A 99,785-nucleotide genomic window follows, 5' to 3' on the forward strand; every position below is an offset into this window, starting at 1 on the left:
AAGTCCGCTACACCGCCAGCGGTCAGATGCGCTGGCGCGTGGTGGACTCGCAAGGGCATATTTCCGAGGGCTGCGAGAACCTCAGCTATCTGCAACTGAGCGACCACCTGCATTTTTTGAACTGGATCGAGAAAACCGGCTTCACGGTCAGCCAGGTCATAGACTCGGCCAAGGGCACGGTGCAGGCTTTCTGGTCCTACGCTGACAACCAGTGCGAAAGCGGCCATCGTTCCTCCATGTTTGTGGAAGGCCGTTTCCGTCTGCGTTGAATCTGTCGGCTCTTGTCCGGGGCATGGAGCCGGGGCAGAAGCCAGTTCAATGATTTGTGTGTGTGAGGTCAGTGACTTTCCTCTCTTGCCGACATCCGAAAGGTGTCGGCTTTTTTCTCCGTGAAACATCGCAGGCCCAACCATCCCTGCGTATTTTTTGATCGCAGTGCCCGAAGTCAATGCCTGTGCGGCCTCGTCCTGTTTTTCCGAGGCTTGTCCACAGGCAGCTCCACAGACGCTGGGCATAACCTGCAATCCTGTTTCCCGAACTGCTACGTTCAGAAAAAATTCCCTAAGTAGTTATTGCCAAAAGAAAATCGTCCTCTGACACCGGCTTCGATCGATGGAGTGTGGTGCGTGAAACATCGGCGTTGAATGTACGCATGGAAATAGAAAAGCCGGCACCTGGGCCGGCTTTTTCAATGCCTGAACGTGGCTTACTTGCGCTTGTCGGCGATGGCCGAGGACACCACCATGTCCAGCACATAGACATAGCTTGAAGCATCGGCGGGAACATTCTGGCGCTTGAAGCGGTTGATGCGCAGCACGTTGCTCACACCGGCTTCGTGCTTGTAGCCTTCAATCTCGCTGTAGAAGTTCTCCCACTGGCCGGTATAGGTCTTGACGCCGTTGTCGCCGTAGCGGATCTCGCGCACCTGCAGACACTGATGGCGGCCTGCACCTGCACTGCAGGCCTTGCGCTCGGGACCGACCTCGAGAAATATGCGCTCGGGCGCGCTGCCGTATTGGGTCTGGGCGGTGGGCTTGCCGTTGAGCTGCCAGCGCGTGCCATCAATGAACTGCAGCGTCAGGCGAGGCTGTTCAGTAGTGGCGCCGCCGAGCTGCACGTTCCACTGCTTGGCCGTAGGCAGAATGCGCGCAACCTTCTGCTCCAGCATCATCAGCTGGTTGTCATTGCAGGCACGCAGGGTGCTCATGCCGCGCTGCAGATTGATGCGCAGGCCTTCAACGGTGTAAGCCGACGAGATGACGTTGCACAGATTCTTGACGACGACGCGCTGGTCCACGAAGTCCAGCTCGATAGGTGCCTGGCTGGAGCCCAGGAACCAGCTCTGGTCCTCATTGCCCGCCGGCGTGAAGGCCTCTTGCAATTTCCAGTGGTAGGCAGTCAGCGACGCGGCATCGCCTGCGGGGCCTGTAGGGCCGGGCTTGCTTGCACCGCCGCCGCCTGTCGTACCGCAGGCGGCAAGCGTCATGGAAGCAACAAGGGGAAGGCACCAGGTCCAGCGAAATTTCATAGGGTTTCCTTAAGGTCGAATAGAGGAATACGGCAAACCGTGTCAGCAGAAACAGAGTCTCTGTTGACCATATCAGTTCCCTGCGGGTTTTATCTGACCTTAACCCAACGTTGCTGTTGTTTTGCGCTTCGACAACCTCAGAGTGTCAGCAAATGCTGCACGCTGACGGGCGGAGAAATCAGATGTGCCGCTCGGGCGTGAAGCCCCTGTAAAGATCGAAAAAATCCGTACGTCTAGACAGCGCTTCGTCAAATTAGTCTTTGCCAAGCTGCTACGCTTCAAAGGTTCGGGCTATGAAGAAACTACGGCCCAGGCATCAAGGAGTTTCTGTGCGCTTAGGTGGTGTTGCTTTGTTTGGGCTGAATTGGGGGCGGCTGGGTTCTGTGGGCATATTGGCAGGTTTGCTGGGGGCATGCTCGGCAACCGCACCTCAGCATATGCCGGTACAGGAGACTTTCGACTCCAGTTCCACGTTTTCCCGCGGCTTTGATGCGACACCGGCACAGACTTGCGAGGCCGCGCGTCGCGCCTTGTTGAGCCAGGGTTATATCGCCACGGCCAGGACGCAGGAGCTGATAGAAGGGCGCAAGAACTTCCAGCCCAATACGGAGACCAATCTGGAAATCAATTTCCGTGTGGTCTGCGTGCCGCAGACCAGCGACGGCCTGGTCAGTCTGGGTTTTGCGACAGCGTTGCAGGATCGCTATTCGCTCAAGAAAAGCGCAACCTCGGCCAGCGTGGGCGTGAGCGCTCTGGGTTCGCTGTCTCTGCCGTTTTCTTCCAGCAACGATTCGCTGGTCAAGGTGGGCAGCGAGACCATTTCCAAACGCAGCTTCTACGACAGTTTTTTCGAACTGGTGGAGAACTATCTGAAGCAGGATCAGGATGCGCCATAGTTTCGAGCAAACCGGTCTGCAGCGCTTGGTAGGTCGGGAGCTTGTGATTCTGATCTGGTAGCAAGAACTAAAAAGCGGCTCGCGGAGCCGCTTTTTAGTCTGAGAGATCCGTTCAGATGAACAGCGCCGGGTCCACCATGGCGCGGTTCAGCATCACGCTCCAGTGCAGGTGGGGACCGGTCACGCGGCCTGTGGCTCCGACCTTGCAAAAGGCATCGCCCGTCTGCAACTGGTCGCCCGGCTTGCAGTCCACCTGGCTCAGGTGGCAGTACATGGTGAGCAGGCCGCCGCCATGGTCCAGCCAGACCGTGCCGCCGTTGAAGAAATAGTCGCCCACATCGATCACCTTGCCGGGCAGCGGTGCACGCACCGGCGTTCCGGTGGGGGCGGCAATGTCCATGCCGCTGTGCGGATTGCGCGACTGGCCGTTGAAGACACGGCGCAGGCCGAAGCTGCTGGAGCGACGGCCCGGCACCGGCACGCGCATGTGCAGGCTGCCGGCAGGCTGCGGCTCGGTGAAGGTGGCCATCACGGTCTTCAGGTGGGCGGCCTCGCGTTCGTAGCGGGCATTGTCTTCGGCAGACAGATCCACCGTCTTGGGCGAGACCTTGAGGCGTTGCTCCACATACTGTTTGTCGCGCACCGTATAGCTCATGGTGCGCAGACGGCCGTCGGCCTTCACGCCAATGCTTTGCTCACCCGGTGTGGTGGCCAGCGGTATGCCCACGAGTGCGGTCCATTCGATCATGTCGCCCACCACCAGAACCTCGGCCTCCGCTGCCGTGACCAGGGGGCGTGCGGAGGCAGGGCCCAGCGACAGGCGTGCGACGCCGCCGGGAACCCTGCTGTCCTGCGGCCAGAGCGCGCTGTCCGAGTTGGCGCTGCGTGCCGCCCAGGTCGGTGCTGCGGCAAACAGCGCTGTTTGCGCCATCCATTGCAGCAGGCGACGGCGTGCGGGAGGGAAAGAGGGGCTGGTAAGTTGTTCGGTCGGCATGGTGCTTTTCGGATTGTGCAGGCATTGTGCTGTATTGCTATCGATAGCGGAGCTAAAGGCGATACAGGCATGTGAGCTTTACGCTGGCTATGCCTTGAAGGCCGGCCGCGCGATCAGGGCTGGCGCATGCTCTGGGCCAGATCCAGCTGCCCCAGCTGCTCCAGAGCCTGCACTGCACCGAGCCGGTCGCGCTGCTGCTTGTTCTGGCTCAGCTTGAACTTGGCTTCAAGGCGGTCGACGGTAATTTCCAGGCCCACGATGGCGCCGAGCATGCGTTGCAGGTAGTCGGGCGGAGCGTCGCTCATCTTCCATGGGGCCTCGGCATTGTTGCTGGCCTCGTGGCGGCGGGTGAGCCGGCCCACCACGCCGCGCACGAACTTTTCATCGTCGCGCACACCGATGCGGCCGTGCGCGTGGACCACACGGTAGTTCCAGGTCGGCACCTGCTCGTGGTTCTCGTGCTTGCTGGGATACCAGTTGGGGGAGATATAGGCCTGCTCGGCACGGAAGATCACCAGCACGGAGCTGTCGTCCCGGATCTGCTGCCACACGGGGTTGGCGCGCGCCACGTGGGCGATCAGGCGCAAAACGCCGTCCTCGTCCTGCAATAGCTCGAAAGGCAGGTGATTGGCGTCCAGTCCCGCGTCGGACTGGGTGACCAGACAACCCAGCGGGTGAGCCTGGATCAGGGCATGCAGGGAGGCCGGATCATCGATCTTGAAATGGCTGGGGTTGTACATGAAGGCTGCGGCAATGAGTGGAGCAAAACGAATGAGCTTTTATGAGCTTGTTTATACCGTCATGCAGGTTGCGCGCTGACAAGCCGCCTGCATGGCAGGCGGCTTGGTACGAAGGCGAGTGGCGTTTCAGCGGTGCTCGCGATCCCCGCGCGAGCGGCCCTCTGAGCGCGCAGCTTGCATGCGAGCCTGTTGCTCGGCCTGGTGCTGCTGAGCCTGCTGCTGGCGTTGGGCCTGTTCCTGTGCCCGTTGTTGCTGCATCTGGGCCTGCTGCTGGCGCTGCTGTTGTTCACGAGCCTGTTGCTGCTGCATTTGCTGCTGGCGCTGAGCTTGCTCCTGGGCGTGCTGCTGTTGCATCTGCTGCATCTGGGCCTGCTGCTGGCGCTGCTGTTGTTCACGGGCTTGTTGCTGCTGCATTTGTTGCTGGCGCTGAGCCTGTTCCTGGACGCGCTGCTGTTGCATCTGCTGCATCTGTGCCTGTTGCCGACGCTCTTGCTGTTCAAGGGCTTGTTGCTGCATTTGTTGCTGGCGCTGAGTCTGCTCCTGGGCGCGCTGCTGTTGCTGCTGCATCTGGGCTTGTCGCTGGAGCTCCTGCTGCTCGCGGACTTGCTGCATGGGCTGCTGACGCTGGGCCTGCTCCTGGGTGTGCTGCTGTTGCACCTGCACAGGAGTCTGCTGCTGCATTGCTTGCTGGCGCTGGGTTGGCTCCTGTGGGCGTTGCTGCATGGCTTTCTCCGCCGTGGCAGCCTGCATCTGCGGCGCCTGCGGTGGATGGCGATCATGCGGGTTTTGCGGCGGCATCAAGGTATTGCCATTGGACGCGCGTGGCCCGCCTGGAACCTGGTTGGGTCCCTGGGCAAAGCCCGGCCTGCCCTGTAGCTGTGTAGCCAGAGGACTCTGTGCTGGCTGGCGCTGGCTCAGGGCATGGCCGCCGGCAGCGAGGGCCGCGGCACCGACGGCCGCTGCTGTTGCGCCGCCAGCAATCGCGCCCGGCTGCAGTCCATGCTGTGCAGCGAAGACGCCTGCAGTCTGAGGCTGTCCGGTTTGTACCTGGCGCTCGCCTGCGGCATTTGCATGGATGTTGTTGATGTAGGTGTTGTCCGTGCGATGGATGTTCTGCACCACGGTTCGCGACTGCGATATATAGGTGGTGTTGTTGTAGACCACGGCCGGACGGGCCTGCGGGGGCGGGGGGCGCTCGCCGTGGCGCCAGGGCCTTTCGGGATCGCCCCAGTGCATATTCCAGGCATTCCAGCCCCAGGACGGATGCCTGTCCATGGACCCGGCCAGCACGATGGCGGTGCCAAAGCCCAGCAGGCCGGCCATCACGGGCACGCCGGCCACGGGAGTCGGAGGCGGCACCTCCACATAACGGTAGCCGCCATATACGGGCAGCGGCTGACCGTAGACCGCAGCGGGGTTGTACTGGGGAACGTAGACCGTATCCAGCTGGGAAGGGCTGATTTCAATGAACTGCTCCGGGGGCTCTATGACCGGGTCCGGCAGCGGTGTGACCACGGCTCCAGGCGTATAGGCCACGGCGGCTGGCGTGGAGGCCAGGTTGACCTTGAGCTGACTGGAGGTCTTGAGCGTGCCGGCCTTGTAGGCCCGGTTGCGCATCACCTGTATGGCATTCATCACATCCGAGGGATCGTTGTAATAGGCCTTGCCCAGCGCCGTGGTCCAGGGCAGATTGGAGGCCATCTGTTCCAGCACATTGGGAAACTGGGTCAATGATTTGACGGACGGGTCCCAGCTCTGGGCGTTGACGGCATTGCTCAGCGCCGTCTTCTGCAGGCCGGGGTTCTGCCCCAGCCAGGTTTCGGCGGCGCTGATCTGGTCTGGATAGGTGGCACCGGCCAGGATCTGGGCCACCAGCTTGTCCGGGTACAGCGCAATCGGCGCCACCATCCGGTAGAGCGTGTCCGCATCGGGTGGCACATAGGCTGGGGGTTGAGGCCGGGCGGCATCGAGCGTGGCGACCGGTGCCGAGGCCGGCGGTGCACTGTCCGCCTTGATCGGCGAATCCTTGTCGTTGCAGGCGCTCAGCGCCATGGCTGCGGCCAGGGCTATCACGCCCGGGTGCCAGAGACGGGCGACCGTGTTTGGCTGCAGTTCCGGCTGCTCAGACCGGGTCCGGGAGAAATGCGACATCTGACGCTCCTTGCGCCGCGCCGTGCAAATCACGGTGCTTTGGCGGATGCTGTTTTAACGCCAGTGTTGAGCCGTTGTTGACAGAGTGTTGTAAGCAAATAAAGCCTGTGGCTGCAGGCCATGGTCGGCGAGAGAATATAAATTCTGATAGCTTCTTTCGTAGAGTAGGTAAGGCTTAGAGGCTAAAAACACTCAGAATTTTGGGCGGGGCATGCAGAGAGCGCTTGCTCGCCTGTATATCCACGCCCGGGGCGATTTTTTCCATGAAAAAGGCCTGCGCGAGGCAGGCCCTGGAGCTATCCGCGAAGCAGCACGCCGGTCACATCATTCGGTCATGGTGCCCATGAGTGTGCTCGTGCCCATGGCATCCAGCGGTTTGCCGTTGACCTGGAATTCCCCCTTGGCATAGACGATCTCGGTGCGCATCTTGCCGTCCTTGTCTTCGAAGATGCCTTGCTCCTTGAGCATGTCCAGGCTGGCCTGAGTCTGGGCTTTGGCGGCTTCCTCGATATCTTCGGGCTTGTACTCGCTCTCGCCTTCAAACACGGCCAGCAGGCTGGAGCGCCTGCGCGAGAGCATCATGTTTTCCATGAAGGCCTTGGGCATATCGGCCTTGAGGCTGACCTTCAGGTCCTGCAGCAGAGTGCCCATCTTCTCGCCATCGCCCAGATATTGAATGGCAGCCGCGAACTCGCTTACGCCGTCGGGGGTGCGCATGGACAGACGTTTGAGTTCGATCACGGGCTGGCGTGCCAGCGCCTGTGTCAGCGACTTGAGCATTTTCTCGCGCAGATCGCCGCTTTGCTGTTCTTCGGCGTCTTCATCGTCCCCGGCTTCGCCTGTGGCACCGAGCAGCGGGTTCTTGCGCTTGCTCATTTCCACGACCTGGTTGATCCAGTTGGCATCGACATTGTTGAACGCCATGTCGAGCACCAGATCATCAGCCTGTTTGTCTTCGAGCTTGGCGGTCTTGATGCCGGTCTTGAGCGTCATTTCCACCACCTCGCCCTTGAGGATGGTGTCCGAATCCATGGAGATGCCTTCGAAGTGGCTGGCAGAGTTCTTGCCTTCCTCTTCCTGCTTGGTGGCGGCAATCTTGGCAATCGTCATGGCAAACGGGCCGGTCCAGAACTGCTGGCCCGTGGGCTGCTTCATGTCGAAGCGCATATCGGCCTTGTCCAGCGTCACGCTGCCTTCCTCGTCCTTGAACTGCAGGCCGGCGAAGCTGCCCGTGCCCTTGGCGGCCTTCATGTCGGCGGGCATGTCCCAGACGATCTTCATGCCGCCCCAGTTCATTTCGCTGTCCTTGATCTTGCTGCTCACGGCCGGCGATGTCATGACGTTGGAGCTGCTGCGGCCCCAGCCGACCTTGGTGTCGACTTCCAGCGGCGAGCGGCCGTTGAGCGCGGTCTTCAGCGCCGGGTCCGCGTCTTCGGGCAGATTGAAGCTGGTGTGAATCTCGGCGGCATGGCCCAGGGGGAGCGGTCCGTGGCTGATCTTGTGCTCGGCGGTGAACTGGACGGGCTCGTCGCCGCTGTCCAGCGTCCAGACTGTTTTGGCGGTGGAAGAAAAAGCACCACGGTCATAGCTGGTGACCTGAATCCTCACGCCATGCTCGTTCCACTTGTCCAGGCCTTCGGTAAAGCTCTGCTGCAACTTGCCGCCCATGTAATAGCTGGTGCCCAGTGTTCCCGCCACGATCACGGCGATGGCCGCTGCAATGCCTGCCCCTGCTTTTTTGTTCATTCTTGACCTTTGATGAAAATAAAAAATCCGCGAATGAATTGCGGATTGGTAATGTTGTGGTGAGCAGGATTCTAGAAAGAAAATAATGGAATGCTCTGAATTTCAGAACATTTTATGTAAATGCTTATCAAGTATTAAAAATCAATACCGGCGGTATTTATTTCAATATGTAACCATAATTTAGGGGCGCCATCCATTTCCCGATCGGAGAACCGAATGGCTGTTCTCGGGATAAATGCCGCAGCGGTTTGCGCAATAAAAAAGGCTGCCAGTGAATCCTGGCAGCCTTGCTGAAACTGGCTGGAGCGTTTACTTGCCCCAGCTGTCCTTGAGTCCGGTGATCTTGTTGAACACGGGCTTGTCGCTGCGGTGATCCTTGCGGTCGGCCACAAAGTAGCCAAAGCGCTCGAACTGGAACTTGTCGTCAGCCAGGGCCGCCTTGAGCGAAGGCTCCACATAGGCGGTGACGACCTTCAGGCTGTCGGGGTTCAGCAGGGCCAGGAAGTCCTTGCCGCCTGCATCGGGCTGCGGGTCGGTGAACAGACGGTCATACATGCGCACTTCGGCCTGCAGGCCGTCGGCCACGCCCACCCAGGTGATGGCGGCCTTGACCTTGACGCTGTCGGCGCCCGGTGTGCCGCTCTTGGTGTCGGGCACCACGGTGGCCAGCACCTTGGTCACATTGCCATCGGCGTCCTTTTCGGCGCCCGTGCATTCGATCACATAGCCGCCCTTGAGGCGGACCTTGTTGCCGGGGAACAGGCGCTTGTAGCCCTTGGGCGGCACTTCGGCAAAGTCTTCGCGCTCGATCCAGACTTCGCGGCCAAGGGTGAAACGGCGCTCTGGCACAGCTTCACCCTCTGCCGCGTGGGGCAGGGCGGGCAGGTGGCAGTCCTCCAGATGTTCGGCGCTGCCAAACACTTCGGCCCAGTTGCTGAGTTCGAGCTTGACCGGGTCCAGCACGACCATGGCGCGGTGTGCCTTGTTTTCCAGATCTTCACGCAGACAGCCGTCCAGCGTGCCGTAGTCGATCCAGGCGTAGTCCTTGGTCACGCCGATGCGTTCGCAGAAGTTGCGGATGGACGCTGGCGTGTAGCCGCGGCGGCGCAGGCCGACCACGGTGGGCATGCGCGGGTCGTCCCAGCCGGTGACGAACTGGTTGTCCACCAGATGCTTGAGCTTGCGCTTGCTGGTGATCACATAGGTGAGGTTCAGGCGCGAGAACTCGTACTGGCGGGGCTGGGGGGCGTCGATCAGACCGCCTTCGCGCAGGTGGTTCAGCAGCCAGTCGTAGAAGGGGCGCTGATCCTCGAACTCCAGCGTGCAGATGGAGTGGGTGATGTGCTCGTAGGCATCCTCGATGGGGTGCGCAAAGGTATACATCGGGTAGATGCACCACTGATTGCCAGTGTTGTGATGCTCGGCGTGGCGCACGCGGTAGATGGCCGGGTCGCGCAGATTGATATTGGGCGCGGCCATGTCGATCTTGGCGCGCAGCACTGCGGCGCCATCGGCCAGCTTGCCGTCCTTCATGTCGGCAAAGCGCTGCAGGTTTTCGGCCACGGAGCGGTCGCGGAAGGGGCTGTTCACGCCGGGACGCGTGAAGTCGCCGCGGTTGGCCTTCATCTCGTCGGCCGACTGCTCGTCCACGTAGGCCAGGCCCTGCTCGATCAGGTAGACCGCGCAGCGGTACATGAAGTCGAAGTAATTGCTGGCGAAGTAGAGGTTCTCGTGTCCGTCGGCATCCTTCCAGTCGAAGCCCAGCCAGCGCACGGCATCGATGATGCCGTCCACATATTCCTGGTCTTCCTTTTCGGGATTGGTGTCGTCGAAGCGCAGATGGCAGACGCCGCCGAAGTCGCGGGCCAGACCGAAGTTCAGGCAGATGGACTTGGCATGACCCACGTGCAGATAGCCGTTGGGCTCTGGCGGAAAGCGGGTGCGGATCTTGGCTTCGTCGACCTGGCCGCTTTGGTGATGCTGGGCATCGCCGGGCGCGCCGCCCCAGTGACGGGTGGCATAAGTGCCCTTGTCCAGATCCGATTCGATAATCTGGCGCAGGAAATTGGTTGGCTTGACCGCTTCAGGGGCGGAGTTGTTGGATTTGGAGGCGTCAGCAGAGCTCATTGCACCATTTTAGGCCGGCTGTCATGACCTCATGTCGATCTGCGGACACTGCAGCTTTGCCTCGTGTGCATTTGGACACAATGTTTTGGAGGAACCGTGCCATCCTGACGGGACTCTGAAACGTTATATCCCCAAGGGCCGAAGGCGCTGCACAGATCTGCAGGCTTGCCCTCGGTGACACATAAACAGAGGAGAGATTGTGATGTCCAGAACAACTTCCCCCCGCATGGCCAAGCTGCTTGCCGCTGGCTCTATCGCTATTGCAGGCTTGATGGCTGCCGCAGGCGCCCAGGCACATGGCGGCGTCAGCCTGTCGGTCGGCATCGGCGTGCCCGGCGTGGCCGTGGGCGTCGGCGCTCCCGTTTACGCCACACCCTATATGGCGCCGGCCCCGGTCTATATGCCGCCGCGCCCTGTCTACTATGCGCCTCCGGCACCGGTCTACTACGCGCCGCCGCCGCCCGTGTATCGTCCCGCACCCGTGATGGTCGTGCCCGGCCCGGTCTATTACGGTGGCGGCCCGCGCTGGCGTGGTCATCGCCATCATCATCACTATCGTTGATGGCATCGATGACAGAGCCCTGAAAGACTCTGCACCACAGACGGCTGCCCAGGCAGCCGTTTTTTTATGCCTGCGGGTCGGTTGCAGCGCTCGCATAATCCGGGCAGTCCTCAAAAATCAGGAGAGTGCTTCCGTGAAAACCGTCTATGTCCTCAATGGCCCCAATCTCAATCTGCTGGGCATGCGCGAACCCGGCATCTATGGATCGGCCACGTTGGCCGATGTTCAGAAGCTCTGCGAGGATGCTTGCCTGCGCCATGGCTTGAAGCTGGAATTCCGCCAGAGCAACCATGAGGGCGAGCTGGTGGACTGGATTCACGAGGCAGGCCGGTTGCACGCCAAGGGGGAGTTGCAGGCGCTGATCATGAATGCGGCGGCCTACACCCATACCAGTGTGGCAATTCTCGATGCCGTCAAGGGCACGGCCGTGTCGCTGGTGGAGTTGCACATCAGCAATGTCCATGCGCGTGAGAGCTTTCGCCACCATTCCTATCTGTCGGCCACGGCGCGCGCCGTGATGTGCGGCTTCGGCGTGGCAGGCTACGGTCTGGCCATCGATGCGGTGGCGCAGTGGTGACATCGGCGGTTGAAGCAGCCTGTTCGCTGGAGCAGGTCTCGCAGGAGCTGGGGGTCGACGTGCCACCAGCGATTGCCCGGTTGCAGGCCACGGCGCAGCGCGTGCAGACCCGGCTTGGAGAAGCTGCCGACAGCGGCGCGATGATCTGGCATGGCTGGCAGCCCCCGGCTGGGGTGGCGCAGCGCGGCCTGCCGCTGGTGCTGCTGCATGGCGGCAGCGGTAGCTGGACGCATTGGTTGCGCGTGATTGAGCCGCTGACCGAGGCGGGCTACAGCCTGTGGCTGGCCGATCTGCCGGGTTTTGGCGAATCCGATGGCGTGCCCGGCGGCATGGATGTGGACACCATGCTGGAGCCCCTGGCCTATGGCATCCGGCAACTGCTGGGCAATGCCGACACGGGTCCGGTCTGCGATCTGGTCGGTTTTTCCTTTGGCGGCATGACTGTCGGTCTGCTGGCCGCCGAGCATCCGGAACTGGCCCGGAGGCTGGTGGTGGTCGGCGCTCCCGGCATGGGAATGACCGAAGGACGCAGCGTGCGCCTGCTGGGCTGGCGCCACCTGCAGGGGCTGGAGGCCCAGATGCAGGCCCATCGCCACAATATCGCGGCCCTCATGCTGCATGATGCGGCGCTGATTGATGAGGAGACGCTGGCTCTGTATGCGCTCAATGTGGCGCGTGACCGGCTGCCGCGCAGGCGGCTGTCGCGCACCGATGTGCTGGTCCGGGCCCTGACCCGTATCAAGGTGCCGGTGGCGGCGATCTATGGCGAGCATGACCCTCTGTATGCGGGCTGCCTGGCCGAGCTGCAACTGCTGATGCAGCGTCAGTGCCGGGGGGCGCTGGACTGGCAGGTGATGCGGAACGTCGGCCATTGGGTACAGCACGAGGATCCGGCCACCTTCTGCGCTACGCTGCAGGAGGCTCTGTCGTGAGCAATGCGGCCGCCTTCGAGCTGACCGAAGCCGATGTGCAATGGAGCGCCGTGCGCGCTCAAGGCCCGGGCGGCCAGAATGTGAACAAGGTGGCCAGCGCCGTGCATCTGCGCTTTGACGTTCGAGCCTCGCGTCTGCCGGTCGATGTACAGCAGCGCTTGCTGGCTTTGGGCGACTCGCGCATCACCACCGATGGAGTGGTGGTCATCAAGGCGCAAAAATACCGTACTCAGGAGCACAACCTGTGGGATGGGCTGCAGCGCCTCAATGCGTTGGTGGCCACGGTTGCCAGGCCGCCACGCCCGCGCAAGCCCACCAAGCCGACCTGGGGCTCACAGCAAAGACGCCTGCAGGGCAAAAGCCTGCGCTCCGGCATCAAGGCATTGCGCGGGCGGGTGCATGACTGAGCTTGTGTAGCGGCAACGCCACGCTTAGGCCAGTCAACTGTATCAAAAGGCATGCGCGTACCCTGTCGGGCCGGGTGCGGATCGGTCAGCCGGCTGCGGGTCTGCGCTATATTGTTTTGATAGCTGCAGTCGCAGAATGCAAAAGCGCTACAGCCTGTTCCCCATCAAATTCCGTGCTGCCTTCGGGAGTTGTCCATGAGCACATTGCCTTTGACTTATCTGGAGCGGCCCGCGCAGCTTGCCGCCGGTCGGCCTGCCTGGCTGCTGGTGCTCATGCATGGCGTGGGCAGCAATGAGCAGGACCTGTTCGGCCTAGTGCCCTATGTGCCGCCGCAATTTCATGTGCTCAGTCTGCGCGCGCCCTTTGCCATGGGCATGGGCGCCTACGCCTGGTTTCAGTTCACCGTGGATGCCGATGGCACGCGCCATATCAATGTGCCGCAGGAGCAGCAGGCGCGTATCTTGCTGCAGCAGACGGTGGAGCAGGCCGCGCAGCAGCTGGACATTCCGCCCGAGCGGGTGGTGCTGGGGGGCTTCAGCCAGGGCGGCATCATGAGCCTGAGCCAGTTGCTGACCCAGCCCCAGACCTTGCGTGCCGCACTGGTCTGGCACAGCCGTCTATTGCCCGAGATCGCGTCGCTGCACGCGCCCGCTGCCGCATTCGAGGGCAAGTCGGCCTGGGTCAGCCACGGGACTTATGACAATGTGATTCCGCTGACCAGCGCCCATGCCGTGCGTGACCGTCTGGCCTCCTTGCCCTTGCAACTGAGCTATCACGAGTATCCAGGCGCCCATGAGATACGGCCCGAGGAACTGCGCGCCAGCATGCAGTGGCTACAGGATCTGACGCAGTCAGCAGATGACTTCAGCAGCGATGGCGATCAGTGACCGGCGGTCTTTGAAAACAGATTGATCACCAGCACGCCGCCGACAATCATGGCCATGCCGGCCAGAGCGGGGGCATCGAGCTTCTGGCCCTGCCAGAAATAGGCGACGGCCGAGACCAGCACGATGCCCACGCCGGACCAGATCGCATAGGCCACGCCCGTGGGCACGGTACGCAGCGTCAGCGACAGCAGATAGAAAGAAATCGCATAGCCGACCAGGGAAACCGCGGTAGGGCCGAGCCTGGAGAAGCCTTCCGACCTGGCGAGGAAGGAGGTGGCAATCACCTCGCAGATGATGGCCAGACCCAGATACAGGTAATTTGTCATGCCGGGCACTGTAGTGCGGCTGGGGCCTGGCTGTTTCCAGACTGGTTTCAAGACCCCGGACCGCTTCTGGCCGTTATTGCCAAAATCCAGCGGCTGTGCACACCTCGCCCAGGGCAATACGCGCGGTTCGCCGCGCTTGATCAGATGGCTGGGTAGTCGCCTGTACCTTCGGGCCAGGGGGTCAGAACCTCAAATCCGGTCTCCGTCACCAGCACCATATGCTCCCACTGGGCGGAGAGCGATTTGTCATTGGTGATCACGGTCCAACCGTCCGCCAGTTCGCGCGTGGCGGCCTTGCCGGCGTTGAGCATGGGCTCGATGGTGAAGATCATGCCGGGCTGCAGCGTCAGGCCCTGACCGGGCGTGCCGTAGTGCAGCACCTGGGGCTCGTCGTGATAGACCTTGCCGATGCCATGGCCGCAGTACTCGCGCACGATGGAAAAGCGTTCGCGCTGGGCCACGGTCTGGATGGCATGGCCTACATCGCCCAGCGTGGCCCCGGGCTTGACGGCGCGGATGCCGGCCACCAGCGCTTCATAGGTGGTGTTGACCAGGCGCCTGGCCAGATTGCTGGGCTGGCCCACGTAGTACATGCGGCTGGTGTCGCCGATCCAGCCTTCGGGCGTGGTTACTGCGACGTCGACATTGATGATGTCGCCGTCCTTGAGGACCTGCTTGGTATCGGGGATGCCGTGGCAGACCACATGGTTGACGGAGGTGCACACGGTTTTGGGAAAACCATAGTAGCCCACATTGGTGGGAGTGCATTTCAGCTCGTTGACGATGTAGTCGTGGCAGATCTTGTCCAGTTCCTCTGTGCTTACGCCGGGCTGCACATGAGGGGTGAGCATGGCCAGCACCTTGGCGGCCAGGCCGCCGGCCTTGCGCGAGAGGTAGATGTCGGTGGCGTCATGAATGGGCACGACTTTCTGTTTGCCGCGCTTCATTGCATGCCTCCTACCAGGCGCACAGGACGGGGGCGGCGCACGACTGTGTCGGCTTCATGGGCGCTGGCAGGCTGCAGCTCACGCTCGGCTTGTTGCAGCAGCAGGGCGCAGATGCCTTCGTAATTGAGCTGGGGGTGATGCTCGGCCAGCTGGCCTACACGCAGCCAGTGCTCGGCCTGGGCATTGATGGAGCGGCCGAGGGCCGCGCTGGAGACACGAATCTGGTCGTGCAACTGGTCTGAAATTTTGACGATTCCCATGGCCGAGCATCATAAGGTCTGTATACGTTTCGTATATTGACAAAAGAAAATTGCATGGTTGAAGCCGCGGTTTTGCCGCTGCTTGACAAGCGCTGTTCGTCGAATGGGGTTTTAAGGCCATGTCGTACGACATGGCGCTCAAGAAGTTGATAGCGCGCCACGCTTGATTGGCATTGCTTGCAGCCAGGGTCATTCAGAAAATTGAAAGCTTTCAAGGCAGACCTTGCATTCGTGCAGCTCAAGTCTTATAAAAGATATATATCATCAGTATTTGCCTTGTCCATATTGAGTTTCCTGCTATAAAAATTGAAGAACAATCAATGCGTGCCAGATATCTTGAGATGTTCTGGCGTCCGGTCACAACAGACGCAGAGTCAGGGTCGTTCATGGAAAACGCAGTCAATCAAGCAGAGCAGGGCGAGCAGCCCATCACCGAATCCCAGGAGCCGCAAGCTCGAAAGCCACAGCATCCACGCAATGGGCATGCGGCCCGCATCGTGGTCGTGGGCGGTGGTGTGGCGGGGCTGGAGGTGGCCACGGCCCTCGGCAAGCTCAAGAGTGAAAGCATTGACACGGTGACGCTGGTGGACAGCGACTCCGCCCATGTCTGGAAGCCCATGCTGCACACGATTGCAGCCGGCACTCGCGATCTGGCCCAGCAGCAGACCACTTATCTTGCTCAGGCCACCGATGCCGACTTTGCCTACCAGCCCGGCGAGATGTGCGGTCTGGACCGTGAGGCACGCGAGATTCTGCTGGCCCCCATTTATGCACCCGATGGCCGCGAGCTGGTGGCGGGTCGGCGTCTTGCCTATGACAAGCTGGTGATTGCGGTGGGCAGCGGTGCCAACGACTTCGGCACGCCTGGTGTGCACGAGCATTGCTTCATGATCGATTCGCGCCGCAAGGCCGATGCCTTCAACCAGGAAATTCGTTTGCGCATGGTGCGCTGCATGACCAGCGGCGAACAGTTGCAGGTCGCCATCGTGGGCGGCGGCGCCACGGGGGTAGAGCTTGCGGCGGAGCTGGTTCAGCTTGCAGAGAGTGCCACGGCCTACGGCGCCTTGGGCGAGGCCGCCAAGTTCCGCATCGTGCTGATCGAGGCCGGCTCGCGCCTGCTGCCCAGCTTTCCCGAGGAGATCTCCGAAGCCACACGTGTGCGGCTGCAGGCCCTGGGCGTTTCCGTGATCGTCGGCGGCCGCGTCAGCCGTGCGACCGAGCAAGGTTTCGAGCTGGCCAATGGCGAGCTGATTCCTGCCAGCCTGCGTGTCTGGGCAGCGGGGGTAAAGGCCCCGGAATTCTTGATGCAGCTGGGTTTGCAGACCACGCGCAGCAATCAGCTACTGGTCAATGACGAGATGCAGACCAGCGACCCCGATATCTATGCCCTGGGCGACTGCGCCAGCTATACCCTGCCGGGCAAGCAGGAAGCCTTGCCTCCTACGGCCCAGGTTGCCCACCAGCAAGCCCGCTATCTGATCGAGACTCTGCCTCATGTGCTGGAGCGTCCCGGTGCCAAACCCGTAGGCTTTGCCTATCGTGACTTTGGAGCCCTGGTGTCGCTTGCGCATTACGACGCCTATGGCTCGCTGGGCAAGTTCGGCCTGTTCAACGGCGGCGTGATCCGCGGCCGCATGGCCATGCTCAGCCACATCATGCTGTACCGCTCGCACCAGGCGCGGCTTTACGGCTTCTGGCGCGGCGGCCTGCTGTGGCTGATCGACCTGATGAACGCGCGGCTGCGGCCCTCCATCCGCCTGGACTGAGTTACAAAAATCCTTCGATGGGCAGCCAGCTCAGCACCCGCACCATGAAGCGCTGCCACCAACTGGTACCGGGGTCGGCACTGAAGGTCTGGGCTTCATGGGGCGGCTGCGGACTCTGGCCCGTCCAGCTCAGCCTGCCCTGCGTGTCCAGTTGCACCTTGTAGGCCATGTACGGCAGATGTTGATCCAGCGAGGTGCTGACCTGCTGGCTCAAGGCCGGGTCTTTGATGACCACGCCCATTTCGGTGTTGAGCATGGCCGAGCGCGGATCGAAGTTGAAGGAGCCGACAAAGAGCTGCTTGCCGTCGACCGCGAAGGTCTTGGCATGCAGGCTGGCGCCCGAACTGCCCGTGGTGGCGGAGCTGCCGCTCAGCGCTGCAGGTGAGGGGGCTTCGCGCTTGGGAGTCTTTTCGGCAGGCTCGCTCCTTGGTGTCTTGTCCGGCTCGTTGGCTGCGGGCTGGTTGCGCAGATCGATCTGACGGCGCATCTCGTAGAGTTCCACGCCCATTTTCAGCAGTGGCTTGCGGTATTTCTCGTAGCCGGCATGCACCACGGCCACATCGGTCGCCTCCAGGCTATTGGTCAGAATGCGCACCCGCACACCTTGCTGGCGCAGATGGCCAAAGGCGTCGACTCCGGCCTGGGTGGGCACGAAATAGGGCGACACCACCTCCAGCAACTGCTGTGGCTGGCCAATCACCGGCTGGAGCTGGGACAGCAGCAAGTCCTCGGGTGCGGCTTCGCGCAGGACCTTGGCCGGGTCGTCGCTGACCAGGGTGGTCTCGGCCCATTGCAGCGGCAGTTGACCTGCCAGCAAATCGGTGCTGAAGCGGCTGCGGCTGACGGCCTTCACATAGGCCTGTGATTCGGGGCGATTCACATCGGCGTGCAGGCCAGCATAGACCTTGTCCACGGCTTGCTGTGGCATGGCGGGCAGCAGGCTGGCTGCAGGGTAGGCGGAGGGACTGTTCCAGTAACGGTCGAATTCCGCTGCCACCTCGCCCACCACCGAGCCTGTGGCCACCACATCGAGGTCGGCGAACAGCACGCCGTCGGAGGCGGCAAAGTACTCGTCGCCGATATTGCGCCCGCCCACGATGGTGGCGGAGGAGTCGGCCGTGTAGCTCTTGTTGTGCATGCGCCGCTGGGTGCGTGCGAAGTCCGTCACATAGCCAATCGCCTTGGGCGTGCGCAGGGCAAAGGGGTTGAATAGCCGCACCTCTATTAGAGGGTGCTGGTCCAGGGCGGCCAGGGTGGCGTCCATGCCGCCGGTGCCGCCATCGTCCAAGAGCAGGCGCACGCGCACGCCGCGGTCTGCCGCAAGCAGCAGCTCATCGAGCAGCAAATGGCCGGTGGTGTCGTTGCGCCAGATGTAGTACTGCACATCGAGCGTGCGCTGCGCGGCTCGGGCCAGCAGGGCGCGGGCGGCATAGGCGTCATGGGCATCGGCCAGCATATGGATGCCGCTCTGTCCAGGATGTGCCTGCTGCAGCGGCGCCAGCGCCTGGCCGAGCCGGGTTTGCAGGGCCTGCTCGGCGCTCAGGGCCTCGCTGGCCATGCGATCCGGCAGGGGAGGCAGGCCGCAGCCTGTGAGCAGCCCCGCGATCAGAAGGGCGGCCGCCGTACCGCGCCACAGGGGAAGTTCGGGTCTCGAGGCCTGTGTGTTTTGCATGACCCGAGTATGCCGCAGCGCATCAGGCGATCTTCACAGGACCGGGGCGGCGGTCCTCGACCACAAAGCGTGCCAGCGTATAGAGGCTGCTGTCGGCGTGGAGCGGGTTGCTCACGGCGCGCAGCTCCGTGGTCATGGACTGCGGCGTGATATCCACGAGGCTGTAGCCGCGCTCCTCGCAGCGCGCGAAAAGCACCTGAGGGTTGTGGGCCACGATGGCATCGACCCTGGCTTGTGTGGTGCCGCTGTGCGAGCTGATGGAGGTGCCGCAGAACTCGCTGGCAATTACCGGATTGACCCTGTCCGGGGCCTGATCGGCCTGGGCCGCAATGGCGCAGACATAGTTCTGGTGAATGTCCCCGCCGAGCAGCACGCTGTTGCGCGGCTGGCTTTCTGAAATCTGGCGCACCAGGCGCTGGCGGGCCTGAGGGTAGCCGTCCCAGCTGTCGGTCGACTGCCTGCCATTGGGATGCTTGCGGGCCGAGAACAAGGTGGTCTGCACCACGGTGCTCCAGCGGGTGGCGTCGACCCTTTCGCGTGCATCGTCCTGCAACTGCCGGGCCAGCCAGTGCTCCTGATCCCAGCCCAGAAAGCTGCGCGCCGGATCTTGCAGGGCGGGGCATTCGGCCGGGTCCACGGTGCCGGTGCTGGCCTTGCCCTCGGGGCGGCAGGCCTGCAGATCGCGGTACTGGCGGCCGTCCAGCAGATGCAGTCTGGCGAGCTTGCCCCACTGCAGGCTGCGGTACAGCGCCAGGCCTTGAAAGTTGCGCTGCAATGCGCTGTCACGCAGCGGCATGTTTTCGTAGAAAGCCTGCCAGGCCGCCATGCGTCTTGCCAGAAAGTGAGCACTGTCCCCTCGCCCGTATTGGGCTACATAGTCGTTTTCAACCTCGTGATCGTCCCAGATGACGGACCAGTTGCACGCGGCATGGGCGGCCTGCAGATGAGCATCGCTTTTGTGCAGCGCATAGCGGTCGCGGTAGTCCTGCAAGGTCTGGGCGGTACGCAGCGGTTGCGCACGCGCCAGTCCATCGGGCTTGGCCGGCTGCGCATATTCATAGATGTAGTCACCGAGAAACAGCACCAGATCGGGCGAGGCCTGCGCGGCGTCGGCCCAGGCACTGTAGAAGCCGTGTTCCCAGCGCTGGCAGGAGGCTACGGCCAGGCGCAGCTTGCGCACATCTGCTCCGGGCGCCGGGGCGGTACGGCAGCGTGCGGTGGTGCTGAAGGCGTCGCCACAGCGGAAGCGGTAGAAATACCAGCGGTCCGGACTCAGGCCGTTGACCTGCACATGGACGGCATGGCCCCATTCGGCACTGGCCTGAGTCTGCCCATGGGCCACGGCCTGGCGGAACTGGGCATCGTGTGCCACTTCCCAATGCACGGTCTGTGCTGCCAGGTCTGGCGCGACCGCTGTGCCCAGATAGGCCAGAGGCGCTGTCAGCCGCGTCCAGATCAGGATGTTGTCGGGCTCCGGGTCGCCGCTGGCCACTCCCAGGGTGAACGGGTTGTGGGCCAGTGATTCCGTGGCACGGACCCAGGCGGGCAGGGCGCCCACGGCCGTGGCAAGGCTGGAGGCAATCAGAAAGCGCCGGCGATCCGGCGCAGGCGCGTGAAGAGGAGAAAACATGGCGATGCTGCGGTGTTGGGGTTTTGTAGCCAGTGGCAGGAAGTATCTCCCCGACCCCACAGGCATCGCCGCGGTTTACCGCAGCTTTACGCGTTGACCAGCACCAGCTTGCCCTGTACCTGGCGCGAGCCCATGCGCTCATAGGCCGCGAACAGCTCGCTCATGGGCATGGTGCGGTCGATTACGGGCTTGATCCTGCCTTGGGCCCACCATTGAGACAGCTCCTGCATCATGGCGGCATTGTTTTGAGGCTCGCGCTTGGCGAAATCGCCCCAGAACACGCCGACCAGGGAAGCGCCCTTGAGCAGAGGCAGGTTCAGCGGCAGCGAGGGGATGGGTCCGGAGGCAAATCCGATGATCAGATAGCGGCCGCGCCAGGCAATGGAGCGGAAGGCAGGTTCGGCAAAATCGCCGCCTACGGGATCGTAGATCACGTCGGGTCCCTTGCCGTCTGTCGCTGCCTTGATGGCTTCACGCAGATCGCCCTGGCTGTAGTTGATGGTGAGGTCTGCGCCCTGGGCCTTGCACAGCGCACATTTCTCGTCGGTGGAGGCAGCGGCAATCACCCGGGCGCCGGCCGCCTTGGCAATCTGTATGGCTGCCGTGCCCACGCCGCCCGCCGCGCCCAGCACGAGTACGGTCTCGCCGGCCTTGAGCTGACCTCGGTCCATGAGCGCATGGTGGGAGGTGGCATAGGTCATGATGAAGGCGGCTGCATCCACAAAGGGGAAGTCGGCCGGCAGCGGCATGCACATGGCAGCGGGTGCCAGCGTATGCGTGGCGAACCCGCCCGTGCCCGAAAGACAGGCCACATGCTGGCCTGGCTTGAGATGTTTGACCCCTTCGCCCACGGCCTGCACCACGCCGGCATATTCCGAGCCCGGCACAAAGGGCAGGGGCGGCTTGATCTGGTATTTGTTCTGCACGATCAGCAGATCGGGAAAGTTCAGGCTGGCGGCCTTGACTTCCAGCAGCACCTGGCCGGGGCCGGGCTGTGGCGTGGGCTGCTCGGTCCACTTCAGGGTCTCGACGCCGGTGGGTGTGGTGCAAAGCCATGCGTGCATATCTTGTCTCCTGATCTTCTTGAGGTGAGATTGGGGGAATCGGCTCGCAGATGATAGAAGTGTGGTGCGAATGCCGCGTGTCTCTGTCGTGACCTTGGAGCCGCCTACAATCCGCCTCATCCATGAAGATTCTTATTTGCAATGACGATGGCTTCCAGGCCCCAGGCATCGTGGCCCTGCACGATGCGCTGCGCACCGTGGCAGACGTCGAAGTGGTGGCGCCCGAGCACAACAACAGCGCCAAGTCCAATGCCTTGACGCTGAATGCACCGCTGTATGTGCACCAGGCCTATAACGGCTTTCGCTATGTGAACGGTACGCCTGCAGACTGCGTGCATATCGCGTTGACCGGCCTGCTTGGCTACCGGCCCGATCTGGTGGTCTCGGGCATCAACAACGGCGCCAACATGGGCGACGACACGATTTATTCGGGCACCGTGGGCGCGGCCATGGAAGGCTATCTGTTCGGCATTCCCTCGATTGCCTTCTCGCAGGTGGACAAGGGCTGGGCCGAGCTGGAAGCGGCGGCTGCCACAGCCCGTCAGATGGTTCAGGAGATGCAGGCCCAGCAGCTGATCGGTACAGCTCCCTGGCTGCTGAACGTGAATATTCCCAATATGCCGCTGCATGCTCTCAAAAGCGTCAAGCTGTGTCGCCTGGGGCGCCGTCATGCGGCCGAACAGGCCATTCAGCAGCAGAGTCCGCGTGGCGAGACCATGTACTGGATCGGCAGTGCCGGCGCAGCAAAGGACGATTCCGAAGGCACGGACTTCCATGCCACGGCCCACGGCCATGTCTCCATGACGCCGCTCAAGGTGGATCTGACCGATCATGAAAACCTCGGCTATTGGGCGCAGACGGCCAGCAAGCTGGCGGGTCCATCCAACACATCGGCGGCGGCATCGTGAGCGAGCGTCGTCCGCCTCAGGTCCCGGGCTGGATTGCACGCTCGGTGCAGACGGGCACCGGCGCGGCACGGCCGCCCGTTGCTCCCAAGCCCATCAATCCCTTGCGTGTGGCCGCCTCGCCGGTGGGCGTGGGGCTGGACTCATCCACGGTGCGTGCCCGCATGGCCCAGCGCATCGGTGCGGCCGGCGTCAGCAACCCTGCCGTGCTGCAGGCCATGGCCACGGTGGAGCGTCACCGCTTTGTCGACAGTGCTCTGGTCAATCAGGCCTATGAAGACACCAGTCTGCCTATCGGCCTGGGCCAGACCATCTCCAAGCCCAGCATCGTGGCCCGCATGATCGAGCTGCTGCTCGACTCCGATGCGGCCCGCAACGGGCAAGGGCGCGTGCTGGAGATCGGCACCGGTTGCGGCTACCAGGCGGCCGTGCTGTCCATGCTTACCAAAGAGGTTTATTCGATAGAGCGGCTGCGTGGCCTGCACGAGAAGGCGCGCGGTCATCTGCGCCCCATGCGCCTGTCCAATGTGCATCTGATCCTCGGTGACGGCATGGTGGGTTTTGCCAGTGGCGCGCCCTATGCGGGCATCATCTCCGCTGCCGGAGGTGATGTGGTGCCGCAAGAGTGGTGTGATCAACTGGCGGTGGGCGGGCGACTGGTGGCTCCGGTCGTGGTGGGTGCGGGTAAGCAGGCACTGCTGGTGATTGACAAGAGTTCACACGGTTTTACGCAGACAGTTTTGGAAGCAGTCAACTTTGTCCCTCTAAAATCGGGGATCGCCTAGAAGGGAATAGCTTATGTTGGTATCGCGAAGTCTTGGTGCATGGGGAACGGCCGTGCTGGCAGGTGTCATCCTGGCCGGTTGTGCTGCCCAGGCAAACAGGGCTCCTGTGGAGGATCGCGGACAGTCGGCCTCCTCGTCTTCAACTGTGGACGTCAAGTCGCTGCCCGGCGCTGAAAATGCCGGCAAGCCGGGTTACTACACCATCAAGCCTGGCGACACTCTGATCAGGATTGGTCTGGAGCACGGCCAGAGCTGGAAGGACATTGCTCGCTGGAGCAATCTGGACAATCCCAACGTGATTGAAGTCGGTCAGGTGGTGCGTGTGGTGCCGCCCGGACGCGAGGCGCCTGTCGCCTCGTCCGGTTCGGGTCGCGGTGTCGCGCCCGTGGTTGTGGGCGGTGGCAGCGCCGCAACGACGACCACACCCGTGACTCCCCCGGCTGCAAGCGCAACGCCAGTGCCATCCACGCCTGCAACAAGCCCGGCGCCTGCTGCCAAGGGCGCCGATGATGTGAACTTCATCTGGCCTGCCAGCGGCTCGTTGATTGCCGGCTTCGACGAGCAGCGCAACAAGGGCTACGACATCAGCGGCAAGGCCGGCGATCCCGTGCTGGCTGCGGCCGATGGCCGTGTGGTGTATGCCGGTGCCGGCCTGCGTGGCTACGGCAATCTCATCATCCTCAAGCACAACAACACCTATCTGACCGCCTACGCCCACAACCAGTCTCTGCTGGTCAAGGAAGATCAGGCCGTGAAGAAGGGGCAGAAGATTGCCGAGATGGGCAGCACCGATGCCGATCGCGTCAAGCTGCACTTCGAGGTGCGTCGCCAGGGCAAGCCTGTCGATCCTTCGCGTTATCTGCCTTCGCGTTGAGCATGGCCTCGCAACGCAAGCAAGCCGCACAAGCCCCTGCCCCGCAGGGGCTTGTGCCTTCTGACGCGGTCGAGCAGAGCTGGGACGAAGCAGCCGAAGACGCCATTGCCTCGGCCGAGGTCGAGAACCGCGAACTCATGGTCGGCACCGAGCATCATGGTCAGCGTGTGGACAAGGTGCTGGCGCTGGGGGTGTCCGAGTTCTCGCGCAGCTATCTGCAGCAGTTGCTGGCCGACGGTGCAGTCACGCTCAACGGTAAGGTTCTGCTCAAGCCTTCGGTCAAGGTGGCCGTGGGCGACCGCCTGCGCGTGGAAATGCGCCCCACCCAGCAAAGCATGGCTTTCCAGCCCGAGACCATGGATTTGCAGGTGGTCTATGAGGACGAGGATCTGCTGGTCATCAACAAGCCTGCGGGTCTGGTGGTGCATCCGGCGCCCGGCAACTGGACGGGCACGCTGCTCAACGGCCTGCTGGCGCGTGACGAAAAAGCGCGCCAGGTGCCGCGCGCCGGCATTGTTCACCGGCTGGACAAGGACACCAGCGGTTTGATGGTGGTGGCGCGCAATCGAAGCACCATGGATGCGCTCATCAAGATGATCGCTGCACGTGAGGTGAGTCGCCAGTATCTGGCACTTGCCCACAAGCAATGGGGCAGCCGCAAGCGCCGCGAAGTCGATGCGCCGATCGGCCGTGACCCGCGCAATCGCCTGCGCATGGCGGTGGTGGATCTGAATCTGCACCCCGGCAAGCAGGCGCGTACCGACTTCGATCTGCTCGATGGCGATGCAGCGCATAGCCTGGTGCGCTGCACGCTGCACACCGGCCGCACGCACCAGATCCGGGTGCACATGGCGTCGCTCGGTCATCCGCTGATAGCCGATACGCTGTATGGCGGCCAGCCCGAGGGCGGACTGGAGCGCCAGGCACTGCATGCCTTCAGGCTGGCCTTTGAGCACCCTGTGACGAAAAAGCCGCTGGTCCACTATGCGCCGCTGCCACAAGACATGGCCGGTGCACTGGATTTATGGGGTCTGCGTTACAATCTGCCGGAAAGCCTCTGACCATCACTCGCATGGCATATTTGGGGCGCTTCCCTCTCTTCTTAGAATCAGGCGTCCCACCGCAGTCGGTGCGACAGCCGCTCCCGAAACGCTGCGCCCATGAATACGGTAGATGCCAAGCGGGTTCTTGAAACAGCATTGATTTGTGCCCCGCAGCCTGTAACGCTGCGGGAATTGCGCTCACTTTTTGATGATGTGCTGGGCTCGGACACGGTTAAGGATTTGCTGCTGGACCTGCAAAAGGACTGGGCCCTCAAGGGCGTGGAACTGGTGCAGGTGGCTTCTGGCTGGCGTTTCCAGAGCCGGCCCGAGATGCGCGTCTACCTGGACAAGCTTCACCCCGAGAAGCCGCCCAAGTACACGCGGGCGACGCTGGAGACGCTGGCCATCATCGCCTACCGTCAGCCGGTCACGCGGGGTGATATCGAGGATATTCGCGGCGTGACCGTGAACAGCCTGATCATCAAGCAGCTGGAAGACCGAGGCTGGATCGAGGTCATCGGCCATCGTGAAACCGTGGGGCGGCCCGCGCTGTTTGCCACCACGCGCCAGTTTTTCGATGATCTGGGTCTGCAGTCGCTGGATCAACTGCCCATGCTGGAGGAAACCCAGGCTCAGCAAAGTCTGTTCAAGGCGCTGGATGGGGAGGAGGGCGACCAGACTGCCGTGCCGCAGGCCGATGCGGAGGATGCCCAGCCCCAGGAGGGTGTGGAAGCCTCAGAGCCGGTCGAGGTCGCAGAGGGTGCGGATGTCGCTACAGAGTCCGATGCTGCTGAGAGTGAAATCCTGGGTGCCCCGGACGAGGAAGATGGCGCCGAGGTGCTGCCGGATACCGATGCTGACCCAGTAGCGCAAAAGCCTGCAGAGCTTGTGTCGGAGCTTCAGCCCGAGGTGGATGCGCCAGAGTTGGAGTCATATCCGGATCAGGCGCAGAGTGATATTGAGCAAGATGCTACTGAAGAGATAGTGATTGAGCTACCGGATTCGGAGCCAGGGCCGACCGAGGAGCCGCCGTCCGTGAGCAAGCACAAGGCGGCCAGGCCCGCCAGGACTGCTATGGCGGCAGAGCCGGAGCCCAAACCGGCGGCCAAGAAAGCCGGACGTACCGAGTGGGTGGGCCTGAAAGCGTTTCTCGAGGATGACTACGGCAGCGACGACGACGAGGCCGAGGACACAAAGGCGAAAGCGCGGGCCGACGATGCCGTCGGGTCAGCAGAACAAGGAATTGTGGAGGGTGACGATGGCGTCATCCCCGAAGGAAAACTGGAATGAACAACGAGACATCGAACCCGATGCCCGAGTCCGCAGCCGCTTCGCCCGAAGCCGAACCGGTCAAGAAGACTCGCAAGCCCCGCGCAGCCAAGGCCGATGGGGCCAAGGATGCCGCCGAGGCCAAGAAGCCTGCCGCACCGCGCAAGCGCGCCGGCGTCAAGAAGGACGCTGCTGGCGAGGCCAAGCCTGCGCGCAAGCGCGTGACCAAGCCGCGTACCGAAGAAGCCGTGGCCGTCGAGGAGCCGGTTCAGCCCGTGGCCGAGCAGGAGCTGCAGTCCCAGGACCAAGACCAGGGTCATGATGCAGTGGATGCCGTCGTTGCCGAAGTGCCTGTGCAGAGCGTTGCCGCTCCTCATGGGCCCAAGGGACGCAAGGGTCAGAACATCGACTTTGCCGATGTGATCTCGGGCGACTTCGACGACGAGGAAGAGAACGGCAGCGCCATGCCCGCCAAGCGCGTGCTTGCGCCCCAGGTCGATTCTCCCAAGCTGCACAAGGTGCTGGCCCAGGCCGGCATGGGCTCGCGCCTGGAGATGGAGCAGCTGATACTGGAAGGGCGCATCTCGGTCAACAACGAGCCTGCCCACGTCGGCCAGCGCATTCAGTTCGGCGATATCGTCAAGGTCAACGGCCAGCCCATCCGCTTCCGTATCGACCCCCCTCCTGCACGCGTGATTGCCTATCACAAGCCTGTGGGCGAAGTGGTGACGCATGACGATCCGCAAAACCGCCCCACGGTGTTCCGCAAGCTGCCCAAGCTGCAGCATGGCAAGTGGCAGTCGGTGGGTCGTCTGGACTTGAATACCGAAGGTCTGCTGCTGTTCACCAGTTCGGGCGAGCTGGCGAACTCGCTGATGCACCCCCGCTTCGGCCTGGAGCGTGAATACGCGGCCCGCGTGCTGGGCGCGCTGAGCAAGGAAGAAAAGCAGCGCCTGCTGGACGGCGTGCAGCTCGAAGACGGCGAAGCCAGCTTCGGTGCCGTGGAAGATGGCGGTGGCGAAGGTGCCAACTGCTGGTACCGCGTGACTATCTCCGAAGGCCGCAACCGTGAAGTGCGTCGCATGTTCGAGGCCGTGGGCCATGCCGTCAGCCGTCTGATCCGTATCCGCTACGGCGCCATGATGCTGCCGCGTGGCCTCAAGCGCGGCGCCTGGGTGGAGCTTGATCAGGCCGATATCCAGGCGCTGATGTCGGCAGCGGGTGTCAAGGAGCGCGCTCCCGTCGAGCGCAACAACGGCGGCGCCCGTGGCGCCAACAACCGTGGCGGCCGCAACAGCCGCAGCGGCGGTCGCGGCAATGGCATGAATGCCGATCGCGCGCCTCAGGGGCGACGCGAGGGCGGCGGCCAGCGCCGTGGCGAGTGGGACGGCAATCGTCCGGCACCCAGCGGCATGCTGGGCGACAACCCGCGCAACAAGTCTGGTGGTCGCTCCGGTGGCTCGGGGCGCTCGCAGGGAGGCGGTCAGCCCGATCCCATGCGCACCTCGGTGGGCTATATCGGCGGCGACAGCCTCTCGCGTGCCCGTCAGAACGCCAAGCGTCGCCCTGGTGGCGGCGGTGGTGGTGGCCGCCGCGGCGGCCGCTAAAAAGGCGTCCGTAAGGATTTGAGTGCTGCCCGGACTTCAAGGTCTATGGCGGCACCGCTAAAATCAACTGTTTTGCTTTTTCGGCAAAAACCCATAGTAACCCTGATTAGGAAATAATCATCATGGCTATCGAACGTACCCTCTCCATCATCAAGCCCGACGCAGTTGCCAAGAACGTGATCGGCCAAATCTACGCCCGCTTCGAAGCTGCTGGCCTGAAGATCGTGGCTGCCAAGCTGGTGCACCTGTCGCGCGGCGAAGCCGAGCAGTTCTACGCTGTGCACGCTGCCCGTCCTTTCTTCAAGGATCTGGTGGACTTCATGGTCTCCGGCCCCGTGATGATTCAAGCTCTGGAAGGCGAGAACGCCATCCTGAAGAACCGTGAACTGATGGGCGCCACCGACCCCAAGAAGGCCGAAAAGGGCACCATCCGCGCCGACTTCGCCGACAGCATCGATGCCAACGCCGTGCACGGCTCCGACGCTGCTGAAACTGCTGCTGTGGAAGTTGCCTTCTTCTTCCCCGGCATGAACGTGTACTCGCGTTAATCCACGCTAGCTTTACAGCATGCTCTCGCTGACGCCAGCGCTTTGCATTCGTGCAAGGCGGGTGTCAGCACTTGAAGATGCTGGCCACGGCGTGGCAAACACCGTTCGCAAGACGCCTCGCCACATGCCGATATGACTACTAATTTGCTTGATTTTGACCTCGAAGGACTGACCGCTTATTGCGAGCAGCTCGGGGAGAAGCGTTTCCGTGCGACGCAGCTGTTCCGCTGGATTCACCAGCGTGGCGCATCCGATTTCGACCAGATGACAGATCTGGCCAAGTCTTTGCGCGAAAAGCTCAAAAGCCGGGCCCACATTACCGCTTTGCCTGTGGTGACGGAGCATGTCTCTGCCGATGGCACCGTGAAGTGGCTGTTCGATGTGGGTGACGGCAATGCCGTTGAATCCGTTTTCATTCCTGAGGACGACCGCGGCACGCTGTGTGTATCGTCCCAGGCAGGTTGCGCCGTGGGCTGCCGCTTTTGCTCGACGGGGCATCAGGGCTTCAGCCGCAACCTCAATACCGGCGAAATCCTTGCCCAGCTCTGGTATGCCGAGCATTCGCTGCGCAAGCGCTTCGGCACCGAAGATCGCATCATCTCCAACGTGGTGATGATGGGCATGGGCGAGCCTTTGCAGAACTACAGTGCGCTGGTGCCTGCCTTGCGCGTGATGCTGGACGACCATGGCTATGGCCTGTCGCGTCGTCGCGTGACGGTGTCCACCTCGGGCGTGGTGCCCATGATGGATCGACTGTCGCAGGACTGCGCCGTGGCGCTTGCGGTGTCGCTGCACGCGCCCAATGATCCGCTGCGTGACAACCTGGTGCCGCTGAACAAGAAGTACCCGATTGCCGAGCTGCTGGACGCCTGCGAGCGCTATCTGGAGTTCGCGCCGCGTGACTTCATCACCTTTGAATATTGCATGCTCGACGGCGTTAACGATCAGCCTGAGCATGCGCGCCAGCTGATAGAGTTGGTGCGCGCGCGTGGCGATGGCAAGAGCTGGTGCAAGTTCAATCTGATCCCGTTCAATCCCTTCCCCGCTTCGGGTCTGCTGCGCTCGCCTTCGGCCCGTGTGACCGAGTTCGCTACGTTGCTGAGCAATGCCGGCATCGTGACCACGGTGCGCAAGACCCGCGGTGACGATATCGATGCGGCCTGTGGTCAGCTCGCGGGCGATGTGAAGGACAGAACTCGCGCTGCCGAGCGTATGGCCAAGCAGCGTACTATCCCGCTCAAGCAGGTGTCTTGACGGAGTTTTGAATAAAGGACAATCAATGAGGGCAGTGGTACAGCGACCGGTTTGGCAACATTGGGGCTTGTTGGCCCGGTGGGGGGTACCGGTTGCGGTCGCGGCACTTGTGGGTTGTACTTCGACAACGACCACCACCACTTCCTCTACGTCCGTACCCCAGGCTTCCGTGGTTGGCACGGGCGGGGCCCAGATCGCCGATGCCAATCGCCGTGCCCAGATTCGCCTGGAGTTGGCTGCCAATTACTTTCAGGCCGGGCGCCTGGATGTGGCCATGGATGAGGTGGGGCAGGCCTTGGCTGCCAAGCCCGATTACGCCGATGCATACGGTCTGCTGGGCCTGATCCTCATGCAGAACCAGGACTGGACGCAGGCCGAGATTGCCATGCGCAAGGCCGTGGATCTCAATCCGCGCGACGGCAACCAGATTCACAATTACGGCTGGATGCAATGTCAGCAAAAGCATTTCGACGTAGCCCAGCAGTGGTTTGATAGAGCCTTGCAGGCTCCGGGCTACCGTGAACAGCCCAGGACTCTGCTGGCCAAGGGCATGTGCTACCAGCAGGCAGGACAGTTGGAGCAGGCCTACCAGAACATGTTTCGTGCCTACGAGATGGATGTGGGCAATCCCGCTGCAGGCTACAACCTGGCAAATGTTCTTTGGCTCAAAGGTGATCTGAAGAAGGCGCAGTTCTACATCCGGCGCTTGAATAACAATAGCAATCAGGCCAGTGCGGAAAGCCTCTGGCTGGGGATCAAAATAGACAGGGCACTGCACGACGACATTGGAGTGCGTCAACAGGCCGATCAACTGCGCGAGCGTTTTCCTCAATCGCGTCAGTGGCTGGCCTATGAACGTGGAGCTTTCAATGAATGAGGCTGCGGTGGAAGAGGAAACTATGCAAAGCGAAGAGCAGGTGCCAACTCAGGGGCAGGTCACGGCCGGGGTCTTGTTGCGTCAGGCGCGGGAAGCAGCCAGGATGCAGTTGCCCGTGATGGCTGCGACATTGAAGGTGCCGCAGCACAAGCTGGAAGCGCTGGAGGCCGATGACTATGCGGCCTTTCCCGATCATGTGTTCATGCGTGCTCTGGCCATGGGAATGTGCCGGACCTTGCATATCGATGCCGAATCGGTGCTGGCCAAGCTGCCACGTACCGAGATCAAAAGCCTTGCCAAAACAGGTCCTGGCATCAACGAGACCGTCAAGGTGCGCAGCAGCTTCAAGGTCACGGGTACACCGCTGGACTCCGGCAACAGCAGCTCTCGCAAGATTGCGGCAGGCGTGCTGATTCTGCTGGCAGCTGCCGCTGCCGTGTACTTTGTGCCATTCCATCAGATGGTTGACGGCGCCGATGGGGCAGGCGCGCCAGCGCCGGCTCAGGCCCAGTCTGACCAGACGGCTGCGGTCAGCGCGCAGGCTGCAGAACCGCTTGCCCAGGCCGAGAGCGGTGCACAGGGCAGTTCTGCCGCATCCGCGGCGCCGGTGACAGAGTCTGTGTCGGTTGCTGCTGCGGCCGGCATGCCTGGCGATGGTGCTGCAGCAAGCGCTCCCGCCGCATCTGTGGCAACTGCCCAAACCGCAGCCCCGGCAACCGAGGCGGCTGTGCCTGTGACCGGCGCTGCCGGCCTGCTGGTGCTGAAGGTGAATACCGGCCAGTCCTGGGTCAAGGTCAAGGACGGAGCCGGCAAGGTGGTGCTGGAAAAGACCCTGTCCAAGGATGAATCTGCGACGGCCGAAGGCCAGTTGCCCCTGTCGGTGATTGTGGGCAATGCCAAGGGCACGCAGGTGACGGTACGTGGCGAACCCTTCGATATCTCGAGCACACGCGACAATGTGGCTCGCTTCGAGGTGAAGTAACCGTTCGAGGTAAACAAGAGTGCAAGATTCTCAAAGCTCGCAGCAGCTCAGCCAGGCGATAGCCATCGCCAGCCCGCTGCCGCGCAAATCGCGCCAGGCCCGTGTGGTGTGGCGCAACAACGTGGTCACCGTCGGGGGCGATGCGCCCGTGCGCGTGCAGTCCATGACCAATACCGACACCGTGGATGCGGTTGAAACCGCCATTCAGGTGCGCCAGCTGGCCCAGGCCGGCTCGGAGATGGTGCGCATCACGGTGAACACGCCCGAGGCGGCGGCGGCCGTGCCCTATATCCGTGAGCAGCTCGATCGCATGGGCGAGTATGTGCCGCTGGTGGGGGACTTTCACTACAACGGCCACCGTCTGTTGACCGACTACCCCGACTGTGCCCAGGCGTTGTCCAAGTACCGTATCAACCCCGGCAACGTGGGCAAGGGCGACAAGAAGGACAAGCAGTTCGGTCAGATGATCGAGATCGCTGCAAAGTACGACAAGGCCGTGCGCATCGGCGTGAACTGGGGCTCGCTGGACCAGGAAATCATGGCCGATCTGATGGATCAGAACAGCCGTCGCGAGAGGCCCTGGGAGACACGCCAGGTCATGTACGAGGCGCTGATCACCTCGGCCATCAGCTCGGCCGAGCTGGCCAGGAATATCGGCTTGAACCCCGACAACATCATCCTGTCCTGCAAGGTCAGCGGTGTGCAGGATCTGATCTCGGTCTATCGCGAGCTGGCGCGCCGCTGCGACTATGCGCTGCATCTGGGTCTGACCGAGGCCGGCATGGGCACCAAGGGCACGGTGGCATCCGCTGCTGCGCTGTCGGTGCTGCTGCAGGAGGGCATTGGCGACACGATTCGCGTCTCGCTCACTCCCCAGCCCGGTGAAGCACGCACGCAGGAAGTCGTGGTGGCCTCCGAAATTCTGCAGGCCCTGGGTCTGCGCGTGTTTGTGCCCAGCGTCACCGCCTGCCCGGGCTGCGGCCGCACCACCAGCACCACCTTCCAGGAACTGGCCAAGAAGATTGACGATTTCCTGCGTGGTGAAATGCCGGTCTGGCGTACCCAGTTCCCCGGCGTGGAAGCCATGAAGGTGGCCGTGATGGGTTGCATCGTCAACGGCCCCGGCGAGAGCAAGCATGCCGATATCGGCATCAGCCTGCCCGGCAATGGCGAAGCGCCTGCGGCGCCGGTGTTCATCGACGGCGAGAAAGCCTTGACGCTGCGTGGCGAACATATCGCCGAGGAGTTCCAGACCCTGGTGCTGGAATATGTGCAGCGCCGCTACGGCCAGAAGGCCTGAGCGACTCGAGCGCTTGCAGCGGCCCGGCATGCGGGTGGTGATTGCGCTTGCTGGCACAATGCCAGCGAGCCAAGACTTTGGAATTGATAGCTGCTTGCGCGCTATCTGTATGGATTTGAATTAGGTTTCTAGTTGAAGGGCATGATTGCCGTGTGCAATATGCTCTTGTTTTGCTAGTAGCCCAAGTGTGAGACTTCACGTGGCCAAGAACGAAAAACTGACCGCCGTCAAAGGCATGAACGACATTCTCCCACCCGATTCGGCGCGTTGGGAGTGGTTTGAAGCCAAGGTGCGCGATCTGATGGGCCGCTTTGCCTATCGCAATATGCGCACCCCCATCGTCGAGCCCACGGCCCTGTTCGTGCGCGGCCTGGGCGAGGTGACCGATATCGTCGAAAAGGAGATGTACTCCTTTGAGGACCGGGCGGATAAGCATGGCCAGGCCGAGCATCTGACCCTGCGTCCTGAAGGTACGGCCGGCGTGGTGCGTTCGGTGGTGGAAAACAATCTGCTGTATGAAGGCGGCAAGCGTCTGTTCTACATCGGTCAGATGTTTCGGCGCGAAAAACCCCAGCGCGGTCGCTATCGCCAGTTCCACCAGGTCGGTGTGGAAGCCCTGGGTTTTGCCGGTCCAGAGCTGGATGCCGAAGTGATTCTGCTGGCCGCTCAACTTTGGAAAGAGCTGGGCATTGAAGGCGTGCGCCTGGAACTCAACAGCCTGGGTCAGCCCGAGGAGCGCAAGACCCACCGCGAGGCGTTGATTGCCTACTTCGAGCAGCACACCGAGGTGATGGACGAGGAAGCCAAGCGCCGCATGTACAGCAATCCGCTGCGCGTGCTGGACACCAAGAATCCTGCCATGCAGGAAATGGTCAACGCAGCTCCCAGGCTGATGGACTATCTGGGCGATGCATCCAAGGCGCATCTGAAGGCTGTGCAGGACATTCTGGATGCCAACGATGTGGCCTGGAGCCTGAACCCGCGTCTGGTGCGTGGCATGGACTACTACAACCTCACGGTGTTCGAGTTCATTACCGACAAGCTGGGTTCGCAGAGCACGATCTGCGGCGGCGGTCGTTACGACTATCTGATCGAGGAAATCGGCGGCAAACCCGCTCCGGCCGTGGGCTGGGGCATGGGTGTGGAGCGCGTGCTCGAAGTGCTCAAGGAGGTGGGGGTAGAGATTCCCCAGCCCGCAGCCGATGTCTACGCCATCATTCCCGACGCCTCGGTGCTGCCTCAGGTCTTCAAGACCGTGCAGCAGCTGCGTGCAGCCGGTGTGGCGGTTCAGATGCATGCAGCGGCCGGCGGCTCGGCCGAGGGCATGGGCTCGATGAAGTCCCAGTTCAAGAAGGCCGATGGCTCGGGTGCACGCTTTGCCCTGATCTTCGGCTCCGACGAACTGGCCCAGGGCAAGGTGACTGTGAAGTCGCTGCGCGACGGCGAGGGCCAGCAGGTGCAGCAAGCTCTGGCGGACGTGGCCCTGTGGGCCGGCAGCCTAAAATCGGCGGTTTGATTTTCCGCACCTCGTTTTCCGACCAGCGTTCCACTCAATCTAAGTAGCCATGGCAAACCATCTCGATCTTGAAGAACAAGAGCAAATTGAGCAGCTCAAGCATTTCTGGAATTCCTGGGGAACTCTGATCACCAGCGTGCTGGTCGTGGTCTTTCTCGGACTGGCCGGCTGGAACGGCTGGCAGTACTGGCAAAAGCGTCAGGCTACCCAGGCCTCGGCCCTGGAGTTCGCCGTGGACGAAGCGCTGACGGCCAAGGATGCGGCGCGAGCCGACCAGGCTTTCAGCGAGTTGCGGGACAAGTACGCGGGCACGGCACAGGCCGCTCAGACGGCTTTGCTGATGGCCAAGGCCTCGGTGGATGCCGGCAAGCTCGATGACGCCAAGGCTCAGCTGAGCTGGGTGGCCGACAAGGGCGATGAAAGCTTCAAGGCCCTCGCTCGCATTCGTCTGTCTTCCGTGCTGGAGCAGCAAAAAAGCTATGACGAAGGCCTGAAGGTGCTTGAGGCGGCCATGCCCGAGTCCTATGCCGGTCTGCAGGCTGATCGCCGTGGCGATCTGTATGTGGCGCTGGGCAAGCAGGCTGAGGCGGTTGCCCAGTACCAGGCTGCCTACAAGGCGCTGGACAAGGATCTGGACTACCGCCATCTGGTGGAATTCAAGCTGAATGCGCTGGGCGTGGCTCCTGAAGCCGCGACCCTGGTCAAGACAACGCCGTCGGAGAAATAATCTTGAAGACTTTTGCCCATCAAGTGAAGTTCGCTGCCCCCGCAGCGCAATCCGCAGCCCGTGTGCTGGTGCTGACTGCTGTGGCCGCGTCGCTGGCTGCTTGTTCCATGTTCGGCGGCAAGGACAAGCCCAAGCCCCTGGACCTGGGGCCCAATCCAGGGAAGATCGCGGTGCATCAGGCTTGGTCGGCCAAGCTGGGCAGCGAAGTGCCTCTGGCCATGCCTGCGCTGGTGCAGGGCAATACCGTCACCGTGGTCACCAAGGATGGCAGCGTTACGACGCTTGATGGCAATACCGGCAGCCAGTTGGGCAAGTTCAGTGCGGGCGAGCCGCTGACCACCGGCGTGGGCAGCGACGGCCAGCGCACAGCGGTGGTTACACGCAGCAACCAGCTCATGGTGTTTGCCGAAGGCAAGCAGCTGTGGAAGAACAATCTGACTGCCGCAGTCTATACGCCGCCTCTGGTGGCTGGCGGCCGCGTGTTCGTGATGGCGGCTGACCGTTCTCTGGCGGCCTTCGATGCCAATACGGGTCGTGAGCTGTGGTCGGTTGAAGGCCCCAGCAATGAACCGCTTATTTTGCGCCAGCCAGGCGTTTTGCAGGCCGTTGGTAATAATCTGGTGGTAGGCGTGTCCGGACGTCTGGCAGGTGTTGATCCTGACAATGGCTCGGTGCGCTGGATGGCTCCTCTGGCCGCGCCGCGCGGGACCAACGATGTGGAGCGACTGGTGGATCTGGTCGGTCCCGTCAGCCGTGTGGGCAGCAGTGTCTGCGCACGTGCGTTCCAGGCCTCGGTGGGGTGCGTGGATGTGAGCACGGCCAATGTGCGCTGGACGCAGACCTCCAAGGGTAGCGATGGCGTGGCGGGCGACGAGCAGGCCGTGTTTGGCGCCGAAAGCAACGGCACGGTACAGGCCTGGAATCGTGCAGACGGTCAGCGTCTGTGGTCCATCGACAAGCTGCAGTACCGCAAGCTGACGGCACCTCTGGTGCTGGGCCGCTCCGTGGTGCTGGCCGATGATTTGGGGACAGTGCACATGCTCTCGCGTGAAGACGGCTCTGCACTGGCCCGTTTGGAAACTGACAAGGCAGGAGTTGCCACTTCCCCGGTTGTCGCCGCCAATACTCTGGTGATCGTCAGCCGAAGCGGAACTGTGTATGGCTTCAAGCCGGATTGATAGGTTGTTTTTGGAATGAAGCCAGTTATTGCCCTGGTAGGGCGCCCCAATGTGGGCAAGTCGACGCTGTTCAATCGACTCACGAAGTCGAGGGATGCCATCGTCGCCGACTTTGCAGGGCTGACGCGTGACCGCCATTACGGCCAGGGCCGTCAGGGCAAGCATGAGTACATCGTCATCGATACGGGCGGTTTCGAGCCGGACGCATCGCGCGGCATCTTCAAGGAGATGGCCAAGCAGACGCAGCAAGCCGTGGCGGAAGCCGATGTCGTGATCTTCGTGCTGGATGCGCGTGCCGGTCTGTCCGGTCAGGATCACGAGATCGGCAACTACCTGCGCCGTCTGGGCAAGCCCACCATTCTGGTGGCCAACAAGGCCGAAGGCATGAAGGATGGCGTGCAGCTGTCCGAGTTCTATGAGCTGGGTCTTGGCGAGGTCGTGCCCGTGTCTGCCGCCCACGGTCAGGGTGTGCGCAGTCTGGTCGATGCAGCCCTGGGTCTGCTGAATCTGCCCGAGCCTGAAGACGAGGTTTTTGGCGAGGAAGACCAGAAGCCCGTGCGTCTGGCGGTGGCAGGTCGTCCCAATGCCGGCAAGTCCACGCTGATCAATACCTGGCTGGGTGAAGAGCGTCTGGTGGCTTTTGACATGCCCGGCACCACGCGCGATGCGATCACCGTGCCTTTCGAGCGCAATGGCCAGAAGTTCGAGCTGATCGATACAGCCGGTCTGCGCCGCAAGGGCAAGGTGTTCGAAGCCATCGAGAAATTCTCGGTGGTCAAGACGCTGCAGGCCATCGAAGGCGCCAACGTCGTGCTGCTGCTGATCGATGCCACGCAAGGCGTGACCGACCAGGACGCCCATATTGCGGGCTATATCCTGGAAAGCGGCCGCTCGGTCGTGCTGGGCATCAACAAATGGGATGCCGTGGATGACTACCAGCGTCAGATGCTGGAGCGCTCCATCGAGACGCGCCTGTCCTTCCTGAAGTTTGCGCCGCTGCACTTCATCTCGGCACAAAAGCGCCAGGGTCTCGAGCCGCTGTGGAAATCCATCATCCAGGCCCATCGTGCAGCCACCTGCAAGATGCCTACTCCTGTGCTGACGCGCATCCTGATGGAGTCGATCCAGTTCCAGACGCCCAAGAAGGTGGGAGCCTATCGTCCCAAGATGCGCTATGCCCACCAGGGCGGCATGAACCCGCCCATCATCGTGATCCATGGCAACTCGCTGGAACTGGTCACCGATGCGTACAAGCGCTTTCTGGAAGGTCGTTTCCGCAAGGAGTTCAATCTTGTCGGCACCCCGTTGCGCATCGACTTGAAAACCTCCCATAATCCTTACGCCGACAAGGATTAATAGCTATCTGCTGGTGCCTACGGGAAAACCCTTTTTGCTGTTTTTCCCGGGCCCTGTGGTAATGTGTCGGTTTACAACAACACTCTTCGAACACGGAGAATATCGTGAGCAATAAAGGTCAACTCCTCCAAGATCCGTTCCTGAACGCACTGCGTCGTGAACATGTGCCGGTCTCCATCTATCTGGTCAACGGCATCAAGCTGCAGGGCCAAATCGAGTCGTTCGACCAATATGTGGTGCTTCTGCGCAACACTGTGACCCAGATGGTATACAAGCACGCCATCTCCACCATCGTTCCCGGTCGCGCCGTGAACTTCTCGGCCGCTACTCCGGCTGACAACGACGCCGCTGCTGCCTAAGCTTTCTTGCGTCAACGCCCGCCGGCCAGTCCGGCGCGGCTCTTACCCTACGGGACAGGTATTTGAGTTCTGAATCCTTTGAACGTTCCGCGTCTGCGCCAGTGCTGCTGGTGGGCGTGGATTTTGGTGTTCCCCATTTCGATGACGAGCTGGAAGAGCTGGGCCTGCTGGCACAGACTGCTGGCTTGCAACCCGTGGCGCGCTTGACCTGCAAGCGCAAAGCTCCCGATCCCGCGTTGTTCGTGGGCAGTGGCAAGGCGGATGAGATCCGCATGCTGGCCCAGATGCACGGCGCCAAGGAAGTCTGGTTCGACCAGGCTCTGAGCCCGGCGCAGCAGCGCAATCTGGAGCGCCATATCCAGATGCCGGTCAACGACCGGACCATGCTGATTCTGGAAATCTTCGCCCAGCGTGCACGCAGCCATGAAGGCAAGCTGCAGGTGGAGCTGGCTCGCCTGCAATACATCAGCACGCGCCTGGTGCGCCGCTGGAGTCACCTGGAGCGTCAGGCTGGCGGTATCGGCGGCCGTGGCGGCCCCGGTGAAAAGCAGATCGAGCTTGACCGCCGCATGATTGACGATGCCATCAAGCGCACCAAGGAGCGCCTGAAAAAGGTCAAGAAGCAGCGCTCTACGCAGAGGCGTCAGCGCTCGCGTCGCGAAGTGTTCAATATTTCCCTGGTTGGCTATACCAATGCCGGCAAATCCACGCTGTTCAATGCCATGGTGAAGGCTCGCGCCTATGCCGCAGATCAGCTGTTTGCCACGCTGGATACCACCACCCGGCAGATGTATCTGGCGGAGGCCGAGGAGTCGGTTTCCCTGTCGGATACCGTCGGTTTTATTCGTGACTTGCCGCACGGTCTGGTGGATGCTTTCCAGGCCACCTTGCAGGAGGCGATTGACGCCGATCTGCTGCTGCATGTCGTGGATGCATCGAACCCCGGATTCCCCGAACAAATACAACAAGTCCAAAAAGTTCTGGGTGAAATCGGGGCCGATGATGTGCCCCAGATTCTGGTTTTCAACAAGCTGGATGCCATTGAGCCCGAGCGTCAGCCTGCCCTGCTGCAGGATATGTATGAGCTCGATGGCACGCCGGTGCCGCGTGTGTTTGTCAGTGCTCGCTCGGGGCAGGGGCTGGCGCAGCTGCGGCAGATGTTGGCTGACCGGGTTTTGCAGGTACGTGAAGAGGCGGCACGCGAAGAAGTCGAGGGGCAGGACGATACGTACTGGATGTCCCCTGATGACGACGCGCAATACTAGGGGCTTGCGTTCCTATTGGGCACAATGCTTGCCATGGTCCATGTCTTTTTGAAAACACAGAGACGTCTCGCATGAATTTTTCACAACGCGTCCATCGCCTGGCGGTGCTGCCGCAACGCATTCGCGGGATGTTCAATTTGAACGATCCGCGCTGGGGTCGTGGCGACAACAATAACGAAGATGGCTCCAAGCCGGACAGCTCGGCACCCGAAGGGGAGCGTCCTCCGATGCCGCCCGCACCCGAGCAGCGCCCCCGTCCTTCCTCTCCTCAGCAAGGCCAGCCGCCTGATCTGGAGGAGGTATGGCGTGATCTCAATCGCAAGCTTTCCGGTCTGTTCGGTGGTGGCTCCGGCAATGGCCGTGGTGTGCCACCCAGCCGCAGCGGCGGTCAGCCTGGCGAGCCTTTCAACCCCGGCAAAGGAATTTTCCTGATTGCCGGCGTGGCCGTGCTGATCTGGCTGGGTACGGGCTTTTTCATCGTGCAGGAAGGCCAGCAGGCCGTCATCACGCAGTTCGGCAAGTACAAGAGCACCGTGGGAGCGGGCTTCAACTGGCGCCTGCCTTATCCCGTTCAAAAGCATGAGCTGGTCTATGTTTCGCAGATTCGCTCTGCGGAGGTGGGGAGCGACAACATCGTGCGCAGCACGGGGCTGCGCGAATCGGCAATGCTGACCGAGGACGAGAACATCGTCGAGATCAAGTTTGCCGTGCAGTATCGTCTGAGCGATGCGCGAGCCTGGCTGTTCGAAAGCCGCAGTCCTTCCGAGGCCGTGATCCAGGTGGCAGAGTCCGCCGTGCGTGAAGTCGTCGGCAAGATGAAGATGGATGCGGCTCTGGCTGAGGAGCGTGACCAGATCGCGCCGCGAGTACGCGATCTGATGCAGTCCATTCTGGATCGCTACAAGGTGGGCGTTGAGGTGGTGGGCATCAATATGCAGCAAGGCGGCGTGCGGCCGCCCGAGCAGGTGCAGGCCTCGTTTGACGATGTGCTCAAGGCTGGTCAGGAGCGTGAGCGTGCCAAGAATGAGGCCCAGGCTTATGCCAACGATGTGGTGCCCCGTGCTGCGGGTGCGGCGGCGCGTCTGGGTGAGGAGGCGGCGGCCTACAAGTCCAAGATCGTGGCCCAGGCTCAGGGTGATGCCGGACGCTTCAGTTCGCTGTATTCCGAGTACCAGAAGGCCCCTCAGGTCACGCGTGACCGTCTTTACATCGATGCGATGCAGCAGGTCTACACCAACGTGACCAAGGTTCTGGTGGAGTCGCGCCAGGGCTCCAATCTGCTGTATCTGCCTCTGGACAAGATCATGCAGAACGTGGGTGGCAGCGCCGCCGCTCCCGCTGCGTCGGGTGATGCAGCTGCCGGCGGCGCAGCTTCGGCTCCGGCCAACGTACGTGTAGTACCCAATCCCGCCGGTGATGCCCGCAGCCGCGATGCGCGCAGCCGTGACCGTGACGCACGCTAGGAGAGAATGCAGTGAATCGAATCGGATTTTTTGTCACCAGCATTCTCGTGGTGCTGGCCTTGCTGAGCTCGACCCTGTTTGTCGTGGATCAGCGTCAGTTCGGTGTGGTCTATGCGCTGGGTCAGATCAAGGAAGTGATCACCGAGCCCGGGCTTAACTTCAAGCTGCCGCCACCGCTGCAGAACGTGCGTTACATCGACAAGCGTCTGCTGACGCTCGACAGCACCGATACCGAGCCCATGCTCACGGCTGAAAAGCAGCGCGTGGTCATCGACTGGTATGTGCGCTGGCGAATCTCCGAGCCTTCGGAATACATCCGTAACGTGGGTCTGGATGAGTCTGCCGGTGCCATGCAGCTCAACCGTGTGGTGCGTAATGCCTTTCAGGAAGAGATCAACCGCCGTACCGTGCGTGAGCTGCTGTCTTCCAAGCGTGAAACGCTGATGGCCGACGTCAAGCGTGAAGTGCTGGAAACCGTGCGTGGCTCCAAGCCCTGGGGTGTCGACATCGTCGATGTGCGCATCACTCGCGTGGACTATGCCGAGACCATCACCGAGTCCGTCTATCGCCGTATGGAGGCCGAACGCAAGCGCGTGGCCAACGAGCTGCGCTCCACGGGCGCGGCTGAGGGGGAAAAGATTCGCGCCGAGGCCGACCGTCAACGTGACATCACCATTGCCAATGCCTACCGCGATGCACAGAAGATCAAGGGTGAGGGCGATGCTGAAGCGGCACGGGTCTATGCAGAAGCCTTTGGCAAGGATCCGCAGTTTGCGCAGTTCTATCGCAGTCTGGATGCTTACAAGGAGAGCTTCTCCAAGAAGAGCGATGTACTGGTGCTAGATCCTTCGCAAAGCGACTTCTTCAAGGCTTATCGCAGTGGCGGCTCCGCTGGCAAATAGGCCTAGGCTTGCGCAAATTCGGATCAGGCATGGTGTTTTGCCGATAGAAATGCCTGTTGTGCATCCTTGTTTGCGCAAGTTCGGAAAGCCTTGACAACGATACAAGCAATGGCCCCTTGAGGGCCATTGTCTATTGGGGGATGGCAATGGATTGGTGGGAGATCCTGGGACTGGCGATCGCCATGCTGCTGGTGCTGGAGGGGCTGCTGCCCCTGTTCGCCCCCGGGCTGTGGCGCCAGCTGTTTTCCCAGTTGCTGCAACTCAGGGATGGGCAGCTGCGCTTTTGCGGATTGCTCTGTATCGCAGCAGGCACCATCATGCTGGTGCTGCTTTAAATACTGCCGATACTGGCTAGGCCTTAGCGGTCAAATTGGGCAGGGCTGGCAAAGCCGGTAGAATCGCATTTTTAACAGCCTCCCCATTTCTCCATGTCTGCTTGGGTCCTGCCGGATCACATTGCCGATGTTTTGCCCTCCGAGGCACGGCACATCGAAGAATTGCGTCGAGGATTGCTCGATACTGCGCGCAGCTATGGCTATGAGCTTGTCATGCCACCCATGCTGGAGTATCTGGAGTCCTTGCTGACGGGTACAGGCGAAGCTCTTGCCCTTCAAACCTCCAAACTGATTGACCAGCTCTCCGGTCGCACCATGGGCCTGCGTGCAGACATGACGCAGCAGGTGGCACGCATTGATGCACATTTGCTCAATCGCAAGGGCGTAACCCGTCTGTGCTACTGCGGTCCTGTCGTTCATGCGCGCCCCGATCGTCCGCGCGCCACGCGTGAGCCGTTCCAGTTCGGTGCTGAAATCTACGGCCATGAAGGCCTGGAAGCCGACCTCGAAGCCCTGCATCTCGCTCTCGACTGCCTCAAGGGGGCGGGCGTCAAGGACGTCATCGTGGATCTGGCCGATGTGCGCATCGTGCGCAGCCTGCTGGCTGGCGTGATGGTGGACGAGCAGGTGCTGCGCGGCGTGCATGCGGCCCTGGCCTCCAAGGATGCAACCGAACTGGCTCAGCTGACCCGCGATTTCCCCGAAGCCTCGCGTGAAGGCCTGATGGCGCTGCTGCAGTTGTATGGCGGCATGGAAGTGCTCGATCAAGCTGAAAAGCTGCTGGAGCGCACTGCCGGCGTGCGCAATGTGCTGTCGCATTTGCGCTGGCTGGTGCAGCATCTGGATGGCGTCAAGGTCAGCTTCGACCTGGCCGATCTGCGTGGCTACTCCTACTACAGCGGCACGCGCTTCGCGATCTATGTGCCCGGCGGCAGCGATGCCCTGGTTCGCGGTGGCCGTTACGACGAAGTCGGTGCAGTGTTCGGGCGCAACCGTCCCGCTGCCGGCTTCAGTCTCGATATCAAACAACTGGTGGCTGTCGTGCCCGAGCGTCCGCTCAAGGCTGCCATTCGCGCCCCCTGGGGTGATGACGCGCAAGTGGCTGCCGCCATTGCCGCATTGCGCCAGCAGGGCGAGACGGTGGTCTGCGTGCTGCCAGGGCATGAAAGCGAAGTGGATGAGTTCCACTGCGACCGTGAGCTTGCCAATGTCGGCGGGCAATGGGTCGTGCAAGCCATTTAAGGCATTTGACTAATTCTTCGATTTATCGGATTGGAATATGAATACATCCAAAGGTCGCAATGTGGTCGTCGTCGGCACCCAGTGGGGTGATGAGGGCAAGGGCAAGCTGGTTGACTGGCTGACCGAAAGCGCCAACGGCGTCGTGCGTTTCCAGGGCGGTCACAACGCCGGTCACACACTGGTCATCAACGGCGTGAAGACGGCTCTGCACCTGATTCCCAGCGGCATCATGCGCCCTGGTGTGAAGTGCTACATCGGCAACGGTGTGGTGCTCTCCGTGGGCAAGCTGTTTGAAGAAATCGAAGGTCTGGAAAAGGCCGGCGTGCAAGTGCGTGAGCGTCTGCGCGTGTCCGAAGCCTGCCCGCTGATCCTGCCTTTCCACCAGGCTCTGGACGTGGCCCGTGAAGCGGCCCGCGAAAAGGGTGGCGTGCAGAAGATCGGCACCACCGGCAAGGGCATCGGCCCCTCCTACGAAGACAAGATCGCCCGCCGTGCCCTGCGTGTGCAGGACCTGAAGCACCCCGAGCGCTTCGCCACCAAGCTGCGCGAGCTGCTGAGCCTGCACAACCACATTCTGGTGAATGTGCTGGGTTCCAAGAACTTCGACTTCGGCGCCGGCCTGGCTCCCTACATGAAGGACGGCGAAGTTCAGTTCGACGCCGTGTACGAAGAAGCCATGCGTCATGCCGAGCTGATCAAGCCCATGATTGCCGATGTTTCGCGCGAGCTCAATGCCGTTCACGCCGAAGGCGGCAACCTGCTGTTCGAAGGCGCGCAAGGCACGCTGCTGGACGTGGATCACGGCACCTACCCCTATGTCACATCGTCCAACTGCGTGGCCGGCAATGCCGCCGCAGGCGCTGGCGTGGGCCCGGGTCTGCTGCACTACATCCTGGGCATCACCAAGGCTTACTGCACCCGCGTGGGCGGCGGTCCCTTCCCCACCGAGCTGGAATGGGAAAAGGAAGGCACTCCCGGCTGGGTCATGTCCACCGTGGGCGCAGAGAAGGGCGTGACCACCGGTCGTTCGCGCCGCTGCGGCTGGTTCGATGCTGCGTTGCTCAAGCGTTCGGCCCAGATCAACGGTCTGTCCGGCCTGTGCATCACCAAGCTGGACGTGCTGGACGGCATCGAAGAGCTGCAACTGTGCGTGGGCTACGAGCTGGACGGCGAGAAGATCGACCTGCTGCCTCTGGGCGCGGACGATATCGAGCGCTGCAAGCCCATCTACGAATCCATCCCTGGCTGGACCGACTCCACCGTGGGCGTGACCGAGTACGACAAGCTGCCCGTGAACGCTCGCCGCTATCTGGACCGTATCGCCGAAGTGACCGGTGTGCCCATTGCCATGGTGTCCACCAGCCCCGACCGCGACCACACCATCCTGATGCACAACCCGTACAGCGCCGCCTGATCGGGCCGGGTTTTACTGAACTTTCAAAGGAACTGTGCCCATGCTGACAGAAGACGGTAAGCACCTGTATGTGAGCTACGACGAGTACCACGGTCTCATCGAAAAGCTCGCCATCAAGATCCACCAGTCCGGCTGGGAATTCGACACCATCCTGTGCCTGGCACGCGGTGGTCTGCGTCCCGGCGACATCTTGAGCCGCATTTTCGACAAGCCCCTGGCCATCATGTCCACCAGCTCCTACCGCGCCGAAGCCGGCACGGTGCAGGGCCATCTGGACATCGGCCGCTTCATCGCCACGCCCAAGGGTGATATTTCCGGCCGCGTGCTGCTGGTGGACGATCTGGCGGACTCGGGCGCCACGCTCAAGGCCGTGATCGCCATGCTCAAGACCAACTACGCACCTATTACGGAGCTGCGCAGCGCCGTGATCTGGACCAAGGGCGTGTCGACCTTCGAGCCTGACTACTCGGTGGACTTCCTGGCCACCAACCCCTGGATTCACCAGCCTTTCGAAGGCTATGACACGCTGAATCCCGAAAAGCTGGCGGAGAAGTGGAAGGTCTGAGGACCCGTCACCGACGTTGGCAAAGGAGCCCTTTTGGGGCTCCTTTTTTTATAGAGCAATGATGTTCATCAATCGATGAGCGTCATGTGCCTTTATTCCAACGGTTTCAAGCTTTTTTAAAGCTGTACCGTAATAAAAGCAGGAGCTAGCTGCTCCTGTTTTTGAATTGTTGTCATGATGCGGCCTGCGCCGATCAGGCAAGCTTGGCGCGGCATTTCAACAAGCTTTGTAAACCAGAAGGCTTGTGTTGGCAGCGGCTGCATTGGCGCAGCTACACTGCATGGATTCTGAGAAGGTGGTGGTTGTGGGACGTCTTTCTATTGGGCGCACTGGCGCTGCTGTGGCATTGGTCGTGGGCGTGGGCGCCGCGGCATGGTTGGGGGCTTCGGCCTTGCCCGGTTTCAAGTCTGCCAAGGCAGCCGCTCCGGCGGTCGCTGCCGCTCCTGTGGTCGCGCCCGCGGCGGTAGTTGCAACCGGTGCACCTGTGTCGCCCGCCGCTGTCAAGCCCGCACAGGCTGCGCGTGCAGTGCAAGGCCCAACGCCCATCTTCGTGCTGAACTCCCTGGATGCATCCATCAGCGTGATCGATCCGCAGACCTGGAAGGAGCAGTCGCGCATTCCCACGGGCAAGGAGCCTCATCACCTGTATCTGACGCCAGACGAGAAGTCGCTGGTGGTGGCCAATGCGCTGGGCGATTCGCTGACTCTGGTGGATCCGCGCACGGGTGCCGTGCAGCGCGTGATCCGCGATATCGTGGACCCATACCACCTGCGCTTTTCGCCGGATATGAAGTGGTTCGTCACGGCAGCCAACCGCCTCAACCACATCGATTTCTACCGCTGGGATGCGGCCACGCAGACGCCGACTCTGGTCAAGCGCGTCTCCACCGGCAAGACGCCCAGCCATTTGTTCATCGACGCGCAGAGCAAGACGCTGTACTCCACCATGCAGGACAGCGACGCCCTGGTGGCCATCGATATCGCCACCCAGACCATCAAGGCCCGCGTGCCCACAGGCCCCATGCCTGCGGACGTCTATGGCAGCCCTGATGGCAAAAAGCTGTTTGTCGGCCTGACGGGCGGCGATGGTGTCGAGGTGTTCGATATCACCGGCGCCGAGCCACGCAGCCTGGGTCAGATCAAGACGGCTGCCGGAGCGCATGCCTTCCGCGCTGCCGGCGATGATCGCCATCTGTACGTGAGCAATCGCGTGGCCAATACCATCAGCAAGATCGATATGGTCAGCAGCCAGGTCGTTGCCAATTACCCGGCGCCTGGCGGCCCCGACTGCATGGATGTCTCGGCTGACGGCCGCTACATCTTCGTGGCCTCGCGCTGGGCGCGCAAGTTGTCGGTGATCGACACGGTGGAGAAGAAGGTGGTCAATCAGGTCAACGTGGGCAAGTCGCCTCACGGTGTCTGGACGCTGTCCCACGCCGCGCGCTAAGGTGCTTGTCCCTGCTGCATCGAAACGGCAGGGATGGCTTGGTCTCCGTGTTGACCACCTCAAGGAGGGTGGATGCAAAGACGTTGTTTCATGCTTGGATCGCTGGTCGGCGGCCTGTCTGCCGTTCCAGCCTTCGCTGTCGAAGCGGCAAAGAAGATGGTTTCAGGCGCTTGCTCCAAGGCGGTCTACCTGACCTTCGACACCGGGCATATGGGCATAGCCCAGCTTGTCGCCCAGGTGCTGCAAAAGCACAAGGTTCCCGTCACATTCTTTGCGGCCAATGAGGCCACGAAGGAGGGGGGCAGCAGTCTGGGCGACTTCTGGGCGCCCTGGTGGAAGGCGCGTGCCGACGAAGGCCACCAGCTCGCATCCCATACCTTCGACCACATGTACTGGCTGGCCGATATCCGCGACAAGGCCTCGGGTCAGGTCACGCACTTCAAGGTCAAGCCCTCGGCCGGGTCCAGAGCCGGTCAGAGCTTTGTGGTATCTGCCGATGAATATCGCCAGGAGATTGCGCGCTCCGCCCAGCGGCTGACCCAGATCACGGGTCGCAAGACCTTGCCGCTGTATCGTGCGCCGGGCGGCAAGACATCGCCCGCGCTGATTGCCGCAGCGCAGCAGGGTGGCTTTCAGCATGTGGGCTGGGCGCCGGCAGGCTTTCTGGGCGACGAGCTGCCCAGCGACAAATATCCGAATGAACGCTTGCTGGCCCAGGCACTCAAAAACATAGGCGGCGGCGATATCTTGCTGGCCCACCTCGGCATCTGGTCGCGCCAGGATCCCTGGGCCCCGGCGGTGCTGGAGCCTCTGATCGTCGGTCTGCTGGATAAGGGTTTTTGCTTTCGTACGCTGGCCGAGCATCCGGCGTACCAGGGCTGGATTGCGCAGCACCGCTGAGTGCAGCAAGAGGAGTGAGTTGTGGATTGGTTGGTTCAGATGTTTGGAGAGGCACAGCAACGCTTGTTTGAAGGCGTGGTTCAGCCGTTTCTGTTCCATTTCGGCATGGCGAACCTGCTCGAAGATGGCTACACGGCCACAGGCTGGCTGCTGGTGGGCTTGCTGCAGATAGCGGTCATGGTCGCGGTGATCGTGCCGCTGCAGCGCTGGAGGCCGGTCGAGCCCGTGGTGGACCGTCAGGCGATTCGTGTGGACATCCTCTATACGCTGATTCATCGGCTGGGACTGTTCAGGCTGGCCTTGTTCTTCACGACGGAGCCGCTGTGGAATTCGCTCATGGGCCAGCTTCATGTCTGGGGCTTGCCGGGCTTTCACCTTGACGACCTTTGGCCGGGTGTGACGGACAATGCCTGGGTCAGCCTGTTGATGTATCTGGTCGTCTTCGATCTGGTCGAGTACTGGATTCATCGAGGCCAGCACGGTTTTACCTGGTGGTGGAAGCTGCATGCCGTGCACCACTCGCAGCGCCAGATGACGGTGTGGAGCGACAACCGCAATCACCTGCTCGACGACGTGATCCATGACGCCATCATCGTGCTGGTGGCACAGCTGATTGGCGTGGCTCCGGGGCAGTTCGTGGCCATCGTGGCCCTGACCCAGCTCAGCGAGAGCTTTCAGCATGCCAACGTGCGCATCTGGTTTGGCCAGCTGGGCGAGCGCCTGTGGATCAGTCCACGCTTTCACCGCCGCCACCACGCCATCGGTATCGGCCACGAACCCATGGCGCCCGTGCGCAACAAGAAGGTGCATGGCAACAATTTCGGCGTATTGTTGCCTTGGTGGGACATATTGTTTGGCACGGCCAACTTTGATCTGCGCTATGACCCCACGGGCATTCGCGATCAGGTGCAAGCGAATGCAAAAGGTCAATTGCGCGACTATGGCCGTGGCTTCTGGGCGCAGCAGTGGCTGGCTGTCCTGCGATTGATGGGTCGCGCATAAGTCAATCCTTGAGTATGCTTGCCAGCATGAGCTTGCTACTCGACTCTTTTTGGCGTGCCATGGCGTATTGCCTGCATAAGCGGGTCATTGTCTGGTCACTCCTGCCGCTGCTGGCCATGGCCTTGATGGCCTGGCTTCTGGGTTACTTCTTCTGGGCCGATGCGGTCCTCAAGGTGCAAAGCCTGCTGGACGGGGTGGGCTGGCTGCATTCCTTATGGCTATGGCTGCAGGGGCTGGGCCTTGGGTATGCCTCGGAGGTGGTGGCTTCCATTTTTGTGGTGTTGGGCGCAATGCCGGTACTCGTGGTGCTGGTTTTGCTGCTGGTGGGCCTGTTCATGGCGCCTGTGCTGACACAGCTGGTGGCCGAGAAACGCTTTGTCGGGCTCGAGAAAAAGCATGGTGGTTCCACCGTAGCCAGCCTGGTCTGGTCGGGCGGCTCCACGTTGATTGCGCTGCTGGCCTTGTTTGTCACTCTGCCACTATGGGTGTTCCCGCCGCTGATGCTGGTGGTGGCGCCTTTGATCTGGGGATGGCTCACCTACAGGGTCATGGCATTTGACGCCTTGTCCGAGCATGCCAGCAAGGACGAGCGCCGGGCCCTGTTTGCCCGTCACCGCACGTCGCTCATTCTGATGGGTGTGATCTGCGGCTATCTGGGCGCAGCACCTGGTGTGGTCTGGATTTCCGGGCTGCTGTTCCTGGCCGCTTTCTGGATTCTGGTTCCGATTGCGATCTGGATCTATGCGCTGGTGTTTGCCTTCTCTGCACTGTGGTTTGCTCACTTCTGCCTGGCGGCGCTGGAGCAAATGAGGGCGCAGACCATGCCAAGTGCTGCCGACCCGCAGGTCCCGTTTGCACCTGGTGCAGATGATTCGGATGGTGCAGCTTCGGTGGCTCGCTGAGAAGCGTCTGCAACAGGACGAATCAGGTGTCATGCACCAAAAACAATCCTATTTCCAAATTGCACCATCTTGGTGCAATGATATTCACCAAGATGGTGCAATTGTGAGGCGTGCTCTGGCAGTGAGACAATGCGCGTCTGTTTGGTGCAGTTTGCAGATGCAGCTCTGGTAAGTGCCTATGTCTTGTGCCGAATATCTTTACACCAAGGCTCGGTTTCGGTGCGCAGATGTTGTTGTGAGGCGCCGAGTTCGAGTTGGCACGCAAACTGCTAGATACTATTCATTCTTTATTTGATCAGCCAAAGTTGGCAGGAGAGATCTAATGGCGAAGACCGTTGCAGACGTGATGCAGATGGTGCAGGATAACGAGGTCAAGTTCGTGGACCTGCGCTTTACCGATACCCGCGGCAAGGAACAGCACGTGACCGTGCCCGTGTCGCACTTCGACGAGGACAAGTTCGCCTCGGGCCATGCTTTCGACGGTTCTTCCGTTGCCGGCTGGAAGGGTATCGAAGCCTCGGACATGCAGCTGGTTCCCGATCCCAACACTGCCAATATCGATCCCTTCTTCGAAGAAACCACACTGATTCTGCAGTGCGATGTGATTGAACCCGGTGATGGCAAGGCCTACGACCGCGATCCCCGCTCCATCGCCAAGCGTGCCGAAGCCTATCTGAAGGCTTCCGGCCTGGGTGATACCGCTTACTTCGGTCCCGAACCCGAATTCTTCATCTTCGACGGCGTGCGCTGGGGTACAGAGCCTCACAACCCCTTCTTCGAAATCGAAGAATACGAGGCTCCCTGGAACACCGGCACCAAGTTCGAAACCGGTAACCGTGGTCACCGTCCTCGCGTCAAGGGTGGCTACTTCCCCGTTCCTCCTGTCGACAGCACCCAGGACATGCGTGCAGAGATGTCCCTGCTGCTGGAAGCGGTCGGCATCCCTGTCGAAGTGTTCCACCATGAAGTGGCCGGCGCCGGTCAGAACGAAATCGGCACACGCTTCTCGACCCTGGTCGAGCGTGCCGACTGGACACAGCTGCAGAAGTACATCATCTGGAACGTGGCCAACACCTACGGCAAGACGGCAACCTTCATGCCCAAGCCCTACGCTGGCGATAACGGCTCCGGCATGCACGTGCACCAGTCCGTGTGGAAGGATGGCAAGAACCTGTTTGCCGGCGACGGCTATGCCGGCCTGTCCGACTTCGCCCTGTACTACATCGGCGGCATCATCAAGCACGCTCGTGCGCTGAACGCCATCACCAACCCCGGCACCAACAGCTACAAGCGTCTGGTTCCCGGCTTCGAAGCGCCCGTGAAGCTGGCCTACTCGGCCAAGAATCGCTCGGCCTCCATCCGTATTCCTTACGTCAGCAATCCCAAGGCTCGTCGCGTGGAAGCCCGCTTCCCCGATCCTCTGATGAACCCCTACCTGGGTTTCGCAGCTCTGCTGATGGCCGGCCTGGACGGCGTGGAAAACAAGATCCATCCCGGCGAAGCCGCGACCAAGGATCTCTACCACCTGCCTCCCGAGGAAGACAAGCTGGTGCCTACCGTCTGCCACAGCCTGGATCAGGCTCTGGAAGCCCTGGACGCCGACCGTGCGTTCCTGACCAAGGGCGGTGTGTTCTCCGACAGCATGCTGGATGCCTACATCGAGCTGAAGATGGGCGAAGTGACTCGCTATCGCCAGTCGGTGCACCCTGTCGAATACGATATGTACTTCTCGCTGTAAAGCAGAGGTCAAAAAAGGCGGCGCAAGCCGCCTTTTTTATTGAGCGCCCACTGCGGCGGGCATGGCAGCAAAGGAACCAAACGGGTTGGTGGCGGTCAAGTAGTCAATAAAAGCCGCAGGCTTGGAGCGATACTCAGGGTATTGCGGACTTGCGGCCGCCGTCTGCCTGAGAGGACCGAATGAAGAAGTTTTATGTGTTGTCGTTGCTGTGTCTTGCATCCGGGCTGGTTTCTGCCCAGGATGTGATCTACCGCTGCGGCAATGAGTACACCAACAATGTTTCGCAGGCCAAGGCCAAAGGGTGCAAGCCGGTCGATGGCAGTGGCGTGACGGTGATTCACGGCACCAGGCCCTCGGGTGGCAATGCGCCAGCGGCTGCGGCCAAGCCCAAGCCGGCAAGTAGCTCTGCATCGAGCGCGCCGGCCCCGGCTCGCAGCGACAATGCCGCGCAGAAAGCGCGTGACTCCGATGCACGAGCCATCCTGCAAGGCGAGCTGAACAAGGCCCAGGCCAGACTGTCCGAGCTGAAGGCTGAGTACAACGATGGCAACCCCGTGCGCACGGCGCTGGAGTTGCGCAATCCTCAGGGCTACCCGGAGCGGGTGGCCAAGCTCAAGGCCGATATCACACGCCAGGAAAGTGATATCGCAGGCATCAGGCGAGAGCTGGACCGGCTGCCTGCGGTCAATTAATCCGGCCCCTGGGGCTGGTCATTTTTGGTCTATCGAATGAGTTCCACTGCAGCCCCGCTCCCCGATATCTCCAGGCCTGATCCGGATCAGGCCAATGCTCACGGCTACCAGTCGCTGGACTGGCTTTGCACCCTGATTGCCGTGCTTGACGAGTACGGCATGGTGCGCTTCGTCAACGCGGCGCTGGAAAACGCCCTGGGCCAGTCGCGCCGCATCATGGTCGGCAGTGACTTCGCCACCTGCTTTGCCGAGCCAGCCTTGCTGGACAAGGCGCTCAGCGGCGCCCGTTCCAACGACTTTGCTGCGCTGCGCTTCGAGGCCAGCCTGCTGCGCCTGGGGCAGGAGCCCTTGCCGATTCACGCGGCGGTTTCGCTGGCCGAGAAGGCCGGTCATGTCATGGTGGAGATGTGGCCGCTGGAGCAGCAGGCCCGTCAGGATCGCGAGGAGCGCATCCGAGAGCAGGCGCTGGCGAACAAGGAACTGATCCGCAATCTGGCGCACGAGATCAAGAATCCGCTGGGCGGCATTCGCGGCGCGGCCCAGTTGCTGCAGATGGATCTGGTCACGCCCGAGTTGCTGGAATACACCACGGTCATCATTCACGAGGCCGATCGCCTGCAGGCGCTGGTGGACAGATTGCTGGCCCCGCATCGCCACCCGCATGAGGTGGGCGACGTCAACATCCACGAGGTCTGCGAGCGCGTGCGTTCGCTGGTGCTGGTCGAGCATCCTCAGGGGCTCAAGATCACGCGCGACTATGACATTTCCATTCCCGAGTTCAGAGGCGACAGCGCACAGCTGATACAGGCTCTGCTCAATATCGTTCAGAACGCGGCACAGGCGCTGGGGCGGCGCATTGCAGAGGGCGATGCCGAGATCATTCTGAAGACGCGTGTGGCCAGACAGGTCACTCTGGGGCGCGAGCGCTACAGATTGGCACTGGAATTGCATGTAATCGACAACGGGTCAGGCGTGCCAGATGCCATCAAGGAGCGGATTTTCTATCCTTTGGTCTCAGGCAGAGACGGCGGATCCGGCCTGGGGCTGACGCTGGCTCAGACCTTTGTGCAGCGTCACCATGGCCTGATCGAGTGCGAGAGCCAGCCGGGGAGGACGGATTTCCGAATCCTGATACCGCTGCCATAAAGCCTGACATTATCAATATGCAGAAGAAGGGAAGGATGTTGCACGAATGAAGCCAATCTGGATTGTGGACGACGACCCTTCCATCCGCTTTGTGCTTGAAAAGGCATTAGGGCGTGAAGGCTGGCCCATTCGCAGCTTTACCCAGCCGCGTGATGTGCTCAAGGCCCTGGCTGATGTGGACAACAGCGATCCCGAGCGTCAGGCTCCACAGGTGCTGGTCAGCGATATACGCATGCCTGGCGGCTCGGGCCTTGAGCTGCTGGAGCAGGTCAGGGCGCAGCAGCCCGGACTGCCCATGATCATCATGACGGCCTATTCCGATCTGGACAGTGCCGTCTCGGCGTTCCAGCGTGGGGCCTTCGAGTATCTGCCCAAGCCCTTCGACGTACCCAAGGCCGTGGAGTTGATCCGGCGCGCCGTCGAGGAAAGCCAGCGCGAGGAGGTGGCCGATGTGCAGGCTCCGGTGCAGGCGGAAATGCTGGGTCAGGCACCTGCCATGCAGGACGTGTTTCGCGCCATCGGCAGACTGAGCCAGAGTCATGTCACGGTGCTGATCACCGGGGAGTCCGGTGCCGGCAAGGAGCTGGTGGCACGGGCGCTGCACAAGCATTCTCCGGTTGCCGGCGGACCGTTTGTGGCCATCAATACCGCAGCCATCCCGAAAGATCTGCTGGAGTCCGAGCTGTTCGGCCACGAGCGCGGCGCCTTTACCGGTGCGCAGACCCAGCGCAGGGGGCGTTTCGAGCAGGCCGAAGGCGGTACGCTGTTTCTCGATGAAATCGGCGACATGCCGTTCGAGCTGCAGACGCGTCTGCTGCGGGTGCTCTCCGACGGTCATTTCTACCGGGTTGGCGGACATCAGGCCGTCAAGGCCCATGTGCGTGTGATTGCGGCGACGCACCAGGATCTGGAGCTGCGCGTCAAGGACGGTGCTTTCCGCGAGGACTTGTTCCATCGTCTGAATGTGATCCGCCTGCGCCTGCCCGCGCTGCGCGAGCGCAAGGAAGACGTCCCCATGCTGACTCAGCATTTCCTGCAGCAAAGCGCGCGTCAGCTGGGGGTTGAGCCCAAACGCATGAGCACGGCCGCCATGAGCCGCCTGCAGGCCTTCAACTTCCCGGGCAATGTGCGCCAGCTGGAAAACATCTGCCACTGGTTGACCGTCATGGCTCCGGCCCAGCAGATTGCACTCAAGGACTTGCCGCCCGAAGTGCTAGGCAGCTCTGCATCGGTGAGCACAGCAGTCTTTGCCGGCGCATTGAGCAGTGGTGTGGGCCTTGACCAGTCCAAGGCAAATCTGCCTGAGGCGGCATCCATGTCCGTGCCAGGCACTGCGGCAACGCCTTTGACCGAAGCTCCGGCATTGACCGAGGGCTGGCTGGAAGGGTTGGGCAAGCAGGCCGAGGAGCTTTTGTCGCAAGGCCACCACGATGTATGGGATCAACTGTCCCATCAGTTCGAGGCACAGTTGCTGCGAACGGCCCTGGCAGCCACGCATGGTCGCAGAGTCGAGGCTGCCAGCCGGCTGGGGATTGGCCGCAACACCATCACCCGGAAGCTGCAGGAGCTGGGGCTGGAAAACGAGAATTTCGACTGAAGCAGTGCAGTGGTCACTCGCTTTCGCGGTGGGCTTTATCCGTCCTACATGGTGCAATCACGGTTGACGACATAAGGCAGATGGCGCAGGGATAAAAATCAACAGGCCTCTTGTTGATTGGACTGTTTGCGTTGTCTGCCTTGCCTTTACCCATCTCTTTCCCGCCTGCACCGGAGTCTTTCCTGCGGGATGCGAACGCCTTGTCGCCATTGCTGCAGATGCCGGAGGCCGAGGAGGCCTTCTGGCACGAGCGCTATATGTGCGAGCCTTACTTTGTCCCGGGGCGTAGCTTTGATCAGTATTACCCCGCCTATCTGCTGGGCTGGCAGGCCGGCAGATATCGGGCTCGGCAGACGGCTTCGGGGAGGAGCAGGAGTTTCGAATCCCTGGAGGCCGAGTTGCGCCAGCATTGGTCGCGGCATTGCGGGGGCAGCCTGCTGGACTGGTCTCAGGTCAGAGCAGCCGTCAAGGCAGCCTGGCGCCGTGCGATTGTTCCACCCCTGTCCAAGCCTTGCGCGGAGGCTGTACTGGGCCAGATGGCGAAGAACAGTCTTGCTCTGGCGTTACAGGCAGGACGGCGTTTTGCGCAAAGCTCCAGACTGTTCTTGACGACTGCGGACTCCAGCATGGCTGTCGATGCCCTGCGCCGCTTCTCGCAGGATTCACACAAGCTGGTTTCCGAGCTGGAGGAGCTGCTTGATGGTGTTCCGGCGGCCCCGCTATCCATGGCCTTGGATGAGGGCGGTCTGCTGGAGCGGGTGCGCAAGACCTGGCTTGACTATCTGGGAGAAACGGTGGCCGAAACCTGGCTGGATGTGCTGCGGCGCTTGCAGACCTGGCTGGAGCGCACCGAGCACACTGTTCAGCTGGATTTGCCGGTCAAAGTCGCCAAGCTGCTCAAACGCCATGTGATGCTGTTGCGTGGCCAGCTGCAGGCCTTGCAGTGGCTGAGCCATGGCGCCGTCTGATCCGTACCGCCTCAGTCCAGTGTGACGACCACGGGGGCGTGATCGCTGGGCTGCTTGTTCTTGCGCGGAGCACGGTCCACGCTGCAGGCGCTGACCTTGCTCTTGAGAGCCTCGCTGACCAGAATATGGTCGATGCGCAGGCCGCGATTCTTCTGAAAGCCCAGCATGCGGTAATCCCACCAGGAATAGCTTTTTTCCGGCTGCTCGAACATGCGGAAGGCATCGTTCAAGCCCAGTTGCAGCAGGCGCTGGAAATGGTCGCGCTCTTCCACCGTGTGGTGGATCGTGTCCTTGAGGCCGACGGGGTCGTAGGAGTCGCGATCTTCGGGAGCCACGTTGAAGTCCCCCACCAGCACCAGGCGCGGATGCAGGGTCATCTGGTTCTGGATCCAATCGTGCAACGCCTGCAGCCAGCGCATCTTGTAGGCAAATTTTTCCGAGCCAGGTTCCTGGCCGTTGACGAAGTAGCCGTTGATCAGACGAATTTCGCCGTTCGGCGAGTCTATGGTCGTGGCAATGATGCGGGCCTGTTCGTCGTCAAGCCCGGGAATGTTGCGCACCACATCGCGCCCCGTGTCGCGCGTGATCCAGGCCACGCCGTTATAGGTCTTCTGGCCGTGGCTGACTGCCTTGTAGCCAGCTTCCTCGAACGCCATGTGCGGGAACTTGTCGTCGGTGAGCTTGAGCTCCTGCAGTCCCAGTGCATCGACGGGGTTGGCGGCAAGCCAGTCCAGCACCTGCGGCAGCCGTACGGACAAGGAGTTCACATTCCAGGTGGCAATTTTCATTGTCATATAAGCCCACTTGATTTCAATGGGTTGCGTATCTGATTTTTTAGGTTCCTAGCTCTAGCTACCCAGCTAGCTACCTAAAAAAGGTGTTCAAAAGATGGTCGTGCTTTCAGCTCCTTCTATCGTATCAGCCACATAGTTCCCGCTGAGCGAGCGCGTTTTGGAATAAGGCGGCCAAGTTGCAGTCGCAAGCCTATGAGTGATGAACATGCCTTTGAGCCGTCGCACATGTGGCATCACATGCACATGCACGTGCACGTGCACGTGCACGTGCCGTGCCGGTGTCACAGCCAGAGTGCGATCAGGCTACGCACAAGCTCCAGGGCCTTGACGGCTTGCACCAGAGAGGTGATTGCGCCATGTCACAGCAACAAGGCTGGTTCGGCATCTCCGTCAGGCTCGTATTTGGGCGAGTGCCATTGGCTAAAACATATGACGGATACCGACGCCGAAGCCTGTCTGGTTGATTCCGGCGACCGGCAGGCTGCCAGCCTGGCCGCTGCTAGCGCTGAATGTGGCATTGCCGCTGTTCTTCATGTGTCCCAGTGACGCGTAGGCGGCGGTTCGTTTGGAGAAGTGGTAGGTGCCACGCAGCACCATGAACTGGCCTTTGTCGCTATTGGACTTGTACTGGAGCCGGTAGTACTGGGTGTCGAAAGTCCATGCCCCTGCGGGATATGAAAGGCCGACGAACCACAGGTCGCTGCGGGGGGAGACCTTGTAGCCATCGTTGTCGCGGCGCAGAAATCCCGCTCCAATCTTGATTCCGTTGAATTTCACATAACCGTTGAGCATGGTGCGCTTGTCGCTCATGCTGCTTTGGCTTAGACCACCAAATGCACCTGAGCCCCCCTTGAGCACGTCATGAGCCAGCGCAGTCCCCCAACTGGCGGAGTCGTACTTGAGCAACATCGACCATTCGCGGCAAGCATTCCTGTCGGTGCCACTCTCGCCGGCACAATTTGTGCCGGCGGGGCTAGGGCCAGCATTGACCGTATCGCGCCCAAAGCTGTAGGTCATGCCCACGGTCAGTCCTGAGAATGTGCCCTTGTAGGAGATGGCGTTGTCGGCGCGTGCATTCGGAAAATAGCTGTCGAAGTTCGCAATGCTGTGCATACCCGGCCCGATGACATCGGCGTCATGCATCGACCAAAACAGCATCGTGTACTGCCGGCCCAGGCCAACCTGACCCCAGGGGCCGTTCAGGCCAACAAACGACTGTCGCCCAAACCCGCGCCCACCTTGGTTCAAGACGCCCGAATCAGGTGCGATGCCCATTTCGAGAACGAACTGGGCACTTATTCCTCCCCCCAAATCTTCACGGCCACGAAATCCCAGCCTGGATGGAATGTTGCCCGCATTGCTGGGGATGCGCGTGAGCCCAGAACCAGTGGCACCCACATGGTTGATGTGCTCGACAGCGGTGTCGAGCAGCCCATAGATTGTGATGCTTGCTTGGGCATGACAGGTGCCTCCCACCCACAGGAATGCAGCGGCACAGAAAAATTGCTTGTTCATCGGGGTCTCCTCCAGCATTGCGGTCCAACGTTCGCATGCACCTCAGGCGATAGCCGTCGGCAGTGGCGAGCAATCAGCCTGTTCGCTGAGCTCCATCAGCAGCTGCATACACAACTGTCCGCGCTCGGCAGCGCGCTCATGCCACAGGTTGTGTTGCTCGAGCGGATCGGCGTGCAGGTCGTAGAGCTCGCACAGCTCGGGCAAGTTGCTCAAGGTCAGGCGCCATTCTTCGTTGACGAGGCTGCGAAGGCGGTAGCGGTGCGTTCTTCCGTGCGGCAGCACCACGGGCTCGCTTTCGACAATGACACCAGGGCGCGATGGGACTGTTTGCGACTGCCCGTCCAGCCAGGGCAGCAGATTGAGTCCCTGAATCCCGTTGTAGGGGGCGAGCCCGCAGCGCGCCAGCACGGTCTTGGCAATGTCGATGGTTCCGGATGGCAGATCCAGGACTGGAGGAGCGGCCCGGCTGCATGGGTCCTTCCAGATGAAGGGTACGCGCGTGAGCCCACTGAAATGCATGGCACCCTTGAGCACGATGCCGTGGTCGCCCATCATGTCGCCGTGGTCGCTGGTGAAGATGATGACGGTGTCGTCCTCTATGCCCAACTCCTGAAGAGTTTGGAGTAACTGCCCGACCTGCTCGTCGATCATGCTCACCATGCCGTAGGTCAGGGCCAGCGTTTCCTGGCATTCACGGCTGGTTACGGCGTAGGCGCCGTAACCCTCGCGGGAGCCGCCCTCTCTGGTGTAGCGGTGCACGTCGACCAGCAGTTGAGAGTTTCCGGGCTTGCCGAAGCTGGGCGGCAATGGCATGTCCGCAGGCTGGTACATATCCCAGAACCGTCCCGGAGGGGTGAACGGATGGTGCGGATCGGGAAAGGACAGGTTGAGAAAGAACGGCTTGCCGGGTGAACCCTGCACATGCTTTCTGAGCCAATCGCAGCCGCGCTCCCCCACCCAGGCCGAGGGGTACAGTGCCTCGGGCATGGCCGTGCGCCATGCCTGCGGCGCGCTGTAGCCTGGCGAAGGCAGGGCGTTGGCACGGCCGCGCAGACTGTCGGGTGCGGGGTGGCGTTGGGCCAGCCAGCGGGCATAGTCACCGTCGACCTGGTCGCCGTGGAACGTAGCCAGCTCCACGTGTTCGAAGCCGTAGTAAGGGGTGGTCACCGCCATGCGCTTGCCACTGCGCCAATCGGGCGTCCATTCGTTCAAATACCCGTCGCCGTCACGCTGGCGCTTTCGTGCGTCTAGTAGCTCGAGCGGCGGCGCGACACCTTGGTCAGCATGGCTCCAGCGACGGCGTGCCGGGCCGTCATAGCCAAAAGACTGCAGGTGAGACTTGCCTATGAGTGCCGTGGCATAGCCTCCTGCACGCAGCAGTTCCACAAAGGTAGTGTGATCGCGCGAGAGGCTGATGCCGTTGTGCACCACGCCATGCAGCGATGGCAGCCGTCCGGTCATCAGCGTGGCGCGATTGGACATGCAGGTGGTGCTGGCCGCATGGAAGTTACTGGCGCGTACGCCGGTGCGGGCCAGGCGGTCGATGTTCGGCGTCCTTAGCAGCGTGTTGCCCGCGCAGCCCAGGTGGTCGGCACGCTGCTGGTCGGTGACGATCAGCAGCACGTTGGGAGTCTTGTTCGTCATGGGGCCGGCTTTCAGTCGGCAGTGATGCCAAGTTCTTTCACAAGCTTGCCGTAGCGCTTGTAGTCGGCGCGGGTCTTTTCGGCGAAAGCGCTGCGTGGCTGGTTTTCCACGCTCTGGTACAGGTTTCTGAACTGGGCTTCGACCTCGGGCTTGGCCAGAATCTCGCGCAAGGTCTTGTTGATATCGTCAGCCAGCGCCGGGTCCATGTTGCGGGGGCCATAGACGCCGAAGGAAATGTCGACCTCCACCCCTGCAAAGCCTTGTTCCTGCATGGTTGGCAAGCTGGGCAGAAAAGAGCTGCGCGCCTTGTCTGCCACGGCCAGCGGTACCAGGCGCCCCGCATCGATCAGGGGCTTGGCAACAGGCATGCCGAGGAAGGTCAGCATCACATGGCTGCCCAGCACGTCGTTGATCGCCGGTGTCGTGCCTTTGTAGGGCACATGGCGCAATTGCACGCGAGCTACCTTGTTGAACAGCTCGCCCACGATATGCATGGGAGACCCATTGCCCGAGGTGGCGTAGCCCAGGTCGGGCTGTGTCTTCGCCATCCGGGCCACATCGCCCGCCGTTTTTGCACCGAGTCTGGGGTTGGCGAGCATCAGCATGGAGGCTGATGAGAGCAGCGCGATCGGAGTGTAGTCCTTGACGACATCGGCATGCTGCCCGCCCGCCGGCAGCACGTGAGGGACCATGGTGAAGGTATTCGGTGTCACCAGCAGGGTGTGGCCGTCGGCCTCGGCGCGGGCTACGGAGTCGTTGCCCAGGTTGCCCGACGCTCCCGCCCTGTTCACCACGATGACGGGATTTTTCCAGCGCGCTTGAAGCTGGGGCGCCAACAGGCGCGCTATCTGGTCGGGAGCCCCTCCTGGCGGGAACGAGACGACCAAGGTAATGGGCCTGTCCGGATGTGTGGGCATGCCGGTTTGCGCGGCCGCGCCCCAAGCTGCCCCGCCGAGGCCGAGGCAAAGGGGGAGTAAAAGTTGTCCAAGCAGGTGGGGCATCCGTGTGTCTCCGGCGATTTTGAATGTTTGCCGAACTTTACTTAGCGCTCGCGTGCTGTCACAGTGGGTGAAAGATTGAAACAGCTTCAAGCAGAATTTGTAAATCCATGGACAGGCTTAGACTCATCACCACATTCATGAACGTGGCTGAGGCAGAGAATTTCAGCCGTGCCGCGCAATCGCTGCACCTGACGCCACAGGCTGTGAGTCTGCAAATATCACAGCTCGAATCGTGGTTGGGCGTGCGCCTGTTCCACCGCTCCACGCGCCGCATGGCATTGACGGAAGACGGCCGTGTGTTCTATGAGCGTTGCCGCGTCGGTCTTCAGTCGATCGACCAGGGCGAGCGCGAATTGCGCGACCGCGCAAGCGGCATCACCGGCTCGATCAAGGTGGCCTCAAGCCTGAGTCTCGGGCAGTTGCTGGTGGCGCCACTGCTGGCACAGTTCAATGAAAGCTATCCCGATATCCGCATCGAACTCGTGACGCAGAACCCCTGGCCCGACACGGTGGACCTGGGCATGGATATCGGTGTGATCGGCGGACCACTGCTCAACGTATCGCTGGTCGCGCGCAGAGTCGGGCGCTTCACTCACATGCTCTGCGCCGCGCCTGCCTATCTGGCCGCCAAGGGGACACCCAAGAGCCCGCAGGAACTGCTGCAGCACTGCTGCATCGGCCTGAGGCACCCACGCACCAACCGCATCTGGCCCTGGACCTTTCAATCGGCGCGCCGGCAGACGATGCTGGAGCCGCCGTTCTCCTTCATCACGCAGGACCCTGCCGTACAGCGGCAGCTCGTGCTGCAGGGGGCAGGCATCGGCCAACTGACAGATTACTTTGCGCGACCTCTCATCACCAGCGGAGCGCTGGTAGAGCTCCCCCTCGGCTACAGCGGCCCTCGTCTGGACGTGCATGTTTTCATTCCCCAGCGCGAACACACGCCCCGGCGCATCAAGTTGCTCAATGATTTCCTCTATGAAAGGCTCAAGCAGTTCTTTCACAGCTAAAACAGCTAAAGACGAAGGATAGAGGGGCCCTGGTCGATAGCGAGGGCTGCAGATGCAGGAGTGGGAGTACACCAGAATAGGTATCTGGCGCATCAATGCTTTGCACGCAAATGGTGAGTTCGGGCATGTTTCCCCGCTGCGAAACTCACGCGAGCTGGACACCTCTCCAGCCACCCATCAGGCGCACAACCGGGCTACCCCTGATGAGGCGTACTTTGCAGCGTTGCCGTTTGCACAAATGCAGGCGGCATAACCCCGAGGATCTCGCTTAGCAACAGGGTTGAGTTGTTCAAAGGAATGGGGCCACTTCTCACGACGGCGGCGGTTGCATAGTCAACTTGTGCTGAACGGCACAGTAGCCTCCGAATAAGCCGCCATACCGCACTGGTTCAGTCGATTACTCCGCCAGTTCCTTTAGGAAATTTCCGAATTTTCACTTTAATGCTGGATTTAAAAAAGAATCATTATTATTTGCGTTAAGCTTGATTCTTGCTGATTTTGGCGTTACGGATTTTCCAAAATTGGGAGGGAAGCGATGAATTTTATGGGTGCCACCTGGGTTACCGGAACCTGGGAAAACATGCTAGTAGTGGGTGTTGCCTGGTTCGTGGTTTATTTCGCGCAGTACGGTGCCTACCAACTAATAAGGAAGTTATGGAAAAAAGATTGGGATAAAAAACCAAACCTATTAGTTTTTATATTTATGACATCTACTTCCGGTTTTGCCTCGTCCATGGCTGAGAAGTGGTTATTATTTTGAAAGGAAATGTATGAGAGAACTAACTTGCAAAAGCAGCTCAAGCTGCGAACCCCTAGCATTGGTGAACGTTTGGCATAGTTCACCCCGTCATAAATGGTTCGGAGTTTTTCCAAGGCTAGGAATTAAGAAGGAGTTCACAGAAGCCGGATACATATCTAGTGGAGCAGTCGTTCTCGCTCAGCAAGCTCTGATCTTAGACAATCCTGCTGCAGCATTCCTCAGAATCTCACCGGAAAATATCGCTAATCCGTGCGTGTCGGCAATGATCTGATAGTGGCTGATCTCGCCTATAGATGTGCAGTCTGTTCCTCGTTTCGAGCACCTTGCTCGTCTTGCCAGTCAAAAGTCACTGACGGCGCTTGCTTTTAAACGGCCAATAGCTAAAGAAACTATGAATATACCCTACATTCACAGCAGCCTATTTACCGGTATCTTGAAGGAGTAAATAAATGGATTTTCTTGGCGCTAAATGGCATTTAGGTACCACCTCTCACTTCCTAGTAACACTTTCTATCACACTAATAGTTTTCTTTATTATTTTTGGAGGTTATCAATTACTTGGGAAAATGCAAAAGAAAAATCGAAAAAAGGAACTCAACGTCGGTTTTTTCACATTGACTCTTGCTGTATCGGTTGTTATAGGCCGTTGGGCCGAAAAATGGATATTTAGTTGAAAGGGAATTATTATGAGAGAGCTAACAATACAGGACTGTGAAGTGGTAAGCGGCGGCTTCGGCCCTGTGGGGGCTGGCATTGGTGCAGTGACGGGGGCTACGACATATATTGGTGCCACCATTGGTAGCGGTACCGGCTCGCTTGGCGGGCTACTCAACAGCACTGTTGTAGGTGCGGCTACCGGCTTTTTGTTAGGGCCTGCGGGAGGAAGCGCGATGCAGGTGGGTGCTAACCTGATTATTGGATCTCAGGTCGGCTTCTACACAGGCCTAGCCGGTGGTGTGGTCGAAAGTAGTATAAGCGACCAAGCAGGGACCAACTATAGTGGTACTAACTATCAATAACCCAATGCTTTAAATTTTTCTACGGAGCCTCATCAATTTTTAATTGCACTATTAAAAACAAATAACACTACTCATCATAAAAATGAAAATAGAGCTAGGAATTTCTTCTGAAGACTTTCAAAGGGAATATTTTGGGGTGAAGCCGTTACTGGTGCGCAGTGCATTTTCACCCTCATTGTTTTCTTGGCGTGATGCAAACGGAATTTTTGGACGCTGCAATGTCTTTGCAGAAGATTTCAAACTCTCTCATAATGGGCTTGTCCCTAAGTCCAGGTATGTGGAACGTTACAGAGATATTGGCGATCTTCGTCACCGCTTGATCAAGCCTGTGGTGTACGACTACCTGAGGGATGGGGCAACGCTGATCGCCAATAAAATCAAGAATGAACCACTCATTGACTCGCTTGCAAAACAGATTTGTCGGTTTACGGGACAGCAAGTGGTTAGTAGCATCTACGCTGCTTTCGGTACACGAGATTCCTTCCGCGCGCACTGGGACACCCGCGATGTATTTGCAATCCAATTAATTGGCCGCAAGCGCTGGACTGTTTACGAACCATCGCTGCCCTACCCAATCTACACTCAGCAGAGCAAGGATTACGAGCACGCCTACCCTTGCCCGGACCAGCCTTGTATGGATTTCGTGCTTGAAGCGGGTGATGTGTTTTATCTGCCTCGTGGCTGGTGGCACAACCCTCTTCCCCTTGGTGAGCCGACATTTCACCTATCGGTTGGTACGTTCCCGCCACTTGCCCACAATTACCTGGCATGGGCCGTCGAACAGGCCAAGTCGTATGTGGAACTTCGGAAACCTCTTTCTGAGTGGGACCAGAGTCAAGACACCATCCAGGCAATGGCTAGCCACATCGCAGCCTTTTTAGCCAACTCCGACAATTACCGGAGGTTTCAGGATGAGCATTTAGCGGCTGCCCGCCTCGACTCGTCGTTAGCTATTGAGACTCTGGGCAGTCCAGGCGATACCACTCTGCCCGACGAGCAGCGCCTGCGATTGTGCGCGATTGCATTGCATGGTATGGATAAAAACTACTTAATTGCAAACGGAACCCGAGTAGATTTCGACGAATCAAGTCTTTCAGTAATTCAGTCAATTGCTCATACGCCGGGAATTACAGTCGGTGAATTGTTGTCACAGCACCAAGCCATCGCACCTAAAAAGATTCGATCACTTGTCACTGAGCTTTGCCGCCAAGATGTCTTGGAACCCGTCTTCTAATCGGTGACGGGCATGGCTCCAGTCGATTTTTATCGAAAAGAGGCATCTTCTGCCGAGGTTGTGCCGTGGTTAGGAAAGATCATTCTGACCCGGCCATTATCGTTCACGATGCTTGTCACTCTCGCAGGCACCGTGACCGTCACGCTGTTTGCAATACTGATACTGGGGTCCTATACCAAACGGACAACGGTAAAAGGTCAATTGGTGCCTGTGGGCGGACAGATGAAAGTCTACGCGCTGCAGGCGGGCGTCATTCTAGAAAAATACGTCTCTGAGGGCATGACGGTAGCCCGCGGTGCTCCGCTATATAAGATTTCCAGCGAACGCTACGATGCCAACGCGTCTCCGGTACAAGCGGAAATCAGCAGCCATCTCACGGACCGCCGCGACCTACTGACTGGCGAACTAGAAAAAGCTCGAAAATTGCATGCCGATGAGCGCGACACCTTGGTCAGAAAATTAGCCAGCATATCGCGGGAATCTAAAGCGCTGGAGGCCCAGATCGTCAGTCAGCGACAATTGGTTCACATCACCAAAGATGCTTCGCAGCGTTACCAGGGCTTAGTCGAAAAAGGCTACATCTCTACCGACCAATTTCAGCAGCGCCAGGCGGACCACCTCGCACAGATGAAGGTGCTTCAAGGCTTGGAACGAGAACTTGCCGCGCTAGACCAGCAACGCGTAGAGAGAAGCAACGAACTATCGGGATTGGATCTGCGGCAGGCTAATCAGTTGGCCGCAACAGATCGTCTGATTTCCGCCGTTAAGCAGGAACTTGCTGAAAGCGAAGCGCGAAGAACCGTGCTCATCCGTGCACCCGAGGCCGGAGTTGCGACTGCGGCCTTTGCCGAAGTCGGACACAGCGTTGACAGTGGGCTACCGCTGGTGAGCATTGTGCCGTCAAACACTCAGTTGGAGGCGGAACTGTACGCACCCAGCAAGTCCATCGGTTTCATTAAATCAGGTGATGCGGTCAATATTCGCTATCAAGCGTACCCATACCAAAAGTTCGGCATCTATAAGGGACAAGTCCTGTCGATCTCGCGCTCCAGCATTCCACCGACAGAGCTTGCTCGCACCGTAAACGGAATTCACGGCATGGACAGCAGTACCGAGCAGCTCTATCGCCTACGCGTTGGGCTGTCGGCACGGGACGTCTTAGCTTATGGCCAGCCACGCCCCCTGCAAAGTGGCATGCACTTGGACGCAGACATCATGCAGGACAAGCGACGTCTCTATGAGTGGGTGCTTGAGCCGTTGTTCAGTCTTACGGGCCGGGTGTAGGAGAAGATATGTACGGATTCGATGCGCTCGCGTTGGGCTTTGGCCGACGCCTTCCTGTGGTTATACAAACAGAAGCGGCTGAGTGCGGGCTGGTTTGCCTAGCCATGATCGCCAGCTACCACGGATACCGCGCAGATGTGACGGAATTACGCCAGCGCTTCAGTGTGTCGCTCAAAGGCATGACTCTGGCGCAGATTATGCAAATAGCCCAGCAATTGAAACTAGGTACGCGAGCTCTTCGACTGGAGTTGAATGAGCTGGAAAATTTGTCGTTACCTTGCCTAGTTCATTGGGAATTTGATCATTTTGTTGTCGTCAAATCCGTTAATGGCCGGCACGTGGACATCCATGATCCAGCCTGCGGCGCCCGGCGCATGGCATTGAGTGATTTTTCCAAGAAATTCACAGGAATAGCCTTGGAACTCTGGCCGTCCGCAGACTTTCAAAAAAAAGAAGCTAAGCCCCGGATACGGCTGCTTGGTTTGATGGGGAAGATTAGCGGGTTACGACGCTCGCTAGGCCAGATTCTGGTCTTGGGCTGCGCGTTGCAGGCATTCACCCTCGTTGGCCCCTTTTTAATGCAATGGACCATCGACAATGTAATTGTCAGCGATGACCGCGGCTTGCTTAATACGCTAGTGCTAGCGTTCTCGGCACTGCTCATCTTGCAGATCGTGCTCGGCAGCGCCCGCGCTTGGGCCATGATTCATATGAGCACGCTATTTAGCGTTCAATGGCGAACCAACGTCTTTAGCCATCTTTTGAGATTGCCCAGCCAATATTTTGAGAAAAGGCACTTGGGCGATTTGGTCGCGCGATTCGGATCAGCTGATCAAATCCAGCAGACCCTTACTGCAAGCTTCCTGTCCGTCATTCTGGACGGGCTGATGGCAATCACGACAGTTACGCTGATGTTTGTCTTTAGCCCCCAGCTAGCAATGGTGGTAGTCGGTGCCATGACGATCTACGCCATGATTCGATGCGCCTGGTACACCCCGTTGCGCGACGCTACTGAGGAGCAAATCGTCCATGCTGCTCGACAGCAGACCCACTTCCTCGAAACAATTCGGGGTATCCAAGCAATCAAGCTTTTCCGTCATCTTGATCTGCGACGCTCAGCCTGGTTGAGCCTATTCGTTGAGCAGATGAACGCAGGCATTCGATCTCAAAAGCTGCAACTTTTTTACCAGCAGGCCAATGCGCTGCTATTCGGAGTTGAGAACTTAGTGGTGGTTTGGCTAGGTGCCACCATGGTGATGGACGGGGAGTTCACGGTAGGCATGTTGATGGCTTTTTATGCGTACAAGTCACAGTTCAGCGGTCGTGTTGGTAGCTTAATAGATCGTGTTTTCGAGCTGTTCATATTGCGCCTACATAGCGAGCGCCTCGCCGATATTGCCCTTCATCCTCCAGAGGATGAGACGATTCAAATGGACCGCGAATCAATCGTAAATTTACGCGCAAATATCGAGGTGAAAGGTTTGAAGTACCGCTACTCGGACCAGGAACCTTGGGTGCTTGACGGGGTTGATTTCACCATTGCAGAGGGTGAATCCGTAGCGATAGTGGGACCGTCTGGTGGTGGGAAAAGCACCTTGTGCAAAGTGTTGCTTGGCATCCTGCCAATCGGCCAAGGCAGCATACGTGTGTCGGGGCAGGAAATTACGGCACTAGGAGTCGGCGCATTGCGCGACATTTCCGGCAGCGTTATGCAAGATGACGTGTTATTCGCCGGGACTCTTGCCGAGAACATCAGCTTTTTCTCTCCTGATTCCGACATGGTCTGGGTTATGGAATGCGCAAAAACTGCAGGCCTACACGACGATATTGAATGTATGCCTATGCGATACAGCACTCTGGTCGGTGATATGGGCGCCGCGCTGTCGGGCGGGCAGCGGCAACGACTGCTGCTGGCTCGTGCCTTGTACAAGCGACCCAAGATACTTTTCCTTGACGAAGCGACCAGCCATCTCGATACCGACTGCGAACGTCGAGTCAATGCTGCCGTGAGAGCATTGAAGATTACCTGCATTATCGTTGCCCATCGGCCTGAAACAATCGCCAGCGCCGACCGAGTCATCGTCCTCGCTAATGGCCGCGTCGCAGACCTGCATAGCCATAGTCCATCATCGAACCGGTACGAGGAGCAGCTTTCTTGCGTCGATTAGCCGTTCCCACCCTCTTGATTGCTAGCGCTTGTTCTGCATCTATCTCTGCCGCCCACGGCGTGGGGTCAAAAGCTAATGCGATTGAGTCAATCCAGTTAGCGCTTGAACAGACGTTACACGCTGACCGTGATTCTTGCAGCAGAACCGGAAAAATAGCCACCCCGCTTGCCCTTGCTGAAGCAATAGAACGAAGCCTTTGTCATGACCCCACCCTACGGCAAGCGCTAAGCGGAGCGCAAATGCGTCTAGCTCAATTGGGCCGGAAACGTGCGGCATACCTGCCACGTATCGATGGCCAGTCCGTAAATTCATCGGGTCGTTCGGTGACCTACGAGGATGAGCGTGACCCAATGCGAACGAGCAGCCGGGCGCAATCGGGGGGTCTTAGTTTTAGTTGGGTTCTATTTGATTCAGGCCATAGGAAATCGGCACTAGATGGTGCGCGCGAGCTGCTTGCAGCCGCTAATGCCGACCAAAACGATGCAATGCAGCGTGCATTTTTAGACGCAGCTCAGCTGTATTTTGCGGTGCAAGCAGCGCATCGGCGTTTAACCGCGGCAGAGCAAGTCTTAGCCATGTCCAAAGAGCACTTTGTTGCGGCAAGCGAGAGGCATAAGGCCGGCGCCGCCGCATTGGCCGATCGCTATCAAGCACAGACTGCCTACACCCAAGCAAATCTGCGACGGTCGCGCGAACAAGGCGCATTAGTCAGCTCTCAAGGAGTTCTGGCCTTAAGAATGGGGCTGAGCGCGAGTGATCCTGTGCCCGTCATAGTCGACGAGACGAATTTGCAAACTCATCGTTACGTTGAGCATGTGGATGAATTGATTGCGGTGGCGCGGCAAAAACATCCGGTACTGGTAGCTGCACAAGCGCGCGTGGCCGCCGCTAACGCGGCCGTGGCTGAAGTTAAGGCGCAGGGTCGCCCGACATTGTCATTGACGGGAAATCTGAATAAAGCAAAAAATCGTATGACAGGCAGCGTAGGCGCTGAAAGCAACCGCAAGGAAAGCACGATAGGGCTGCAATTGAGCATCCCAATATTTCACGGTTTCGAGAAAACTTACCAAGTACAAGAAGCGCAAGCGCAAGCGGCCATTCAGATTGCGGCTCTGGATACACATCGGTTGCAAGTATCAACGGATGTGTGGACGCAGCACGCGAGTTTGAAGATGGAAACTGAGAATCTTTCACACACGACACAATTAGTCCAGCAATCGATGAAGTCCTTAGAGATCATGCAAGGTCGATACCTAGCAGGCGTGGGCAGCATGACCGATGTACTCAATGCCATGAGCGCCTATGCAAGCGCGCAAGAGCAACATATCGAAGTTACACGGAGTTGGCAGGTGAATCGCTTGAGTTTGGCAGGCAGTCTTGGCCGCCTGGGATTCTGGGACTTGGGCGACGAATGACTCTGCGGGTCACACACAATAAAGATCTGTTGCCGGCAAGGCTGTCCGCCATGATCTCTCGAGGGACTTCGTTCTTCGCGGGTCTGAAGCCCAATGCGCATAGGCCGGCGTGCAGGGGTTTGCTACATTGAGCCCATGAAACATGCTTCAAGCTTGGCAGGGATGATGATCGTCGTGGCGGCAGCCGGTGGCTGCGCGCAGTCGGTTTCGGTCAATTTTGGCAACCCCTCGGAAGCCAACTGCAAAAAGCAGGGCGGCGTGCTGCGCACCGAGAAGGGGGCGGATGCTGATCGAAATACCTGCGTGCTGCCTGACGGCTCTGCTTTTGAGGAATGGGTGCAGCACGCGCGGCAGCCGCCCGCGAAATAGGTCGAGGCCCAGACCCGGATTCAGGCAGTGGCAAGGCGCTGCTCAGGCCGAAGCTGCCTTGATGCCGCGAGGCCTGGCAGGCGTGGAAGCTGGCTTCAATCGCGCAGCACCACGGAGTGCTCGAAATTTTCCGATATGGCCTGTGTGCCGTCGTCAAAGACCAGTACGCGCTCGGGCCAGCGCATGGCGGCAAGTTTGCTGCGCTGCACCGGGTTGTCGCCGCGCAGGCGGTCTAGCCAGCGGGCACCCACCGAATAGTCCACGCAGAACACATTGCCGCGCAGGCCATGCCATGACAGCGGGGGCGTTGCGCCAAACAGGTTTTCAAACTGCGAGCCATGCGCCGGTGCGTCGGCCGGGCGCAGGCGGCGCCAATAGTGGCCGACGATGACGGCGGGCGCTTCTTCATATTCATTCCACCAGCCCACGCGTTCGACAAAACGCCATTTGCCGCCCGCGTAAAAGGGGTTGCGGCATTCGCGCTCCACGCCGGCCGTCAGCACCTTCAAAGGGTTGACCATGGCCTTGTTGAGTTCGTTCTCGCTATGCGCTTGCAAAAAGGGGGGCTCGTGGCGATAGTCTTCCAGGCTGTAGGGCCAGCTCAGTTCTTCCTGGCGCATGCGTTCGGCCACGCACTGGGCGACGGACTGCTCTTCGGCAATCGTCTCGAAGTGGTCGTAGGCGGCGCGTGCGCTGCCGCTGGGCAGCTGGCGAATCATGGCGATCTGTTCGGGCCTCCAGGCGGCGTGAACAATGCGCAGATCCTCACGCTCCAGTGCGATCGGCAACTGGCCGAGCCGCTCGAGCATGGCGGGAATCTGCTCGGCCGGCATGCGTGCAAAAGGTGCGTACTTGGGCTGGTCGGAGTCGATGCGGCTGTCGAAGAACCAGCCCGAGCCATCCTTGGCATCTTCGCGCAGCAGATTGATTTCGTGGTTGCCCAGCACCGCATGGGCCGTGCCCGAGGCCAGCATGGCGCCGACCAGCGCGAGCACGGAAGGGCTGTCCGGCCCGCGGTCGCAGAAGTCGCCGACAAACACCAGTCGCCGTCCTTCGGGGTGATTGCCCTGCAGGTCGTAGCCCAGATGGCCCAGCAATTGCACCAGCGCGGCGTATTCGCCGTGGATATCGCCAACGATATCGAGGGCGCCAGGAGGCAGGGGCTGGACTAGGCTCATGATGAAGGGCGATAGGCTTGCGGGTTTTGAGGGCTCAGGCTGCAGCAGGCTGCCTTGCCATTGTCATACGGCAGTCATGCAATGAAGCTGACAATTGTTGCAACGCAACACCGCGAAGGCAAGAGAGTTTTGTCTCTTGCCGGACTGCTGGCCGCCCCGTGCGGATGCGATCCCGCACGGCACGAGACAAGGGTCAGCCCCGGCGCTCGAAGCGCACAAAGCAGTAGGGAAGGCCATTGGCGGAGACATGCTCGCTGCGGCTCACGACTTGCCACTGCTCGCCCAGTTCGGGGGCAAAGGCATCGCCTTCGAAGTCGCGGCCGATTTCTGTCACTTCCACGGCATCGGCCAGCGGCAGAGCCTGGACATAAATCTGCGCGCCGCCTATGACCCAGACGTCTTGCGAGAGCTTGCAGCCCAGCTCCAGCGCTTCTGGCAGGCTGGCGGCGCGCAGGACCTGATCGGACGCCGGTTCGGCTTGCCAGTCGGCCTGGCGGGTGACGACGATATTGCTGCGGCCCGGCAGGGGACGAAAGCGCGGCGGCAGCGAGTCCCAGGTCTTGCGGCCCATGATGACGGCGCAGCCCCGGGTCAGTTCCTTGAAATGCGCCATGTCTTCGGGCAGATGCCAGGGCATGGTGTTGTCCTTGCCGATGACGCCGTTGGCTGCGCGGGCGTAAATGAGTTGAATGGCCATAGCTATCAATAAAGAAGCTGCTGGCGCTTGCTATTCATGGACTTCAGATATGAAAGTATTTGAAATCGCAGGATGGCAAGCGCAAGCAGCTTTGATTTTTACAGTGATCCGCAGGAGTGCAGCTCAGACCGCCACAGGCGCCTTGATGCCGGCATGGTGCTGATAGTCCAGCACTTCAAAGTCTTCGTACTCGTAGTCGAAGATGGATGCGGGCTTGCGCTTGATGTTCAGCGTCGGATAGGCGAAGGGCTGGCGCGACAGCTGGGTCTGCACCTGCTCGAAGTGGTTGTTGTAGATATGGCAATCGCCGCCGGTCCAGATGAAGTCGCCCACTTCCAGGCCGCATTGCTGGGCCAGCATATGGGTCAGCAGCGCGTAGCTGGCGATGTTGAAGGGCACGCCCAGGAAGATGTCGGCGCTGCGCTGATAGAGCTGGCAGCTGAGCTTGCCGTCGGCCACATAGAACTGGAAGAAGGAATGGCAGGGCATGAGCGCCATCTGGTCCAGTTCGGCCACGTTCCAGGCGCTGACGATGATGCGGCGGCTGTCGGGGTTGCTCTTGAGCTGCTTGACGACCTCGGCAATCTGGTCGACATGCGTGCCGTCGGCCTTGGGCCAGCTGCGCCATTGCACGCCGTAGACCGGGCCCAGGTCGCCGGTTTGCTTGTCGGCCCACTCGTCCCAGATGGTGCAGCCGCGTTCCTGCAGCCACTTCACATTGCTGTCGCCGCGCAGAAACCACAGCAGCTCCAGAATGATGGATTTCAGGTGCACCTTCTTGGTGGTGACCAGAGGGAAGCCTTCATTGAGGTTGAAGCGCATCTGATAGCCGAACACGCTGCGCGTGCCCGTGCCCGTGCGGTCGGTCTTGGATGCGCCGTGCTCGTACACATGGCGCATAAAGGTTTCGTACTGGCAGCGCACGGGGCGCAGGGTGCAGGTGCTGGAGGTCATGGTGCAAAAAGCGGTCAAAGACTGGCAAAGACAGGCTGTGCTGGCAGCGTACACAAGGTGCCGCAGCTCTTGAAGAGGGTGGGCCCCGAGGGCCGCGATAGCCGAAGTGTGCCACGTGCCGGAGCATGCCGAGTTGCCCGTTGTCAATGACCCGTCCTGCGGCCCTGTCAGACTCAAATCTGCGACAGCTGGCTTCACAATGTCATGGAAAACAACCGAGCCGAACAAGGAGAGTGAGTTCATGTCACGCAATTTTGTGAGCACTGCGGCTGTTGCGCTGGCGATTGCGGCCTTGATGGCTGCCTGCGACAAGACCAAGGCACCATCTCCCACCGCCGCTGCAGCGGATGCCCGGGCAGCGGCTGCTGCGGCTGCAGCCGCCCCGCCCGATGCCATGCCCCAGACCCAAGAGCCTGCTGCCACGGCGCAGATCGAGGAGGCGGCCACGCTCTCCATCGAGGAAGTGCGCGTTCCCCATGTGGCCAAGGACGGCGAGCCAAGCCTGGACAGCCTCAAGCCGCTGCAGGGCAAGTACCGCTGGGATGGCGTGGACTATGTGAAGGACGGCGTGCTGGCCCAGCGGCTGAAGACGCTGATGGGCGGCAGTCAGTACGAGACGCTGCTCAAGAATCTGCAGGCCCTGGGCCCGCTGGAGCCCTCTGCAGGGCTGCTCTATGTGATGGGAAATCGCCAGCACCAAGGGGGCGAGGAAATGGCCGCCGTGGTGATTGATCCCGTGCGCAACGGCTTGCGTGTCTGGTTGCTCAGCGAGGGCAGGCAGACCGTGTTCACCGATGTGGATGGCGCAGACATCCCCTGGCCCAGCGCGGTTGAGAACATGCTGCGCAATATCGTGGCCTCTCGCTAAAGCCCCGGTCAATGCAAAAAGCCCTGCACAGCAATGCAGGGCTTTTTTGTCGGCGATGCCAGGATCAGCCGCGCGTCAGCACCACGCCGGGGTTCATGAGGCCCTGGGGGTCCAGCGCATTCTTGATGGCGCGCATCATCTGCAGCGCAACGGGGGACTGGTATTTTTCGAGCTTGTCCGTCTTGAGTGCGCCCACGCCGTGTTCGGCCGAGAACGAGCCGCCGAAGGCGTCCACGGCCTCGTAGACCAGGTGGTTGACCAGGGCCTCCTTGTCGCGCAGAAAGGCCTTGCCGTCCTCGCCCTCGGGAACCTGCACGTTGTAGTGCAGATTGCCGTCGCCCAGATGGCCGAAGTTGACCAGACGCACGCCGGGAATCTCGCGCTTGAGCACGGCGTCGGCATGCTCGACAAATGCCGGAATGCGCGAGGCTGCGACCGAGATATCGTGCTTGATGTTGAGGCCTTCCTCGGCCTGGGCCAGAGGAATGCTCTCGCGGATATGCCAGAGGTCATGGGCCTGGGTCAGGCTCTCCGCCACCACGGCGTTGACCACGCAGCCGTCCTCAAAGGCCAGCTCCAGCAAGTGCTCGAAGCGCAGGCGCGCATGCTGCTCGGACTCGCTGTCGCTGTTCTCCAGCAGCACGCAATAAGGGGCTTCGTCGCCCATGTCGGCAAAGGGCACGCGCAGTTGCGGCATGTGCTTGACGACCAGGCTCAGTGCGAACTGGCCCATGACTTCAAAGCCCGTGAGTCCCGCACCCAGGTGCTGGTGCGCGAGGCCCAGCAGGCGCACGGCGGCCTCCATGGAGGGCACGGCGGCAAAGGCCGTGAGCTGGGCGGCCGGCTGCGGGAACAGCTTCATGGTGGCGGCGGTGATGATGCCCAGCGTGCCTTCGCTGCCGATGAACAGATCGCGCAGGTCATAGCCGGTGTTGTCCTTGCGCAGGCCCTTGAGGCCGTCCCAGATTTCGCCCTGGGGCGTCACCACTTCCAGGCCCAGGCACAGATCGCGGGTGTTGCCATAGCGCACCACCTGTGTGCCGCCCGCGTTGGTGCCCAGATTGCCGCCGATCGTGCAACTGCCTTCGGCGGCCAGTGACAGCGGGAACAGCAGGCCTTGCTGATTGGCCAGCTCCTGCAGGTTCTGCAAAATGCAGCCGGCTTCGACGGTGAAAGTCAGATTGTCCTTGTCGATATGGCGCACGGCGTTCAGGCGCGTCAGGCTGAGCACGACCTGCCGGCCGCTGTCGTCGGGGGTGGAGCCTACGGAAAGCCCGGTATTGCCGCCCTGGGGCACGATCTGCACGCCGGCTGCGGCGCAGGCCTTGACCACGCCGGCCACTTCGGCCGTGTTGCCGGGGCGTACCACGGCCAGGGACTTGCCGTGCACGCGCTTGCGCCAGTCCTGTTCGTAGGCGCTGAGGTCGCCGTCGGTCAGCACATGGGGAGCGCCCACAATCTGGCGCAGGGATTCAAGCAAAGCGGTGGAAGTCATGACAAGCAGGCCGCAGCAGGGGCGGCAGAGAGGGAGAACAGACGGAAATCCTAAGCCACGCACGGGGCGGCGGCAGGAAAACCATGAAGCTGCAAGCGTAGAGCATGGCAGACTACGGGACAATCGAAATAAATTGCTTGGTTATGCCAGTTTTTCCGAATAATGTCAGCCTGCGCCAATTGCGTGCCTTTGACGAGGTGGCGCGCCAGGGCGCGTTTGCCCCCGCGGCACGCGAGCTGTGTCTGACGCAGTCGGCCCTGTCCGAATCCATTCGCCAACTGGAAGATGCCCTGGGCCTGCGGCTGTTTGACCGCACCACGCGAACCGTGGGGCTGACGGCCGCTGGCCAGGCCTTTTTGCTCGATGTGCGCCAGGCCTTCGAGACGCTGGAGCAGGGCTTTCAGAACCTGGGCGATCTGGCCGCACTGCGCCGCGGCAAGGTGCGCATTGCAGCCGCTCCGTCGGTGCTGGCCGTGCTGCTGCTGCCGGTGCTGCCGGCCTTGAGGGTCCGGCATCCGGGCATCGAGGTGGACTTGATCGAGGACAGCGCCGAAGGCATTGCCCAGCGCGTGCAGGCCGGCAGCGTGGATTTCGGCGTGGGAGCGGCACATCCGGCCGGCGGCGATTTGCTGACCCAGCCGCTGATCAGCGATGCCATGGGGCTGGTGGCCAGGCTCGATGAGCCCTTGCTGCAGGCCAGGCGGCTGACGGCGGCCGATCTGGCCCGGCTGCCCCATCTGGCTTTTGTGGGCCTGACCACCGACACCGCCATCAGCCAACTGCTGGCTTCGGCACCGGGCATGCCGCAGAACCTGCTGCAGACACCGCTGCGCCTGTCCAATCCGCAATTGCTGTTCGAGGCCGTGAGTCTGGGCCTGGGCGTCAGCATCGTTCCGGCGCTGACGGCGCGTCACCCTTCGCTGGGCCTGCAGGGCGATCTGGGCTTTCGCCTGCTGGACGAGCCGCGCATTCTGCGCCGCACGCTGCTGATTCAGCGCCCGCGCCGTGCGCTGTCGCCGGCTGCGCAGCTGCTGTTCGATGCGCTGGCGGCGCAGGTGCGGACGCTGGCGCAGTTTGAAGGCATCACGCCTGATTGAGCCGGGCCGCCTTGACGGCACGCTGGCGCAGGCGCACATGGGCTGCGCAGGCGATGAAGAGCAGCACACACAGCACCACCTCTGCCAGCGCCAGCCAGCGGCTGGGCGCGGCATCGCTCCAGGCCCGCACCACGCCTTCGGTGAAGTACAGCCAGACCAGCAGGCTGAGCCAGCGATAGGTGTACATGCGGCGCTTGAGCAGGCCGATCACGGCGAACGCCAGCGGCAGGGCCTTGAGAAACAGCCAGGTGCCGCCCTCGCGCAGCGGTGCCAGCCACAACTCCCAGGCCACGCACAGCAGCATCAGTGCCAGCAGGCTGCCCACGGCCAGCCAGCGCGTGGCGGCCACATCGGAGCCGGGCTGCTGGATTGGTGAAGAAGTGTTTTCGGCGGCTTGGGGCGAGAGGGCGTCGGTCATAGCAGTGGCATCATATCGGTCATGCCAGCTCTGTTTGAATCCGGTCGTTTTGTTTTGCGTTCTGCGCTTGATGTTGCGCAGCACCCGTCCTCCTTTTGCGTTCGTGAAGGAGTGCCGTCATGAAGAAAAACGAGCGTGCCGGCTTTTGGGCTGCGTTGGAAGGCAAGGCGCAGCAAGCCAGGCCGGTAACGGAAGATCGGGACCGTGTGGTATCACCGGCGTCGACAGCCGCAACTGCTGCCGCGAACGTTGCCGCCGAGCCCAGACAGGTCGAGCAGCGTCAGGAACCCAGCCTCGATGGTCCGGGCCTGCCGCTGGAGCCAGTGTTCGAACCCATGCCCGATCTTGGCAACGACCTGGCTCGGCCCGAACCCGTGCCAGCTTCTGCTCCTGCTCCTGCTCCATCGCCTGCGGCGGCATTCAGCACGGCAGCTCAGGGCTGGACCAGCTATTCCACGCCGAATACGACGCCAGCTCAGGAACAGAAAGCGGTGCATGCTTGCGTTTCAGGAGTGATCGACAGTCCTGACGGCGGCTCGGAGCGCGTTGCCGAGAGCCCGCGCAGCCGCAAACTCGACAAGGCCAGGGCGCTGGCAGCTAGCTGCAAGGATCTGGCCGGGCGTATCCCCAAGCCCCAGATGCCCAGCCAGCAGGAGCTCAAGACTGCCTTGCGCCGCAGGAGTCGCCGTGCGCAGCAGCGCCTGCGTACCTTCCCCTGGCACAACACGGCCCAGGTGCTGCTGGCGCGCTTCAAGGAAGACCGCCTGGGCGTGACGGCCAGCAGTCTTACTTTCACATCGCTGCTGGCGCTGGTGCCATTTTTTACCGTGGCGCTGGCCTTGTTCACGGCTTTCCCGATCTTTGGCAAGGCGCAGAAGGTGCTGGAGCGCTGGCTGATGGACAGCCTGATTCCCGAGACCATTGCGCGCCAGGTGCTGGGCTATCTCACGCAGTTTGCCTCCAAGGCCAGCCAGCTGGGCCTGGTCGGCTTTTCCATACTGATGGTCACGGCCATTGCGCTGATCCTGACCATAGACCGCACGCTCAACAACATCTGGCGCGTGCGCCAGCTCAGGCCGCTGGGCCAGCGCGTGTTGATCTACTGGGCCGCCATCACGCTGGGGCCGCTGCTGCTGGGCCTGAGCCTGGTGCTGTCGTCCTATGTGATGTCGGCCTCCAAGGGCATGGTCAATGCGCTGCCGGGCAGCCTGCGCTTTGTCTTTGATTCCATAGAGTTCGTGGTGCTGGCCGCCGGCATGGCCGGGCTCTACCACTATGTGCCCAACACGCCTGTGCGCTGGCGCCATGCCTTGGTGGGGGGCGTGTTTGTGGCCGTGCTCATGGAAGTGGCCAAGAAGGTGCTGGGCCTGTATCTGTCGTCCGTGCCGACCTACTCGGTGATCTACGGCGCGTTTGCCACGCTGCCCATCTTGCTGATCTGGATGTATGTGGCCTGGAGCATTGTGCTGCTGGGGGCTCTGGTCACGGCCTATCTGCCCACGGTGCTTGCCGGGGTGGAACGGCTGACAGGACACCGTGGCTGGCAGTTCGAGCTGGCCGTCGAGGTACTGCAATGCCTGGCCAAGGAGCGCGAGTTGCCGCACAAGGGCCTGTATGTGCACCAGCTTTCGCGGCGCCTGCGTGTGGAAGCCTCCCAGATTCAACCCGTGCTGCAGGCGCTGGCCAAGCTGGACTGGGTCGGGGCCGTGCAGCCGCCCGATGCCTATGTGTCGCTTGAGAGCACCGAACCGCGCTATGTGCTGCTGGTCGATCCGCATGCCACGCGGGTCGAGCCCCTGGTGCAGAGCCTGTTGCTCGAGCCCTCAGAGGCCGTGCGGCCGCTGTGGCAGCGTGCCCAGCTCGATGCCATGACCGTGGCCGAACTGATTGCGGCGCCTGGAGGCAATATTCATAGAGTTTGATGGCGGTGGGCGGATATCTATGAATATCTGCATTCAAGACCGGACAGCCGATTCGCTGCCCGCAAAGCAGGCCAGCGGGCGCGCTTCAGAGGGGAGTGGCGCTACATCTTGATGCGGCCCAGCAAGATGTCGCGCCACATCATCCAGTCGCCGAGAAAGCTGTAGAGCGGGCGCTTGAAGCTGGCGGGCTTGTTTTTCTCAAAGCCGAAATGCCCCACCCAGGCAAAGGCATAGCCGCAGATCAGGCCTGCGAGCAAATACCACCAGTCGCCCGTCAAAAACAGCGCCAGCAGAAACACCAGGGACAGGCTGGTGCCGATGAAGTGCAGCCGTCTGCAGGTGGCGTTGCTGTGCTCGCCCAGGTAGAAGGGATAGAACTCGGCAAAGCTCTTGAACTGGCGCGGGTCCACGCTGGCTTTGACAGCGTCGTCCGGTTCTGAGGTCGTGGTCTGTGACATGGCGAACCCCGGTGAAGTTGATGCTGTTTTTATACTGCCGGCAGCATGGCCAGGCCAGCGGGTTAGCGAGTGCTGGCAAGTTGCGGCCGGAGGTCTTCGTCACCTGAACGACAGGCTATATACGGTAAGACTGCGCAAAATCGGCCAGATTCGCCATCTTTGAGGCCACTCCAGCTTCTGGCTAAGCTGCCATGAGCGTTCTCTTGCTAAGGTGGCAGTACACCTCATCGCCATTCAACCCAGATCCTGCCCATGTTTGACGACACCATGCCGCCCGTTGTGATCAGCTCCAGTGAAACCCGTGTTCAGACGCCCGACGGGCAGCTCCATGTCAAACGCTGGCAAGCGCAGGGCGGGGCGGCCAAGGCGCCGCTGGTGCTGATGCACGACTCTCTGGGTAGTGTCGATCTGTGGCGCGAATTTCCCGCGCAGCTGGCCGCGGCCACCGGGCGTGAAGTCATTGCCTATGACCGCCTGGGCTTCGGTCATTCGGACCCCAATCCGCATCGGCTTCAACCCAGTTTTGTGGAAAGCGAGGTCGAGGCCGGCTTCGCGCCGCTTCATCAGGCGCTGGGCCTGGGCGATTTCGTGATGCTGGGACACAGCGTGGGCGGCGGCATGGCGGCGATGGTGGCAGCTGCGTATGGACGGCAATGCCAGGCGTTGATTACCGAATCGGCCCAGAGCTTTGTCGAAGACCGCACCTTGCAGGGCATCAGGGCGGCGCGAGACAACTTTGCTCAGCCCGGTCAACTGGAGCGGCTTGCCCGCTACCATGGCGACAAGGCGGCCTGGGTGCTGTCAGCCTGGGTGGACACCTGGCTGAGCCCGCCTTTCGCGCATTACCGGCTGGATGCGGCCTTGAAACAGGTGCATTGCCCGGTGCTGGCGATTCACGGCGAGCTCGATGAATTCGGCTCCCTCGTGCATCCGGAGAACATCTGCACCTGGGCGCAGGGCCCTTGCGAAGCGGAAATCATTGCCGGCGGCGGCCATGTGCCGCACCGCGAGCTGCCCGAGCGCATCAGCAGTCGCATCGCCGGTTTTCTGTCAAAAATCGCCTGACTCTGTTTGAGCCAGGCGCCCGCGGGCGTAGTCGACCAGATCGGCCGGGTAGTGCGGGCTGCTGCGCAAAGCGCTGTCATCCCAGTCATAGAGCACGGCCAGGGCGGCCACCTCCAGCGCCCAGTAGCCCGTGCCCAGCCATGGACTGCCTTTCTTCTGCTGCTTGGGCGAGAGCTTGAGAAACTCCTGGTACTGGGTTTGCAGGTAGGGCAGCAGCGGGTCAGGCAGGGCTTCGAGCTGTTCAAAAAAAGGCTTCATGGCGCCGTAAGGGCGTTTGTGGAAAAGCTCCTCGCTGACCTGCTGCAGCTGCAGACCGCCTGCGCACAGATAATCCAGCAACTGGTCCGTATCGAAGGCCAGCACATGCTCATCAATCGCCGGTACGTCATCCTGTGCATCCAGCAGCGTGGCCAGCGACAGCAGGGTCACGGCAACAGCGTAGTCGTCAGCGCGTGTGTTGATGGGCGCACCTACGCCATAGTCCTCGCCAGTCTCCTGCGCCATGCTGGCGCGTGCATGCTCGGCTACCGAGGCGGCATCAATCCACAGCGCGACGACTTCCTGGTAGATGGGGCGCAGCACATCGCCGCAGAGGCCCAGATCGATGCCATAGATCAGCAGCCAGCGCGCCTGCTCGCCCATTTCCTTCCATTTCCAGTAGTTCTCCAGCGCGGCATGTGCCTGGAAATCCTGGTGAGCTTTATAGCTATCGCTGTTGGCAAAGCGCTTGAGCGCGCTCAGTGCTTCCTTCCAGTCGGCTTTTTTATCGCTCAGATTGAGATTGCGCCGGGGCTGCAAACCGGTCAGTGAAATCTTGGCCCATTCGGCGCAGGCGGCAGCCAGTTGGCCGTGGTGCTGGAAGGTTTGGCTCATGGCCCAAGCTTAATGGCTCATGCAGCCAGAAAATCCCGAATCGCAAACAGCGTCGCGTCGGGCGACTCCGTCATCTGGTTGTGGCCGTTGGGAATGATCTGCACGCTCACCGTTTTGCCCGCGCCTTTGGCGGCCTCTATCAAGCCTTTTGCAGCCTTGGGTGGTGTCATCTGGTCTTGCTCGCCCAGCACAAACAGAAGCGGGCAACTGACCTGCGTCATGGCCGCTTCGCCGCCCGCATAGCTGTCACAGGCCTTGAAGCCGGCATGCAGCAGATTCGTGTGAGCGTTACTGGCCAGCACGCGGCGGCCCAGGGCCATGCCGGCGCCAAACACCCAGCTGCCTGCGCCATTGGGCGGTGCCAGCGTGGCGCGCGAGAAGGTGTTGACCATCTGGATGGCTTTCTCGGGCGTATTCAGGGCCGACTCCAGCAGCGCGGGCGAGACCTTCATGGGAAAGGCCGTGCCCACCAGCACCAGATGGCTGATGCGGTCCCCCAGCCTGGCCGCGGTCTCCATGGCAATCAGGCTGCCCCAGCTATGGCCGATCAGCGCAGCTTGCTGCAGGTTTGCCGCATCCATCAGCGCGCCTATGAAGGTCGCAGCTTCTTCGACAGTTTGCGGGGCCTGGCCGCTGCTTTTGCAATGGCCAGGCAAATCGATGGCCAGCACGTTCCAGCCGTGATTGGCCATGTAGCGGCTTTGCAGCGCCCAGACGCTGTGATCGCAGAGCACGCCGTGGATGAAAATGGCCGTGGGCTTGGCCGCGTCGAAAGCCTTGCCGCCGGTGTAGGCATAGATGTCTGCGCCTTGCACATTGATTTGCATGTTTGTCTCCGGTTCTGTTCTTTGTGACTCAGCAGTGTTCATTCAGCCATTGCTGAGCCAGTTCGCGTATGTGGTCACTGGCATCGTGTTCAGCGGCATGCTCAATCGTGGCGCGCTGCGCTGTGCCGGCTTTTTTCCAATACCGCAGGCCCAGCATGGCCTGATAACGTACGCCTTCGTTGCGGTCGTGACTCAGGGCCTGTGCCAGTACAGGAGTGATGCGCCTGCCCGCGGCGGCCCCAAGGCTTCGCTCTCCCATGATGCAAGCCGCATGAACGCGCACCAGAGCGTGAACGGACTGCAGAGCGAGCAGGGCTTGCTCCAAATCCTCAACCCTAAGGCTGCAATAGCCGGTTCCGGGTGATAGCTCTTCATTCAGCGCCCGGGTCAAGGCCGGATGCTTGAGGTTCAGTGCCCGCTCCAGTGGCGCGTAGTCAAGGTGCAGGGCCGTGGTTCCTGGCTTGCTGTTCCAGGCGCGGTAGGGGTAGGCAATGCCTTGCGCGATTCTGTCGACAGGCACGGCCGTGGCGCCTATTTGCTGCTGCAGCCATTCCTGGTCACCTAGCGACCCCAAGGCACTGGCGCACCAGCCTCGCTCGCTCTCTTCCCTGGGGCTGTGGACGGGGGCCTGAACCTGCTGACGCAGTGCAGTCAGTACCTGTTCGTCCCGGTAAGCCATCTGGGCCTGCAACATGGCCGCACGCCACTGTTTGCCAGGCCGAGTCAGCATGGGCAGCAGCGCATGAGCCACCTGGCTGTGATCCATGGCAAGCAGCGCAGTCTCGGCCTCTTCCCCCAGCAATTGCGCCTCTTTTGGGCTCAGTCCAAGTTCCGGGCACCCGATACCTTCAAGACAGCTCAGATGGTATTGCAGCTGTTGAGCGGGGGAGAGTGCGGCAACTCTGGCGCGTCTTTGCGCTTGCTGGTCATGGCCGGGAAACAATGCGAGAAAGCGTGCCTCCCCCATGCTCTCGCGTGCCATGGCTTCGCATTCCTGAGTGTCTTCCACATAGATCAGCACCGCAAACTCTGGAGTGAGCTGGCCGGACCAGGGCGATTTTTGGCAGGCTTTGGTCAGTTGCTTGCAGATGCGGATCAGCGCCTTGATCAGCTGCGCCTCGGTACGCAACCAGTGGGCAGGCGTGCTTTTATTGGCCTCGGCCAGCAAGGCTTGTTCCAGTTGCTCCAACTCCTGAGAGTCCGAGGCCGAATCCAGCTCCTCCCATTCCCAATCCGGCGGGTTCCAGCGCAGACTGCCCAACTGGCCGGTATCCAGGTCGAATTCGGACAAGCGACCCTGCGGCTCGGGGGCATTCACCATTTGTGAATAAGCCTGCTCGCTATTGGCAGACAGCGTGGGCAGGTAAATGGGGCCGTCCTCCTCGCGGTACAGACCGTTCAGTGCCAGTGCGTAGATGCTTTCCTGAGGGTTCGCGGCCAGGAACGCCTGAGCATCTTGCCAGTAGATGCTGAATAAAGTCTGTTCAAACTGCTTCCAGTCCAGCGATGCAGAAGTTGTGGCAACCATGTTTGTTCAGGTCTCTCAGGCTGCTTTCTCGGCCGCCTTCAGCGCGCGCTTGAGGTCGTCGATCAGGTCGTCGGCGTCTTCCAGGCCGATGGACAGCCGTATTGTTCCCTGGCCGATACCTGCCTGAGCCAGGGCCTCGTCGCTCATGCGGAAATGCGTGGTGCTCGCAGGGTGGATTACCAGAGAGCGGCAGTCGCCCACATTGGCCAGGTGGCTGAAGACCTTCAGCGTCTCGATGAACTTCTTGCCCTGGTTGCGGTTGCCGGCAATGTCAAAGCTGAACACCGAGCCGGCGCCGCGCGGCAGCAGCTTCCTGGCCAGAGCGTGCGAGGGGTGGGTCTCCAGCATGGGGTGGCCCACGCGACTGACCAGCGGGTGGCTGGCGAGGAACTGCACCACTTTCTCGGTGTTGCGCATATGGCGCTCCATGCGCAGCGGCAGGGTCTCTATGCCTTGCAGGATCAGCCAGGCGCTGTGCGGGCTCATGCAGGCACCGAAGTCACGCAGGCCTTCGCGGCGCGCGCGCAGCAAAAAGGCACCGGTGGTGGACTCCTCGCTGAATACCATATTGTGAAAACCGTCATAGGGCTGGGTCAGCTCGGGAAAGCGCCCCGATTTTTCCCAGTCGAAGCTGCCGCCATCGACGACGATGCCGCCGATCACCGTGCCGTGGCCGGACAGAAACTTGGTGGCCGAGTGGTAGACGATGTCCGCGCCATGCTCGAAAGGCTTGATCAGCCAGGGCGAGGTCAGCGTCGAGTCCACCAGCAGCGGCACGCCGGCTTCGTGGGCGATCTGGCTGACCGTGGGAATGTCCAGCACATCGAGTCCGGGGTTGCCCACGGTCTCGCCAAAGAACAGCTTGGTGTTGGGGCGCACCGCAGTCTTCCAGCCATCGATGTCGCCTGGCTTGACGAAGGTAGTCTCTATGCCGAAGCGCGCCAGCGTGTAGTGCAGCAGGTTCTGCGAGCCGCCATACAGGGCCGTGCTGGCCACGATATGGCTGCCCGCGCCCATCAGCGTGGCAATCGACAGATGCAGCGCCGCCTGGCCGCTGGCCACGGCAATCGCGCCCACGCCGCCTTCCAGGGCCGAGACGCGTTGCTCGAGCACTGCATTGGTGGGGTTGGAGATGCGGCTGTAGACGTGGCCGGGGCGCTCCAGATTGAACAGGCTTGCCGCGTGGTCGCTGGATTCGAAGACAAAGGACGTGGTCAGGTGGATGGGTACGGCACGTGCGCCGGTGGCGGGGTCGGGCTGGGCGCCTGCATGCAGGCTCAGGGTGTCAAAGCCGGGGTCAGAGTAGCCGGGCATGTTTTGTCTCCATGGCTGGTTTTGATCGACGCAATGTGTGATCGAGCACGCAATCAAATATCGATTTGGTCGGATAGACGAATGAATATGTGGAAATTCATATGTTTCGTCATTGATTTAGTTTTTCTCAATGCAAGCCATTGTGGGCTATATTTGTGCACGCACCTGCATTCTGTGCAAAGCGATGCCGCATGTGCTGACACATGCAGGACAAAAGCTGCCACAGCGTGCCAAACAGATTCGGAGAACAGCAATGAAAGTTAGTGACATCCTGCGCGTCAAAGGCAATACCCTGTACACGGTGTCGCCCGACGAAAGCCTGGCCGCGGCGGTGCAGGTGATGTCGGAGAAGGACATTGGCTCGCTGGTCGTGATGGATCACGGCGATGTGGTGGGCATGCTCACCTTCCGCGAAGTGATCCAGGGTTTTGTGAAGACCGGCGGCGTGGAGAACATCTCCGTGCGCGGCGCCATGGACGACGCGCCCATGACCTGCACCATGGAAACCGATATGGACGAGGTGCGCCGCATGATGCTGGACCGCCATGCGCGCTACATGCCCGTGATGGACAAGCGCATGCTGATGGGCGTGATCTCGCTGTACGACGTGGCCAAGGCCGTGGTGGACAGCCAGAACTTCGAGAACCGCATGCTCAAGGCCTATATCCGCGACTGGCCCGAAGGCGAGCGCCAGGGCGCCGAATAAGCCAGCTTTTGTTGCAGACCCCGCCTAGGCGGGATTTTTCATGTCCAGCCTGATGTGCTCTGCAGGCGACGCAGCGCTGCCTTATGGCTGTCGGTCGGCTGGGCTGTGCGGGCTCTGCAATACAGTCGTTGGCGGCTTTGCCTTGCGCAGACCCTTGAGCAGCAGCCCCACAAAGCACAGCAAGGCGACACCCAGGCCCACCATCATGCCGATCACGGCCTTGCCGTAGCCGCAGGCATACTGGCCCGCGCAGCGCGACGGTGCAAATTCGAAGAACAGCAGACCGCCGACGCCGCCGATCACCACGGACACCAGGGCCGAGGCCAGAATAAACGCAAGTTTGAGCATGGTGAAAAGACTTTAGGCAGGACAGTGTGCAGCCGTCAATCATCACTTCAACGATAATCGGCAGCCTATGAGCGGCAATACCTTCGGCACAATTTTCACGGTCACCAATTTCGGTGAGTCCCACGGTCCGGCCATTGGCTGTGTGATTGACGGCTGCCCTCCGGGCATGGCCTTGAGCGAGGCGGACATCCAGCATGATCTGGATCGACGCCGCCCCGGCACCAGCAAGTTCGTCACGCAGCGCAACGAGCCCGATGCCGTGGAGATTCTCTCCGGCGTCTACAAAGGCAAGACCACGGGCACGCCGATTGCGCTGCTGATCCGCAACACCGACCAGCGCAGCAAGGATTACTCCAATATCGCGCAGAGCTTTCGTCCCGGTCATGCCGACTATGCCTATTTCCAGAAGTACGGCATCCGTGATCCGCGCGGCGGCGGTCGCTCCTCGGCACGCCTGACGGCGCCCACCGTGGCTGCGGGTGCCGTGGCCAAGAAGTGGCTCAAGGAAAAGTTCGGCACCGAGTTCCGCGCCTGCATGACCCAGATCGGCGAGCTGCCCATAGGTTTCGAGAGCTGGGAGCATGTGCCGAACAACCCCTTTTTCGCGCCCGTGGCCGATGTGAGCCGCTTCGAGGAATACATGGAGCAGCTGCGCAAGAGCGGCGATTCCTGCGGCGCGGCGCTGCGTGTGAACGCCAGCAATATGCCGGTCGGCCTGGGCCAGCCCCTGTATGACCGCCTGGACGCCGACATCGCCTACGCCATGATGGGTCTGAACGCCGTCAAGGCCGTGGAGATCGGCGCGGGCTTTGACAGCGTGGCCCAGCGCGGCACCACGCATGGCGATTCGCTGAGCCCCGAGGGTTTCCGCAGCAATAACGCGGGCGGCATCGTGGGCGGCATCAGCACCGGCCAGGATCTGGAAGTGCGCATCGGCATCAAGCCCACCAGCTCCATCATCACGCCGCGTGAGTCCATAGACGTGCACGGCCAGAGCACGGAAGTCATTACCAAGGGGCGCCACGACCCCTGCGTGGGCATCCGCGCCGCGCCGATTGCCGAGGCGCTGCTGGCGCTGGTGGTGATGGACCATGCGCTGCGTCACCGTGCGCAGAATGCCGATGTGGATTCCGGCCTGGCTCCGATTCCTGCCTCGGCCAGCTGACATCACCTAGACCTTTTTGTGCGTTAAAACCTCTGACTCAGGAGAGTCTGATGGTTGCAACTGACAAAAAACCGGATCAACGCCAGTCTCGCGCCCTGTCGCCAGACTGGCGTTGTGCTTTTCGCAAGGTCTCCGCTCCTCTCTGCGCTACGCTGCTCGCATTGGGCTTGAGCGCATGCAGCGGTGGTGTGACAAGGCCTGCCAGCATGGAGATCACCGTGCTGGGCTTCAATGACCTGCACGGCCATCTGGAGCCGCCCGGACTGGCCGTGACGGCCCAGAACGCGCAGGGACAGAACATTGCCGTGCCCGCTGGTGGCGTTGTCTACATGGCCCGGGCCATCGCCCAGCGCCGCCAGGCCAGCCGCCATGTGGCGCTGGTCACGGCCGGGGACATGATCGGGGCCTCGCCCATGGCCTCTGCGCTGTTTCTCGATGAGCCGACGATAGAGGTGCTCAACCTCATGAGGGTGGACTTCGCGGCCACCGGCAATCACGAATACGACCAGGGCGTGGCCGAGCTGCTGCGCATGCAGCATGGGGGCTGCGAGAAGTTCACCAGCAAGCAGCCATGTCAGATCAGCCAGCCTTTCAGGGGTGCGCAGTTCCCGTTTCTCGCGGCCAATACGCTACGTGAAGACGGTCGGCCGCTGTTTCCGGCGACCGGGGTGAAGTTCTTCGAGCAAGACGGTCTGCGCATAGGCGTGGGCTTCATCGGCATGACGCTCAGGAACACGCCGCATATGGTGCGGCCCAGCGGGGTCAGGGGGCTGAGGTTTGCCGACGAGGCACAGACTGCCAATGCGCTGCTTCCACAGCTGCGTGCGCAGGGCGCCGATGTGATCGTGCTGCTGATCCATGAGGGCGGGGCCACCACTTCGGGCCTGCAGGACGATAGCTGCCAAGGTCTGTCCGGGGCCATCGTGCCGATTCTGGAGCAGCTCTCCAGCGAGGTCGATGTGGTGATTTCCGGTCACACCCATCGCTCCTATATCTGCGATTACGCCAGGGTGAATCCCCGCAAGCCCTTTTTGCTGACCAGCGCCGGCCAGTACGGCACGCTGCTGACCGAAATCCGGCTCTCGGTGGATGCGCGCACCGGCCGCGTGAGCCGCAAATCGGCGCACCAGACCATCGTGCAGGGCGAGGGCTATCGCAGCGTTGGCGGCATGGTGAGCTTGCAGCCCGAGTTTGTAGTCTTTGATGCCGATGCCGAAGTGGCGGCGCTGGTTGCTCGTTACAAGGCTGCGGCCAGGCCGCTGGCCGAGGCCGTTGCAGGCAGGCTTGCCGGACCTGTCAGCCGCATGCCGCAAGCCAATGGCGAAAGCGTGATGGGGCGCATCGTGGCCGACGCCATACTTGCGGCCACGCGCGATGCTGCCGCGGGCGGAGCGCAACTGGCGTTTGTGAACCCCGGCGGTGTGCGCGCCGACCTGCTGCCCGCGGCCGACGGCAGCGTGAACTATGGCCAGCTGTTCAGCGTTCAGCCGTTCGGCAATACGCTGATGGTGATGAGTCTGACGGGCGAGCAGATTCGCCAGGCGCTGGAGCAGCAATTCGAGAGTGGCAGCAACACCGTGAATGCGCCGCGCATTCTGCAGGTCTCCGAGGGCTTCAGCTACCGCTTTGACCGTCGCCTGCCCGCGGGCCGGCGCGTGAGCGAGCTGCGCCTCAACGGTCGGTTGCTCGAGATGTCACAGCGCTACCGCGTGGGACTGCAGAGCTACCTGGGCAGCGGCGGCGACAATTTCAGCATTTTCACGCAAGGCATCGACGTGGTGGGCGGCATGCTGGATCTGGATGCACTGGCGGAGCATGTACACGAACAAAGCCGCAGCGGGCCGATGGCGCTACCTTTGAAGGAGCGTGTTACGCGCGTTCATTAAGGAAATCAGATAAAAACTTGTCTGATTTCCTTTTAGATCAGGCGCTAGATGCTCATTAGTTCATAGCTGATGCCTGCCATCAAGCGCGCAAAACAAAAGCCACCCAAGGGTGGCTTTTGGCATGGCAAGGCACGGCGGTCAGGGCTAGGGCTTTTTGGCGGCCTTGGCCTTGGGGCTGCGAACCTCATCCATGATGTTCTTGAAGTCGTCCACATCCTCGAAGCTGCGGTAGACGCTGGCAAAGCGGATATAGCCGACCTTGTCCAAGCCCTTGAGTTCATCCATCACCAGTTCGCCGAGGCGGCTGGAATCGATTTCACGCTGGCCCAGATTGAGCAGCCTGTCCTCGATGCGCTCTATGGCTGCATCGATGAGCTCGGTGCTCACGGGGCGCTTGCGCAGCGCGATCTGAAAAGAGCCTTGCAGCTTGGCGCGCTCGTATTCGATACGGCGGCCGTCTCTCTTGACCACGGTGGGAAAGCTGACCTCGGGGCGCTCGTAGGTCGTGAAGCGCTTGTCGCAGCCTCCGCAGCGGCGGCGGCGGCGGATGAAGCCCCCGTCCTCGGACTCGCGGGTCTCAACAACCTGCGTGTCCGGATGGTTGCAGAAGGGGCACTTCATGACAGATCAGCGCAGCTGGAATTACTTGCTGTAGACAGGGAACTTGGCGGTCAGCTCGGCCACCTTGGCGCGCACGGCGGCCAGATTGGCTTCGTCTTCGGGCTTGTCCAGCACGTCAGCCACCAGATTGGCAGTGATGCGGGCTTCTTCCTCGCCGAAACCACGGGTGGTCATGGCGGGCGTGCCGATACGGATGCCGCTGGTCACGAAAGGCTTCTCGGGGTCGTTGGGGATGGCGTTCTTGTTCACGGTGATGTGAGCCAGACCCAGGGCCGCTTCGGCAGCCTTGCCGGTAATGCCCTTGGCGCGCAGGTCCACCAGCATCACGTGGCTTTCGGTGCGGCCGGAGACGATGCGCAGACCGCGCTCGGTCAGCGTTTCGGCAAACACCTTGGCGTTGTTCACGACCTGTTCCTGGTAGGCCTTGAACTCGGGAGTCAGGGCTTCCTTGAACGCCACGGCCTTGCCTGCGATGACATGCATCAGGGGGCCGCCTTGCAGGCCGGGGAAGATGGCGCTGTTGATGGCTTTCTCGTGCTCGGCCTTCATCAGGATCACGCCGCCACGAGGGCCGCGCAGGCTCTTGTGGGTTGTGGTGGTGACCACGTCGGCGTGGGGCACGGGGTTGGGGTACACGCCTGCGGCGATCAGGCCGGCATAGTGGGCCATGTCCACCCAGAAGATGGCGCCGACTTCCTTGGCGATCTTGGCGAAGCGCTCGAAGTCGATGCGCAGGGCATAGGCGGAAGCACCAGCCACGATGATGCGGGGCTTGTGCTCGCGGGCCAGCTCTTCGAGCTTGTCGTAGTCGATGGCTTCGTCGGCATTCAGACCGTAGGAGACGGCCTTGAACCATTTGCCGGACATGTTCAGCGCCATGCCGTGGGTCAGGTGACCGCCTTCGGCCAGGCTCATGCCCAGAATGGTGTCGCCTGGCTTGGCGAAAGCCATCAGCACAGCCTGGTTGGCCTGAGAGCCGGAATTGGGTTGCACATTGGCGGCTTCGGCGCCAAAGATCTGCTTGATGCGGTCAATGGCCAGTTGCTCGACCACGTCCACATGCTCGCAGCCACCGTAGTAGCGCTTGCCGGGGTAGCCTTCGGCGTACTTGTTGGTCAGCTGGGAGCCCTGGGCTTCCATCACGGCGGGCGAGCAGTAGTTCTCGCTGGCAATCAGCTCGATGTGCTCTTGCTGGCGATGGTTTTCAGCTTCAATAGCTGCAAACAGTTCGGGGTCGACTTTCGCGACGGTATCGGTGCGTTGAAACATGGCAGTCCTGTGAACTTAGAAATTCCCTTGAGGCCAAGGGCTGCCCAGGCGAACGGCTGAAACGCTTGCAGGCTGCAGTCACTGCGGCTCTGGGCGGTACGCTCCCCGGTGGTTCACAGACCTTGCAGTCTGCCGGATTCCACGTCAGCGGCAGAAAATTCTGCGCCTATCGCCAGTTGCGTACACCCGCTAGTGTAGCTGAGCTGGCATGGCTGAAGAACCTATGCCCGTTTTTCCCGCAGGACCTGGCCGGGGCATAAAAAAAGCTGGCCGGAGCCAGCTTGAGAAATGCAGGGGTCTGTCGCTTAGAGGTTGGAATTGGCCAGTGCCACTTGCTGAGCGTGAGAGACCTTGGTGGCTTCGTCGGACTTGGCCGTCATCAGCGGGCTGGCCTGCAGGCCCACGCCCTGGCGCAGGCGCTGGTGTTCGGCAAGCACCTTGGCAGCATAGCCGCCGTCCGAAGGAAGATTGGCTGCACCCACGTAGTAGCGCAGGCCACCCTCGATGGAGCCGGCGCGGGCAATGCATTCCTTGAGCACCTTGACGCCGACCTTGAGATTGGTCACGGGGTCGAAGGCCGCGTGCTGGCCGCCAAAGCTTTCGTACTTGTCGGTGTGCACGGAAGTCATCACCTGCATCAGGCCCTGGGCACCGACCGAACTTTGGGCAAACGGGTTGAAGCTCGATTCAATGGCCATGATGGCCAGAATCAGCGTCGGATCCAGCTTGTTGGCTTTGCCCTGGACATAGGCTTCGCTGACCAGGGCGGCAATCGGCTCGGGCGCCACCCGGTATTTTTTGCTGAGCCAGTAGGCCACAGCCGCCTGCTCCTTGGGCAGGTTCTTGGGGTTGACGGCCGTGGCGCGGTCGCTGGCGACGACGATGTTGGCGGAAGCAGGGGCTTCCTCCACTTCGGCGGCAGCCACCACGGTGCTGGCGGGCAGGCGTGTGTCGAGCCACTCGCGCAGCTCGGTTGCACCGGCCAGACGCAGGTCCGGACGAGAGATCAGAATCAGGGCCGAAATGGCCACGGCCAAGCCCAGCAGGGCGAAACCGTTGTGAGTAAGAGCAAGAAAACCGTGGGCCGTCTTATGGCCCAACGTTCGCGCAGAGGCGATTAATTTTCCTGACGCTGGCATAGCTTGTCCTTTCTTGGCTATCGCCCGAGGTCGCACCGGATCAATCTCGCGGTGCAACCAGGACAACTGGCCGATGAGGTTTGCTGCGGGCCGATTAAAAGCGCCCCTTGGGGCGCCGATCGGTCTGCTCAGTCGTGAGGCAGCGGAAACAAAAAACGCTCATTTCGAGCGCTGGCGGATTCTAGAAGCGCTCTAAATATTCAGTCAACACTAACAAAAATACTCTTTAGATTTTAAAATTATATAAAAACTGTATGAATGTACAGCTTACTCAAAAAATTACAGCAAAAAATCACGGATTCAAGAGGTGTATACGCTCACATCGTTTTATTTGTCATCAAGGCGAAATAAAGTGCAAAAAGCCTGGTAGCCCTACGCGAGCACAGATATAGTGAATCTGCCTGCACGTTGCAGGTGCTTGCCAAAGGAAAGGAAAAGCAAACTCCGCCGAGGCCTTTGATTCCATGGGTTGTTGGCACTTGCTCTTTATCTTCGCTTGAGGCACAAAAGGGAGCAATCGTTGCTTCCAGCGGCAAGGACCACACCCTCCTTGATCCGCGAAAAACGGCCCGGTCTGGTACCGGCCGTAAAGCCCGGAAGTCGGTTTCGCCACTTCCGGGCTTTGTCATTTCCGGCGTTGTCTTTTTTCTGTAGCGCATTGTTTGCATTTTTCGCGCTCATCTGCCTCTGGTCGGCATTCCTATGGCGCAAACTTCTCCCTGGAAACGCCTCTTGTCTCTATCTATATATAGAGCGCAATCTAGATACACCAGGGTGCGCTCAAGGTACAGTGGTGTTCCGGGCGCGCGGCGGGTCCCGCCCCTGAGAGTCTTGGAAGGCTTTCAATCTCTGCATCAATAACAATTGCCCATGTCCTTGCTCACATCGAATCGCTGGCTTCGTCGGCTGATCTGGTCTGTTCTTGCTCTTTTGCTGTTATGGCTGCTGCTGTGGGCGGTAGTGCCCTGGGTGGCCAAAAGCCAGCTGGAAAAACGGGCCGCCGAGAAGCTGGGGCGCGGCGTTCATGTGGGCAAGATCGAGTTTGCGCCCTGGGCCATGTCCATCACCTTGCACGAACTGGTGATCGATAATGCTATAAAAAAAGTAGCTGAAACTGCGGATCCAGAGGGCTCGGCGGCTCAGAAAGATCTGAAATCGGCCGCCGAGCCACAACTGCAGATCAAGCGCATCTTCATCAATGCCAGCGCGCAGTCCTTGTTCAGGCTCGCTCCTGTGCTGGATGCGATCGAGGTCGATGCGCCGGTGGTGCGACTGACCCAGCATTCACTGGGCAAGCTCGATATCGACGATGTGATTGCCAGGCTCTCCGAGCACGATGACAAAGAGCCGTCCAAGCCCCTGAGCTTTGCGCTCTACAACATTGCATTGCGCGACGGCCGTATCGAGCTCAATGACGAGTTTGTGCAGCGCAAGCACGAGCTCAAGGACTTGCAACTGAGCATTCCTTTCATCAGCAATCTGGCCTCCAAGCGAGAGATCAAGGTGCTGCCGCATCTGGCTTTCGATCTCAACGGCAGCAAGTTCGACACATCGGGCGAGAGCACGCCGTTCACCGACACCCGCCAGACGGCGATGCAACTCAAATGGGAGCACATCGATCTGGCCCCTTATCTGGGCTATGTGCCTGCCAGCGTTCCCGTGCAGCCTCTGTCTGGCGTGCTGGACACGGATCTGCAGATCAGCTTCGAGCAAAAAGACCAGCCTGTGGTCAGCATCAGCGGCAAGCTGGCCTTGAGCAATGTCGCGGTGCAGGACCGCCAGAGCGCGCCGCTGCTGAACTTTGATGCGCTGGAGGTACAGCTCAAGAATGTTCAGCCTCTGCAGAACCAGGTTGCGCTCGAATCGGTGCGCTGGGTCAAGCCCGAGGTTCATGCCAGCCGCAATGCGCAGGGCGTGATCAACTGGTTGGGGTTGAATGCGCCGGCCGGTGCCCCCGCAGCGCCGCTCGAGAAGGCCGTGCCTGAGCCCGCCTCCGCCGAGGCCAGCACTCCGGCCCAGGCAGATGCGAAGGCCGAAAAGCCTGGCAAGCCCCTGGTCGTCGGCGTGCAGCAGTTCGATATTGAAGGCGGCATCGTGCATTGGCAGGATGCCGCAACAGGCGCGGCGCCTGCGGCGCTGACCCTGGCTCCTTTGGTGCTGCAGGCCAAGAATCTGGCCTGGCCCATGAATGCGCCTTTGCAACTGACGGCCACTGCAGGTTTGCAAACGGCTGAGCAGGCCCGGGTGGAGGGGGCAGCCAGGCTGGCTGTGGATGGAGAAGCCACGGACAAGGCGGGCAATCTCAATCTCAAGCTCGAGCAGATGCCGCTGCAATGGGTGCAGCCCTATATGCAAGCGCATTTCAAGCCGCAACTCAGCGCCATGCTCAATACCGATGCCCGGATTTCCTGGGGTGAGGGCGGAGTCGTGGCAGAGGTGGCCGAGCTGACTGCCGACAAGCTGCAACTGCAGGACAAGCAGGCCCCTGTCAATATCGAACAGATCAAGGTCAGTGGCGTTCAGGTCGATCTTGCTGCCCGGCAGGTGCAGGTGGAGGCCATTGCCGTGCAGAAGCCGCAGCTCGCGGCTCTGCGTGACGCACAAGGGCACTGGATGTACGAGCGTTGGTTGCCCGTGGCAGCGCCTGCAGCCAAGCCGGCAACGCAGGGCAGCAAGGCGGAGCCGGGCAAGCCCTGGTCGGTCAAGCTGGCAGCGATTGCCGTGGATGGCGGTGCGCTGCAGTTTCGCGATGCAGCACCTGTGCAAGGCGGGAATGCACGGCCCGTGCAGCTGGATGTGAGCGCCTTGCGCATACGCCTGGGTGCTTTCGAGCCTCTGGCGGCCAAGGCAGCGCCGACTCCGCTGGAGGTCTCGGCTCAGCTAGCTGCCAGTCGCCGTGTGCAGGCTGGTCATATTCAGTTCAAGGGGCAGCTGGGTCTGACCCCTGTTTCGGCTCAGGGACAGTTGCAGGCCCGTGCCGTGCCCTTGCATGCGCTGGAGCCGTATTTCGGTCACAAGCTCAATGTGGATCTGGTGCGTGCCGACGGCAACTTCCGGGGCAAGCTTAACTATCTGGCCCATGCCAAGGGGCCGCAGCTGTCTGTGTCGGGTGATGTGGAGCTCAACGATCTGCGCGTGCGCTCCACGCTTGCGGCTCCTGTGCAGGAGGAAGTGGGCAAGCCCAGTACTGCCAAGGGTGCGCTGACGGCGGTGCTCAATGACTCCACGGCAGACCGTGCCAAGGCATTGGCTGCGCGCACAGGCCTGGGTCTTGGCGATGATTTGCTGGCCTGGAAAACACTGGTGGTGCGCGGCCTGGACCTGAATATGCAACCGGCTCAGCCGCTGCGGGTGAGCGTGCGCGAAACCGCGCTGAGCGACTTTTTTGCGCGCGTCATCGTGCAGCGCAACGGCCGCATCAATCTGCAGGACATCGTGAAGACCGAAAAGTCCGAGCAGTCCGTCGCACAGAACGAAGAGGCGAACGCCCAGGCGGCTGCTGGCGAGAAGCCCGAGCTCAGCAGACCCGTGGCTGAGCCCGCAAAGCCCGAAGATGTCGGCCCCGCGCCCATCATCAAGGTCGGGCCCATTGTGCTGACGGGCGGCAAGGTGCAGTTTTCCGACTATTTCATTCAGCCCAACTACTCGGCCGATCTGAGTGAGCTGAACGGCCGTCTGAGCGCCTTCTCTTCGCAGGCTCCTGCAGGCCAGGTCGAGCCGCAAATGGCCGATCTTGAAATCAAGGGCAAGGCCCAGGGTACGGCGAAGCTCGATATCAGCGGCAAGGTCAACCCGCTGGCCAAGCCTCTGGCACTGGATGTGCGCGCCCAGATGAATGACCTGGAGCTGTCGCCGCTGTCGCCATATTCCATCAAGTACGCGGGCTATGGCATAGAGCGCGGCAAGCTCTATATGGATGTGAACTACAAGGTGCAGCCTGATGGGCAGCTCACGGCATCGAACAAGCTGGTGCTGCGCCAATTGACCTTTGGCGACAAGGTGGAGGGCGCGCCCGCATCGCTGCCCGTCAAGCTGGCGGTGGCCCTGCTGTCCGACCGCAACGGCGTGATCGATCTCGATGTGCCTCTGAGCGGCTCGCTCAACGACCCGCAGTTCCGTCTGGCGCCCATCATCTTCAAGGTGATCGGCAACATCATCATGAAGGCCGTGACCGCGCCGTTTGCGCTGTTGTCGGGAGCGTTCTCGGGTGGCGACGAGTCGGGCGCAGTCAACTTTGCGCCGGGCAGCGCCAAGCTCGACGGCAAGGCCAGGGAGCAACTGACCAAGATCGTCAAGTCACTCAACGACCGCCCCGCACTCAAGATGACGGTGGTGGGGGAGTCGCGTGAGGCCGAAGACAAGGAGGCCTGGAAGACTGAAGAGCTGGATCGTCTGCTGCTGGCCCAAAAGCGCCGCAACGTGATTCGCGAAGGCAAGAGTGGCGACGAGGTGATGGAGTTCAGCGATGCCGAGCGTCCGGCTCTGCTCAAGGCCGTTTACGGTCGTGCCGACATCAAAAAGCCCCGCAACATGGTCGGAATGGCCAAGGATCTGCCTGCAGACCAGATGACGGCGCTGCTGGTGGCCAGCATCAAGGTGCCTGACGATGCCATGCGCGAGCTGGCGCTGGCGCGCGGTGTGGCTGTGAGGGACTATCTGGCCACGCAACAGTTGCCGCTGGAACGCCTGTTCCTGGGTGCTCCCAAGCTGGATGTGCAGGACAAGGACTGGACGCCACGTGCCCAGTTGAGCCTGTCTGCGCAGTGATGAAAGTACTGCGAAACACCTTGCGATTTCGCATTTTTTGGCTTGCCTTTAAATAAAGGCGAAAATACCGGTTTGCCCAGGTGCTCATGTGCCTGGGCTTGCGCTTGGAAAGTCTGCCCTCATGTGGGCTGGCACTGGCCAGTTGCAGCGTTGACTGCGCAGGCTGCCAAGCATTTTCTGACCCTTACATGACATCTATTTCTCCTAGCAGCACCATGTCTGATGCATCTGAAGTGAACCCGGCCTCTGCCAAGAATACTGAGCAACATCCGCTGGATGCATTGACGGGTGGTGCTTTCTCCGCCGAGACGTCGGGTGATCGCGCCGCGCGCATTCGCGACTGGTTGGCGACTCAGCCCACGGTCGAGCAACTCCAGGACGTTCACAAGGAACTGAGCAAGGGCGACAAGAGTGCTGCCCGTGCCGTGCGCGAACGCCTTGACGAAATCCGTCGCACCGCGAATCAGGAAAAAATCTCCGTGGAATGGGCCGAGAAGGCTCAGGCACTGCTGGCCGCAGAGCCCTTCGATGCCGCGGCTGCAGCTGCCTGGCAGCGTGATGCCGCCAAGGCCGGTGCCGCGCTGTCGCGCGAGCCTCTGTCGCAGTTCAAGGCCCGATTGGGCGAGCGCGTGAAGGCGGTGGAAGACCTGCAGCATCGCACCCAGGTGCAGCGCGAAGTGGCGCTGCTGCTGGCGCAGCGCATCGAAGTGCTGTCCACCAAGTCCTGGAAGGATGCCAAGGCGGTGCTGGAAGCCCTGGGAGTCGATGTCGCGCGCTGGCAGGAGCAGGCCAAGGAGCTGACCGGTGACGCCAGCTGGGGCAGCGTGGACGGCCGTTTCCCGCCTCAGCTGGAAGCAGCCTCTGCACAACTGGCGCTGGTTTGGGATGCTTTCCAGTCTGCACTGGCACAGACCGAGGCTGCTGCCGCCGACGAGGCAGCGCCGTTGCCCACGGTCCCCGTCTGGGCCGACGAAATCCGCGTGGCCCGTGGTCTGCCTCCCGAAGCCGCTGCTGTGGAAGTGGCCAAGCCCGCCGCACCGCGCGCAGCCGCCGCTGGCCGTGGCAAGCCCACGCCCGAGCAGGTGGAAGCAGCCAAGGCTGGCCTGGGTCAGGCTCTGCAGGCGCTGAAGGCAGAAACTGCAGCTGGCAACAGCCAGGCCGGCTCCGAAGCCGTGCAAGCCATGCGTGCAGCCATCAAGGCCCATGGACGCTTTGTGGACGAAGCGCTGGTGGGCGAAGTGCATGAAGCCCTGTTGGCCGCCGGTGAGGCCGAGGGTTGGCAGCGCCAACTGGCCGAGAAACTGCGCGAAGACCTGGTGGCCAAGGCCGAAGCCTTGCTCAACCGTCCCGAAGGCCAGGCACTGGGTGGTCGCAAGATCCAGGAAACCCTGCGCAGCCTGCGCGAACAATGGAAGCAGGCCGACCAAGGTGCCATGGCCAATCATGCGCTGTGGAAGAAGTTTGACGAGGCCTGCAACGCAGCCTACAAGGTGGTCGAGTCCTGGCACGACAAGATTCGTCAGGACAGCACGCAGGCCAAGGCCCAGCGTCTGGCGCTGATCGAAGAAATCAAGGCCTGGGCTGCAAGCAATGCGGCCAGCCAGGACTGGAAGAACATGTTGCGCGCGCTGCGCCAGTTCGGCGAGCGCTGGCGTGAAAGCGGCCATATCGGCGAAAAGCTGTTTGCCGAACTGCAGCCCCTGTTCAAGCAGGCCATGGCTGCTGCCGAAGCACCCCTGCAGGCTGCACAAAAGGCCAGCCTGGAGCGTCGCCATGCCATGATCGACGAAGCCACGGCCCTGGGGGCAGCCCCCAGTCTGCGCATCGACGCCGTGAAGGCGCTGCAGCAGCGCTGGCAGGCCGAAGCCCAGGTGGTGCCGCTGGATCGCAAGCACGAGCAAAAGCTCTGGGATGCATTCCGCAAGCCGCTGGACGATGCCTTCAATCGCAAGAGCGTGGAGCGTGGTGGTCGCAGCCAGGTGGCGGTTGAGTTGTCCGAGCATGATCGTCGGGTGCTGGATGCGTCCAAGGCGGTCGAGGCGGCCAATGCCAGCGGCGATGCGCAAAAGATCCATGCAGCGCTGGCCGAACTCGAAGCAGCCATCAAGGCTCAGCCCGCCAAGTCTGATGAAAACCAGCCCCAGGGCCAGGCAGAGCAAGCGTCTGAAGCTGTTGAGGCGCAAGCGAGCGAAGCCGCTGCAGTGGCCAAGCCGGCACGCCCCGTGGTGGCCGTGCGTGGCGATGACCGCCCTGGCATGAGGAAGGAGGCGGCTGCTGCTGCAGGTGGTCGTCCTGGCGATCGCAAGGATGGCGGCCGTGGCCGCGATGCAGCGCGTGGCGAGCGCGGTGGCCGCGATGGTCGCGACAGCCGCGATGCCGGCCGCGGCCGTCGCGAGTTCACGCGCGAGGAGCGCGGACCGCGTCTGGCCGATCCAGCCTTCCGTGCCCAGCGTGATGCCGTGGAGCATGCCCAGGAGGCTCTGCGCAAGCTGGCGGCCCAGGCGCACGGCGAAGCGCTGACTCAGCTGCTCGGTGCCTGGCAGGCTCGTGATGCTGCGCAGCTGCCATCGGCTCAGCAACTGGGCAGCAAGGTGACGGCGCCTGTGCGCTCTTCCTGGTCCGGTGCTGTGGCTGCTGCGCCCAAGGGCAATGCTGCAGAGGCCCTGCTGCGCCTGGAAATGGCTGCCGATGTGCACACTCCTGCCGATCAACTGGCGGCACGCCGTGCGTTGCAGCTGCAGATGCTGACCCGCCGCAACGATCCTTCGCCCCAGCAGACCTGGGGTCAGGACGTGGCCACTGTGCTGGGCAGTGCCAGCGATGAGGCATCTGCCCGTCGCCTGCAGACCGCGCTCAAGCAATTGCTGCGCAAGTAAGCGACATATCGCCCCGATGGGAGGCGTTGCTCAAGAAAAAGGGAGCCGTTGGGCTCCCTTTTTTCGTATGTGCTGCGTACTGTCAGAGGGAGTCGGGGGCGCCAACGAAAAAGCCGCTGCATTTGCATGCAACGGCTTGTCGTGTTTGGTGCCCAGGAGAGGACTCGAACCTCCACGGAGTTACCCGCTAGTACCTGAAACTAGTGCGTCTACCAATTCCGCCACCTGGGCTTTCAGAGTGGATCGAATTATATAGCGTTCAAAGTAGCCGTCAGGCGAGTTGAGGCACTTTTTTGTGCAAGTTGTCGGCAGAGTGTTCTAAGGCTTGAGCTATTTTCCTCGGCTCGCAGGATTGGGGGCGCGGCAGACGAGGGGGCCAGCTTGCGCCAGTGTCTCGCTCCTGGTGTACGTGATTCAAAGGCGCGGTGCAAAAACGAAAAAGCCGCTGCATTTGCATGCAACGGCTTGTCGTATTTGGTGCCCAGGAGAGGACTCGAACCTCCACGGAGTTACCCGCTAGTACCTGAAACTAGTGCGTCTACCAATTCCGCCACCTGGGCATTTCAGAGTGAGTGAATTATATAGCGGCTTGAGTACTGCTTATGCCGGTTTGCGCGGTTTTTTCAGAAAACTTTGCGCGGCGGCTGAGGGGTTGCCAAAACGAAAAAGCCGCTGCATTTGCATGCAACGGCTTGTCGTATTTGGTGCCCAGGAGAGGACTCGAACCTCC

89 protein-coding genes, 2 tRNA genes and 1 riboswitch (1 of these 92 cut by a window edge) are annotated in these 99,785 nt (G+C 61.1%); of the genes, 57 read left to right on the plus strand and 34 right to left on the minus strand.

Annotated elements, in window-relative coordinates; all coding sequences use genetic code 11:
• On the plus strand, nucleotides 1-269 hold the 3' portion of the coding sequence (locus JAO85_RS16595; protein ID WP_003053278.1) for a hypothetical protein. 79 nt of this gene lie to the left of the window's left edge; the window shows 269 of its 348 coding nt (coding positions 80-348); its start codon lies beyond the left edge, outside the window; the stop codon is at nucleotides 267-269.
• 437 nt (nucleotides 270-706) lie between these two features.
• Here the strand turns inward: JAO85_RS16595 and JAO85_RS16600 are convergent, their stop codons facing one another.
• On the minus strand, nucleotides 707-1,528 hold the full coding sequence (locus tag JAO85_RS16600; protein WP_202788561.1) for an META and DUF4377 domain-containing protein: 822 nt from the start codon (nucleotides 1,526-1,528) through the stop codon (nucleotides 707-709).
• Between the two features lie 437 nt (nucleotides 1,529-1,965).
• Between JAO85_RS16600 and JAO85_RS16605 the strand changes: the two genes are divergently transcribed.
• Nucleotides 1,966-2,424 carry a DUF2242 domain-containing protein gene (locus tag JAO85_RS16605; RefSeq protein ID WP_003063876.1) on the plus strand — a complete coding sequence of 153 codons (459 nt, stop codon included), beginning with the start codon at nucleotides 1,966-1,968 and terminating at the stop codon, nucleotides 2,422-2,424.
• Nucleotides 2,425-2,536: 112 nt separating this feature from the next.
• Here JAO85_RS16605 and JAO85_RS16610 read toward each other — a convergent pair whose 3' ends face one another.
• From JAO85_RS16610 to JAO85_RS16630, 5 genes are all read right to left on the minus strand, one after another.
• Nucleotides 2,537-3,418, minus strand: a complete 882-nt coding sequence (locus tag JAO85_RS16610) for a M23 family metallopeptidase (protein WP_202788562.1) — start codon at nucleotides 3,416-3,418, stop codon at nucleotides 2,537-2,539.
• Nucleotides 3,419-3,531: 113 nt separating this feature from the next.
• Nucleotides 3,532-4,158 carry an FMN-binding negative transcriptional regulator gene (locus JAO85_RS16615; RefSeq protein WP_012839192.1) on the minus strand — a complete coding sequence of 209 codons (627 nt, stop codon included), beginning with the start codon at nucleotides 4,156-4,158 and terminating at the stop codon, nucleotides 3,532-3,534.
• Nucleotides 4,159-4,284: 126 nt separating this feature from the next.
• Nucleotides 4,285-6,309 carry a DUF3300 domain-containing protein gene (locus JAO85_RS16620; protein WP_202788563.1) on the minus strand — a complete coding sequence of 675 codons (2,025 nt, stop codon included), beginning with the start codon at nucleotides 6,307-6,309 and terminating at the stop codon, nucleotides 4,285-4,287.
• Between the two features lie 324 nt (nucleotides 6,310-6,633).
• On the minus strand, nucleotides 6,634-8,055 hold the full coding sequence (locus tag JAO85_RS16625) for a YdgA family protein (RefSeq protein WP_202788564.1): 1,422 nt from the start codon (nucleotides 8,053-8,055) through the stop codon (nucleotides 6,634-6,636).
• A gap of 309 nt (nucleotides 8,056-8,364) precedes the next feature.
• Nucleotides 8,365-10,182, minus strand: a complete 1,818-nt coding sequence (locus tag JAO85_RS16630) for a glutamine--tRNA ligase/YqeY domain fusion protein (RefSeq protein WP_039048779.1) — start codon at nucleotides 10,180-10,182, stop codon at nucleotides 8,365-8,367.
• Nucleotides 10,183-10,408: 226 nt separating this feature from the next.
• On the opposite strand from JAO85_RS16630, the gene JAO85_RS16635 reads away from it, so the two are divergent.
• From JAO85_RS16635 to JAO85_RS16655, 5 genes are all read left to right on the plus strand, one after another.
• Nucleotides 10,409-10,744, plus strand: a complete 336-nt coding sequence (locus JAO85_RS16635; protein WP_003063865.1) for a hypothetical protein — start codon at nucleotides 10,409-10,411, stop codon at nucleotides 10,742-10,744.
• Between the two features lie 133 nt (nucleotides 10,745-10,877).
• Entirely contained in the window at nucleotides 10,878-11,321 is a 444-nt protein-coding gene (gene aroQ, locus JAO85_RS16640) for a type II 3-dehydroquinate dehydratase (RefSeq protein WP_202788565.1), read from the plus strand.
• On the plus strand, nucleotides 11,315-12,253 hold the full coding sequence (locus JAO85_RS16645) for an alpha/beta hydrolase (protein WP_202788566.1): 939 nt from the start codon (nucleotides 11,315-11,317) through the stop codon (nucleotides 12,251-12,253). Before aroQ ends, JAO85_RS16645 begins: the two co-directional genes overlap by 7 nt.
• The gene (arfB, locus tag JAO85_RS16650; protein ID WP_003063861.1) at nucleotides 12,250-12,660 is read left to right on the plus strand and encodes an alternative ribosome rescue aminoacyl-tRNA hydrolase ArfB; all 411 of its coding nucleotides are present in this window, start codon (nucleotides 12,250-12,252) and stop codon (nucleotides 12,658-12,660) included. The genes JAO85_RS16645 and arfB overlap by 4 nt, the downstream gene beginning before the upstream one ends.
• Nucleotides 12,661-12,855: 195 nt before the next feature.
• Complete coding sequence (locus JAO85_RS16655) at nucleotides 12,856-13,548, plus strand: alpha/beta hydrolase (RefSeq protein ID WP_039048782.1); 693 nt, start codon at nucleotides 12,856-12,858, stop codon at nucleotides 13,546-13,548.
• Here JAO85_RS16655 and JAO85_RS16660 read toward each other — a convergent pair.
• The 3 genes from JAO85_RS16660 to JAO85_RS16670 all read right to left on the minus strand — a co-directional run bounded on the left by JAO85_RS16660 (nucleotide 13,542) and on the right by JAO85_RS16670 (nucleotide 15,081).
• A complete protein-coding gene (locus JAO85_RS16660) occupies nucleotides 13,542-13,874 on the minus strand; it encodes an SMR family transporter (RefSeq protein ID WP_034359382.1) in 333 nt (110 codons plus the stop codon). The genes JAO85_RS16655 and JAO85_RS16660 overlap by 7 nt on opposite strands.
• A 140-nt stretch (nucleotides 13,875-14,014) precedes the next feature.
• Nucleotides 14,015-14,821, minus strand: a complete 807-nt coding sequence (map, locus tag JAO85_RS16665) for a type I methionyl aminopeptidase (RefSeq protein WP_039048783.1) — start codon at nucleotides 14,819-14,821, stop codon at nucleotides 14,015-14,017.
• On the minus strand, nucleotides 14,818-15,081 hold the full coding sequence (locus tag JAO85_RS16670) for a ParD-like family protein (RefSeq protein ID WP_003063854.1): 264 nt from the start codon (nucleotides 15,079-15,081) through the stop codon (nucleotides 14,818-14,820). Before JAO85_RS16670 ends, map begins: the two co-directional genes overlap by 4 nt.
• Nucleotides 15,082-15,467: 386 nt before the next feature.
• Between JAO85_RS16670 and JAO85_RS16675 the strand changes: the two genes are divergently transcribed.
• Nucleotides 15,468-16,847: an NAD(P)/FAD-dependent oxidoreductase gene (locus tag JAO85_RS16675; protein WP_012839185.1), complete on the plus strand. Its 1,380-nt coding sequence runs from the start codon at nucleotides 15,468-15,470 to the stop codon at nucleotides 16,845-16,847.
• A gap of 1 nt (nucleotide 16,848) precedes the next feature.
• On the opposite strand, the gene JAO85_RS16680 is transcribed toward JAO85_RS16675, so the two are convergent.
• The 3 genes from JAO85_RS16680 to JAO85_RS16690 form a co-directional block, all read right to left on the minus strand.
• Nucleotides 16,849-18,519: a phospholipase D family protein gene (locus JAO85_RS16680; protein WP_012839184.1), complete on the minus strand. Its 1,671-nt coding sequence runs from the start codon at nucleotides 18,517-18,519 to the stop codon at nucleotides 16,849-16,851.
• Between the two features lie 22 nt (nucleotides 18,520-18,541).
• On the minus strand, nucleotides 18,542-20,149 hold the full coding sequence (locus JAO85_RS16685; RefSeq protein ID WP_202788567.1) for an alkaline phosphatase: 1,608 nt from the start codon (nucleotides 20,147-20,149) through the stop codon (nucleotides 18,542-18,544).
• Between the two features lie 86 nt (nucleotides 20,150-20,235).
• Entirely contained in the window at nucleotides 20,236-21,213 is a 978-nt protein-coding gene (locus JAO85_RS16690; RefSeq protein WP_202788568.1) for an NADPH:quinone oxidoreductase family protein, read from the minus strand.
• 122 nt (nucleotides 21,214-21,335) lie between these two features.
• Between JAO85_RS16690 and surE the strand changes: the two genes are divergently transcribed.
• The 23 genes from surE (at nucleotide 21,336) to JAO85_RS16805 (ending at nucleotide 44,979) form a co-directional block, all read left to right on the plus strand.
• Nucleotides 21,336-22,121: a 5'/3'-nucleotidase SurE gene (gene surE / locus JAO85_RS16695; protein ID WP_003063843.1), complete on the plus strand. Its 786-nt coding sequence runs from the start codon at nucleotides 21,336-21,338 to the stop codon at nucleotides 22,119-22,121.
• The gene (locus tag JAO85_RS16700; protein WP_034361763.1) at nucleotides 22,118-22,903 is read left to right on the plus strand and encodes a protein-L-isoaspartate(D-aspartate) O-methyltransferase; all 786 of its coding nucleotides are present in this window, start codon (nucleotides 22,118-22,120) and stop codon (nucleotides 22,901-22,903) included. Before surE ends, JAO85_RS16700 begins: the two co-directional genes overlap by 4 nt.
• A gap of 13 nt (nucleotides 22,904-22,916) precedes the next feature.
• Nucleotides 22,917-23,777, plus strand: a complete 861-nt coding sequence (locus tag JAO85_RS16705) for a peptidoglycan DD-metalloendopeptidase family protein (protein WP_003063839.1) — start codon at nucleotides 22,917-22,919, stop codon at nucleotides 23,775-23,777.
• Nucleotides 23,778-23,779: 2 nt separating this feature from the next.
• Entirely contained in the window at nucleotides 23,780-24,838 is a 1,059-nt protein-coding gene (locus tag JAO85_RS16710) for an RluA family pseudouridine synthase (RefSeq protein ID WP_039048788.1), read from the plus strand.
• A 99-nt stretch (nucleotides 24,839-24,937) separates the two neighbouring features.
• Entirely contained in the window at nucleotides 24,938-26,110 is a 1,173-nt protein-coding gene (gene scpB / locus JAO85_RS16715; RefSeq protein ID WP_202788570.1) for an SMC-Scp complex subunit ScpB, read from the plus strand.
• Nucleotides 26,107-27,696: a pseudouridine synthase gene (locus JAO85_RS16720; RefSeq protein ID WP_054074694.1), complete on the plus strand. Its 1,590-nt coding sequence runs from the start codon at nucleotides 26,107-26,109 to the stop codon at nucleotides 27,694-27,696. The genes scpB and JAO85_RS16720 overlap by 4 nt, the downstream gene beginning before the upstream one ends.
• Before the next feature lie 122 nt (nucleotides 27,697-27,818).
• Nucleotides 27,819-28,244 carry a nucleoside-diphosphate kinase gene (ndk, locus tag JAO85_RS16725; protein ID WP_003053316.1) on the plus strand — a complete coding sequence of 142 codons (426 nt, stop codon included), beginning with the start codon at nucleotides 27,819-27,821 and terminating at the stop codon, nucleotides 28,242-28,244.
• Between the two features lie 132 nt (nucleotides 28,245-28,376).
• Nucleotides 28,377-29,498, plus strand: coding sequence for a 23S rRNA (adenine(2503)-C(2))-methyltransferase RlmN (gene rlmN, locus JAO85_RS16730; protein WP_034376389.1), 1,122 nt, complete (start codon nucleotides 28,377-28,379; stop codon nucleotides 29,496-29,498).
• Nucleotides 29,499-29,523: 25 nt separating this feature from the next.
• Entirely contained in the window at nucleotides 29,524-30,375 is an 852-nt protein-coding gene (gene pilW / locus JAO85_RS16735) for a type IV pilus biogenesis/stability protein PilW (protein WP_223305607.1), read from the plus strand.
• Nucleotides 30,368-31,357: a helix-turn-helix domain-containing protein gene (locus JAO85_RS16740; RefSeq protein ID WP_202788571.1), complete on the plus strand. Its 990-nt coding sequence runs from the start codon at nucleotides 30,368-30,370 to the stop codon at nucleotides 31,355-31,357. Before pilW ends, JAO85_RS16740 begins: the two co-directional genes overlap by 8 nt.
• A 19-nt stretch (nucleotides 31,358-31,376) precedes the next feature.
• Entirely contained in the window at nucleotides 31,377-32,657 is a 1,281-nt protein-coding gene (ispG, locus tag JAO85_RS16745) for a flavodoxin-dependent (E)-4-hydroxy-3-methylbut-2-enyl-diphosphate synthase (RefSeq protein WP_054074696.1), read from the plus strand.
• Nucleotides 32,658-32,856: 199 nt separating this feature from the next.
• Nucleotides 32,857-34,173, plus strand: a complete 1,317-nt coding sequence (gene hisS, locus JAO85_RS16750; protein WP_012839174.1) for a histidine--tRNA ligase — start codon at nucleotides 32,857-32,859, stop codon at nucleotides 34,171-34,173.
• A 49-nt stretch (nucleotides 34,174-34,222) separates the two neighbouring features.
• Nucleotides 34,223-34,900 carry a tetratricopeptide repeat protein gene (locus JAO85_RS16755; protein WP_034359353.1) on the plus strand — a complete coding sequence of 226 codons (678 nt, stop codon included), beginning with the start codon at nucleotides 34,223-34,225 and terminating at the stop codon, nucleotides 34,898-34,900.
• A 2-nt stretch (nucleotides 34,901-34,902) separates the two neighbouring features.
• A complete protein-coding gene (gene bamB, locus JAO85_RS16760; RefSeq protein WP_012839172.1) occupies nucleotides 34,903-36,078 on the plus strand; it encodes an outer membrane protein assembly factor BamB in 1,176 nt (391 codons plus the stop codon).
• A 15-nt stretch (nucleotides 36,079-36,093) separates the two neighbouring features.
• Complete coding sequence (gene der, locus JAO85_RS16765; protein WP_012839171.1) at nucleotides 36,094-37,434, plus strand: ribosome biogenesis GTPase Der; 1,341 nt, start codon at nucleotides 36,094-36,096, stop codon at nucleotides 37,432-37,434.
• A gap of 104 nt (nucleotides 37,435-37,538) precedes the next feature.
• Entirely contained in the window at nucleotides 37,539-37,793 is a 255-nt protein-coding gene (gene hfq, locus JAO85_RS16770) for an RNA chaperone Hfq (protein ID WP_012839170.1), read from the plus strand.
• A gap of 101 nt (nucleotides 37,794-37,894) precedes the next feature.
• Nucleotides 37,895-39,058: a GTPase HflX gene (gene hflX, locus JAO85_RS16775; protein ID WP_003063804.1), complete on the plus strand. Its 1,164-nt coding sequence runs from the start codon at nucleotides 37,895-37,897 to the stop codon at nucleotides 39,056-39,058.
• A 71-nt stretch (nucleotides 39,059-39,129) separates the two neighbouring features.
• Nucleotides 39,130-40,521 (plus strand): FtsH protease activity modulator HflK, encoded by a 1,392-nt coding sequence (gene hflK, locus JAO85_RS16780; RefSeq protein ID WP_003063802.1) that lies wholly within the window; start codon nucleotides 39,130-39,132, stop codon nucleotides 40,519-40,521.
• An 11-nt stretch (nucleotides 40,522-40,532) separates the two neighbouring features.
• On the plus strand, nucleotides 40,533-41,423 hold the full coding sequence (gene hflC, locus JAO85_RS16785; RefSeq protein ID WP_003063801.1) for a protease modulator HflC: 891 nt from the start codon (nucleotides 40,533-40,535) through the stop codon (nucleotides 41,421-41,423).
• Nucleotides 41,424-41,569: 146 nt separating this feature from the next.
• Nucleotides 41,570-41,758 carry a DUF2065 family protein gene (locus JAO85_RS16790; RefSeq protein ID WP_202788572.1) on the plus strand — a complete coding sequence of 63 codons (189 nt, stop codon included), beginning with the start codon at nucleotides 41,570-41,572 and terminating at the stop codon, nucleotides 41,756-41,758.
• 93 nt (nucleotides 41,759-41,851) lie between these two features.
• On the plus strand, nucleotides 41,852-43,000 hold the full coding sequence (locus tag JAO85_RS16795) for an ATP phosphoribosyltransferase regulatory subunit (RefSeq protein ID WP_003063798.1): 1,149 nt from the start codon (nucleotides 41,852-41,854) through the stop codon (nucleotides 42,998-43,000).
• A gap of 37 nt (nucleotides 43,001-43,037) precedes the next feature.
• On the plus strand, nucleotides 43,038-44,414 hold the full coding sequence (locus tag JAO85_RS16800; RefSeq protein WP_003063796.1) for an adenylosuccinate synthase: 1,377 nt from the start codon (nucleotides 43,038-43,040) through the stop codon (nucleotides 44,412-44,414).
• 40 nt (nucleotides 44,415-44,454) lie between these two features.
• On the plus strand, nucleotides 44,455-44,979 hold the full coding sequence (locus tag JAO85_RS16805) for a phosphoribosyltransferase (RefSeq protein ID WP_003063794.1): 525 nt from the start codon (nucleotides 44,455-44,457) through the stop codon (nucleotides 44,977-44,979).
• A 116-nt stretch (nucleotides 44,980-45,095) separates the two neighbouring features.
• Here the strand turns inward: JAO85_RS16805 and JAO85_RS16810 are convergent, their stop codons facing one another.
• Entirely contained in the window at nucleotides 45,096-45,242 is a 147-nt protein-coding gene (locus JAO85_RS16810) for a hypothetical protein (protein WP_165570843.1), read from the minus strand.
• Between the two features lie 17 nt (nucleotides 45,243-45,259).
• On the opposite strand from JAO85_RS16810, the gene JAO85_RS16815 reads away from it, so the two are divergent.
• The 9 genes from JAO85_RS16815 (at nucleotide 45,260) to JAO85_RS16855 (ending at nucleotide 55,371) form a co-directional block, all read left to right on the plus strand.
• Complete coding sequence (locus tag JAO85_RS16815; protein WP_202788573.1) at nucleotides 45,260-46,426, plus strand: YncE family protein; 1,167 nt, start codon at nucleotides 45,260-45,262, stop codon at nucleotides 46,424-46,426.
• A gap of 72 nt (nucleotides 46,427-46,498) precedes the next feature.
• Nucleotides 46,499-47,326 (plus strand): polysaccharide deacetylase family protein, encoded by an 828-nt coding sequence (locus JAO85_RS16820; RefSeq protein WP_202788574.1) that lies wholly within the window; start codon nucleotides 46,499-46,501, stop codon nucleotides 47,324-47,326.
• Between the two features lie 21 nt (nucleotides 47,327-47,347).
• A complete protein-coding gene (locus tag JAO85_RS16825) occupies nucleotides 47,348-48,328 on the plus strand; it encodes a sterol desaturase family protein (protein WP_012839165.1) in 981 nt (326 codons plus the stop codon).
• 14 nt (nucleotides 48,329-48,342) lie between these two features.
• Nucleotides 48,343-49,230, plus strand: coding sequence for an EI24 domain-containing protein (locus JAO85_RS16830; RefSeq protein ID WP_202788597.1), 888 nt, complete (start codon nucleotides 48,343-48,345; stop codon nucleotides 49,228-49,230).
• Nucleotides 49,231-49,552: 322 nt separating this feature from the next.
• A complete protein-coding gene (gene glnA, locus JAO85_RS16835; protein WP_003063782.1) occupies nucleotides 49,553-50,968 on the plus strand; it encodes a type I glutamate--ammonia ligase in 1,416 nt (471 codons plus the stop codon).
• A gap of 179 nt (nucleotides 50,969-51,147) precedes the next feature.
• Nucleotides 51,148-51,660 carry a hypothetical protein gene (locus JAO85_RS16840; protein WP_202788575.1) on the plus strand — a complete coding sequence of 171 codons (513 nt, stop codon included), beginning with the start codon at nucleotides 51,148-51,150 and terminating at the stop codon, nucleotides 51,658-51,660.
• Nucleotides 51,661-51,696: 36 nt separating this feature from the next.
• A complete protein-coding gene (gene glnL / locus JAO85_RS16845; protein ID WP_003063778.1) occupies nucleotides 51,697-52,806 on the plus strand; it encodes a nitrogen regulation protein NR(II) in 1,110 nt (369 codons plus the stop codon).
• Between the two features lie 46 nt (nucleotides 52,807-52,852).
• On the plus strand, nucleotides 52,853-54,403 hold the full coding sequence (gene ntrC / locus JAO85_RS16850) for a nitrogen regulation protein NR(I) (RefSeq protein WP_202788576.1): 1,551 nt from the start codon (nucleotides 52,853-52,855) through the stop codon (nucleotides 54,401-54,403).
• A 200-nt stretch (nucleotides 54,404-54,603) separates the two neighbouring features.
• On the plus strand, nucleotides 54,604-55,371 hold the full coding sequence (locus JAO85_RS16855; RefSeq protein WP_229227437.1) for a hypothetical protein: 768 nt from the start codon (nucleotides 54,604-54,606) through the stop codon (nucleotides 55,369-55,371).
• Between the two features lie 11 nt (nucleotides 55,372-55,382).
• Here JAO85_RS16855 and xth read toward each other — a convergent pair whose 3' ends face one another.
• The 4 genes from xth to JAO85_RS16875 all read right to left on the minus strand — a co-directional run bounded on the left by xth (nucleotide 55,383) and on the right by JAO85_RS16875 (nucleotide 60,241).
• Entirely contained in the window at nucleotides 55,383-56,159 is a 777-nt protein-coding gene (gene xth, locus JAO85_RS16860; RefSeq protein ID WP_202788598.1) for an exodeoxyribonuclease III, read from the minus strand.
• Between the two features lie 426 nt (nucleotides 56,160-56,585).
• Nucleotides 56,586-57,680, minus strand: a complete 1,095-nt coding sequence (locus JAO85_RS16865) for a porin (RefSeq protein WP_034394857.1) — start codon at nucleotides 57,678-57,680, stop codon at nucleotides 56,586-56,588.
• Nucleotides 57,681-57,722: 42 nt separating this feature from the next.
• Nucleotides 57,723-59,324, minus strand: a complete 1,602-nt coding sequence (locus tag JAO85_RS16870; RefSeq protein ID WP_202788577.1) for a sulfatase — start codon at nucleotides 59,322-59,324, stop codon at nucleotides 57,723-57,725.
• An 11-nt stretch (nucleotides 59,325-59,335) separates the two neighbouring features.
• Nucleotides 59,336-60,241 (minus strand): tripartite tricarboxylate transporter substrate binding protein, encoded by a 906-nt coding sequence (locus JAO85_RS16875; protein ID WP_202788578.1) that lies wholly within the window; start codon nucleotides 60,239-60,241, stop codon nucleotides 59,336-59,338.
• Nucleotides 60,242-60,432: 191 nt separating this feature from the next.
• On the opposite strand from JAO85_RS16875, the gene JAO85_RS16880 reads away from it, so the two are divergent.
• From JAO85_RS16880 to JAO85_RS16915, 8 genes are all read left to right on the plus strand, one after another.
• A complete protein-coding gene (locus tag JAO85_RS16880) occupies nucleotides 60,433-61,335 on the plus strand; it encodes a LysR family transcriptional regulator (protein WP_202788579.1) in 903 nt (300 codons plus the stop codon).
• Between the two features lie 535 nt (nucleotides 61,336-61,870).
• Entirely contained in the window at nucleotides 61,871-62,095 is a 225-nt protein-coding gene (locus tag JAO85_RS16885; protein ID WP_087866335.1) for a hypothetical protein, read from the plus strand.
• A 449-nt stretch (nucleotides 62,096-62,544) separates the two neighbouring features.
• Nucleotides 62,545-62,769, plus strand: a complete 225-nt coding sequence (locus JAO85_RS16890; RefSeq protein WP_144267725.1) for a hypothetical protein — start codon at nucleotides 62,545-62,547, stop codon at nucleotides 62,767-62,769.
• Nucleotides 62,770-63,196: 427 nt separating this feature from the next.
• On the plus strand, nucleotides 63,197-64,348 hold the full coding sequence (locus tag JAO85_RS16895; protein WP_202788580.1) for a cupin domain-containing protein: 1,152 nt from the start codon (nucleotides 63,197-63,199) through the stop codon (nucleotides 64,346-64,348).
• Between the two features lie 12 nt (nucleotides 64,349-64,360).
• A complete protein-coding gene (locus JAO85_RS16900; protein ID WP_202788581.1) occupies nucleotides 64,361-65,632 on the plus strand; it encodes an HlyD family secretion protein in 1,272 nt (423 codons plus the stop codon).
• 8 nt (nucleotides 65,633-65,640) lie between these two features.
• Nucleotides 65,641-67,800, plus strand: coding sequence for a peptidase domain-containing ABC transporter (locus tag JAO85_RS16905; protein ID WP_052052634.1), 2,160 nt, complete (start codon nucleotides 65,641-65,643; stop codon nucleotides 67,798-67,800).
• A 59-nt stretch (nucleotides 67,801-67,859) separates the two neighbouring features.
• On the plus strand, nucleotides 67,860-69,215 hold the full coding sequence (locus JAO85_RS16910) for a TolC family protein (protein ID WP_370552207.1): 1,356 nt from the start codon (nucleotides 67,860-67,862) through the stop codon (nucleotides 69,213-69,215).
• 162 nt (nucleotides 69,216-69,377) lie between these two features.
• The gene (locus tag JAO85_RS16915) at nucleotides 69,378-69,584 is read left to right on the plus strand and encodes a DUF333 domain-containing protein (protein WP_034359314.1); all 207 of its coding nucleotides are present in this window, start codon (nucleotides 69,378-69,380) and stop codon (nucleotides 69,582-69,584) included.
• Nucleotides 69,585-69,679: 95 nt separating this feature from the next.
• Here the strand turns inward: JAO85_RS16915 and JAO85_RS16920 are convergent, their stop codons facing one another.
• The 3 genes from JAO85_RS16920 to JAO85_RS16930 form a co-directional block, all read right to left on the minus strand.
• Entirely contained in the window at nucleotides 69,680-70,762 is a 1,083-nt protein-coding gene (locus JAO85_RS16920; RefSeq protein ID WP_012839153.1) for a metallophosphoesterase, read from the minus strand.
• A 193-nt stretch (nucleotides 70,763-70,955) separates the two neighbouring features.
• A complete protein-coding gene (locus JAO85_RS16925) occupies nucleotides 70,956-71,459 on the minus strand; it encodes a dihydrofolate reductase (protein WP_202788583.1) in 504 nt (167 codons plus the stop codon).
• Nucleotides 71,460-71,582: 123 nt separating this feature from the next.
• Nucleotides 71,583-72,413: a thymidylate synthase gene (locus tag JAO85_RS16930; RefSeq protein WP_172415254.1), complete on the minus strand. Its 831-nt coding sequence runs from the start codon at nucleotides 72,411-72,413 to the stop codon at nucleotides 71,583-71,585.
• A gap of 241 nt (nucleotides 72,414-72,654) precedes the next feature.
• Between JAO85_RS16930 and JAO85_RS16935 the strand changes: the two genes are divergently transcribed.
• Nucleotides 72,655-73,281, plus strand: a complete 627-nt coding sequence (locus tag JAO85_RS16935) for a hypothetical protein (protein WP_003063760.1) — start codon at nucleotides 72,655-72,657, stop codon at nucleotides 73,279-73,281.
• A gap of 64 nt (nucleotides 73,282-73,345) precedes the next feature.
• Here the strand turns inward: JAO85_RS16935 and JAO85_RS16940 are convergent, their stop codons facing one another.
• On the minus strand, nucleotides 73,346-74,776 hold the full coding sequence (locus JAO85_RS16940; protein WP_202788584.1) for an FAD-binding oxidoreductase: 1,431 nt from the start codon (nucleotides 74,774-74,776) through the stop codon (nucleotides 73,346-73,348).
• Between the two features lie 143 nt (nucleotides 74,777-74,919).
• Between JAO85_RS16940 and JAO85_RS16945 the strand changes: the two genes are divergently transcribed.
• Nucleotides 74,920-75,873: a LysR family transcriptional regulator gene (locus JAO85_RS16945; protein WP_003063758.1), complete on the plus strand. Its 954-nt coding sequence runs from the start codon at nucleotides 74,920-74,922 to the stop codon at nucleotides 75,871-75,873.
• On the opposite strand, the gene JAO85_RS16950 is transcribed toward JAO85_RS16945, so the two are convergent.
• Entirely contained in the window at nucleotides 75,860-76,375 is a 516-nt protein-coding gene (locus JAO85_RS16950) for a DUF2069 domain-containing protein (RefSeq protein WP_080746895.1), read from the minus strand. The genes JAO85_RS16945 and JAO85_RS16950 overlap by 14 nt on opposite strands.
• 554 nt (nucleotides 76,376-76,929) lie before the next feature.
• Here JAO85_RS16950 and JAO85_RS16955 point away from each other — a divergent pair.
• Nucleotides 76,930-78,213 carry a YhjD/YihY/BrkB family envelope integrity protein gene (locus JAO85_RS16955; RefSeq protein WP_237734892.1) on the plus strand — a complete coding sequence of 428 codons (1,284 nt, stop codon included), beginning with the start codon at nucleotides 76,930-76,932 and terminating at the stop codon, nucleotides 78,211-78,213.
• 101 nt (nucleotides 78,214-78,314) lie between these two features.
• Here JAO85_RS16955 and JAO85_RS16960 read toward each other — a convergent pair whose 3' ends face one another.
• Complete coding sequence (locus JAO85_RS16960) at nucleotides 78,315-78,671, minus strand: DUF962 domain-containing protein (RefSeq protein WP_003063755.1); 357 nt, start codon at nucleotides 78,669-78,671, stop codon at nucleotides 78,315-78,317.
• 252 nt (nucleotides 78,672-78,923) lie between these two features.
• Between JAO85_RS16960 and JAO85_RS16965 the strand changes: the two genes are divergently transcribed.
• A complete protein-coding gene (locus tag JAO85_RS16965; RefSeq protein WP_202788586.1) occupies nucleotides 78,924-79,736 on the plus strand; it encodes an alpha/beta fold hydrolase in 813 nt (270 codons plus the stop codon).
• On the opposite strand, the gene JAO85_RS16970 is transcribed toward JAO85_RS16965, so the two are convergent.
• Genes JAO85_RS16970 through JAO85_RS16985 form a run of 4 tightly spaced genes read right to left on the minus strand, consistent with a single transcriptional unit; the run spans nucleotide 79,722 to nucleotide 84,278 of the window.
• Entirely contained in the window at nucleotides 79,722-80,609 is an 888-nt protein-coding gene (locus JAO85_RS16970; RefSeq protein WP_202788587.1) for a PoNe immunity protein domain-containing protein, read from the minus strand. The genes JAO85_RS16965 and JAO85_RS16970 overlap by 15 nt on opposite strands.
• A 17-nt stretch (nucleotides 80,610-80,626) precedes the next feature.
• On the minus strand, nucleotides 80,627-81,436 hold the full coding sequence (locus JAO85_RS16975) for an alpha/beta fold hydrolase (RefSeq protein ID WP_202788588.1): 810 nt from the start codon (nucleotides 81,434-81,436) through the stop codon (nucleotides 80,627-80,629).
• Nucleotides 81,437-81,464: 28 nt separating this feature from the next.
• The gene (locus JAO85_RS16980) at nucleotides 81,465-82,964 is read right to left on the minus strand and encodes a DUF4303 domain-containing protein (RefSeq protein ID WP_202788589.1); all 1,500 of its coding nucleotides are present in this window, start codon (nucleotides 82,962-82,964) and stop codon (nucleotides 81,465-81,467) included.
• 15 nt (nucleotides 82,965-82,979) lie between these two features.
• On the minus strand, nucleotides 82,980-84,278 hold the full coding sequence (locus JAO85_RS16985; protein ID WP_202788590.1) for an O-acetylhomoserine aminocarboxypropyltransferase: 1,299 nt from the start codon (nucleotides 84,276-84,278) through the stop codon (nucleotides 82,980-82,982).
• Between the two features lie 253 nt (nucleotides 84,279-84,531).
• Here JAO85_RS16985 and JAO85_RS16990 point away from each other — a divergent pair, with 253 nt between their 5' ends.
• Nucleotides 84,532-84,984, plus strand: a complete 453-nt coding sequence (locus tag JAO85_RS16990) for a CBS domain-containing protein (protein ID WP_003053381.1) — start codon at nucleotides 84,532-84,534, stop codon at nucleotides 84,982-84,984.
• 81 nt (nucleotides 84,985-85,065) lie between these two features.
• Here JAO85_RS16990 and JAO85_RS16995 read toward each other — a convergent pair whose 3' ends face one another.
• Nucleotides 85,066-85,332: a hypothetical protein gene (locus JAO85_RS16995; protein WP_003063747.1), complete on the minus strand. Its 267-nt coding sequence runs from the start codon at nucleotides 85,330-85,332 to the stop codon at nucleotides 85,066-85,068.
• A gap of 67 nt (nucleotides 85,333-85,399) precedes the next feature.
• Here JAO85_RS16995 and aroC point away from each other — a divergent pair, with 67 nt between their 5' ends.
• Both aroC and JAO85_RS17005 read left to right on the plus strand, forming a co-directional pair.
• The gene (gene aroC, locus JAO85_RS17000; protein ID WP_202788591.1) at nucleotides 85,400-86,497 is read left to right on the plus strand and encodes a chorismate synthase; all 1,098 of its coding nucleotides are present in this window, start codon (nucleotides 85,400-85,402) and stop codon (nucleotides 86,495-86,497) included.
• 50 nt (nucleotides 86,498-86,547) lie between these two features.
• Nucleotides 86,548-88,383, plus strand: a complete 1,836-nt coding sequence (locus JAO85_RS17005) for a bifunctional UDP-sugar hydrolase/5'-nucleotidase (RefSeq protein ID WP_202788592.1) — start codon at nucleotides 86,548-86,550, stop codon at nucleotides 88,381-88,383.
• Between the two features lie 144 nt (nucleotides 88,384-88,527).
• On the opposite strand, the gene nrdR is transcribed toward JAO85_RS17005, so the two are convergent.
• The 4 genes from nrdR to JAO85_RS17025 form a co-directional block, all read right to left on the minus strand.
• Nucleotides 88,528-89,004, minus strand: coding sequence for a transcriptional regulator NrdR (nrdR, locus tag JAO85_RS17010; protein ID WP_003053388.1), 477 nt, complete (start codon nucleotides 89,002-89,004; stop codon nucleotides 88,528-88,530).
• Nucleotides 89,005-89,025: 21 nt separating this feature from the next.
• The gene (gene glyA, locus JAO85_RS17015; protein ID WP_012839137.1) at nucleotides 89,026-90,273 is read right to left on the minus strand and encodes a serine hydroxymethyltransferase; all 1,248 of its coding nucleotides are present in this window, start codon (nucleotides 90,271-90,273) and stop codon (nucleotides 89,026-89,028) included.
• A gap of 35 nt (nucleotides 90,274-90,308) precedes the next feature.
• Nucleotides 90,309-90,463, minus strand: a riboswitch (ZMP/ZTP riboswitch).
• A gap of 115 nt (nucleotides 90,464-90,578) precedes the next feature.
• Nucleotides 90,579-91,412: a lytic transglycosylase domain-containing protein gene (locus JAO85_RS17020; RefSeq protein ID WP_034359288.1), complete on the minus strand. Its 834-nt coding sequence runs from the start codon at nucleotides 91,410-91,412 to the stop codon at nucleotides 90,579-90,581.
• A gap of 317 nt (nucleotides 91,413-91,729) precedes the next feature.
• Complete coding sequence (locus tag JAO85_RS17025; RefSeq protein ID WP_144267326.1) at nucleotides 91,730-92,080, minus strand: hypothetical protein; 351 nt, start codon at nucleotides 92,078-92,080, stop codon at nucleotides 91,730-91,732.
• Nucleotides 92,081-92,282: 202 nt separating this feature from the next.
• Between JAO85_RS17025 and JAO85_RS17030 the strand changes: the two genes are divergently transcribed.
• A complete protein-coding gene (locus JAO85_RS17030) occupies nucleotides 92,283-96,179 on the plus strand; it encodes a DUF748 domain-containing protein (protein WP_202788593.1) in 3,897 nt (1,298 codons plus the stop codon).
• Between the two features lie 215 nt (nucleotides 96,180-96,394).
• The gene (locus JAO85_RS17035) at nucleotides 96,395-99,055 is read left to right on the plus strand and encodes a DUF349 domain-containing protein (protein ID WP_202788594.1); all 2,661 of its coding nucleotides are present in this window, start codon (nucleotides 96,395-96,397) and stop codon (nucleotides 99,053-99,055) included.
• Nucleotides 99,056-99,201: 146 nt separating this feature from the next.
• On the opposite strand, the gene JAO85_RS17040 is transcribed toward JAO85_RS17035, so the two are convergent.
• Together JAO85_RS17040 and JAO85_RS17045 are read right to left on the minus strand one after the other, a co-directional pair.
• Nucleotides 99,202-99,286 (minus strand) — tRNA-Leu (locus JAO85_RS17040).
• 244 nt (nucleotides 99,287-99,530) lie between these two features.
• Nucleotides 99,531-99,615, minus strand: a tRNA-Leu gene (locus tag JAO85_RS17045).
• Nucleotides 99,616-99,785: the final 170 nt, after the last annotated feature.

The organism is Comamonas sp. NyZ500 (assembly GCF_016772095.1).
GTDB lineage: Bacteria > Pseudomonadota > Gammaproteobacteria > Burkholderiales > Burkholderiaceae_C > Comamonas > Comamonas thiooxydans.

Bases quoted from the DNA above. Each gene is read 5' to 3' on its own strand.
- JAO85_RS16795 (WP_003063798.1), top strand. From the start codon at position 41,852: ATGTCTGCTTGGGTCCTGCCGGATCACATTGCCGATGTTTTGCCCTCC.
- JAO85_RS16875 (WP_202788578.1), bottom strand. From the start codon at position 60,241: ATGCCCACACATCCGGACAGGCCCATTACCTTGGTCGTCTCGTTCCCG.
- JAO85_RS16990 (WP_003053381.1), top strand. From the start codon at position 84,532: ATGAAAGTTAGTGACATCCTGCGCGTCAAAGGCAATACCCTGTACACG.
- JAO85_RS16615 (WP_012839192.1), bottom strand. From the start codon at position 4,158: ATGTACAACCCCAGCCATTTCAAGATCGATGATCCGGCCTCCCTGCAT.
- ndk (WP_003053316.1), top strand. From the start codon at position 27,819: ATGGCTATCGAACGTACCCTCTCCATCATCAAGCCCGACGCAGTTGCC.
- JAO85_RS16885 (WP_087866335.1), top strand. From the start codon at position 61,871: ATGAATTTTATGGGTGCCACCTGGGTTACCGGAACCTGGGAAAACATG.
- JAO85_RS17030 (WP_202788593.1), top strand. From the start codon at position 92,283: ATGTCCTTGCTCACATCGAATCGCTGGCTTCGTCGGCTGATCTGGTCT.
- JAO85_RS17020 (WP_034359288.1), bottom strand. From the start codon at position 91,412: ATGCCAGCGTCAGGAAAATTAATCGCCTCTGCGCGAACGTTGGGCCAT.
- JAO85_RS16960 (WP_003063755.1), bottom strand. From the start codon at position 78,671: ATGTCACAGACCACGACCTCAGAACCGGACGACGCTGTCAAAGCCAGC.
- JAO85_RS16865 (WP_034394857.1), bottom strand. From the start codon at position 57,680: ATGAACAAGCAATTTTTCTGTGCCGCTGCATTCCTGTGGGTGGGAGGC.
- JAO85_RS16980 (WP_202788589.1), bottom strand. From the start codon at position 82,964: ATGGTTGCCACAACTTCTGCATCGCTGGACTGGAAGCAGTTTGAACAG.
- JAO85_RS17025 (WP_144267326.1), bottom strand. From the start codon at position 92,080: ATGCAAACAATGCGCTACAGAAAAAAGACAACGCCGGAAATGACAAAG.
- JAO85_RS16635 (WP_003063865.1), top strand. From the start codon at position 10,409: ATGGCCAAGCTGCTTGCCGCTGGCTCTATCGCTATTGCAGGCTTGATG.
- ntrC (WP_202788576.1), top strand. From the start codon at position 52,853: ATGAAGCCAATCTGGATTGTGGACGACGACCCTTCCATCCGCTTTGTG.
- JAO85_RS16655 (WP_039048782.1), top strand. From the start codon at position 12,856: ATGAGCACATTGCCTTTGACTTATCTGGAGCGGCCCGCGCAGCTTGCC.
- xth (WP_202788598.1), bottom strand. From the start codon at position 56,159: ATGAAAATTGCCACCTGGAATGTGAACTCCTTGTCCGTACGGCTGCCG.
- JAO85_RS16815 (WP_202788573.1), top strand. From the start codon at position 45,260: ATGGATTCTGAGAAGGTGGTGGTTGTGGGACGTCTTTCTATTGGGCGC.
- JAO85_RS16945 (WP_003063758.1), top strand. From the start codon at position 74,920: ATGCCAGTTTTTCCGAATAATGTCAGCCTGCGCCAATTGCGTGCCTTT.
- hflK (WP_003063802.1), top strand. From the start codon at position 39,130: ATGAATTTTTCACAACGCGTCCATCGCCTGGCGGTGCTGCCGCAACGC.
- nrdR (WP_003053388.1), bottom strand. From the start codon at position 89,004: ATGAAGTGCCCCTTCTGCAACCATCCGGACACGCAGGTTGTTGAGACC.
- JAO85_RS16890 (WP_144267725.1), top strand. From the start codon at position 62,545: ATGGATTTTCTTGGCGCTAAATGGCATTTAGGTACCACCTCTCACTTC.
- JAO85_RS16805 (WP_003063794.1), top strand. From the start codon at position 44,455: ATGCTGACAGAAGACGGTAAGCACCTGTATGTGAGCTACGACGAGTAC.
- JAO85_RS16935 (WP_003063760.1), top strand. From the start codon at position 72,655: ATGTCACGCAATTTTGTGAGCACTGCGGCTGTTGCGCTGGCGATTGCG.
- JAO85_RS16985 (WP_202788590.1), bottom strand. From the start codon at position 84,278: ATGCCCGGCTACTCTGACCCCGGCTTTGACACCCTGAGCCTGCATGCA.
- JAO85_RS16995 (WP_003063747.1), bottom strand. From the start codon at position 85,332: ATGCTCAAACTTGCGTTTATTCTGGCCTCGGCCCTGGTGTCCGTGGTG.
- JAO85_RS16610 (WP_202788562.1), bottom strand. From the start codon at position 3,418: ATGCCGACCGAACAACTTACCAGCCCCTCTTTCCCTCCCGCACGCCGT.
- JAO85_RS16690 (WP_202788568.1), bottom strand. From the start codon at position 21,213: ATGCACGCATGGCTTTGCACCACACCCACCGGCGTCGAGACCCTGAAG.
- JAO85_RS16940 (WP_202788584.1), bottom strand. From the start codon at position 74,776: ATGACTTCCACCGCTTTGCTTGAATCCCTGCGCCAGATTGTGGGCGCT.
- JAO85_RS16740 (WP_202788571.1), top strand. From the start codon at position 30,368: ATGAATGAGGCTGCGGTGGAAGAGGAAACTATGCAAAGCGAAGAGCAG.
- JAO85_RS16955 (WP_237734892.1), top strand. From the start codon at position 76,930: ATGCCCAGCCAGCAGGAGCTCAAGACTGCCTTGCGCCGCAGGAGTCGC.
- JAO85_RS16710 (WP_039048788.1), top strand. From the start codon at position 23,780: ATGGCCTCGCAACGCAAGCAAGCCGCACAAGCCCCTGCCCCGCAGGGG.
- scpB (WP_202788570.1), top strand. From the start codon at position 24,938: ATGAATACGGTAGATGCCAAGCGGGTTCTTGAAACAGCATTGATTTGT.
- JAO85_RS16920 (WP_012839153.1), bottom strand. From the start codon at position 70,762: ATGAGCCTAGTCCAGCCCCTGCCTCCTGGCGCCCTCGATATCGTTGGC.
- JAO85_RS16880 (WP_202788579.1), top strand. From the start codon at position 60,433: ATGGACAGGCTTAGACTCATCACCACATTCATGAACGTGGCTGAGGCA.
- JAO85_RS16790 (WP_202788572.1), top strand. From the start codon at position 41,570: ATGGATTGGTGGGAGATCCTGGGACTGGCGATCGCCATGCTGCTGGTG.
- JAO85_RS16705 (WP_003063839.1), top strand. From the start codon at position 22,917: ATGTTGGTATCGCGAAGTCTTGGTGCATGGGGAACGGCCGTGCTGGCA.
- JAO85_RS16625 (WP_202788564.1), bottom strand. From the start codon at position 8,055: ATGAACAAAAAAGCAGGGGCAGGCATTGCAGCGGCCATCGCCGTGATC.
- JAO85_RS16830 (WP_202788597.1), top strand. From the start codon at position 48,343: ATGCTTGCCAGCATGAGCTTGCTACTCGACTCTTTTTGGCGTGCCATG.
- JAO85_RS16660 (WP_034359382.1), bottom strand. From the start codon at position 13,874: ATGACAAATTACCTGTATCTGGGTCTGGCCATCATCTGCGAGGTGATT.
- JAO85_RS16820 (WP_202788574.1), top strand. From the start codon at position 46,499: ATGCAAAGACGTTGTTTCATGCTTGGATCGCTGGTCGGCGGCCTGTCT.
- JAO85_RS16870 (WP_202788577.1), bottom strand. From the start codon at position 59,324: ATGACGAACAAGACTCCCAACGTGCTGCTGATCGTCACCGACCAGCAG.
- JAO85_RS16925 (WP_202788583.1), bottom strand. From the start codon at position 71,459: ATGGCCATTCAACTCATTTACGCCCGCGCAGCCAACGGCGTCATCGGC.
- JAO85_RS16970 (WP_202788587.1), bottom strand. From the start codon at position 80,609: ATGAGCCAAACCTTCCAGCACCACGGCCAACTGGCTGCCGCCTGCGCC.
- glyA (WP_012839137.1), bottom strand. From the start codon at position 90,273: ATGTTTCAACGCACCGATACCGTCGCGAAAGTCGACCCCGAACTGTTT.
- JAO85_RS16600 (WP_202788561.1), bottom strand. From the start codon at position 1,528: ATGAAATTTCGCTGGACCTGGTGCCTTCCCCTTGTTGCTTCCATGACG.
- JAO85_RS16685 (WP_202788567.1), bottom strand. From the start codon at position 20,149: ATGTTTTCTCCTCTTCACGCGCCTGCGCCGGATCGCCGGCGCTTTCTG.
- JAO85_RS16800 (WP_003063796.1), top strand. From the start codon at position 43,038: ATGAATACATCCAAAGGTCGCAATGTGGTCGTCGTCGGCACCCAGTGG.
- JAO85_RS16840 (WP_202788575.1), top strand. From the start codon at position 51,148: ATGAAGAAGTTTTATGTGTTGTCGTTGCTGTGTCTTGCATCCGGGCTG.
- JAO85_RS16755 (WP_034359353.1), top strand. From the start codon at position 34,223: ATGGCAAACCATCTCGATCTTGAAGAACAAGAGCAAATTGAGCAGCTC.
- JAO85_RS16605 (WP_003063876.1), top strand. From the start codon at position 1,966: ATGCCGGTACAGGAGACTTTCGACTCCAGTTCCACGTTTTCCCGCGGC.
- JAO85_RS16930 (WP_172415254.1), bottom strand. From the start codon at position 72,413: ATGACCTCCAGCACCTGCACCCTGCGCCCCGTGCGCTGCCAGTACGAA.
- JAO85_RS17035 (WP_202788594.1), top strand. From the start codon at position 96,395: ATGTCTGATGCATCTGAAGTGAACCCGGCCTCTGCCAAGAATACTGAG.
- JAO85_RS16630 (WP_039048779.1), bottom strand. From the start codon at position 10,182: ATGAGCTCTGCTGACGCCTCCAAATCCAACAACTCCGCCCCTGAAGCG.
- JAO85_RS16720 (WP_054074694.1), top strand. From the start codon at position 26,107: ATGAACAACGAGACATCGAACCCGATGCCCGAGTCCGCAGCCGCTTCG.
- JAO85_RS16965 (WP_202788586.1), top strand. From the start codon at position 78,924: ATGTTTGACGACACCATGCCGCCCGTTGTGATCAGCTCCAGTGAAACC.
- aroC (WP_202788591.1), top strand. From the start codon at position 85,400: ATGAGCGGCAATACCTTCGGCACAATTTTCACGGTCACCAATTTCGGT.
- map (WP_039048783.1), bottom strand. From the start codon at position 14,821: ATGAAGCGCGGCAAACAGAAAGTCGTGCCCATTCATGACGCCACCGAC.
- glnA (WP_003063782.1), top strand. From the start codon at position 49,553: ATGGCGAAGACCGTTGCAGACGTGATGCAGATGGTGCAGGATAACGAG.
- JAO85_RS16675 (WP_012839185.1), top strand. From the start codon at position 15,468: ATGGAAAACGCAGTCAATCAAGCAGAGCAGGGCGAGCAGCCCATCACC.
- JAO85_RS16620 (WP_202788563.1), bottom strand. From the start codon at position 6,309: ATGTCGCATTTCTCCCGGACCCGGTCTGAGCAGCCGGAACTGCAGCCA.
- JAO85_RS16905 (WP_052052634.1), top strand. From the start codon at position 65,641: ATGTACGGATTCGATGCGCTCGCGTTGGGCTTTGGCCGACGCCTTCCT.
- JAO85_RS16895 (WP_202788580.1), top strand. From the start codon at position 63,197: ATGAAAATAGAGCTAGGAATTTCTTCTGAAGACTTTCAAAGGGAATAT.
- JAO85_RS16975 (WP_202788588.1), bottom strand. From the start codon at position 81,436: ATGCAAATCAATGTGCAAGGCGCAGACATCTATGCCTACACCGGCGGC.
- JAO85_RS16915 (WP_034359314.1), top strand. From the start codon at position 69,378: ATGATGATCGTCGTGGCGGCAGCCGGTGGCTGCGCGCAGTCGGTTTCG.
- JAO85_RS16900 (WP_202788581.1), top strand. From the start codon at position 64,361: ATGGCTCCAGTCGATTTTTATCGAAAAGAGGCATCTTCTGCCGAGGTT.
- JAO85_RS16670 (WP_003063854.1), bottom strand. From the start codon at position 15,081: ATGGGAATCGTCAAAATTTCAGACCAGTTGCACGACCAGATTCGTGTC.
- JAO85_RS16680 (WP_012839184.1), bottom strand. From the start codon at position 18,519: ATGCAAAACACACAGGCCTCGAGACCCGAACTTCCCCTGTGGCGCGGT.
- rlmN (WP_034376389.1), top strand. From the start codon at position 28,377: ATGACTACTAATTTGCTTGATTTTGACCTCGAAGGACTGACCGCTTAT.
- glnL (WP_003063778.1), top strand. From the start codon at position 51,697: ATGAGTTCCACTGCAGCCCCGCTCCCCGATATCTCCAGGCCTGATCCG.
- JAO85_RS17005 (WP_202788592.1), top strand. From the start codon at position 86,548: ATGGTTGCAACTGACAAAAAACCGGATCAACGCCAGTCTCGCGCCCTG.
- JAO85_RS16810 (WP_165570843.1), bottom strand. From the start codon at position 45,242: ATGCAGCCGCTGCCAACACAAGCCTTCTGGTTTACAAAGCTTGTTGAA.
- surE (WP_003063843.1), top strand. From the start codon at position 21,336: ATGAAGATTCTTATTTGCAATGACGATGGCTTCCAGGCCCCAGGCATC.
- der (WP_012839171.1), top strand. From the start codon at position 36,094: ATGAAGCCAGTTATTGCCCTGGTAGGGCGCCCCAATGTGGGCAAGTCG.
- pilW (WP_223305607.1), top strand. From the start codon at position 29,524: ATGAGGGCAGTGGTACAGCGACCGGTTTGGCAACATTGGGGCTTGTTG.